100 protein-coding genes and 1 pseudogene (1 of these 101 running past the window's edge) are annotated in these 115,343 nt (G+C 68.8%); 64 read left to right on the top strand and 37 right to left on the bottom strand.

Going from position 1 to position 115,343, the window contains the following annotated elements:
- On the bottom strand, positions 1-581 hold the 5' portion of the coding sequence (lepB, locus tag RS85_RS05640; protein WP_046012509.1) for a signal peptidase I. Its footprint begins 100 nt before the window's first position; only the first 581 of its 681 coding nucleotides appear in the window; the start codon lies at positions 579-581; the stop codon falls past the left edge of the window.
- 49 nt (positions 582-630) lie between these two features.
- Here lepB and RS85_RS05635 point away from each other — a divergent pair, with 49 nt between their 5' ends.
- The gene (locus tag RS85_RS05635) at positions 631-1,698 is read left to right on the top strand and encodes an acyltransferase family protein (protein ID WP_152642336.1); all 1,068 of its coding nucleotides are present in this window, start codon (positions 631-633) and stop codon (positions 1,696-1,698) included.
- A 9-nt stretch (positions 1,699-1,707) separates the two neighbouring features.
- Here RS85_RS05635 and RS85_RS05630 read toward each other — a convergent pair whose 3' ends face one another.
- From RS85_RS05630 to RS85_RS05615, 4 genes are all read right to left on the bottom strand, one after another.
- Complete coding sequence (locus RS85_RS05630; protein WP_046012451.1) at positions 1,708-2,700, bottom strand: MauE/DoxX family redox-associated membrane protein; 993 nt, start codon at positions 2,698-2,700, stop codon at positions 1,708-1,710.
- A 75-nt stretch (positions 2,701-2,775) separates the two neighbouring features.
- Positions 2,776-3,279 carry a hypothetical protein gene (locus RS85_RS05625; RefSeq protein WP_046012450.1) on the bottom strand — a complete coding sequence of 168 codons (504 nt, stop codon included), beginning with the start codon at positions 3,277-3,279 and terminating at the stop codon, positions 2,776-2,778.
- Between the two features lie 118 nt (positions 3,280-3,397).
- Positions 3,398-3,943 carry a hypothetical protein gene (locus tag RS85_RS05620; RefSeq protein ID WP_046012449.1) on the bottom strand — a complete coding sequence of 182 codons (546 nt, stop codon included), beginning with the start codon at positions 3,941-3,943 and terminating at the stop codon, positions 3,398-3,400.
- A gap of 220 nt (positions 3,944-4,163) precedes the next feature.
- A complete protein-coding gene (locus RS85_RS05615; RefSeq protein WP_046012448.1) occupies positions 4,164-5,060 on the bottom strand; it encodes a helix-turn-helix domain-containing protein in 897 nt (298 codons plus the stop codon).
- Positions 5,061-5,385: 325 nt separating this feature from the next.
- Between RS85_RS05615 and RS85_RS18935 the strand changes: the two genes are divergently transcribed.
- On the top strand, positions 5,386-6,486 hold the full coding sequence (locus RS85_RS18935; protein ID WP_052703432.1) for a PqqD family protein: 1,101 nt from the start codon (positions 5,386-5,388) through the stop codon (positions 6,484-6,486).
- On the opposite strand, the gene RS85_RS05605 is transcribed toward RS85_RS18935, so the two are convergent.
- From RS85_RS05605 to RS85_RS05590, 4 genes are all read right to left on the bottom strand, one after another.
- The gene (locus RS85_RS05605; protein WP_046012447.1) at positions 6,477-7,934 is read right to left on the bottom strand and encodes a polysaccharide biosynthesis tyrosine autokinase; all 1,458 of its coding nucleotides are present in this window, start codon (positions 7,932-7,934) and stop codon (positions 6,477-6,479) included. The genes RS85_RS18935 and RS85_RS05605 overlap by 10 nt on opposite strands.
- 94 nt (positions 7,935-8,028) lie before the next feature.
- Entirely contained in the window at positions 8,029-8,778 is a 750-nt protein-coding gene (locus RS85_RS05600; RefSeq protein ID WP_235282348.1) for an arsenate reductase/protein-tyrosine-phosphatase family protein, read from the bottom strand.
- On the bottom strand, positions 8,775-9,248 hold the full coding sequence (locus tag RS85_RS05595) for a VanZ family protein (RefSeq protein ID WP_052703430.1): 474 nt from the start codon (positions 9,246-9,248) through the stop codon (positions 8,775-8,777). Before RS85_RS05595 ends, RS85_RS05600 begins: the two co-directional genes overlap by 4 nt.
- A 35-nt stretch (positions 9,249-9,283) precedes the next feature.
- Positions 9,284-10,228 (bottom strand): Ppx/GppA phosphatase family protein, encoded by a 945-nt coding sequence (locus RS85_RS05590; protein WP_046012446.1) that lies wholly within the window; start codon positions 10,226-10,228, stop codon positions 9,284-9,286.
- A 42-nt stretch (positions 10,229-10,270) separates the two neighbouring features.
- Here RS85_RS05590 and coaA point away from each other — a divergent pair, with 42 nt between their 5' ends.
- Complete coding sequence (gene coaA, locus RS85_RS05585) at positions 10,271-11,209, top strand: type I pantothenate kinase (protein WP_162836763.1); 939 nt, start codon at positions 10,271-10,273, stop codon at positions 11,207-11,209.
- A 136-nt stretch (positions 11,210-11,345) separates the two neighbouring features.
- The gene (gene glmS, locus RS85_RS05580; protein WP_046012444.1) at positions 11,346-13,193 is read left to right on the top strand and encodes a glutamine--fructose-6-phosphate transaminase (isomerizing); all 1,848 of its coding nucleotides are present in this window, start codon (positions 11,346-11,348) and stop codon (positions 13,191-13,193) included.
- A gap of 121 nt (positions 13,194-13,314) precedes the next feature.
- On the opposite strand, the gene RS85_RS05575 is transcribed toward glmS, so the two are convergent.
- Positions 13,315-14,145, bottom strand: a complete 831-nt coding sequence (locus RS85_RS05575) for an endonuclease domain-containing protein (RefSeq protein ID WP_052703428.1) — start codon at positions 14,143-14,145, stop codon at positions 13,315-13,317.
- A gap of 224 nt (positions 14,146-14,369) precedes the next feature.
- Here RS85_RS05575 and RS85_RS05570 point away from each other — a divergent pair, with 224 nt between their 5' ends.
- The 12 genes from RS85_RS05570 to RS85_RS05510 all read left to right on the top strand — a co-directional run bounded on the left by RS85_RS05570 (position 14,370) and on the right by RS85_RS05510 (position 25,063).
- Positions 14,370-14,729: a holo-ACP synthase gene (locus tag RS85_RS05570; protein WP_046012443.1), complete on the top strand. Its 360-nt coding sequence runs from the start codon at positions 14,370-14,372 to the stop codon at positions 14,727-14,729.
- Positions 14,726-15,832: an alanine racemase gene (gene alr / locus RS85_RS05565; protein WP_046012442.1), complete on the top strand. Its 1,107-nt coding sequence runs from the start codon at positions 14,726-14,728 to the stop codon at positions 15,830-15,832. The genes RS85_RS05570 and alr overlap by 4 nt, the downstream gene beginning before the upstream one ends.
- Positions 15,829-16,320, top strand: a complete 492-nt coding sequence (gene tsaE / locus RS85_RS05560; protein WP_235282347.1) for a tRNA (adenosine(37)-N6)-threonylcarbamoyltransferase complex ATPase subunit type 1 TsaE — start codon at positions 15,829-15,831, stop codon at positions 16,318-16,320. Before alr ends, tsaE begins: the two co-directional genes overlap by 4 nt.
- Positions 16,317-17,123, top strand: a complete 807-nt coding sequence (locus RS85_RS05555; RefSeq protein ID WP_046012441.1) for a response regulator transcription factor — start codon at positions 16,317-16,319, stop codon at positions 17,121-17,123. The genes tsaE and RS85_RS05555 overlap by 4 nt, the downstream gene beginning before the upstream one ends.
- Positions 17,124-17,294: 171 nt before the next feature.
- The gene (locus tag RS85_RS05550) at positions 17,295-18,938 is read left to right on the top strand and encodes a sensor histidine kinase (protein WP_235282346.1); all 1,644 of its coding nucleotides are present in this window, start codon (positions 17,295-17,297) and stop codon (positions 18,936-18,938) included.
- Entirely contained in the window at positions 18,935-20,131 is a 1,197-nt protein-coding gene (locus RS85_RS05545) for a hypothetical protein (protein ID WP_046012439.1), read from the top strand. Before RS85_RS05550 ends, RS85_RS05545 begins: the two co-directional genes overlap by 4 nt.
- 49 nt (positions 20,132-20,180) lie before the next feature.
- Positions 20,181-20,798, top strand: a complete 618-nt coding sequence (gene tsaB, locus RS85_RS05540; RefSeq protein ID WP_046012438.1) for a tRNA (adenosine(37)-N6)-threonylcarbamoyltransferase complex dimerization subunit type 1 TsaB — start codon at positions 20,181-20,183, stop codon at positions 20,796-20,798.
- Positions 20,795-21,283 (top strand): ribosomal protein S18-alanine N-acetyltransferase, encoded by a 489-nt coding sequence (gene rimI / locus RS85_RS05535; protein ID WP_046012437.1) that lies wholly within the window; start codon positions 20,795-20,797, stop codon positions 21,281-21,283. Before tsaB ends, rimI begins: the two co-directional genes overlap by 4 nt.
- Positions 21,280-22,359: a tRNA (adenosine(37)-N6)-threonylcarbamoyltransferase complex transferase subunit TsaD gene (gene tsaD / locus RS85_RS05530; protein WP_046012436.1), complete on the top strand. Its 1,080-nt coding sequence runs from the start codon at positions 21,280-21,282 to the stop codon at positions 22,357-22,359. The genes rimI and tsaD overlap by 4 nt, the downstream gene beginning before the upstream one ends.
- Entirely contained in the window at positions 22,356-22,838 is a 483-nt protein-coding gene (locus tag RS85_RS05525) for a hypothetical protein (RefSeq protein WP_046012435.1), read from the top strand. Before tsaD ends, RS85_RS05525 begins: the two co-directional genes overlap by 4 nt.
- Before the next feature lie 4 nt (positions 22,839-22,842).
- On the top strand, positions 22,843-23,907 hold the full coding sequence (locus RS85_RS05520) for a hypothetical protein (RefSeq protein WP_046012434.1): 1,065 nt from the start codon (positions 22,843-22,845) through the stop codon (positions 23,905-23,907).
- Entirely contained in the window at positions 23,891-25,063 is a 1,173-nt protein-coding gene (locus RS85_RS05510; RefSeq protein ID WP_152642335.1) for a hypothetical protein, read from the top strand. Before RS85_RS05520 ends, RS85_RS05510 begins: the two co-directional genes overlap by 17 nt.
- A gap of 6 nt (positions 25,064-25,069) precedes the next feature.
- On the opposite strand, the gene RS85_RS05505 is transcribed toward RS85_RS05510, so the two are convergent.
- Positions 25,070-26,281 (bottom strand): THUMP-like domain-containing protein, encoded by a 1,212-nt coding sequence (locus RS85_RS05505; protein WP_442921926.1) that lies wholly within the window; start codon positions 26,279-26,281, stop codon positions 25,070-25,072.
- Positions 26,282-26,442: 161 nt separating this feature from the next.
- On the opposite strand from RS85_RS05505, the gene groES reads away from it, so the two are divergent.
- The 3 genes from groES to RS85_RS05490 all read left to right on the top strand — a co-directional run bounded on the left by groES (position 26,443) and on the right by RS85_RS05490 (position 29,176).
- The gene (gene groES, locus RS85_RS05500) at positions 26,443-26,739 is read left to right on the top strand and encodes a co-chaperone GroES (protein WP_046012430.1); all 297 of its coding nucleotides are present in this window, start codon (positions 26,443-26,445) and stop codon (positions 26,737-26,739) included.
- A 76-nt stretch (positions 26,740-26,815) separates the two neighbouring features.
- Positions 26,816-27,751, top strand: coding sequence for an EamA family transporter RarD (gene rarD, locus RS85_RS05495; RefSeq protein WP_046012429.1), 936 nt, complete (start codon positions 26,816-26,818; stop codon positions 27,749-27,751).
- A 162-nt stretch (positions 27,752-27,913) separates the two neighbouring features.
- Positions 27,914-29,176: an ABC transporter substrate-binding protein gene (locus tag RS85_RS05490; protein WP_046012428.1), complete on the top strand. Its 1,263-nt coding sequence runs from the start codon at positions 27,914-27,916 to the stop codon at positions 29,174-29,176.
- Between the two features lie 77 nt (positions 29,177-29,253).
- Here the strand turns inward: RS85_RS05490 and RS85_RS05485 are convergent, their stop codons facing one another.
- From RS85_RS05485 to RS85_RS05470, 4 genes are read right to left on the bottom strand one after another with little or no spacing between them, the layout of a single operon-like run.
- Complete coding sequence (locus RS85_RS05485) at positions 29,254-30,030, bottom strand: ABC transporter ATP-binding protein (protein ID WP_046012427.1); 777 nt, start codon at positions 30,028-30,030, stop codon at positions 29,254-29,256.
- The gene (locus tag RS85_RS05480; RefSeq protein ID WP_442921925.1) at positions 30,027-31,001 is read right to left on the bottom strand and encodes an ABC transporter ATP-binding protein; all 975 of its coding nucleotides are present in this window, start codon (positions 30,999-31,001) and stop codon (positions 30,027-30,029) included. The genes RS85_RS05485 and RS85_RS05480 overlap by 4 nt, the downstream gene beginning before the upstream one ends.
- A 25-nt stretch (positions 31,002-31,026) precedes the next feature.
- On the bottom strand, positions 31,027-32,004 hold the full coding sequence (locus RS85_RS05475; RefSeq protein ID WP_046012426.1) for a branched-chain amino acid ABC transporter permease: 978 nt from the start codon (positions 32,002-32,004) through the stop codon (positions 31,027-31,029).
- Between the two features lie 9 nt (positions 32,005-32,013).
- Positions 32,014-33,267 (bottom strand): branched-chain amino acid ABC transporter permease, encoded by a 1,254-nt coding sequence (locus tag RS85_RS05470; protein WP_082087507.1) that lies wholly within the window; start codon positions 33,265-33,267, stop codon positions 32,014-32,016.
- Positions 33,268-33,623: 356 nt separating this feature from the next.
- On the opposite strand from RS85_RS05470, the gene guaB reads away from it, so the two are divergent.
- Positions 33,624-35,126, top strand: coding sequence for an IMP dehydrogenase (gene guaB, locus RS85_RS05465; protein WP_046012424.1), 1,503 nt, complete (start codon positions 33,624-33,626; stop codon positions 35,124-35,126).
- Between the two features lie 83 nt (positions 35,127-35,209).
- Here the strand turns inward: guaB and RS85_RS19450 are convergent, their stop codons facing one another.
- Complete coding sequence (locus tag RS85_RS19450; protein WP_152642334.1) at positions 35,210-35,620, bottom strand: DUF4190 domain-containing protein; 411 nt, start codon at positions 35,618-35,620, stop codon at positions 35,210-35,212.
- A 96-nt stretch (positions 35,621-35,716) separates the two neighbouring features.
- Here RS85_RS19450 and RS85_RS05455 point away from each other — a divergent pair, with 96 nt between their 5' ends.
- The 18 genes and pseudogenes from RS85_RS05455 to RS85_RS05375 all read left to right on the top strand — a co-directional run bounded on the left by RS85_RS05455 (position 35,717) and on the right by RS85_RS05375 (position 57,679).
- Positions 35,717-36,028 (top strand): DUF2277 domain-containing protein, encoded by a 312-nt coding sequence (locus tag RS85_RS05455; RefSeq protein ID WP_046012501.1) that lies wholly within the window; start codon positions 35,717-35,719, stop codon positions 36,026-36,028.
- Positions 36,029-36,193: 165 nt separating this feature from the next.
- A complete protein-coding gene (locus RS85_RS05450) occupies positions 36,194-37,237 on the top strand; it encodes a response regulator (RefSeq protein ID WP_046012423.1) in 1,044 nt (347 codons plus the stop codon).
- Positions 37,237-38,226, top strand: a complete 990-nt coding sequence (locus tag RS85_RS05445; RefSeq protein ID WP_046012422.1) for an ATP-grasp domain-containing protein — start codon at positions 37,237-37,239, stop codon at positions 38,224-38,226. Before RS85_RS05450 ends, RS85_RS05445 begins: the two co-directional genes overlap by 1 nt.
- Complete coding sequence (locus RS85_RS05440) at positions 38,223-38,936, top strand: PHP domain-containing protein (protein WP_046012421.1); 714 nt, start codon at positions 38,223-38,225, stop codon at positions 38,934-38,936. Before RS85_RS05445 ends, RS85_RS05440 begins: the two co-directional genes overlap by 4 nt.
- Positions 38,936-40,423, top strand: coding sequence for a glycosyltransferase family 2 protein (locus RS85_RS05435; protein WP_046012420.1), 1,488 nt, complete (start codon positions 38,936-38,938; stop codon positions 40,421-40,423). Before RS85_RS05440 ends, RS85_RS05435 begins: the two co-directional genes overlap by 1 nt.
- Positions 40,420-40,563: a hypothetical protein gene (locus RS85_RS19820; protein ID WP_162836762.1), complete on the top strand. Its 144-nt coding sequence runs from the start codon at positions 40,420-40,422 to the stop codon at positions 40,561-40,563. Before RS85_RS05435 ends, RS85_RS19820 begins: the two co-directional genes overlap by 4 nt.
- Positions 40,560-40,907, top strand: a complete 348-nt coding sequence (locus tag RS85_RS05430; protein ID WP_046012419.1) for a response regulator — start codon at positions 40,560-40,562, stop codon at positions 40,905-40,907. The genes RS85_RS19820 and RS85_RS05430 overlap by 4 nt, the downstream gene beginning before the upstream one ends.
- Positions 40,904-42,694, top strand: coding sequence for a sensor histidine kinase (locus RS85_RS05425; protein ID WP_046012418.1), 1,791 nt, complete (start codon positions 40,904-40,906; stop codon positions 42,692-42,694). The genes RS85_RS05430 and RS85_RS05425 overlap by 4 nt, the downstream gene beginning before the upstream one ends.
- Positions 42,695-42,796: 102 nt before the next feature.
- A complete protein-coding gene (locus RS85_RS05420; RefSeq protein WP_046012500.1) occupies positions 42,797-43,348 on the top strand; it encodes an OsmC family protein in 552 nt (183 codons plus the stop codon).
- A gap of 288 nt (positions 43,349-43,636) precedes the next feature.
- Positions 43,637-45,131 (top strand): annotated as a pseudogene (locus RS85_RS05415) (ATP-binding cassette domain-containing protein).
- A 61-nt stretch (positions 45,132-45,192) separates the two neighbouring features.
- Positions 45,193-46,308 carry a GuaB3 family IMP dehydrogenase-related protein gene (locus RS85_RS05410; RefSeq protein ID WP_046012499.1) on the top strand — a complete coding sequence of 372 codons (1,116 nt, stop codon included), beginning with the start codon at positions 45,193-45,195 and terminating at the stop codon, positions 46,306-46,308.
- Positions 46,309-46,366: 58 nt separating this feature from the next.
- Positions 46,367-47,125: an SURF1 family protein gene (locus RS85_RS05405; RefSeq protein WP_152642333.1), complete on the top strand. Its 759-nt coding sequence runs from the start codon at positions 46,367-46,369 to the stop codon at positions 47,123-47,125.
- A gap of 238 nt (positions 47,126-47,363) precedes the next feature.
- Entirely contained in the window at positions 47,364-52,007 is a 4,644-nt protein-coding gene (locus RS85_RS05400) for an ExeM/NucH family extracellular endonuclease (protein WP_052703421.1), read from the top strand.
- Between the two features lie 253 nt (positions 52,008-52,260).
- The gene (locus tag RS85_RS05395; protein WP_046012415.1) at positions 52,261-52,749 is read left to right on the top strand and encodes a DUF3817 domain-containing protein; all 489 of its coding nucleotides are present in this window, start codon (positions 52,261-52,263) and stop codon (positions 52,747-52,749) included.
- Positions 52,746-54,332 (top strand): glutamine-hydrolyzing GMP synthase, encoded by a 1,587-nt coding sequence (gene guaA, locus RS85_RS05390; RefSeq protein ID WP_046012414.1) that lies wholly within the window; start codon positions 52,746-52,748, stop codon positions 54,330-54,332. The genes RS85_RS05395 and guaA overlap by 4 nt, the downstream gene beginning before the upstream one ends.
- Positions 54,333-54,340: 8 nt before the next feature.
- Positions 54,341-55,729: a glycosyltransferase gene (locus RS85_RS05385; RefSeq protein ID WP_235282344.1), complete on the top strand. Its 1,389-nt coding sequence runs from the start codon at positions 54,341-54,343 to the stop codon at positions 55,727-55,729.
- 224 nt (positions 55,730-55,953) lie between these two features.
- The gene (locus RS85_RS05380) at positions 55,954-56,379 is read left to right on the top strand and encodes a YciI family protein (RefSeq protein ID WP_046012412.1); all 426 of its coding nucleotides are present in this window, start codon (positions 55,954-55,956) and stop codon (positions 56,377-56,379) included.
- Between the two features lie 13 nt (positions 56,380-56,392).
- Positions 56,393-57,679, top strand: a complete 1,287-nt coding sequence (locus RS85_RS05375) for an RNA polymerase sigma factor (RefSeq protein WP_046012411.1) — start codon at positions 56,393-56,395, stop codon at positions 57,677-57,679.
- A gap of 84 nt (positions 57,680-57,763) precedes the next feature.
- On the opposite strand, the gene RS85_RS05370 is transcribed toward RS85_RS05375, so the two are convergent.
- Together RS85_RS05370 and RS85_RS05365 are read right to left on the bottom strand one after the other, a co-directional pair.
- Positions 57,764-58,036, bottom strand: a complete 273-nt coding sequence (locus tag RS85_RS05370; RefSeq protein ID WP_046012410.1) for a GlsB/YeaQ/YmgE family stress response membrane protein — start codon at positions 58,034-58,036, stop codon at positions 57,764-57,766.
- A gap of 164 nt (positions 58,037-58,200) precedes the next feature.
- On the bottom strand, positions 58,201-59,112 hold the full coding sequence (locus RS85_RS05365; protein ID WP_046012409.1) for a Bax inhibitor-1/YccA family protein: 912 nt from the start codon (positions 59,110-59,112) through the stop codon (positions 58,201-58,203).
- Positions 59,113-59,202: 90 nt separating this feature from the next.
- Between RS85_RS05365 and RS85_RS05360 the strand changes: the two genes are divergently transcribed.
- Positions 59,203-60,189, top strand: coding sequence for a glycerophosphodiester phosphodiesterase family protein (locus tag RS85_RS05360; protein WP_046012498.1), 987 nt, complete (start codon positions 59,203-59,205; stop codon positions 60,187-60,189).
- A gap of 93 nt (positions 60,190-60,282) precedes the next feature.
- On the opposite strand, the gene RS85_RS05355 is transcribed toward RS85_RS05360, so the two are convergent.
- Entirely contained in the window at positions 60,283-60,681 is a 399-nt protein-coding gene (locus RS85_RS05355; RefSeq protein ID WP_046012497.1) for a YccF domain-containing protein, read from the bottom strand.
- 133 nt (positions 60,682-60,814) lie between these two features.
- On the opposite strand from RS85_RS05355, the gene RS85_RS05350 reads away from it, so the two are divergent.
- From RS85_RS05350 to RS85_RS05325, 6 genes are all read left to right on the top strand, one after another.
- Positions 60,815-63,952, top strand: coding sequence for a lamin tail domain-containing protein (locus RS85_RS05350; protein WP_046012408.1), 3,138 nt, complete (start codon positions 60,815-60,817; stop codon positions 63,950-63,952).
- Positions 63,953-64,054: 102 nt separating this feature from the next.
- Positions 64,055-66,514, top strand: coding sequence for an ATP-dependent helicase (locus RS85_RS05345; RefSeq protein WP_046012407.1), 2,460 nt, complete (start codon positions 64,055-64,057; stop codon positions 66,512-66,514).
- A 28-nt stretch (positions 66,515-66,542) separates the two neighbouring features.
- Positions 66,543-67,697: an SseB family protein gene (locus RS85_RS05340; protein ID WP_052703419.1), complete on the top strand. Its 1,155-nt coding sequence runs from the start codon at positions 66,543-66,545 to the stop codon at positions 67,695-67,697.
- A 43-nt stretch (positions 67,698-67,740) separates the two neighbouring features.
- The gene (gene ligD / locus RS85_RS05335; RefSeq protein WP_046012406.1) at positions 67,741-68,811 is read left to right on the top strand and encodes a non-homologous end-joining DNA ligase; all 1,071 of its coding nucleotides are present in this window, start codon (positions 67,741-67,743) and stop codon (positions 68,809-68,811) included.
- A 38-nt stretch (positions 68,812-68,849) separates the two neighbouring features.
- Complete coding sequence (locus RS85_RS05330) at positions 68,850-69,113, top strand: ribbon-helix-helix protein, CopG family (protein ID WP_046012405.1); 264 nt, start codon at positions 68,850-68,852, stop codon at positions 69,111-69,113.
- The gene (locus RS85_RS05325; RefSeq protein ID WP_046012404.1) at positions 69,110-69,349 is read left to right on the top strand and encodes a toxin; all 240 of its coding nucleotides are present in this window, start codon (positions 69,110-69,112) and stop codon (positions 69,347-69,349) included. The genes RS85_RS05330 and RS85_RS05325 overlap by 4 nt, the downstream gene beginning before the upstream one ends.
- A 10-nt stretch (positions 69,350-69,359) precedes the next feature.
- On the opposite strand, the gene RS85_RS05320 is transcribed toward RS85_RS05325, so the two are convergent.
- Entirely contained in the window at positions 69,360-70,403 is a 1,044-nt protein-coding gene (locus tag RS85_RS05320; RefSeq protein ID WP_046012403.1) for an ATP-dependent DNA ligase, read from the bottom strand.
- 182 nt (positions 70,404-70,585) lie between these two features.
- Positions 70,586-72,037 (bottom strand): phytoene desaturase family protein, encoded by a 1,452-nt coding sequence (locus RS85_RS05315; protein WP_046012402.1) that lies wholly within the window; start codon positions 72,035-72,037, stop codon positions 70,586-70,588.
- Between the two features lie 71 nt (positions 72,038-72,108).
- On the opposite strand from RS85_RS05315, the gene RS85_RS05310 reads away from it, so the two are divergent.
- Both RS85_RS05310 and RS85_RS05305 read left to right on the top strand, forming a co-directional pair.
- Complete coding sequence (locus tag RS85_RS05310; RefSeq protein ID WP_046012401.1) at positions 72,109-72,594, top strand: hypothetical protein; 486 nt, start codon at positions 72,109-72,111, stop codon at positions 72,592-72,594.
- Positions 72,595-72,634: 40 nt separating this feature from the next.
- Positions 72,635-73,114, top strand: a complete 480-nt coding sequence (locus RS85_RS05305) for a GNAT family N-acetyltransferase (RefSeq protein ID WP_235282343.1) — start codon at positions 72,635-72,637, stop codon at positions 73,112-73,114.
- A gap of 13 nt (positions 73,115-73,127) precedes the next feature.
- Here RS85_RS05305 and RS85_RS05300 read toward each other — a convergent pair whose 3' ends face one another.
- Positions 73,128-74,363 carry an acyl-CoA dehydrogenase family protein gene (locus tag RS85_RS05300; protein ID WP_046012399.1) on the bottom strand — a complete coding sequence of 412 codons (1,236 nt, stop codon included), beginning with the start codon at positions 74,361-74,363 and terminating at the stop codon, positions 73,128-73,130.
- Between the two features lie 63 nt (positions 74,364-74,426).
- A complete protein-coding gene (locus RS85_RS05295) occupies positions 74,427-75,089 on the bottom strand; it encodes a TetR/AcrR family transcriptional regulator (RefSeq protein ID WP_046012398.1) in 663 nt (220 codons plus the stop codon).
- A 118-nt stretch (positions 75,090-75,207) separates the two neighbouring features.
- Between RS85_RS05295 and sucC the strand changes: the two genes are divergently transcribed.
- Together sucC and sucD are read left to right on the top strand one after the other, a co-directional pair.
- Positions 75,208-76,374: an ADP-forming succinate--CoA ligase subunit beta gene (gene sucC / locus RS85_RS05290; RefSeq protein ID WP_046012397.1), complete on the top strand. Its 1,167-nt coding sequence runs from the start codon at positions 75,208-75,210 to the stop codon at positions 76,372-76,374.
- A 29-nt stretch (positions 76,375-76,403) separates the two neighbouring features.
- Positions 76,404-77,306 (top strand): succinate--CoA ligase subunit alpha, encoded by a 903-nt coding sequence (sucD, locus tag RS85_RS05285; RefSeq protein ID WP_046012396.1) that lies wholly within the window; start codon positions 76,404-76,406, stop codon positions 77,304-77,306.
- Between the two features lie 238 nt (positions 77,307-77,544).
- On the opposite strand, the gene RS85_RS05280 is transcribed toward sucD, so the two are convergent.
- Entirely contained in the window at positions 77,545-79,023 is a 1,479-nt protein-coding gene (locus RS85_RS05280) for an NCS2 family permease (protein WP_046012395.1), read from the bottom strand.
- Between the two features lie 92 nt (positions 79,024-79,115).
- Here RS85_RS05280 and RS85_RS05275 point away from each other — a divergent pair, with 92 nt between their 5' ends.
- The 8 genes from RS85_RS05275 (at position 79,116) to RS85_RS05240 (ending at position 90,157) form a co-directional block, all read left to right on the top strand.
- Positions 79,116-80,528, top strand: a complete 1,413-nt coding sequence (locus RS85_RS05275) for a cell division protein PerM (protein WP_046012394.1) — start codon at positions 79,116-79,118, stop codon at positions 80,526-80,528.
- 62 nt (positions 80,529-80,590) lie between these two features.
- Positions 80,591-81,178, top strand: a complete 588-nt coding sequence (gene purN, locus RS85_RS05270; protein WP_046012393.1) for a phosphoribosylglycinamide formyltransferase — start codon at positions 80,591-80,593, stop codon at positions 81,176-81,178.
- 41 nt (positions 81,179-81,219) lie between these two features.
- Positions 81,220-82,827, top strand: a complete 1,608-nt coding sequence (gene purH / locus RS85_RS05265) for a bifunctional phosphoribosylaminoimidazolecarboxamide formyltransferase/IMP cyclohydrolase (protein WP_046012392.1) — start codon at positions 81,220-81,222, stop codon at positions 82,825-82,827.
- A gap of 162 nt (positions 82,828-82,989) precedes the next feature.
- Complete coding sequence (locus RS85_RS05260; protein ID WP_046012391.1) at positions 82,990-84,504, top strand: DNA-3-methyladenine glycosylase 2 family protein; 1,515 nt, start codon at positions 82,990-82,992, stop codon at positions 84,502-84,504.
- Positions 84,501-85,010 carry a methylated-DNA--[protein]-cysteine S-methyltransferase gene (locus tag RS85_RS05255; RefSeq protein ID WP_046012390.1) on the top strand — a complete coding sequence of 170 codons (510 nt, stop codon included), beginning with the start codon at positions 84,501-84,503 and terminating at the stop codon, positions 85,008-85,010. The genes RS85_RS05260 and RS85_RS05255 overlap by 4 nt, the downstream gene beginning before the upstream one ends.
- A 73-nt stretch (positions 85,011-85,083) precedes the next feature.
- Positions 85,084-86,133, top strand: coding sequence for a dipeptidase (locus RS85_RS05250; RefSeq protein ID WP_046012389.1), 1,050 nt, complete (start codon positions 85,084-85,086; stop codon positions 86,131-86,133).
- 320 nt (positions 86,134-86,453) lie between these two features.
- Entirely contained in the window at positions 86,454-88,346 is a 1,893-nt protein-coding gene (locus tag RS85_RS05245) for an ABC transporter ATP-binding protein (RefSeq protein ID WP_046012388.1), read from the top strand.
- Entirely contained in the window at positions 88,343-90,157 is a 1,815-nt protein-coding gene (locus tag RS85_RS05240; RefSeq protein WP_046012387.1) for an ABC transporter ATP-binding protein, read from the top strand. The genes RS85_RS05245 and RS85_RS05240 overlap by 4 nt, the downstream gene beginning before the upstream one ends.
- 136 nt (positions 90,158-90,293) lie before the next feature.
- Here the strand turns inward: RS85_RS05240 and RS85_RS05235 are convergent, their stop codons facing one another.
- Complete coding sequence (locus RS85_RS05235; RefSeq protein WP_052703417.1) at positions 90,294-91,151, bottom strand: endonuclease domain-containing protein; 858 nt, start codon at positions 91,149-91,151, stop codon at positions 90,294-90,296.
- A 310-nt stretch (positions 91,152-91,461) separates the two neighbouring features.
- Here RS85_RS05235 and RS85_RS05230 point away from each other — a divergent pair, with 310 nt between their 5' ends.
- A complete protein-coding gene (locus RS85_RS05230; protein ID WP_046012385.1) occupies positions 91,462-92,271 on the top strand; it encodes a hypothetical protein in 810 nt (269 codons plus the stop codon).
- A gap of 65 nt (positions 92,272-92,336) precedes the next feature.
- Here the strand turns inward: RS85_RS05230 and RS85_RS05225 are convergent, their stop codons facing one another.
- From RS85_RS05225 to RS85_RS05195, 7 genes are all read right to left on the bottom strand, one after another.
- Positions 92,337-93,776 carry a GH1 family beta-glucosidase gene (locus tag RS85_RS05225; protein WP_046012384.1) on the bottom strand — a complete coding sequence of 480 codons (1,440 nt, stop codon included), beginning with the start codon at positions 93,774-93,776 and terminating at the stop codon, positions 92,337-92,339.
- Entirely contained in the window at positions 93,773-96,007 is a 2,235-nt protein-coding gene (gene yicI / locus RS85_RS05220; RefSeq protein ID WP_046012383.1) for an alpha-xylosidase, read from the bottom strand. Before yicI ends, RS85_RS05225 begins: the two co-directional genes overlap by 4 nt.
- Positions 96,007-96,894 carry a carbohydrate ABC transporter permease gene (locus RS85_RS05215; RefSeq protein ID WP_082087499.1) on the bottom strand — a complete coding sequence of 296 codons (888 nt, stop codon included), beginning with the start codon at positions 96,892-96,894 and terminating at the stop codon, positions 96,007-96,009. The genes yicI and RS85_RS05215 overlap by 1 nt, the downstream gene beginning before the upstream one ends.
- Positions 96,894-97,886 carry a carbohydrate ABC transporter permease gene (locus tag RS85_RS05210; protein ID WP_046012382.1) on the bottom strand — a complete coding sequence of 331 codons (993 nt, stop codon included), beginning with the start codon at positions 97,884-97,886 and terminating at the stop codon, positions 96,894-96,896. The genes RS85_RS05215 and RS85_RS05210 overlap by 1 nt, the downstream gene beginning before the upstream one ends.
- Before the next feature lie 53 nt (positions 97,887-97,939).
- Positions 97,940-99,247, bottom strand: coding sequence for an ABC transporter substrate-binding protein (locus RS85_RS05205; protein WP_046012494.1), 1,308 nt, complete (start codon positions 99,245-99,247; stop codon positions 97,940-97,942).
- 124 nt (positions 99,248-99,371) lie between these two features.
- Entirely contained in the window at positions 99,372-100,385 is a 1,014-nt protein-coding gene (locus RS85_RS05200; protein WP_046012381.1) for a LacI family DNA-binding transcriptional regulator, read from the bottom strand.
- A gap of 209 nt (positions 100,386-100,594) precedes the next feature.
- Positions 100,595-101,053 carry a GNAT family N-acetyltransferase gene (locus tag RS85_RS05195; RefSeq protein ID WP_046012380.1) on the bottom strand — a complete coding sequence of 153 codons (459 nt, stop codon included), beginning with the start codon at positions 101,051-101,053 and terminating at the stop codon, positions 100,595-100,597.
- Positions 101,054-101,229: 176 nt separating this feature from the next.
- Between RS85_RS05195 and RS85_RS05190 the strand changes: the two genes are divergently transcribed.
- Positions 101,230-103,449 (top strand): NADP-dependent isocitrate dehydrogenase, encoded by a 2,220-nt coding sequence (locus RS85_RS05190; protein WP_046012379.1) that lies wholly within the window; start codon positions 101,230-101,232, stop codon positions 103,447-103,449.
- A gap of 70 nt (positions 103,450-103,519) precedes the next feature.
- On the opposite strand, the gene RS85_RS05185 is transcribed toward RS85_RS05190, so the two are convergent.
- Positions 103,520-105,010: a L,D-transpeptidase family protein gene (locus RS85_RS05185; protein ID WP_235282342.1), complete on the bottom strand. Its 1,491-nt coding sequence runs from the start codon at positions 105,008-105,010 to the stop codon at positions 103,520-103,522.
- Positions 105,011-105,113: 103 nt separating this feature from the next.
- Entirely contained in the window at positions 105,114-105,518 is a 405-nt protein-coding gene (locus RS85_RS05180) for a RidA family protein (RefSeq protein ID WP_046012378.1), read from the bottom strand.
- A 25-nt stretch (positions 105,519-105,543) separates the two neighbouring features.
- On the opposite strand from RS85_RS05180, the gene RS85_RS05175 reads away from it, so the two are divergent.
- The 5 genes from RS85_RS05175 to nagB all read left to right on the top strand — a co-directional run bounded on the left by RS85_RS05175 (position 105,544) and on the right by nagB (position 113,063).
- Positions 105,544-106,758 (top strand): alanine racemase, encoded by a 1,215-nt coding sequence (locus tag RS85_RS05175; RefSeq protein WP_235282341.1) that lies wholly within the window; start codon positions 105,544-105,546, stop codon positions 106,756-106,758.
- Entirely contained in the window at positions 106,749-110,009 is a 3,261-nt protein-coding gene (locus tag RS85_RS05170; RefSeq protein ID WP_046012376.1) for a family 20 glycosylhydrolase, read from the top strand. Before RS85_RS05175 ends, RS85_RS05170 begins: the two co-directional genes overlap by 10 nt.
- A gap of 79 nt (positions 110,010-110,088) precedes the next feature.
- The gene (locus RS85_RS05165) at positions 110,089-111,276 is read left to right on the top strand and encodes an ROK family transcriptional regulator (protein ID WP_046012375.1); all 1,188 of its coding nucleotides are present in this window, start codon (positions 110,089-110,091) and stop codon (positions 111,274-111,276) included.
- Between the two features lie 34 nt (positions 111,277-111,310).
- The gene (locus RS85_RS05160) at positions 111,311-112,291 is read left to right on the top strand and encodes an ROK family protein (RefSeq protein WP_200894793.1); all 981 of its coding nucleotides are present in this window, start codon (positions 111,311-111,313) and stop codon (positions 112,289-112,291) included.
- A complete protein-coding gene (gene nagB / locus RS85_RS05155; RefSeq protein ID WP_046012374.1) occupies positions 112,284-113,063 on the top strand; it encodes a glucosamine-6-phosphate deaminase in 780 nt (259 codons plus the stop codon). Before RS85_RS05160 ends, nagB begins: the two co-directional genes overlap by 8 nt.
- 64 nt (positions 113,064-113,127) lie before the next feature.
- On the opposite strand, the gene RS85_RS05150 is transcribed toward nagB, so the two are convergent.
- Genes RS85_RS05150 through RS85_RS05140 form a run of 3 tightly spaced genes read right to left on the bottom strand, consistent with a single transcriptional unit; the run spans position 113,128 to position 115,260 of the window.
- A complete protein-coding gene (locus tag RS85_RS05150) occupies positions 113,128-113,535 on the bottom strand; it encodes an NUDIX hydrolase (RefSeq protein WP_046012373.1) in 408 nt (135 codons plus the stop codon).
- Complete coding sequence (locus tag RS85_RS05145) at positions 113,528-114,892, bottom strand: FAD-binding oxidoreductase (protein ID WP_046012372.1); 1,365 nt, start codon at positions 114,890-114,892, stop codon at positions 113,528-113,530. Before RS85_RS05145 ends, RS85_RS05150 begins: the two co-directional genes overlap by 8 nt.
- Complete coding sequence (locus tag RS85_RS05140) at positions 114,889-115,260, bottom strand: YrdB family protein (protein ID WP_046012371.1); 372 nt, start codon at positions 115,258-115,260, stop codon at positions 114,889-114,891. The genes RS85_RS05145 and RS85_RS05140 overlap by 4 nt, the downstream gene beginning before the upstream one ends.
- Positions 115,261-115,343 lie beyond the last annotated feature (83 nt).

The following is a 115,343-nucleotide window of genomic DNA, read 5'->3' as shown; positions in this document are numbered from 1 at the left end:
GCGACGCCGCGGCACAGGAAAACGGAGTCGGCGGAATTCGCTCTGTTGTCTCCGAGCACGAGGTAGGCGTCCTCGGGCACGGTCACCTCGGCGAAGCACCGCGTCGACATCGGCATCGAGTCGCAGTCCAGCTCGCCGCTGACGAAGGGAAGGTCCTTCACGACGTACGGCTCGTCGAGGGGCTCGCCGTCGACGAGCACTCTCCCGTCGGCATCACAGCACTCCACGGCCTGTCCCTCGCCGGCGATCACTCGCTTCACCAGCACGTAGGGACGGATGCCCGTGGTCTCGCCGACCCACTGCAGCCCGCCGGTGAACCAGTTGCCGGCGACGGGCTTCTCGCCCCAACTCTCATCGGGGCGGAACACGACGATGTCGCCGGGGGCGGGGTCGGATCCCACGAAGGCGAGGCGGTTCACGATGAGCCGATCACCGGGCTCCAGCGTCGGAGACATCGATCCGGAGGACGGTTGGCCGAGGAATGCGACGATGATCGCCGTGAGAGCCAGCGCGAGTGCGACGTTGATCCAGACTCCTCCGCGGCGGCGATGTCGGGGAGCGGGAGCTTCTGCCGTCGTCATCTCGGTCTCCAGGTCGCGCGCGCGGGGGTTCACCCAATACTGTCAGGGAATGGACCAATATTCCGCGAGAACTGCTGCGCCTTCGGAGCCACGGCTGCGCCCCAGGACCGGTCCGAGCCGTCTGCTCATTCCCGACGTCCTCCGGGGCTTCGCGATCATCGCCATGCTCATCGCGCACGCGGCAGCCTTCCTGCCGAACGTCCCGTGGGCGGTGAGCTTCATCACGGCGAACTTCAGCGACGTGGCATCGCCGCTCTTCGCCCTCGTGATGGGCATGTCGGCCGAACTCGTCTGGCGGCGCGGCGGACGCGTGGGCATGACGCTCCTGCAGCATACGCTGCGCGGCCTCTTCCTCGTCGTCCTGGGCGTCTGGATGATCTCCTGGGGCTCCTGGGTCGCCGTCATCCTCTCCTACCTGGGCCTGCTCATCATCATCGGGGCGCCGATCCTGCTCGCCCGCACGCCGATCGTCATCGCGCTGACCGTGCTGATCCTCGTCGTGAGCCAGCCGCTCGTGGCTGCCGCCCGTACGTGGATCTGGGTCTACATGGCCCCGCCGGTGATCCGCGAGCCGATGTTCTGGCTGTTCCTCGGCCCGCAGTACCGGGTGGTGAATCTCCTGCCCATGTTCCTCATCGGAGCACTCCTCATCCGGCACGGCATGAAACGGGACCGTCTGCTGTGGGCGATGGCCGCGGTGGCCCCTCTGGCCTATGTGTCGTGGGGAGTCGGGCAGCGTCTCGGCACCGTGCAGTCCGGTGACTACCTCGACACGCTGAAGGATGTCGGTCTCGTGTTCGCCGTCTATGTCTGCGTGGTTCTGGCGGCGACGGTGCGGCGGGAACGAGCCGAGCGGTTCTGGGCCGTCGTGTTCGTACCCCTCCGCGCGTGCGGCCAAGTGGCTCTCTCGCTCTACCTGCTGCATGTCGGCCTCATCGCGCTCTGGAACAACGCCTACGGACGACCCGCCGAGAACGTCTACGCGGGCTGGCTGGTCATCGTGCCGGGCATGATCCTCGTGGGGTGGCTGTGGTGGCGCTTCATCGGGACTGGCCCCGTCGAGTGGGTGATGGGCTGGCTCACGGGCCGGCCGAAGGCGCTTCGGCCCGCGGGCTGACTGACGGGCTCAGGACGGAGCAGCTTCAGCGAGCGCGAGGATGCTGGCCACCAGTTGCGCGATCTCCTCGCTCCCGACTGCCAGCGGACCCGCCTGGAAACCATCTGTCCCGATGAGTGCGGCGACGGGCGTCCCGACACCGATGTCGAGCTGAGCGCCGAGCGAGCCGCCGATGTCGAGCGCGAAGCGAGCGGTGCGGGGGAGCGCATGCGCTGACTCGATGCCTGTGGAGCCGCTGACGGCACGCTGAACGATGAACAGGTCGACGACGGAGTCGAGAGGCTCGTGCACCGCGCGGATCGATGAGAGCGCCGTCTCGCAGGCGTGACAGCCCGGAGACACGAAGACGACGATCCGCGCGCGAGCGCCGGCGGCGAGCAGATCGAGGACCTCGCCCGACGCGGGGAGTACCACTGCGCCAGCGCCCCGTGCGTCCGGGGGAGAGGCGGGCGCCGCAGGGACGGCAGCGCGCGCGATCGACCACGTCGTCACGGCGATCGGGAGAGAGCCGGCAAGGGTCCAGAGCGCCACTTCGGCCCAGGGCTCGTAGGCGAGGATGTCGGGCAGCCCCACTCGCACTCCGGCGATGCCCCACATGAAGAACGCCGCGCCGAAGGCAGCGAGAGCCGACACCGTGAGCGCGACGTTGCGCACGATCAGGCGTGGGCCGATCCGCGCCGGGAGCAAGTCGCCGAAGCATCCGCAATCATCGGTCACGCCGAGCCGGTGCGCGCGCACGACCACGATCAGCAGACCCGCGGTCAGTGCGACGGCAGCCAGCGTGAACGCGACGTAGACGATTCCGCTGGTCACGACCAGGCCGAGGGCCACGACGGTTTCGAAGGCGATGAGAGCTTTCGCCGCGGCATCCGGATGGCGGACAGGGATCCGGAGAGCGTCGAATGCGGCGCTGCCGCGGTCGGCAGCGCGCAGCTTTCCGATCACGCTCAGCGCGAAGACGACGGCGAGCAGCACCGGCAGTGGCACGAGGAACACCATCATGGCCTCATTCTCCTCTCGGACGAAGAGAACGGCCGGACCCCGAAGGGCCCGGCCGTCCGTACCTCGGTCAGCCGATCAGTTGGCCGAGCAGAGGATGAGCGTCGAGCTGACGTTGCCGGCGGTTTTCGCGCCCGACCCGGAGTATCCGGTGGGGAGGGTGGCGACCGCGTTGAGCTGGAATGCGACCGAGATCGACAGCGTCGTGCGGAAGGCGATCGTCGCACCGGCGGGCAGAGCGGACGTGAGGGTGATCTGGCGGCTCGTACCCGACAGAACGGCCACATCCGCCGTACCACCGGACACGCTGAAGACGCCGATGTTGGCGATGCCCGAACCGGTGATCGTGACGGTGGTTCCGACCGGCAACGGAGTCGTCGGACCCGCCTGCAGCGTGAAGCCGGGGCCGAGCAAGCCGAGCGTGCCGCACGAGCCGCGCAGGGCGAATGCGCCGACATCGACGATGGACGCCGCGGCGAGCGGGGTGGCGACAGCTGCGGCGATGACCGGGACCGACCAGGCGGCACCCTTGACGACGGTGCGGCGCGAGAAGCCGTTGTTCTTCTGGAATTCTTCAGACATTGATGATCCTTTTGCGAGGGTGAGCAGTCGAATGGCACACGAACGGCCAGCCCCGAAGGGTCGACCGTTCATGGGGCTCTGCGGCCCATCAGTGGCCGCGCAGAGCGTGAGCGTCAGCTCAGAGCAGCGTGATGCCGATCGGCGCGACGGCCGTGTTGTTTCCGGGAACGCCGTCTCCGCCGAGCGTCGCGGAGATCGTCTGCGCGGGGCCACCGGCAAGCGAGGTCAGCAGGCCGAGGTCGAGCAAGGTGTCGAGCGTCGTACCGAGGTTGATGACGAGGCTGTCGCCGGCCGCGATCGACGGCAGGGTGAGGGTGAAGTTTCCGTCGGAGCCCGCGACGGTCACACCGCCCACAGCCGCGATGTTCAGCGTGAGCAGCGAGGGAAGGTACTGCACGTTCGCGGTGGCACCCACGGGCGAGGCGGCCGGACCCGCATTGGTGATGGTCAGGGTGTTCACGGCGTTGACGGTCGCGAGCGTGATCGGCCCCAGGGACAGATTGAGCGCGAGCGGGCCGCTGAATGCTGCGGTGAGGTCACCGGCGAGCGACGCTGCGGCGAGCGGCGTCGCCACGGCGGCAGCGATAACCGGAACGGACCATGCGGCGCCCTTGACGACGGTGCGGCGCGAGAAGCCCTTGCTGGTGTTGATTTCTTCGGTCACGAGATCGTTCTCCCTCTTGAATGCAGATGCGGTCGCCCGCTGTGTCGGTGAAGAGGCGACACGTTGTCTGCATCCCCCAGGAGCCTCTTCGTTGGCATCAACGTAGAGGTGGGGTCATGGCCCAGAACATCGATTGGAAGAAGTCAGCGCAGTGTGCGCTGAACCTGCGCGGATTGAGCGAAAACGCTCTGTTCGGAACTATCCGCGACGCTGCGCGGAACTATCCGCGACGCTGCGCGCGGAGGGCGCGAGGCGTTGTCTTATAGGCCTCGTCCAGCGCGCGGCGCAGGCTCATCGGCGACTGGAAGCCGGAGCGCTGCGCGACCTGCTCGATGCTCAGCACGTCGTACCGGCTGTCGATGAGGAGGGATCGTGCGAGGCGCGCGCGCTGTCGTCGGATCTCCCCGGCGACGCTGTTGTCGGCCTCGGCGAAGACGAGCTGCAGTTGGCGCAACGAGGACTGCACCTCGCGCGCGACCTGCGTGGGTGTCAGGCTCGGGTCGCCGCACTGCTGCGCGATCACGGCGATCGCTCGATCGCGCAGCACCGCATGCGGTGAGCCGTGTCCGGAGACCGCGCCGATCCGATCGAGCAGGATCGCGCCGCTCATCTCGACGATGAGCTGCTCGACGGCGTACCGTTCGATCGCTGTCGCACGCTCCTCAGCATCCAGCAGTCCCTCGATGAAGTCCTGCATCGCGCGGTCGAGCAACCGCCGATCCGAGAAGATCTCGGCGTCGGCCGGAAGCGTCGACACGAAAGACGCCATGGCCGCCCGAGGGATGTACGCGATCGTGGCCCGCCACTCTCCTTGACATCGCAGAGTGCGCGCAAGGCCGGGGGGCGCGATGACGAGCCCGCTCTCGATCTGCCGCCATGACTCGTCGCCGCGCCGGGTCCAGAGGGCATCCGCCTCGAGGAAGGCGAAGACCGCGTGCTCCGGGTGCACCGCGAGCGTGTTGATGGCTACCTCGTTGGACGCACCTCGGAGGTGCAAAAGGGTGATGGACCCGGGAGTCCGTTCACGCGCACGCAGAGAGGCGCGGTCGCCGACCGAGCGGATGCCGTGTTCGGCGAGCTCCCGCGGGCCGATCTCCTTCACGATGCCGAGATCCACGCAACACCCTTCCGTGCGCCGATGAGCGCGCGCCAGAGTGACCTGTGCGCGTCGACCCCCTCAGATCGACGAGCACCGCTGGCTTCGCGTGGTCGATACGCTACCGTCTCGATGACGATGGCGGTGACCGTGACTCTCCGTTTCTTCTGGAGTCAGAGGATTCCTTCGAGGTGACTCCTGCACTCCTGGATACCGGTGCGCGGGCCGGTTGGACAGAGTTCTCACATCGAAATGACATATTGCGCGCATATTGCGTCAAAAGTGCGCGCATTGTTCCTTTATCCCCTGAGCAGAGCGGTCATGACCACCTCGATAAGCTGACCTCATGCCTGATCGCTTTCTCGTCGACGCGGTCGGTGCCGTCATCGAAGTCGACGCCTCACTCCGTGACGTGCAGTTCCAGGATCGAGCTCGCGGCGCTTGGATCGACGCCCTGCGCGTCGGCGACCACGCGGCGGATGCCGTCGTGGCGGTGCGCGAAGGTCTCGACGACGATGCCGCGCTCTCGATGCTCTCGACGGATGTGACGATCGCCGCCTTGGCTCATCGCCGCCACGATCCGGTGTGGATGCTGCACGCCGCGGGTCTCGCCGATGAGAGCGGGCGCGTCGTGGTGCTCAGCGCGGCGTCGGGGACCGGAAAGACCACGGCGGCCCGGTATCTGTCTCGGCGCTACGCCTACGTCAGCGACGAGACTGTCGCGATCGCCGCAGACGGGCGCGTGGACCCCTACCGCAAGCCCCTCTCGATCATCGAGCCGGATTCGGCCCACAAAGCCCAGGTGGCCCCATCACGCCTCGGTGCGGGGCATCCGCTGCCCCCCACGCTCCGGGTCGTGAAGATCGTCGTGATCGACCGTTCGCCGGACGCGCCGGAACTGCCTACGATCGAGCAGCTCGACGTGGGGGAGGCTCTCGAGCTCCTCGGGCCGCAGACCAGCTACCTGTGCGACGGCGCAGCCCCGCTGCAGCGGATCGATGCCCTGCTCGCCGCGACCGGCGGTGCGGTGCGCCTGCGCTACCGCGAGGTCACCGGCATCGACGCGATCATCGACGACTTAATGGCCACCGAGATCAGACCGGTGCGCGACACCTCGACGCACATCGGCGAGCGCGCCGGAGCGCCGGCCGACGCCTCGCTGCGCCCCGGAACATTCGACCGCGGGGAGGCCGTGGACTCCCTCGACCTCGGCGACCGCAGGGCAGTGCTCCGGCGCACGCCGACCGGCGGCCAGGTCCATGTGCTCGACGGCATCGGGCCGACGATCTGGTCGGCCGCTCAGGGCGCGACGCTCGACGAACTCGTCGACGCGGTCATCGCCGAGCACGGCGAGCCCGAGCACGGCGACGCCCGCGCCATGGTGCGGGCCGCCGTGCAGGAGCTCGTCGATGACGGCATCCTGCAGGCGGCGCCGGCTCAGACCTGAGCGGTGCCCCTGCGGCGCACGCCCGGCGACTTCTCCTCAGCGTCGGGCTCGTCCTCGCTCTGCGCGTACTTCTCGTACGTGCCGTAGTACTCGCGGCCGTAGTATGCCGACTCCGCACCCTTGCGAGGGACACGGTTCAGCACGACGCCGAGCACGCGGCCCGTCGTGCGCGTGATGTTGTCGATGGCACGCTGCAGCATGTCGAAGGTCGTCTTGCCCGACGACACGACGATCAGCACGCCGTCGGCGCCGGCAGCCAGCACAGCGGCATCCGTCACCGGCAGCACCGGGGGAGAGTCGAGGATCACGATGGCCGACTTGCTGATCTCGGCGAGGAAATCGCGCATGCGATGCGAGCCGAGCAGCTCGCTCGGGTTCGGCGGGATGCGTCCGGCGCCGACGACCGCGAGCGGAACGTCGCGAGACGGGCGGTGTGCCACGTCCTGCAGGTCGGCGCGTCCGGCCAGCACATCGGTGAGTCCGACGTCGCGGGACATGCCGAAGATGTCGGCGATGACCGGTCGCCGCAGGTCGCAGTCGATGAGGATCGCCCACTGGCCCGCCGCGGCGAGGCTGGAGGCGAGGTTCACCGACACGGTCGACTTGCCGTCTCCGGGAACCGAGCTCGTGACGACGATGACCCTGGGCGGGTTGTCGACGTCGATGAACTGCAGGTTGGTGCGCAGCTCGCGCATGGACTCGATCGTGTGGTGGGAGACGCCGTGCTGCGAGTCGAGCGAGAAGTCGATCACCTGACGCTCTCCGGCCATGGACTTCTCGAGCGGCAGCGTGCCGATCACCGAGACGCCGGTCTCCCGCTCGATATCACGCGGGTGCCGGACGCGGCGGTCGAACGTGTGCCGGACGAACGCGTACACCAGACCCAGAGCGAGCCCGGCCAGCGCGCCGATGATGACGTTGAGCCGGGTGTTCGGCGACGACGGCGACGAGGGCAGCCGCGCCGAGTCGCCGACCATGAGCGAGATCGCCGCAGGCGAGGTGGATGTACCGCCCTCGAGATTCTCGATCTCTATCGCCATGCCGTCGAGCCACGCCTGCGCGAGCGCCTGCGCCTCTTCCGGGGTCGAGCCGGTCGCGGTGACCTTGAGCGCCGTCGTGTCGACGGGGTTCGTCACGGAGACCCGGTCGACGAGCACGTCGGGGGAGGTGTCGAGGTCGAGCTCGTCGATCGCGTGCTCGGCGACCGCACGCCACGACCCGAGATTCAGATACGACTTCACCCGGCTCTGCGCGAGCTGGTTGCCCACCAAGGCGCTGCCGCTCGAGCCATCGCCGCCGACAGAGGTGACGATGCCCGTGGTGTCGGCGGAGTACACACGCGGCTGCAGCGCGCTCCACCCGAAGGCGGCGGCCGCTCCGACGATCGTGGCGACGATGATCACGATCCAGTGCGCACGCAGAATGCGCGCGTAGTCTCTCAGTTCCAACTCTTCATCCCCTCATGCATCCCGTGGGGAACTCGAGATGCAGATACGACAATGAGCATACGGCGAACGCCGCCCAGCCGGGGAAAGGCTCGACTCAGACGATCGCGACGCGGACGATCCGCTCGACCTCGTCGATCGTGGGGATGAGCTGTGATCCCGAGAGCGCATAGGTGTCGCGCGAGCGCCGGTACGGGTCGATGACGTCATCGTCGTCGGCATTCGCCGGGGTCAGACCGCGCTGATCGACGACCGCGCGGAGCACGGCCGCGAAGCGGTCCTGCGACGATCTGCCCGCGGCATCCGCAGCAGCGCGAGCGTCATCTGTCGAGAGCGTCGACGCGAGCCGGGCGAACTCGCGGATCGTGAACGTACGACGCAACCGGTTCGGCATCATCTTCACCACGTGCGAGCGGTGTTCGCGCGCCATCGTGAGGATGAGGTCGGCATCGCCGAGAAGAGGCTCGACCAGGTAGCGCGCCTGATGTGCGGCGGCCACCTGCGGGTCGACGCCGGCCTGGTGGGCGAGTTCGAGGGCGAAGTCCGGCATGCCGTGACCGACGAGCGCATGCGTACCGGCACTGTGCACGCGGACACCGAGCGGCTCCAGGCGGGCTCGCAGCAGGATCTCGGCCAGCGGGGAACGGCAGATGTTGCCCGTGCACACCGTCAGGATGGTCAGCGCCGATCGCGGCTGCTCCGCCGTAGCCGGACTGCCGAGGAAATCGGGCAGCGCCACCTGTTGCTCGGTCGTCGTCGCCTGCTTCTCGTCGGCCGACGCCTGCTTCTCACGCCATTCCCGCCGGCTCATGCCTGCGGGCGGCGAGTCCTCACGGTGCGCGTTCACGCCGTCAGCCTACGCGCCGCAGCCGGGCGGCCCACCCCGGCCAGGTAGAGGATGAACGCCACGATGAGTGCTCCGATCAGCGTGCCGAGGGTGTTGGCGATCACGTCCGACAGCGTCGGGAACCTCGACGGCATGACCCCTTGCACGGTCTCGATGACCACGCTCATGAGCGCACCGATCAGCACGGCCTGCCACAGCCGCAGGCGCGGCCAGGCGAGCAGCAGCAGCAGACCGATGGGCACGAACAGCGCCACGTTGGCGAGGATCTCCAGGACGAACGCGGCCCGCTGATACGACGTGATCCCGGCCTCTGCGATCCAGCGCGCGATGATGCCGACCAGTCCGGTCACGCGCGACGAGATCGCCGCCGGCAGCCATACCGTGAAGCCCACGAACAGCAGGTACCCGACGAGCAGCACCCTCGCCGCAACGGCGCCGGTGCGCGCGCGAGCGATCGGGGGCACGGACATGCCGCCATGCTAGCCAGCGCAGCCGACCGCGGCACTCAGGTTCGGTTGCCGCTCCAGTTCAGCTGCTCGATGTAACGCAGCAGCACGCCCTCGCGCAGCGCCCAGGGCGACACCTCGAGCTCATCGAGGTCGAGCACCGTCATCGCAGCGTGCAGCGAGACGGCGGCGGCGACGATCTGGAACGTGCGGTCCGGCGTGATGCCCGGCAGCTCCTGCCGAGCGGATGCCGGGAGCCGTGCGAGCCGGGGGATCCACGACCCGAGCGAGGCCCGCGGCAGCAGCATCCGATCCGTGCCGGACCAGCCGGGCGCGGGATACCCGACCAGCCGCGCCAGAGACCGGATCGCCTTCGACGAGCCGACGACATGGTCGGGCCTCGGCAGCGCCAGGAACTGGGGGAGCACGGCGGCGAGCGTCTTCCTCGCATGGGCGCGCAGCCGCTCGACATCCTCTTCGCCGGGGGGATCGTGCGGCAGGAACTGCACCGTCATGCGCCCGGCACCCAGAGGGACGGATGCCGCGGCATCCGGCATCTCCTCCGCACCGGCCGCGATCTCGAGCGAGCCGCCGCCGATATCGAGAAGCAGCAGCTGCCCGGCCGACCAGCCGAACCAGCGCCGGACTGCGAGGAAGGTCAGCTCGGCCTCGGTCTCGCCGTCGAGCACCTGCAGCGGCTGTCCGAGCGCTGCTTCGATGCGGGCGATCACATCCGCGCCGTTCTGTGCATCGCGCACCGCACTCGTCGCCGTCGCCAGCAGCTCGTCGACCCTCTCGGTCTCCGCGACGCGCCGGGCCTGGGCGACCGCCGACTCGAGCGCCACCACGCCCTCTTCCGAGATAGCGCCGTCGGGGGTGAGGTAGCGCATGAGGCGCAGTACCGTCCGGTCGCTCGTCTTCGCCAACGGTCGACCGCCGGGACGGACGTCGGCGGCGAGCATATGGACGGTGTTCGAACCGATGTCGAGGACTCCCAGGCGCACGGGAAGAGACTACTCGTGCCCCGATACGATGGAAGCGTGACCATCGTCGACTCCACGCAGCCGCTGTCTCCGTACCGTGAGATCGGTCGCGCGGAATGGGCCCGTCTGGCCGCCGACCTGGATCAGCCGCTGAGCGAGACCGAGGTCGTGGAGGTTCGAGGCATCGGCGATCGGCTGAGCATGACCGAGGTGCGCGAGGTCTACCTCCCGCTGAGTCGGCTGCTGAGCCTCTACGCGACTGCGACGAAGCGGCTGGGAGCTGCGACCTCGACGTTCCTGCAGGAGGACGACACCACCACCCCCTTCGTCGTCGGCGTCGCGGGTTCCGTCGCGGTCGGCAAGTCGACGATCGCGCGCCTGCTGCGCGAGCTGATGAGCCGCTGGCCGGGCACCCCGCGGGTCGAGCTCGTCACGACCGACGGCTTCCTGTACCCGAACGCCGAGCTCGAACGCCGCGGCCTGATGGAGCGCAAGGGTTTCCCCGAGTCGTACGACCGTCGCGCACTCCTCGAGTTCCTGACCGAGGTGAAGAGCGGCGCCGCCGAGGTGCGCGCGCCCTTCTACTCGCACATGCGTTACGACATCGTCCCTGACGCCCACGTCGTCGTGCGCCGGCCCGATGTCGTGATCGTCGAGGGTCTGAACGTACTGCAGCCGCCGCCCGCGCCGAATGACGTCGCCGTCAGCGACCTGTTCGACTTCTCGATCTTCGTCGACGCCGACACATCTCACATCGAGAAGTGGTACGTCGACCGGTTCCTGGCCCTCCGCCAGGGAGCGTTCAGCAATCCCTCGTCGTACTTCAACGTGTTCGCTCACCTCACCGACGAGGAGGCGATCACCACGGCGCTCGGCTACTGGAACGAGATCAACATGCCGAACCTCGTCGAGAACGTGATGCCTACCAAGCACCGCGCGCGCCTCGTGCTGAACAAGGGCGTCGACCACACCGTGGAGAGCGTCCTGCTCCGGAAGCTCTGATACGCGACGGATCAATGCGCGAAGCGCGTTGAAGCGTCGGCGTATCAGGACTGAGCGAGCGGAGCGAGTCGAAACCCCACGCGGCATCCGGGTATTGTTCGGACGGCTCGCAAAAGATCCCGCTTATCTTTGAAGCATGTGTGGAATCGTCGGATACGTGGGCCCCCGCCCCAGCCAGGACATCCTTCTCGCCGGTCTCGCCCGCCTCGAGTACCGCGGATATGACTCCGCGGGTGTCGCCGTCATCGATGGCGACGGAGAGCTGGGCATGCGAAAGAAGGCGGGCAAGCTCGCCATGCTGCGCGACTCGCTCGCCGACGCGCCGCTCGCCGACGGCTCGACCGGCATCGGGCACACCCGATGGGCGACGCACGGCGGCCCGACCGACATGAACGCGCACCCGCACCTCGCCGACGACGACAAGCTCGCCGTCATCCACAACGGAATCATCGAGAACTTCTCCGCCCTGCGCGGCGAACTCCTCGCCGACGGCGTCGTGTTCCGCAGCGAGACCGACACCGAGGTCGCCGCGGCTCTCCTCGGCCGCGAGTACGCCGGCAACGGCGGCGACCTGCAGCTCGCGTTCCGCAACGTCGTGAACCGCCTCGAGGGTGCCTTCACGCTCCTCGCCATGCACCAGGATCACCCGGGTCTCGTCGTCGGCGCTCGCCGCAACTCGCCGCTCGTGATCGGGCTCGGCGAGGGAGAGAACTTCCTCGGCTCCGACGTCGCCGCCTTCATCGAGTACACCCGCAAGGCGCTCTCGATCGGGCAGGACCAGATCGTCTCGATCACCCCGGAAGCCGTCACCGTCACCGACTTCTTCGGCGTGCCCGTCGAGGCCGAGCCGTTCGACGTGTCGTGGGATGCTGCCGCCGCCGAGAAGGGCGGATGGTCGAGCTTCATGGCCAAGGAAGTCTCCGAGCAGCCCGAGGCCGTGGCGAACACGATCCGCGGTCGCATCCAGGACGGCCAGGTCGTCATTCCGGAGCTCGACGGACTCGACGAGCTCTTCGTCGGCATCAACCGCGTCATCATCACCGCGTGCGGCACGGCATCCTACGCAGCACTCGTCGGCAAGTACGCGATCGAGCAGTGGGCCCGCGTCGCCGTCGACGTCGAGCTCGCGCACGAGTTCCGCTACCGCGACCCGGTGATCGGCGCCGACACTCTCGTCGTCTCGATCAGCCAGTCGGGCGAGACCATGGACACGCTCATGGCCGTGAAGTACGCCCGCGAGCGCGGAGCGCGCACCCTCTCGATCTGCAACACCCAGGGGGCGACCATCCCGCGAGAGTCGGATGCCGTCGTCTACACCCACGCCGGCCCCGAGGTCGCCGTGGCATCGACCAAGGCGTTCTCTGCCCAGATCACCGCCCTGCTGCTGCTCGGCCTGCACATGGGTCGCGTACGCGGCGCGATCGCCGACGCCTCGACCGATGTCGAGGAGCTGCTCTCGCTTCCCGACAAGATCGCGAGCGTGCTGGAGCGCGAGCAGGAGCACGTCACGCAGCTCGCGGGCTGGATGGCCGACACCCGCTCGGTGCTCTTCCTCGGCCGCCACGTGGGCTACCCGATCGCGCTCGAGGGCGCGCTCAAGCTCAAGGAGATCTCGTACATCCACGCCGAGGGCTTCGCCGCAGGCGAGCTCAAGCACGGACCGATCGCGCTCATCGAGGCCGGGCAGCCCGTGTTCGTGCTGGTGCCGTCGCCGCGTCACTCCGCGCTGATCCACTCCAAGGTCGTGTCGAACATCCAGGAGATCCGCGCACGCGGTGCCCGGGTGATCGTGATCGCCGAAGAGGGCGACGCCGCGGTGCTGCCGTTCGCCGACGAGGTGATCCACATCCCGCTCGCGGGTGCGATGTTCGAGCCGCTCCTCGCGGTCGTGCCGCTGCAGATCTTCGCGATGGCGCTCGCGACGGCCAAGGGTCTCGACGTCGACCAGCCGCGCAACCTCGCGAAGTCCGTCACGGTCGAGTAAGTCTGGCGGCGTTTCGTCTCGCCCGCCGGCAGTTTGCAGGTCGAGATCACACCTGCAGGTCGGATACTCGTCTCTCGACCTGCAGGTGTGATCTGAACCCACGTTCTGCGGCATCCGGCTGTCATGAGCGCGCCCGGCCGAGGGCGGGCAGGATCGCCGCGACGACTGTCGGCCAGTCGTGCACGATCATGGCGTAGTCGAAGCGCAGCGTCTCGTACCCGAGAGCGGATGCCGCGGCATCCCTCCTGAGGTCGGCGTGCCGCTTCGCGTGCGTATGGTTCTCCTTGCCATCGGCCTCGAGGATGATCCGCCCGGCCAGCACGAAGTCGACGCGGCCGACGCCGGGGATGTGCACCTGGCAGTCGAGCAGGATGCCGAGCAGATGCACACGCAGTCTCAGTAGAGATTCGAGTCCGCTCTGTGCGTCCGGCCTCGCGAGATCGAGTAGCCAGCGGGCTGCTGAGGGCAGTTCTCGACGGATCCGTGCTCGGTCGTGAGCGCCGAGGAGCCGCTGGTTCCAGGCCGACTCATAGGCGGCGAAGAAGGCCTCCTCGTCGAGGCATCGATAGGCGTGGATCAGGCACGCGACGACCGGCGCGAGCCCGAGCTCTGCTGATCCGGGCGAGTAGTGGTTCGTGCACGAGCATCCCTCGTGCCGATGGTGTCTGCCGCTTCGCCCCATCCAGACGTGAATCTCGCCATCGGGAACGGGCAGCAGCCAGACCCCGTGGGCGCGCAGTGCGGCCGCGCAGGTGAGGGCGCCGCCGTGCTCGGCGGCGGTCACGATGCCGGCATGCGTGGTCGGGAGAGCGAACACCCCCTGCCGGAGTCGCCGTATCCCGCCGGCGTTCGTCGCGGCGGCCAGGCCGGACCGCGAGCATCCGTACTTCTGGAGCGTGCTTCCGCGGGCGATTCCCCCGAGCCGGGCGAGGAGATAGGCAGCATCGATCATGGATCGAGCATCCGACAGCCGGATGCGGATCTGACTCCTTCAGGGGCGGTTGTGGATGGATACCCCGCAAGCTGAGGCTGTGCAGAGACGGCGCCGGGCAGTCTGCAGGTCCAGATCACGGATGCAGGTCGGGATCGGGCACATTCGACCTGCAACTGTGATGGGAGCCGACAGAGTGAGCCCCGCACCCCCAGGTCGCCAGGGCACGCCGCTAGGCTGAACGGGTGATCATCGGGACCGGCATCGACCTCGTGGACATCCCGCGGTTCGAACGGACCATGACGCGGACGCCACGTCTGCGCGAGCGCCTGTTCGCCGAATCCGAGCGCACCCTCCGTCTGCCGTCGCTCGCCGCCCGGTATGCCGCGAAAGAAGCGCTTATCAAGGCCCTGGGCGGTTCCGACGGCGTGCACTGGACCGAGATCGAGATCGCATCCGAGCCCTCGGGCAAGCCGCACTTCGTCCTCTCCGGGTCCACGGCAACCGTGGTGGAGGAGCGCGGAATCGTCACACTCCATCTGACCCTCACCCACGACGCCGGACTCGCTGCCGCCTTCGTCGTCGCCGAAGGAGCGCCGCTGTGACCGTCCCCTTCCGCGAAGCGACGATCGAACTCGACGCGATCGCCGACAACGTGCGCCACTTCCGCCGTCTGACCGGCGTGGAGGTCATCGCCGTCGTCAAGGCGAACGCCTACGGCCATGGAGCTGCCGCGTCGGCAGTGGCGGCGCTGTCGGCGGGCGCCACCAGGATCGGCGTCGCCGAGATCCCCGAAGCACTCGAGTTGCGCAGGCAGGGCGTGCACGCGCCGATCATGGCGTGGCTGCACGCGCCGGGGGAGCGGTTCGAGCGGGCCGCCGCAGAAGACGTCGAGGTCGGCATATCGACGTTCGACCAGCTCGAAGCGGCCGGCGCCGCCGCCTCCGTCGACCGACCCGTCGGCGTGCACCTGAAGTTCGAGACCGGGCTCTCGCGCAACGGCATCGCTCCGGCGGACTGGGGGCGCGTACTCGCCGAGGCGGCACGGCTGGAGCGGATCGGCAGGCTCCGCATCGTCGGCCTCTTCAGCCATCTCTCGAACACCTCGCCCGAGGACGACCGGGCTGCCCTCGCGCGGTTCGAGGAGGGCGTCGCCGCAGCGGCATCCTTCGGCATCCGGCCCGAGATCCGCCATATCGCAGCGACCGCCGCAGCGATCGACCTTCCGGAGATGCGACTCGACGCCGTGCGGATCGGCATCGGGCTCTACGGACTCTCTCCGTTCGACGACCGCAGCTCTGCCGAACTCGGCCTGCGACCGGCGATGACCCTCCGGGGAGCGATCGCGGCCGTGCGTCGAGTGCCCGCCGGAGCCGGCGTCTCCTACGGCTACGACCATCGCACCGAGCGCGACACCACCCTGGTCCTCGTCCCGCTCGGCTACGCCGACGGCGTCCCGCGCAGCGGATCGGGCACGCTCCCCGTCTCGATCGCCGGACGACGCTTCCGCAACGTCGGCCGCGTCGCGATGGACCAGTTCGTCGTCGACGTCGGCGACGCTCCGGTCTCCATCGGCGACGAGGTGATCCTGTTCGGTGATCCGACCCTCGGGGTGCCGTCTGCCGCCGAGTGGGCGGATGCCGCGGGCACGATCGACTACGAGATCGTCACGCGTATCGGCCCCCGCGTGCCTCGGCGGACGTCGTGAGCGTCGACGCGGCCTTCCTCGGAAGGCACGAGATCGCGACGTCCGTGGAGATGGAGAGCCTCGGCCGCCGCATCGGCGAGCAGCTGGAGGCGGGGGACGTGCTCATCCTCACCGGACCCTTGGGCGCCGGGAAGACGACGTTCACCCGCGGCCTCGCCGACGGACTCGGGGTGCGCGGGCCCGTGCAGAGTCCGACCTTCGTCATCGCTCGCACGCACCCCTCGCTGGTCGGACGTCCACCGCTCGTGCACGTCGACGCGTATCGCCTCGGTTCCGCGGAAGAGCTCGATGACCTCGACCTCGACCTGGACCGCTCCGTCGTCGTCATCGAATGGGGGCGCAGCATGGCCGAGGAGCTCGTGGACTCGTGGTGGGACATCGAACTCGAGCGCCCCGTCGGTGCGGGCGGGGACGACGACCTCGACCCGTCCGAGCTGGATGCCGATGCCCCCCGCATCGTGACCATCGTGAAAGAGAGCGCCCGGTGAGCGTCCCGGGCGAGCAGCCCTTGGTCGCCGTGATCATCGAGGACGACGCCGACGTGCGGTCGCTGCTGGACGAGGTGTTCCGTGCCGCCGGGTTCGAGACCGCGCTCGCCGGCTCCGGTCTCGAGGGACTCGCCGCGGTGGAGTCGCGTCGCCCGGTGATCACGACGCTCGACGTCAACCTCCCCGGCATCGACGGCTTCGAGGTGGCGCGTCGCATCCGCCAGATCAGCGGCACGTTCATCATCATGCTGTCCGCCCTGTCGTCGGAGTCGGATGTCGTGCTGGGGCTCACCTCGGGGGCCGACGAGTACCTCGTCAAGCCGTTCCGGCCGCGCGAGCTCCGCGCCCGGATCGAGGCACTGCTGCGGCGCCCGCAGATCCCGGATCCGGTGGGCGCGCCGGCGGTGCGTGCGCCGAGCGGGGCGATACCGGTGGTGAGCACGGATGCCACCGTCGCGACCTGGCGCGGGCGAGTGCACCGTGACCTCAGTCTGGATCTCGACACGCGAGTGGTCCTGGTGGCGCAGGCACGCATCGACCTCACGCCGACGGAGTTCGAGCTGCTCGCGATGCTTCTCGAGGCGGGGCCGCGCGTCCGCAGCAAGTCGGAGCTCGCGCTGGGGCTGCGGGGGAGCCCGCCGGACCAGCAGGGCCCCGTCAGCGAACCCGACAAGAGAGCGATCGAGACGCATATAGCGAATCTGCGCCGGAAGCTCGGAGACAGTCCGACCGAGCCGCGCTATGTCGAGACCGTCCGCGGCGTGGGCTATCGACTCGCGATCGAAGACGGCGGCGTCCGGTAGAGGGTGCTGGTGGGGCCGCGGCTCCCCAGCCGCGGCCCCAACGCCGACGAATCCCCATTCGCGTGGCCCAGCGCCTGCGAAACCCCAGTCGCAGAATCAACCCCTCACAGGAATGTTAGGGCGGTCAACGCGCCTGAAGAGCGCAAAGACCCGATCTTTGAGTAATCTTGCGTGAAAGCTGAGGATCGACCGGAGGGGCGGGCGTTCATGATCCGCACGGTTTCGATCTGGCGCTGGCAACTCGTCTTCACCGGCAGCGTGGTCGCCATCCTCGTGATGGTGGCGGCCTTCACCCCGGACGTCCTGGTGAGCGGCACCTTCGTCGCCGGTCTCGCCCTCGTCGTGCTCACCACGATAGCGACGCTCGCGCTGCCGTGGCAGCGGCTGCCGCGGTCGGCGGTAGCCGCTCTTCCTCTCTTCGACGCCCTGGCCGTCGGTCTGCTGACCACGGCATGGGACTTGCGGCTGGGGCTTCTCTGGGTCTTTCCGGTGACCTGGCTCGCCACCTACTTCACGATGCCGTGGGTGTTCGTCGGTGTGGCCCTCATCAGTGCCTGCCTCGCGGTCTTCGCGGAGCCGACGGGTGAAGCCGCTGATGTGCTGCTGCGCATCCTGACCGTGATCATCGCGCTCAGCTTCCTCGGGGTGACGGTCCGCATCGGGGCGCAGCGTTCCCGCGCCGCGCGTCGTCTGCTGCAACGCCGCTCGGAGCAGGTCGATCGTGCAGCCGAGCGGGCAGAGACGAATCAGCGGCGCGTCACCCAGATCATCGATGCGCTGGGCGTGGCGTTGGTGGTCGTCGACGGCGAGCGCCACATCCTGCAGATGAACGACGCCTACCGCACGCTCTACGGCAGGGATCGTTTCGGACAGGCGCTTCCCTCGGCCGCGGTCGAGTACGACCGACGCCGTGGTGCGGCACTGCCGCCGGATCGTACGACGCTCGCACGCGCCGCTCGTGGTGAGAGGCTCCACGATGAGAGCGTCTGGCTCTTCGACAGCGACGGGCGGTGGCGCGCCCTGCAGGTGAGCACCCAGGCGATCGCGGGCGCCACCGAGCAGGAGCACATCGCCCTGGTCGTGATCGACGACGTGACCGAGCTGTTCGAGGCCGCAGAGGAGCGCCGTGCGCTCGCCGCCGTCGTCTCGCACGAACTGCGCAACCCGCTGACCGCGATCATCGGCCACGTGGACCTGCTCCGGGAGCGAGAAGACCTGCCGGCGCGGGTGACCGCGCAGTTGGAGGTCATCGCCAACGCCGGGGAGCGCATGGAGGACCTCGTCGCGAGCACCCTCGACGCGAGCAGGCAGGCTCCCGCCGAGCCGTTCGGAGCGGTCGATCTGCGAGAGGTCTTCGAGGCCGCGGCTGCGTCGTTCGCTCCGCTCGTCGAGGGCGGGGGGCTGCGGCTCGAGGTCGACGGTGCCGACACCCTCCCGATCCACGGCGATGCCTTCCGGCTCCGGCAGGTGCTCGACAACATCCTCGGCAACGCGGTCAAGTACACGCCGTCCGGTGGCCGGCTCATCGTCCGGTTCTCATCGGACGCCGACGGGCGAGCCCAGGTCTCGATCGCGGACACGGGCGCGGGCATCGGGCCCGACGATCTGCCGCGCGTCTTCGAGCCCTATTTCCGCACGGCGCGCGTCGTGCGCGCCGGCATCGCGGGAACCGGCCTCGGCATGGGCATCGCCCGGGACATCGTGACAGCGCACGACGGCACCATCGACATCGAGAGCGCCGTCGGCGCCGGAACGACCGTCACCCTGCGCTTCCCGCGGGAGCAGAACCCATCCGAGAAGCAGGTGCGATCATGATCTCCGCTCATCTCTCCCCGGTCGCCGTCGACGGCACGACGGGCATGGTGGCCGTCGTGACGCTCCTCGCCGCGCTGGTGCTCGGGCTCGGGACGCTCGCGCGCCCCAGCCGGGCGACCGTCACCTGGGGCGTGGCGTTCGCCGTGAGCACGCTCGCCGCCTACCTCTGGCTGGCCGGCCACCACGGGGGCGACGGGATGCTGCGCGCCGCGGCATCCGGCCTGCTCCTCAGCTTCGAACCGTTGATCTGGCTCGGACTGCGCCAGCACCGCGGGAGGAAAGGGCTCGGCTGGGTCGCCATCGCCTTCGCCGTGCTGTGCACCGCCGTGCTGGTGGCCGCATCGGGCACGCCGTGGTACCTTCTCGCGTTCCACCTCGGTTTCCTCGTGAGCGGCGCGTTCGCGGCATTGGTCGCCTATGAGCTGTTCCGCGACGACCGCGTCGCGCGGGACATCACGCTCCCGCTGGCGCTCGCTTCCGCAGGGTTCGCGATCGTCTCGGTGGTGACGGCCGGGTCCGCCCTGCAGTTCGCCGACGCGAGCGTCGAGGAGCAGCTGGGTGCCCTCCGCGGCATCAACTCCGTCGGCACGCTCATCGTGGGCACGTGCGCCGCCTTCACGCTGCTGCTGATGGTGCGCGCAGTGCCGCCGACGCAGGCGCGTTCCGATGGTGCCGCGTCCTCCGCACGAGCGAGGCTGCAGAAGGCTCGCGCGCAGGGTGATGCGTCGTGGGCGGTCCTGGACATCCGTCTGGACGATCCTCGCGATCTGCGTGAGGCATCGACCGGGCCTGCGTTCGCTGTGATCGTGGATCGCTTCCACGCCGACGTCGAACAGAGCGTCCCCGACGTCGCCGACGTCGACGCCGTCGATCAGGATCGGGCCGTCGTCCTCGTGCCAGGGAGCGACGAAGAGGTGCGGGACCACATCAGGGCGATTCTCACCGCCGTGTCGGATCTCGACGGCGCCTCGCCGGTGCACGGCATCCGCGCTTCCGCGAGCATCGGATGGGCGCGAGTGTCATCGGTCGGGTACGACTACGACGCGCTGGTCTCCGCCGCGGCCGAGGCCGCGCTCCGAGCCCGTGCCGACGGAGGCGACGGCTGGAAGCGCGCCGCCGTCGCCGATCCGTCCATCACCGTCGTCGTCGACGCCGACGCCGACGCTCCCGGGGCGGAACCCGGCGGGCGCTGACCGTCTCGTCCCCGTCCGCAACACGGGTGCATCCGACTACCCTGGAGAGGTGATCCTCGCCGTCGACACCTCCCTGGGCACCGCTGTCGCCCTCATCGACGCTGACGGCACCCGCCGTGCGGAGGCGACCACCACGGACCCGCTCGGCCACGCCGAAGTCATCGGCGTGCTGCTCGCGGAGGTACTCAGCGAAGCGGGCCCCGGAGACATCACGCACGTCGTCGCCGGCATGGGTCCCGGACCCTTCACCGGGCTGCGTATCGGCATCGCCGCAGCTCGCACCTTCGCCCTCGGTCGCGGCATCCCCGTCGTGTCCGTGCCCAGCCACCTCGCCGCCGCGCTCACGACCCTCGAGACGGTGACCGGTCCGTTCGCGATCGTCACGGATGCACGGCGGCGCGAGGTCGCGATCACCGTCTTCGAGGGGACGGATGCCGACGGCATCCCGCACGTCGTCTCCGACACGGTGCTCGTGAAGGCTGTCGACGCCGACGCGCACCTCGACGGCATCCGCCGAGTCGACGTCGCCTCGTTCTCCGCGGCCGACCTCGCCCGGGTGGGTGCCAGCGCCCTCGCTGCCGATCGCACCCTGACCGGCGACGAACCCCTGTATATGCGCCACCCCGACGTGACCATGCCCGGGGCGCCCAAGAAGGTCGGATCATGACCCTTCGCGCAGCGACGCCCGCCGACCTCGATGCGATCATGGCGATCGAGCACCGATCGTTCCCGACCGACGCGTGGAGTTCCGAGACCATGGCCGCCGAGCTCGCCAGCGCGCACGGTGTCTACCTCGTCGACGAGCACGACGGGGAGGTCATCGGCTACGGGGGCGTGCGAGCGCTGCAGGGGAGCGCGGATGCCGACATCCAGACCATCGCCCTCCTCGCCGAGCGCCGCGGAGAGGGCCGCGGGCGGGCTCTGCTGCGGGCGCTCCTGGCGGCCGCACGCGCACGCGGTGCACGCGAGATCTTCCTCGACGTCCGGGCCGACAACCCCACGGCCGCGGGGCTCTACCTCGCCGAGGGCTTCGAGGAGATCGGCCGGCGTCCGCACTACTACCAACCGGACGACGTGGAAGCGATCGTGATGCGCAGAGATCTGCGCCGGCATCCGCTGTTCGCGGAAGAACCCGAGGAGGCGAACGCATGAACGAGCCGCTGGTCCTCGGGATCGAGACAAGCTGCGACGAGACCGGAATCGGCATCGTCCGAGGTCGCACGCTGCTGTCGAACACCATCGCCTCCAGCATGGACGAGCACGCCCGCTTCGGCGGCGTCGTGCCCGAGGTGGCCGCGCGTGCGCACCTCGAGGCGCTGCAGCCATCGATCGATGCGGCCCTCGCCGAGGCCGGCGTGCGCCTCGACGATCTCGATGCCGTGGCGGTGACCAGCGGTCCGGGACTCGCGGGTGCGCTCATGGTCGGCGTCGGTGCCGCGAAGGGCCTCGCAGTGTCGCTCGGAAAGCCGCTGTACGCGGTCAACCACCTCGTCGGGCACATCGCCGCCGACATCCTCACTCCGGATGCCGAACCTCTCGAGTACCCCACCATCGCGCTGCTGGTCTCGGGAGGGCACACGTCGCTCCTGCATGTGCGAGATCTCACGACCGACGTCGAGCTGCTCGGCGAGACCGTGGACGATGCCGCCGGCGAGGCCTTCGACAAGGTCGCCCGTCTCCTGTCGCTGCCGTATCCCGGCGGCCCCGAGATCGACCGGGCGGCTCTCGACGGCGACCCGAACGCCATCCGCTTCCCCCGCGGACTGTCCCGCGCCTCCGACCTGGCGAAGCACCGCTACGACTTCTCGTTCTCGGGGCTGAAGACCGCCGTCGCCCGCTGGGTCGAGCGCTACGAGGCCGACCCGGCGACCGGCGCGACCGCGATCCCGGTGGCGGACATCGCGGCGAGCTTCCGCGAGGCCGTCGTCGATGTGCTGGTGACCAAGGCCCTCGCCGCGTGCGCCGACCTCGGCGTTCCGCGGCTGCTGCTCGGCGGAGGAGTGATCGCGAACAAGCGCTTGCGCGAGGTGGCCCTGGAACGCGCCGAGGCGGCGGGCGTGACCGTGCGGATCCCGCCTCTCTCGCTCTGCACCGACAACGGCGCGATGATCGCCGCGCTCGCCGCCGAGCTGATCTCGTCGGGGCGCCGGCCCTCGACCCTCGCCTTCGGCGCGGACTCGACGCTGCCGGTCACCGAGATCCAGGTCGCGGAAGCGGTGCCGGCATGAGCGACGTGCCGCGCACGCCCGAAGCCGACGGGTCCGTTCCGCTCCCGCGCATCGAACCTCCGAGCGGCGATGTCGAGCGGCCGATCGGAGCGATCAGGATCCCCGGCGCTCACCGCGGCGGCTACACGAAGCTCCCGACCGGCCCGGTCGGTGTCGAACCCGTCGTGGTGAGCGGCCCCGACCTCGACGCCGTCGATGACAGCGACTGGGAACCGGCGACAGCCGCCTCGGCGACCGACGATGCCCGACTCGCGCCGTGGGCGCTGCTGGCGGCGATCGTCGCGCTCGGTGCTTCGTTCTTCGTCGGCTGGGGAATCCCGGTGGCCGTCGTCTCGGTCGTCGCGGCGATCATGTCGCTGCGCCGCCCGGTCGAGAGCCGGGCCATCGCGCGCTGGGCGCTCGTCCTCGGCCTCTGCGCGACGGTCTACAGCCTCGGCTGGCTCGTCTGGGCCGGCATGCAGTTCGAGCGGCTCGGCTAGTCGGATGCCGGACGCCGGAGATCTCGCAGAGCTGCGTGACCTGCAGGCGCGGGCCTATGGCCGCAGCGGAGGCCTGACGGATGCCGAGGCGGCACGCTTGCGCGCGCTCCAGGCGCGGGACGGAGCTCAGCCCGTCGAGACGAGGGAGGCCGAACGGGTCGCCGCTGTCGGGGCTCCGCGGGCGGACATGGCGGCACCGATCGCCGAGTCTTCGCCGGATTTCGCCCACGGCTTCGAGAGCCCGGAAGTAGACGCGGGGAACCGTTGGTCTCTGCTCGCAGGACGCGGGCGGCTGCTCGCGCTCGCCGCTGTGGCGACCCTCGTCTGCGGTGTCGGCATGGGATGGCTGCTCTTCGGCCAGTCCCGGGCCGAGGCGGTCGCACTCACCGCGGAGCAGCAGGAATGGCAGCGCGACCTGGTCGCCGAGGGCGTCTACGACCAGGGGTCGGTGAGCCCGGTCGCCGAGAAGGATGGCGTGGTCATCTGGACGGCCACGAGGGACGAGACGGAACGCATCTGCCTCATCCTGAGCGACGGTGAGATCACCGTCCCGACGTGCCAACCCAGCGAGGCCGTCCTCGCGACCGGCATGTACGGCTCGATCATGGTCGGCGACCCCGCTGCCGACCAGCGCCAGGTCTCGGCGCAACTGCTGTTCTCCGCCTCGGGCGAGCCCGCCGTCGCCGTGAGCAGCAACCTCTTCAGCGAGGAGCGCTCCGGCATCGTGTATGCGAACGAGGCGGAGACCCGTATCGCCGGGCGGCTCGCCGAGGACGAAGGTTTCGACCCCAACTCCATCTGGGTGGTCGGCTACGACGACGATGTGCCGATCTGGACCGCCATGAAGGTCGACGAGCCGGGGTCGTGTCTCATCCACGACGGTTCGACGCCGGATTCGCCTGTGGTCTGCGCCGACCCGCAGACGATCGCCGAGCAGCAGGCGGGGCTCGTGCTCAACGTCGTCGATCCCACGAGCGGCGCCACGACGCGGTTCGAGCTGGCTCCGAACGGCCCGACGTACCTCGTGATCACCCGCGAGGGAGGTGCTCTCAATGCCGGAGGAGACTGAGCAGACGAGGGCGGCCGAGCTGCGGGCGCTGCAACGGCGCGCCTATGGACCAGGCGGGGGATTGACGGATGCCGAGGCGCGGCGTCTGCGCGAACTCGAGCGAGCGCACCGCCCTGTCGCATCGACGAGCGCGGCTCGGGAGCAGCCGCTGCCGGCAGACGAGGACCCGGCCGGGGTCGATCGAGAGCAGGTCCCGCCGAGCGCCGCTGCCCGAGAAGCCAGCGAAACCCGCGAGACCCCCGAGACCTCGCACCCCGGCAGGTTCGCCCGGCTCACCCGGGCCCGCCGCGGGGGCATCGTCGCCGCGGCATCCGCTCTACTCCTGGTGATCGGCGCGGGCGCCGGCTGGGCGATCTTCGGTCAGCGTCCCGAGATCGTCTCGCTGACCGCGGACCAGCAGGAGAGGCAGCTCGCCCTGGAAGAGGAGGGAGCCTTCGACGACGGCTCGCTCGAGGCGGTCGCCGAAGAGGAGGACGCGCTGGTCTGGTACGCGACCCGTGACGACGGTGCGCAGGCGTGCCTGGTGATCGACATCGCGCAGGCGTCAGCGGAGTCCTGTCAGGACGCCGACGACCTGGAGCGCTTCGGTCTGTCGGCCTCGGTCATGGTTCCTCCGAATGCGGGCAGCGATGCCGAGTCCGGGGTGGCTCCCGGATCCAGCGTGAACGCGACCATGATCCTCTCCACAGAGGGGGAGCCGATGGTCTCCATCCAGCGCTGGACGTCGGATCTCGCGATGATCAGTCAGTTCCAGGGAACCGAGCGCGATCGCGCGGCGGAACTCGTCGAGAACGGCTTCAACGCCGGGCTGCTGCTCGTGGGCGATTTCCTGAGCGAGCCCGTGTGGCTGGGCACCCGATTCGTGGAAGGCGGCGGGTTCGTCGAATACTGCATGATCGTCGACGGCGCGGGCGGACGCACGGTGTGCACCTCGGAGTTCGATGCGGCCGGCCGAGGCGTGTCCACCGACGTCGACGGCACGGTGGACGGGATGCCGACGACCTGGAACCTGCGCGTTCAGAACACGCAGAATCAGACGCCCTATCTCTTGATCGCGCAGACCGTCGGGTTCCCGAACCCGGGAGACAGGATGGAGCTCGGCGGGGAGCACGGCGATCCGATCGAGGTCACCATTCCGAGCCAGCCCGAGGGCTGAGCGCGCTCAGTCGGCCGCCGGCACGCGATCGGCGAGGATCGCCCTGCGCTGGTCGCCGACGCGGACGAGGATGAGCGTCGCCTCGGCGTCCCCGCGCAGCGTGAGCTTCTTCCGGAACGCCGCGGGGTCGATGTCGACGCCGCGCTTCTTGATCTCGAGCCTGCCGATCCCGTTCGCCTTCAGTACCGCGCTGATGGCTTTGGGATTGGCCGGCATCGTCTCGCGCACACGGAACGACTGCACGAAGGGGCTCGTCACGGCGGCATCCGAGGTGAGATAGGCGATGTGGCGGTCCAGCATCCCGGCGTCGAGGCTCCGCGCCACATCGCCGATCAGACGGGCCCGGATCACGGCACCGTCCGGCTCGTGCAGGAACGAGCCGAGTTCACGGACGGGCACGTCGTCGGCATCCGCGCCCGAGGTGAGCTCGTAGGAGCGCTCGCCGCGGATCACCAGGGCGGCGCGGCGCACGCCTTCACGGGCCAGGACACCGCTCCACAGGACCAGCTCCACGACGCTGCCGTCGGCGCTCACCCACTGCGCCTCTCCGTCGAGAGGAAGGGCGTCGCGGTCGTGGGCCGGTCCGAGCTTGATGCCGGTCGGCATCCGTGACGCGACGTCGAACGCCCAGTCCAGCGAGGGGGAGTAGTCGTCGGGGGAGACGCGGCGGGTCTCGCTGTGACCGGCCGTGCGGCGGGCAGGATCCATCCAGACGGCGCCGGGCTCTGCTCCCGGTCCGGTCCCGGAGGCGAGGGCTTCTTCTGCCGTGCTGTGCCGGACGACGGCCGCGTCGCCGAAGGGTGCGAGGTTGTAGGCGGCGATCACCGAGGTGACCTCGTCGGCCTCGACGGCGAGCACGTCGAGGCCCGCGCCCGCGAAGGCGAGGGCGTCGCCGCCGATGCCGCAGCCGAGATCGGCGACCCGCGTGATGCCGACGCTGCGGATGCGCTGCGCGTGACGCGCGGCGACGGCCAGCCGGGTCGCCTGTTCGAGGCCCGTCCGGGTGAAGAGCATCCTGCCGGCGAACGGCCCGAACTTCGCGCTCGCCCGCGAGCGCAGGTGCGCCTGTCCGACCACGGCCGAGACCAGGTCGGGGGAGTGGCCGGCGGAACGCAGTCGCGACACCGCGCGAGCGACCTCCGCAGCGTCGTCGATGGGCCCCACGGCGTCGAGCAGCTCGAGCCCATCGGGGGTCAGCAGGGCTCGCAGCTCGGACATCTCCACGACCTCAGCCTAATTCCCCGTCGTCCGGCGCCCGGGCCGTCGGTTGGCACTCGCATTGCGTGAGTGCCAACCGAACGCCTAGACTGGATTAGCACTCTCGGGTTGAGAGTGCGAACAAGTCTTTCGTGTCAGCGTCAAGAAAGAAGAGGTAGACCGTGTCGGTTTCCATCAAGCCGCTCGAGGACCGCATCGTCATCCAGCAGGTCGAGGCCGAGCAGACCACCGCGAGTGGGCTGGTCATCCCCGACACTGCCAAGGAGAAGCCGCAGGAGGGCGAAGTCATCGCCGTCGGCCCCGGCCGCATCGACGACAACGGCAACCGCGTTCCGATCGACGTCGCCGTCGGCGACCGTGTCCTGTACAGCAAGTACGGCGGCACCGAGGTCAAGTTCGGCGCAGACGAGTACCTCGTCCTGTCGGCCCGCGACGTCCTGGCGGTCGTCGTCCGCTGAATCAGCGTTCCTCGGAAGGGGCTCGGATGCCATGGCATCCGAGCCCCTTCTGCTTTCCCCGGCATAGGGTTGAGCAGTGCCCCTTGAGACGACGACCCGCGCCACTCGGACCGCCGGAGTCGCCTACGCAGGGGCCGCGTACCTGCTGTGGGGGATCCTCCCGCTGTACTTCCTGCTTCTGGTCCCGACAGGACCGTGGGAGGTCGTGGCCTGGCGGGTCCTGCTGTCGCTGGTCTTCTGCCTCCTGCTGCTGACGGTGACGCGCGGTTGGGCCGCCTTCAGGGTGATCCTTCGCCAGCCGAAGCTGCTGGCATGGACCGCGCTCGCCGGTGTCCTGATCTACGTCAACTGGCAGGTCTTCGTCATCGGCACACTCACCGGCCACGTCGTCGAGACGAGCCTCGGCTACTTCGTGAACCCCATCACGACGGTGCTCCTCGGAGTCTTCATCCTGAAGGAGCGCATCCGCCGTCTGCAGTGGGCGGCCATCGGCATCGCCGCGATCGCGGTCGTCGTGATCGTCGTCGGCTACGGCGACTTCCCGTGGATCGCGCTCTCGCTGACGGCATCCTTCGGTCTCTACGGGCTCATCAAGAAGAAGATCGGTCCCGCGGTCGACGCGGTCAGCGGTCTCACGCTCGAGTCGTTCTGGCTGGTCCCCATCGCCGTCGTCCAGCTCATCATCGTCGCGCAGACGCCCGAGGGCATCACGATGGGGCAGAACGGCTGGGCTCATGCTCTGGTGCTCTGCTTCGCCGGTGTCGTCACGGCGGTGCCGCTGCTGCTCTTCGCCGCGGGCACCCGGCGCATCGATCTCACCGTGATCGGCATGATCCAGTTCATCACCCCGGTGATGCAGTTCATCCTCGGCGTCGCGGTCCTCGGCGAGCCGATGCCGCCCGAGCGCTGGGCCGGATTCATCATCGTGTGGATCGCGATCGCCGTGTTCGTGGCCGACCTCCTGCTGGCGGGCCGTCGAGGCAGGGTGAAGGCCCGGGCAGAGCTGATCTGAGGGGCCGCCGCACCGAGCGCGTGTTCGGGCGTTATCCATTCGAGACCGAGCTGTTTCACACCGTTAACGCATCGAAACATTCGTTGAACGCCAGTCGCTATACGTTTAGTGCAACCGGGACCACGTATGTGCCGTCCCGCCTCACGAATAGCAAGGAGCAGCATGAGCGTCTTCACCAGCTCGCGTGCGCGCAAGATCCTCGGGGGCCTCGCGGTCTTCAGCGCCAGCGCAATCGTCCTCGCAGGTTGCAGCAACGGCGCGGCGCCCGCGGAATCGGATGCACCCGCAGCCGAAGAGCGTAGCGAACTCACCCTCAAGGTCGGAACCGTTCTCCCGCAGACGGGAGCCCTCGCGTTCCTCGGACCGCCCGAAGAGGCCGGTGTCGGACTCGCCATGGCCGAGATCAACGAAGCAGCGAAGGGCATCACGATCGATGTCGAGTACGGCGACTCGGGCGACCCCGACAACAAGGCGTACGAGACCACCGTCCCGCGTCTGCTGGGCAACGACGTCCAAGCGCTGATCGGCGCAGCGGCTTCGGGCGTGACGAAGCTCTTCCTCGACCAGGCCGTCGGCGCCGGGGTCATCACCTTCTCGCCGGCGAACACGTCGCCGGACTTCACCGCCTGGGACGACAACGACCTCTACTGGCGCACCGCACCGAGCGACCTGCTGCAGGGAGAGGTCCTGGGCAACCTGGTCGCCGAGGACGGGCATCAGGCCCTCGGCATCCTGTACCTGAACGACGCGTACGGCACCGGCCTCGAGGCCGCGCTCACCGAGACCTTCACCGCCACCGGTGGCGAGGTCGTCGCGAGCGAGTCGTACAACGCCGGCGACACGAACTTCAGCGCGCAGGTGTCGACGATCCTCGCTGCGAGCCCCGACGCCATCGCCGTCATCGGCTTCGAGGAGACGGCGACCATCGTCCCGTCGTTCATCAACAGCGGCTTCGACGGGTCGAAGTTCTACTTCGTCGACGGCAACACCTCGCAGTGGGGTGCGGACATGCCCGTCTCGATCGAGGGTTCCAAGGGGACGCAGCCCGGACCGGTGCTCGAGGACGACTTCCTCGACCGCCTGAAGGCGCAGTGGCAGGAGCAGAGCGGAGAGGAGCTCGCCGATCTCAACTACGCCGGCGAGTCGTACGACGCTGTGGTGCTGCTCGCCCTCGCATCCCTGGCGGCCAACTCCTCCGACTCTGCCGACATCGCAGGGAAGCTGCAGGAGGTCTCCGGTGGTTCGGGCGACGGTGAGAAGTGCGAGACGTTCGCCGACTGCGCCGACATCATCCTCGACGGCGGAACCGCCGACTACGACGGCTACTCCGGCGGTGTCGCGTTCGACGAAGCAGGAGACCCGACCGAGGCCACGATCGGCATCTTCGAGTACGGCGCCGACAACATGCACGAGCGCATCAACTGATCCGCTGACGCACGAATGAGGGGCCCCGGCATCAGCCGGGGCCCCTCATCTGTTGTGTGGAGCGTGACGGGAAGCAGTCAGTCGTCCTGCCCGAGGGTGCCCAGGTACAGGCCGATCACCTTGGGGTCGTTCAGCAGGTCGCGTCCGCTGCCCTCGTAGGCCACGCGGCCCTGATCGAGCACGTAGCCCCTGTCGCAGATCTGCAGGCACCGCCGGGCGTTCTGCTCCACCATGATGGTGGTGACACCGGCCTTGTTGATGTCGGAGACACGGATGAACGCATCGTCCTGGCGCACCGGGGAGAGCCCGGCACTCGGCTCGTCCAGCAGCAGCACCGCCGGGTCCATCATCAGGGCACGGCTCATCGCCACCATCTGGCGCTCGCCGCCCGAGAGGGAACCGGCCCGCTGCTTGAGGCGCTGACCGAGCTCGGCGAAGATGCTCGTCACGAACTCCAGGCGCTCGCTGTAGACCTTCGGGCGCTGATAGAGACCCATCTGGAGGTTCTCTTCGATCGTCAGCGAGGGGAAGACGTTGTTGTTCTGCGGGACGAAGCCGACGCCTCGCTGGACGAGGCGGTCGGACTTCAATCCCACGATGCTCTCACCGTTGACGGTGATGTCTCCGGAACGCACCTTCACCATGCCGAAGATCGACTTCAGCAGGGTCGACTTGCCGGCGCCGTTCGGGCCGATGATGCCGATGAGCTCGCCCTTGCGGGCGAGGAGATTCCCGCCGTTGATGATGTTGATGCCGGGGAGGTAGCCGGCATCGAGATCGGTGACCTGCACGACGACACGGTCGGTCTTCGACGCCTCGTCGACGGGAGCGGTGTCACTCTTCGCGGCGCTCATCTGTTCTCCTCATCGGGGTCGGTGTGTGAAGCCTCTTCCTCGCGTATTTCGTCGAGCAGCTGGATCGCCGACGTGTCGAGTTCGCCCTCGACGCGACCGGTGACCACTCCGAGGTCGACATCCTGATGGGCACCGAGGTAGGCGTCGATGACGGCCTGATCGTGCATTACCTGATCGGGCGGGCCTTCGGCCACGATCCGGCCCTCCGCCATCACGACGACCCAGTCGGCGATGTGGCGGACCATGTGCATGTCGTGCTCGACGAACAGCACCGTCATGCCCAGGTCCTTCAGGTCGAGGATGTGATCGAGCAGGGATTGCGTCAACGCGGGGTTGACCCCTGCCATCGGCTCATCGAGCATGACCAGGGTCGGATCGCTCATCAGCGCCCTCGCCATCTCGAGCAGCTTGCGCTGTCCGCCGGAGAGAGACGCGGCGTAGTCGGATTCCTTGGTGTCGAGCTTGAAGCGCGCGAGGAGATCTCTCGCCTTCTCCTCGATCGCGTCTTCCTTCGCGCGCCAGGTGAACGGGAGCATGCTCGTCCAGAACCGCTCGCCCGTCTGACCCGTCGCGCCGAGCTTCATGTTCTCGAGCACCGTGAGCAGCGAGAGGGCCTTGGTGAGCTGGAACGTGCGGACCTGGCCCATCTGAGCCACCTTGAACGACGGGATGCCGCTGAGCTGCTTCCCGTCGAAGCTCCAGGCACCGCTCTGCGGCTTGTCGAAGCCGCAGAGCAGGTTGAACAGAGTCGTCTTGCCGGCGCCGTTCGGGCCGATGAGGGCCGTGATCGCGCCGCGCGGGATCTCGAGGTGCTCGACATCGACAGCCGTCAGGCCGCCGAAGCGCCGGGTGACGTTGTCGGCGACGATGATCGGGTCGACCTTGGGCACACCCGGGACGGGATCGCCTTTCGCGAGACCGGTCGTCTTCGGGCGCTTGATGCTTCCTGTCGTCGGCGGCACGTCGGCCACGGAATCGCCTTCAGGCGTCGCGCTGTTACTTGACAAAGGTCAGCTCCCTCTTGTTCCCGAGGATGCCCTGAGGTCGGAAGATCACGAGGAGCATCAGAGCGATGCCGACGAAGATGAACCGCAGAGTGCCTGCTTGGATGGGCGTGATCGGCAGGATGCCCTGAGCGGCGAGCGCGGGAAGCACGCTGTCCAGGAACGCCATGATGACCCAGAAGATGACCGACCCGACCACCGGGCCGAAGACGGTGGCCGCCCCGCCGAGCAGAAGGATCGTCCAGACGAAGAACGTGAGGCTGGTCGTGTACGTTCCCGGGATCACCGCTGAGGGGAGCGCGAAGACGACGCCGCCGAGAGCACCGAAGATGCCACCGAGCATGAGGGCCTGCATCTTGAAGGAGAAGACGTTCTTGCCGAGCGATCGCACGGCGTCCTCGTCTTCGCGGATGCCCTTGAGCACGCGGCCCCAGGGACTGCGCATCAGAGCCCAGACCATGAGCACGGCGATCGCGAGCAGAATGACGCCGAAGACGCGGACCCAGAGTTCCTGGGCGGTGTACGTCCACGGTCCGAAGCCGTACGTGCCTTCGGGGAACGGGTTCGCCGCGCGGAATCCGGCGTGGTACCCGCCGAGGCCGTCAGCCGAGTTCGTGTACTCGTCGAAGACGGTCGTCGTGAACATCAGACGCACGATCTCCGCCGCGGCGATCGTCACGATCGCCAGGTAGTCGGCCCTCAACCTCAGGGTCGGGATGCCGAGGATGATCGCGAAGACGACCGCCATCAGCATTCCGATGAGGATGCCGACCCACCAGGGCAGTCCGAAACTGATGATCGAGATCGCGTAGCTGTACGCGCCGATCGCCATGAAGCCCGCCATGCCGAAGTTCAGCAGGCCCGCATAGCCGAAGTGCACCGCGAGCCCCGTCGCCGCGAGGGCATAGGCGATGGTGGTCGGGCTGAACAGCCAGCCGGCCGTGTTGTTGAGAATTCCTCCCCAATCCATGGTCGCCTCCTAACCGAGTCTCTCTTTGCGGCCCAGGATGCCCTGGGGCCGAACCAGCAGGATGAGGATGAGCACGGCGAGTGCGCCGGCGTACTTCAGATCCGAGGGGATCCACAGCGTGGAGACCTCGACCAGGATGCCGACGATCAGCGCACCGACGAGAGCACCGAACGCGGTCCCGAGACCGCCGAGCGTCACCGCCGCGAAGATCAGCAGCAGGATGTGGACGCCCATGTCCCAGCGGACTCCCGGACGGAAGTAGCCCCACAGGATGCCGCCGAGGGCGGCCAGCGAGGCGGAGAGCATCCAGACGATGCGCACGACCCTGTCGACGTTGATTCCGGATGCCGCCGCGAGTCCCGGGTTGTCGGAGATGGCCCTCGTGGCCTTGCCGACGCGGGTCTTCAGCAGCCAGAAGGCGACGCCGACGAGCACCACGATGCTCAGTCCCATCGACATCAGGCTCACCGGGGAGAGCGAGACTGCTCCGAAGAGCGGGATCTTGGTGGAGTCCGCCCCGGGAAGCTGCGTGGTCGCGCCCCCCATGAAGAACTGGAACGTGTAGCGGATCGCGAGCGACAGGCCGATGCTGACGATCATCAGCGGCACGATGCCGATGCCCTTGTGCCGCAGCGGACGCCACAGGCCGGCATCGAGCACCCAGCCGAACGCCGCTCCGATGACGATGACGATCGGGATCGTGAGCCACATCGGCACCGCGAGCGTGGTGCCCACGATGATGGCCATCACCGCGCCGAAGGTGACCATCTCGGCGTGTGCGAAGTTGGTCAGACCCGTCGTGCCGTAGATCAGCGAGACGCCGATCGCCGCCAGCGCGAGCAGGAGTCCGAAGTTGAGACCGTTGATGAGCCTCTCCACGAGCTGATCGACGAAGGAGGTCGTCTCTCGCACGCCTTCGCCGAGGAAGAGGTTGACGACCTTCGAGCCGGTCAATCCGAACTCCACCTCCTGCGAGGCGGAGCTGCCCTCGACGATCACGCCCTCGGGAAGGGTGGATTCGTCGACGGTCAGGGTGAAGGCGTCCTTCTCGGGCACGTAGAGGCGCCACTTGCCATCGGCGTCGGTCACGGTCTCGGCATCGAAGCCCCCGCCTTCGACGGCGACGGTGACGTCTGGCACGGGCTCTCCATCGAGCGTGATGACGCCGGCGAAGTAGAAGTCGGTCTGCTCTTGGTCGCCGCCGGGAGTATCGGGTGCGGCGGCGTACGCCCCGCTGGGTGCTCCGCAGAGCACCACCACCATCGCCAGCAGCGCGCCGATGAGTGCCGTCGCCCAGGGTGCGACGCGCCTCACGGCTGCGTTAGTCGGACTCACAGAGTCTCCTGTTCGGGTTGCTGTGCATCTGCGTTGAAGCACGACGTTACGAGCGTAATGTGTCGGCCGTGTTTCGAACAGCACCGTCGCACGTCGCGTGGGTCGCGACTCGCGTGTGATTCCGGCGATGCAACGTCACCCGGCCGATGTTCAGCGTAGAGCCTCAGGGAATGTTCGCGGGCGTGTCTCGCTTAGAATCTTCATACGGGTTTCTCGCCCGCATCGCCCGCGTCGACCCCCCAACTCGCACTCGGATTCGCGCGACTCGCGCAGGAGGAGCTTCCATGGACCAGCACGATCCCTTCGGCTTCGTCGGACTGACATACGACGACGTGCTGCTCCTGCCGGGGCATACCGACGTCATCCCCAGCGAGGCCGACACCTCGTCGCGGATCACGCGGCGCATCTCGGTCGCGACGCCGCTGCTCTCCAGCGCCATGGACACCGTCACCGAGTCGCGCATGGCGATCGCCATGGCCCGAGAGGGCGGGATCGGCATCCTGCACCGCAATCTCTCGATCGCCGACCAGGCCGCCCACGTCGACCGCGTCAAGCGCAGCGAGTCCGGCATGATCACCGACCCGATCACGACGACGACGGATGCCACGGTCGAAGAGGTCGACAATCTGTGCGCGAGGTACCGCATCTCCGGCCTGCCGGTCATCGACGATGAGGGCAAGCTGGTCGGCATCATCACCAACCGCGACATGCGCTTCGTCTCCGGCTTCGAGCGTCAGACCACGTTCGTGAAAGACGTGATGACGCGGGAGAACCTCGTGACCGCTCCGGTCGGGGTCGCCGCGGGTGAGGTCATCGCGCTGTTCGCGAAGCACCGCGTCGAGAAGCTGCCCCTCATCGACGACGACGGCAAGCTCGCCGGCCTCATCACGATCAAGGACTTCGACAAGAGCGAGAAGTATCCGCTCGCCACCAAGGACGATCAGGGCCGGCTGCGCGTCGGTGCCGCCATCGGCTTCTTCGGCGACGCGTGGGAGCGCGCCGAGGCGCTGCGCGACGCCGGCGTCGATGTGCTCGTCGTCGACACCGCCAACGGCCAGTCGCAGGGCGTGATCGATCTCGTCCGCCGCCTGAAGGCAGACGAGACGTTCGAGCACATCGACATCATCGGCGGCAACGTGGCGACCCGCGAGGGCGCTCAGGCGCTGATCGACGCCGGCGTCGATGCTGTGAAGGTCGGCGTCGGACCCGGCTCCATCTGCACCACCCGTGTCGTCGCCGGAGTCGGCGTTCCGCAGGTCACCGCCGTCTACGAGGCATCGCTCGCCGCGCGTCCGGCCGGCGTCCCGGTGATCGCTGACGGCGGCCTGCAGTACTCCGGCGACATCGCGAAGGCGCTCGTCGCCGGCGCCGACGCCGTGATGCTCGGGTCGCTGCTCGCCGGCACCGACGAGTCGCCGGGCGAGATCGTCTTCCAGTCGGGCAAGCAGTTCAAGCAGTACCGCGGGATGGGTTCGCTCGGCGCCATGCAGACCCGTGGCAAGCAGACCTCGTACTCGAAGGACCGCTACTTCCAGGCCGACGTTCCGAGTGACGACAAACTGATTCCCGAGGGCATCGAGGGACAGGTGCCCTACCGGGGCCCGCTCGCCGCCGTCGCGTACCAGCTCGTCGGGGGCCTCCGCCAGTCGATGTTCTACGTCGGTGCCCGCACGATCGAGGAGCTGAAGACCCGCGGCAAGTTCGTGCGCATCACGTCGGCGGGGCTCAAGGAGTCGCACCCGCACGATGTGCAGATCGTGGTCGAGGCGCCGAACTACAAGAAGTAGACGCACCTCGAAGGAGAAGGGACCGGATGCCGCGCGGCATCCGGTCCCTTCGTCGTTCCCCGTCCGACGGGGAGCAGCGGGGATCAGCCGCAGGTGTAAGTGACTCCGTCGACTTCCCAGACGCCCGGGCCGAGTTCGGCGCACATGCCGACGACGCCGCCGATCACCGTGACGAACACGATGATGCCGATGATCCAGAGGAGCGTGATCACTGCGCCGACGATGATGCCCGCGATGGCGAGACCCTTCGACGCTCCGGCCTTGCCGAGCTGGACGGCCGCCACGATGCTGAGGATCAGACCGATGGGGGCCGCGACGAAGGCGAGCACGAGGCCGACGATCGACAGCACTCGTCCGGGCGGCGAGGCCGGAGGCTGGGCGTAGCCCGAGCCCTGCTGAGCGGGGGGCGGCGCGTAGCCCGGTGCGTCCGAAGCGGGTGCGCCGTTCCAGGCCGGGGGATTCTGCGGGGACTCGGGCGGTGGGGGAATCGTCATGTTCTCTCCTGTCGCAAGGGAGACGGCGGGTCGGCCGTCGCCGGTTCTCGTAGCCAGAGCGTAGCGGTCGATACGTGTCCGGCGTAGCGTGCCGGTATGTGCCGCAACATCGTTCCCCTGAACAATCTCGAGCCCGCAGCGACCGATGAAGAATGTCACGACGCCGCCCTGCAGTTCGTCCGCAAGATTTCCGGCACGAACGCGCCGTCCAGGGTGAATCAGGCCGTCTTCGACCGAGCGGTCGCCGAGATCGCGCAGGCGGCTCGGCACCTCCTTGACGACCTCATCACCTCGGCGCCGCCCAAGAACCGTGCGGCGGAGGCGGCGAAACGTCAGGCCCGCTCGGCGGAGCGCTACGAGGCGATCCGGGTCTACCAGCAGGAGAAGCGCGAAGCGCGGATCGGCTGAGTTCGGGGCCGCCGCACCGCGAAACGATGCTGCGCGTATGCGGCGGCGCGCTATGCCAGACTCGACATACCCCGCTCGACTTTCCCCGCGGACCCGGTGGTAGGGCACCGAGACCGCGACGCCGATCATGATCGGCAGGGAAGATCCCCAAGGAGAGCTGCTCACATGGTTGAGGAGACCCCCCGCGTCCTTGTCGTCGACGACGATCCGGACGTCGCACTGCTCGTGAAGACCGTTCTCGAGAGACGCGCCGGCTTCCTCGTCGACGTCGCCGAAGACGGGCGCATCGCGATCGAACGGATGGCGGAGGTCCGCCCGGACGTCGTCGTCACCGACATCGAGATGCCGGGGCTCAGCGGCCTGGAACTGCTGGCCGAACTGCGGCGCACGAGCCCGAGCGTTCCGGTGATCGTGATGACCGCCCATGTCTCGGTCGAGTACGCGGTCTCCGCGCTGCGCGCCCAGGCAGATGAGTTCCTCACCAAGCCGCTCGACAACACCAAGCTCGTCGAGGTCGTCACGCGTCTCGCCGCCGAGGGCCGACGCCGTCGAGAGGCGGCGCGGCCCAAGGAGGTCGTGCTGGCGATCGGCGCGCACCCGGACGACGTCGAGATCGGAGTCGGCGGACTCCTCGCCGCCCATGCGCAGGCCGGCGACGAGATCACCATCCTCACTCTCTCGCGCGGTGCGCGCGGCGGCGACGCCGACAGCAGGCAGGACGAGTCCCTCGCTGCGGCGGACGCGCTGGGCGCGCGGCTGTTCGTGAAGGATCTCGTGGACACCGAGATCTCCGGCGGCGGCACCACCGTGCGCCTCATCGAAGAGGTCGTGCAGGAGATCCAGCCGACCATCGTCTACACGCACTCGAGTCATGACCGGCACCAGGATCATCGCGCGGTGAGCGAGGCGACGATCGTCGCCACCCGCCGCGTGGGCACCGTGGCCTGCTACCAGAGCCCCTCTGCGACGATCGACTTCCGTCCGACCCGGTTCGTGCGGATCGACCAGTACCTGGAACAGAAGCTCCGGCTGCTGGAGCGATTCAGCTCGCAGACCGCCAACCGCGACTACCTCGAGCCCGACTTCGTGACGGCGACGGCGCGATACTGGTCGCGCTTCGGCGGGGGCAAGGCGGTGGAGCCGCTCGAGGTCGTGCGCGAGACGGCGGAATTCGTCGGTGCACACGAACTCACGAGAAGAGAGAGCTGATGACCACGCGCGTTCTGGTGACCGGTGCGGGGGGTCCGGCCGGTGTGGCCGTCATCCGCTCCCTTCTGCGTCGCCCCGACCTGACCGTGTTCGCCGCCGATATGGACGGCTGGGCGAGCGGCATCTATCTCGTCCCGCCTGCGCAGCGGCGCCTCGTGCCGCCCGGCAGAGATGACGACTTCGTTCCGGCCATCGCGAGGATGGTGGCGGAAGACTCGCTCGACCTCGTGATCTCCACGGTCGACGTCGAGCTGATCGCGCTCGCCGAGCGGCGCGATGAACTGGCGCCGGCCGTGCTGGCGGCGCCGTCCGCCGAGACGCTGCACACCGCCCTCGACAAGCTGGCCCTCGCGGAGCGGTGCGCTCCGACCGGCCGGACACCGCGGACCGTCCTCGCGGGGCCCGACGCCGAAGAGGTCGACTGGGAGTTCCCGGTCTTCGCGAAGCCCCGGCAGGGCGCCGGCAGCCGCGGCATCCGACTCGTCCCTGATCGCGCGGCGCTCGAGGCACTGCCGACCGACGAGGGACTCATCGTGCAGGACTACCTGCCCGGCGAGGAGTATTCGGTCGACGTCATCGCGGATGCGGCCGGCAACGTCGTCGCCGCGGTCCCGCGCACACGCGCCCGGGTCGATTCGGGTGTCGCGATCGCCGGGCAGACGGTGCGAGACACTGAACTCGAGGAGACAGCCGCCGCGATCGCGCAGGCCATCGGGCTCGTCGGCGTCGCCAACGTGCAGCTGCGCCGTGATCGCAACGGGCGCGCGGTGCTGCTCGAGGTCAATCCCCGATTCCCAGGGGCGCTGCCGCTGACGATCGCGGCCGGGGTGGACATCCCGTCGCTGGTCGCCGACCTGTTCCTCGGCATCGAACTCCCCGTCCGCGTGCCGTTCCGGGAGGTCGCCTCCGTGCGATTCCTGGAAGACGTCATCGTCGAGGTCGACGACCTGCTCGTCTCGGCCCACGCCGGTCACCAGGAGGACCTGTGAGCCACGCCGCACTCCTCGGGGACCACCACGTGCACTCGACCTTCTCGGATGACGCGGTGTCGACGCTCGCCGAGAACGTCGCCGCAGCGGCGGCTGCGGGCCTGAACACGCTCCGCCTCGTCGACCATGTGCGGCAGAGCACCACCTGGGTTCCGGAGTACCTCACCGCGGTGCGCGGCCTGTCGGTTCCCGAGGGACTCACGGTGCTCACCGGGGTGGAAGCGAAGATCCTCGACGCCTCGGGAGAACTCGACATCCCTGCGCTGCCGACGGGCATCGACCGCATCCTCATCGCCGACCACCAGTTCCCCGGGATCGACGGCCCGCTCGGGCCGACGGCGGTGCGCGAGCGGATGGCGAGCGGCTGGGCGGCGGACGACGTGCTCGACGTCCTCGTCACAGCGCTGATCGCTTCGATGCGGCGGCATCCGGGGAACCAGCTCGCCCACTGCTTCTCGATCCTCCCCAAGATCGGCCTGTCCGAAGACGACCTCGGGGACGAGCGCATCGACGCGTGGGCCCGCGCCGCCGCGGAGACCGACACACTCGTCGAGGTGAACGAGAAGTGGGGGTGTCCCGGCATCCGCTCTCTCGCCGCGTTGCGGCGCGCGGAAGCGGGGATCGTGGCGTCCACCGACAGTCACGTCGCCTCCGACGTCGGCCGCTACTCCCGTGTGATCGCCCTTCTCGACGCGGAGGACGGCTCGTGATGGCCGATCTCACCTGGCTCGAGACGGCGCTCGTGATCTTCCTGCTGCTCTGCGTCTTCGTCGGGACGCTCCCCGTGATCAACACGGGTCTGCAGTTCCTCGTGCTGCCGCTGCATGCCTTCCGCAATCACTATTCGAAGGCGGTGCCCTACCACCCGAACGTCGCCGTCGTGATCCCGGCGTGGAACGAGGGGCTCGTCATCGGACCGGCGATCGAACGGCTGCTCCAGCTCGAGTACCCCGCCGACCGTCTGCGGATCTTCGTCGTCGATGACGCGTCGACCGATGACACTCCTGAGATCGTCCTCGCCAAGGCGGCCGCGCACCCGGGCCGTGTCGTGCACCTGCGTCGTGACAAGGGCGGGGAGGGCAAAGCGCACACCCTCAACCACGGGCTCGACGTCGTCCTGGCGGACGAGTGGACCGAGGCCGTGCTGATCATGGACGCCGACGTCATCTTCGCCAGGGACTCGCTGCGCAAGCTCAGCCGTCATCTCGCCGACGAGAAGGTCGGCGCCGTCACCGCGTACATCGCCGAGGGCAGTCGCGATCGCAACTACCTGACGCGCTTCGTCGCGATCGAGTACGTGATCGGTCAGCTCTCCGCCCGGCGCACGCAAAACGTCGGCGGGGCGATCGCCTGCCTCGCAGGCGGGGCGCAGCTGCATTCGCGCGCCAACCTCGAGGCGATCGGCGGGCGCATCCCGACGGGCACGCTCGCCGAAGACACCATGACGACGTTCGAGGGCCAGCTCAAAGGCAGACGGATGGTGTTCGAGCCGCACGCCGTGGTGCTCGCCGAGGAGCCTCGCACGGTCGACAGTCTGTGGAAGCAGCGGCTGCGCTGGGCCCGTGGCAACGTGCAGCTGACCTCGATCTATCGCAAGCTCTGGTTCCGTCCGAGCCGCGTCCACAACCTCGGCAGCATCCCGTTCGGATTGGCGTGGTTCACGATCCTGCTGCTGCCCGTGTTCATGCTGCTCGCGGCGGCGGCCATGCTCGCCCTCCTCGTGCTGCACAGCGACATCGCGGAGTTCGTGTTCCGCTTCATGTGGATCGCGGCGGCCTGCATCTATCTGTTCTCGATGCTGTACGCCGTGCAACTCGATCCGCGCATCGGGAGGCAGTCGTGGCGGGAGGCGATCATGTTCCCCGGCCTGGGTGCGCTGATCCTCATGGCGGTCGCGCTCTTCCCGTGGCTCTTCGAGTCGGGGCTCGCGCAGCTCGGCTTCGCGCTGACGGACGAGACCCGTTTCGCCTGGGCTGTCGTCTTCTATCTCTGGGGTCCGATCTCGATGCTCGGCATCTGGCTCGCACGTGCCGTGGAGCCTCTTCCCGGCGGACGCTTCTTCGCAGGGCTGCTGCTCTACATCTGCGGCTACGGCTCCCTGCTCTGCGCCATCACCGTGGACTCGTACATCAAGGAGTGGCGTCGCGCCGACGCCTCATGGATCAAGACCGAGAAGATCGGACGGGTCGACTCATGACCGAAGCACCGTCGCAGAGCGCAGAGGCGGAGGAGATCAACGCCGATGCCCGTCGGGAGCGCCGTCTGATCCCTCAGGCCCTGCTCGCGCTCGCCGTCGTCGTCGTGATCGTCGTCGTGCGAGAGCTGCTCCTCCGATGACCGGGAGGCCGCTGGCGCTGGTCGTGGAGGACACGCCCGATCAGGTGGCTCTGCTGCGCCGCTACCTCGATCGCGAGGGATACGAGGTGTTCGCTGCCGCGGATGCGGAGTCGGCGATCGCCGCGTTCGACGACATCGACCCCGCTCTCGCGGTGATCGATCTGATCCTGCCCGGCATCTCCGGGCAGGAGTGCGCGCGACGCGTGCAGACGCGCTTCCCCGCCTGCTTCCTCGTGATCAGCTCGGTGCTCGACGCCGCTGACTACCCGCCGGCGGATGCTGCGCTGCCGAAGCCCATCACGGGCGCTGCCGTGCACGATATCGTCGAACGGATGCCGCGATGAGAGCCACTCCGCTCCACCGGGCGGAGAACCGCTGGTATCAGGTCTTCGACAACCCGAGTCCGCTCGTCAAGCAGGCGCCGACGCTGATAGCGGTGCTCATCGCCGGGATGCTGACCTGGTGGATCGCGGATCTGCCGGTGACGATCCTCCCGGCGGCGCTCCTCGGCATCGCCTTCGTGCTGGCCGCGACCGTGCAGGCGGCGGTGTTGAGCGCGCGACGGGTGCATGAGGGCTGGGTCGTCCTGCTCGTACCGCTCATCGACATCGTGGGCCTCGGGCTCTTCCGCACGGGGACGGGCGGGGCCGCCTCCCTCTTCTCCTCGTTGGTGCTGCTCCCCGTCGTCTGGCTCGCCGCCGCCCCCGGCATCCGCTATGTCTTCATCGTGGGCGGCCTGACGTCGCTGGCCCTACTGATGCCGTACTTCGTCGACCCGCCGAGCAGCTCGGTCGACTGGTTGCGCGGCGTGATCGGGCCACTCGTCTTCGCCGCCGTCGCTGCCGTCGTCAACGAGCTCTCCCGCCAGCAGCGAGTGCGCGCCGAGCAGGCCGAGGAGCTCGTCACCGAGCGCACGACAGCTCTGGCGGACAACGTGAAGATGATCGTGCAGCTGCGCGAGAAGGAGCACCAGTACCGCTCGCTCGTCGAGTCGTACGAAGGTCTGTGGTCGTCGATCACGGCTCAGGCGGTGATCGCGACCGACCGGCGGGGCGTGATCACGGCGTGGAATCCGGGTGCCGAGCGGCTGTTCGGAGTCCGGCATGAAGACGTGCTGCAGGAGGTGCGGGTCGATCGATTCTTCGCGGAGTCCTCGCTGACGGCGCTGGCGAGCGACTGCACCGCGGAGGAGCGCGATGCTGATACGTCCGGGCTCCCGCCGGGGTTGCGGGCGCTTTTCGCGGGCGCGGACGACGACGACCGGAATGTCGAGGGCGACGTGGAGATCGTCACCGCAGCGGGGACCACGGTCCCGGCACGCGTCACGGTGAACCCGTACCGAGACGGAGCGGGCACGCAGCAGGGGTACCTGTTGGTCGTCACCGACGAGACCAGGGCCGTCGAGGTCGCGCGCATGAAGGACGAGTTCGTCGGCATGATCTCGCACGAGCTGCGGACGCCCTTGAGTTCGATCATCGGGTTCCTCGACCTGCTGCAGAACGACCCCGGCCAGCCGCTCAGCGAGGAGCAGCAGGAGTTCGTCGGCATCATCGAACGCAACGCGGAGCGGCTGCTCAACCTCGTCGGCGATCTGCTGTTCACGGCGCAGGTCGAGTCGGGCAGGTTCCCGCTGGAGCGCGAGGACGCAGATCTCGGCGCCCTGGTGCAGTCGGCGGTGGACTCGGCGGGCCCGCACGCCCAGCGCGAAGGCATCGACCTGCAGGCCGAGATCGAATCGGGCGTCCCGCGCCTGCTCGTGGACTCGGGACGCATCGGGCAGGCGCTCGACAACCTGCTCTCCAACGCCGTCAAGTTCACCCCGCGAGGCGGGAGCGTCACGGCGCGGGTGAAGCAGGTCGACGGCGGTGTCGAGTTCGCAGTGAAGGACACCGGAGTCGGGATTCCGGAGGACGAGCAGGGCATGCTCTTCACCCGCTTCTTCCGCGCCTCGACGGCCACGCGGAACGCCGTACCCGGCGTCGGGCTCGGACTCACGATCACGCGGGCGATCGTGCTGGCGCATGGCGGCACGATGGACGTCACGAGTGAAGAGGGCGTCGGCACGGAGTTCCGGTTCGTCCTGCCGTCCGCCCCGCGGACCGAGGTGCTGACGCTGAGCCGCGCGGACTGACCGGCAGGCCGTCTTCGGCACCGCGTGACCGCGTGTGTCGGGGCGTGAACGTCGATGACGGCGCCCGCGCGTGCGGCGCGCCGCCCGAGCTACGGTCGCCGCATGACTCTTCTCCAGGACCAGATCACCACCGTCTCCGAGGTCTCGCCCGCCGAGCGCACGCAGCGCCTGAACGTGGCGGGGGCGGGGTGGAACGAACGCATCGCCGCGGATGCCGGCAACGCACAGCTGACCTATCGGGTCAGCGGCCGTGGCATCGGATCCGTCGCGACGGAGATCCGTGCGGGCAAGCACCGCTTCCTCGTGGATGAGCCGAGTGCGCTCGCGGGTGACGATGTCGCGGCGAGCCCGGTCGAGTACGCGCTGGGTGCCCTCGTGTCATGCCAGGTGGTCGTGTATCGCCTTTACGCTCAGGCCCTCGGCCTGACGATCGACGAGATCGAGATCACGGCCGAGGGAGACCTCGACGTGCGCAAGCTCTTCGGCATCGACGAGTCGGGGCGTGCCGGCTTCCATGACATCCGCGTGACCGTAGAGATCAGCGGCCCCGACAGCGCGGAGCAGTACGAGAACCTGCGTCAGACGGTCGACGCGCACTGCCCGGTGCTCGACCTCTTCGCCAACCCGGTTCCGACGAAGAGCGTGCTCGCCTGACCTGAGCGCTCCTTCCCACGGAGCGCCCGTCGGTGGCACGCTCTATGTATGGACACTCCGGCGCGTCGACCGACTAGCGACGATGAACGGCGCTTCTCGCGTGAAGAAGCCAAGGCCCTGGTGCGGTCGCAACTCGAGGGAGCACCAGTCACAGAATCGCTGTTCGCTGAGCGTCGGGCCGCGGCGGTCGCCGAAGACGAGGCCGGGTGACCGCGGATCGACCGCGCCCGTAGTGGACTGATAGCCTGGTCGGCTCGCTGCTCGCGGGCGGAAGGACGGCCTCGCACAGTGGGCTACATCGATGTCTCCGCAGTCTCTCTGACGCTCCCCGACGGCAGACCTCTTCTCGACGAGGCGACGTTCCGGGTGGGGGCCGGCTCCACCAGCGCGCTGATCGGACCGAACGGCGCCGGGAAGACCACCTTGCTGCGCATCATCCGCGGTGATGAGAAGGCCGACGACGGCGTCGTGACCATCGATGGCGGACTCGGCGTCATGGATCAGTTCGTCGGACACGGCCGCGCCGGGCAGACGGTGCACGAGCTGCTGGTGAGCGTCGCCCCTCGGCGGATCCGGTCGGCGGCGGAAGCCCTCGAGGCGGCCGAGAACGCGCTCATCGAGCGCGACGAGCACGACGTCCAGATGGCGTACGCGTCGGCCATTGCGGAGTACGCGGATGCCGGTGGCTACGAGCACGAGACGGTGTGGGATCAGTGCACGACGGCAGCCCTCGGTATGCCCTTCGAACGTGCGCACCACCGGGAGCTCACAACGCTCTCGGGCGGCGAGCAGAAGCGCCTGGCACTCGAGGCGCTGCTGCGAGGCCCCGACGAGGTGCTGCTGCTGGACGAGCCGGACAATTACCTCGACGTCCCCACGAAGCGCTGGCTCGAGGAGCAGCTGCGGCGGACCTCGAAGACGGTGCTTCTCGTATCCCACGATCGCGAGCTCCTGGCGCGCGCCGCCGACCGGCTGATCACGCTGGAGCCGGGTGGCGCCGGATCCACCGCGTGGGTGCATGGCGGCGGCTTCGCGACCTATCACCAGGCGCGCACGGACCGCATGGACCGGCTCGACGAGCTGCGCAGGCGTTGGGACGAGCAGCACGAGAAGCTGCGCACGCTCGTGGCGACCCTCAAGGTGAAGGCATCGGCGAACGACGGCTTCGCGTCGCGGTATCAGGCCGCGCAGACACGGCTGCGCAGGTTCGAGGAGGCAGGCCCGCCCGAGGAGCGGCCACCTGCACAGGACTTCGACATGCGCCTGCGAGGTGCCCGCACGGGCAAACGGGCCGTCGTCGCCTCCGGGCTCGAGCTCACCGGGCTCATGAGACCCTTCGATGCCGAGATCTGGTACGGCGATCGCATCGGCGTGCTCGGCTCGAACGGGTCGGGCAAGTCGCACTTCCTGCGGCTGCTCGCGCGCGGGGATGCCGCGGGATGCCGGAAGCTCGGCGCTCGACCGCTACGGGCTCGTCCGCCAGGCGCAGCAGACCTTCGAGTCGCTGTCCGGCGGGCAGCAGGCGCGTTTCCAGGTCCTGCTGCTGGAGCTCTCCGGCGCCACGCTGCTGCTGCTGGACGAACCGACCGACAACCTCGACCTCGAGTCGGTCGAGGCCTTGGAGGACGCGCTCACGCGCTTCGACGGAACCGTGCTCGCGGTCACGCACGACCGCTGGTTCGCCCGGTCGTTCGACCGGTTCCTCGTGTTCGGGTCGGACGGCGAGGTCTATGAGTCCGACGCGCCGGTGTGGGACGAGCGACGGGTAGTGCGGGCGCGGTGAGTCGGGGGTGGCAGGTCAGGAAACGCCGTGTCCGACCGCCGGGTAGGCTGGACCGGTGACCATGGAGATCGAGCTCGGCCGAGGAAAGCGCGCACGCCGCGCGTACACGTTCGACGACATCGCGGTGGTGCCGTCTCGGCGCACGCGCAACCCCGAAGATGTCTCGACCGCGTGGACGATCGATGCCTTCGGCTTCGACATCCCCGTGCTGGGCGCGCCGATGGACTCGGTCGTCAGCCCCCGGACGGCCATCATGCTCGGGCAGCTCGGCGGACTCGGCGTGCTCGACCTCGAAGGCCTCTGGACGCGCTACGAAGACCCTGAGCCCCTGCTCGCGGAGATCGCCGGGCTCGACGACGCGCAGGCGACCGTGCGCATGCAGCAGCTGTACTCGGAGCCGATCAAGCCCGAGCTCATCACGCGTCGGCTCGCCGAGATCCGCGAAGCCGGTGTCACGGTGGCAGGATCTCTCACGCCGCAGCGCACACAGGAGCACTACGACACCGTCGCCGCCGCCGGAGTCGACCTGTTCGTCATCCGCGGCACGACCGTCTCTGCGGAGCACGTGTCCAGCGTCGACGAGCCGCTGAACCTCAAGAAGTTCATCTACGACCTCGACGTCCCCGTGATCGTGGGCGGCGCCGCCACCTACACCGCGGCGTTGCACCTCATGCGCACCGGCGCTGCGGGTGTGCTCGTCGGCTTCGGCGGAGGCGCGGCATCCACGACGCGCGCCACGCTCGGCATCCACGCGCCGATGGCCACCGCCGTCTCCGATGTCGCGGCCGCCCGCCGCGACTACCTCGACGAGTCCGGCGGACGCTACGTGCACGTGATCGCCGACGGCGGCGTCGGCACGTCCGGCGACATCGTCAAGGCGCTCGCGATGGGAGCGGATGCCGTGATGCTCGGCGTCGCGCTGGCCCGAGCCACCGACGCTCCCGGTCACGGATTCCACTGGGGCCCTGAGGCCGTTCACGCCAAGCTGCCGCGCGGCCACCGTGTCGAGGTCGGCGGCATCGGCACGCTCGAGGAGATCCTGTACGGCCCCGCGCCCGTCGCCGACGGCACCGCGAACCTCATCGGGGCCCTCCGCAAGTCCATGGCGACCACCGGCTACTCGGACCTCAAGGAATTCCAGCGGGTCGAGGTCGTGCTCGCTCCGTACGAGGCCTGAGGCCTCGCGCAACACCGTGACAGCTCCCGCACAGTTCCCGCCGACCCTTCGAGAGGTCATGCTCCGGGGACGGTGGATCGGGATGCTGCTGCTCTGCCTCGTCGTCGCCGGAGTGTTCGCGTGGCTCGGCCAGTGGCAACTGGAGCGCGCCATCGAGACTGATCCGCCGCCGGCCGGCGCGACCGAGCAGGTGCGGCCGCTCGCCGACGTCGTCGCACCGGCGGAGTACCTTCCCGAACCGCTCGTCGGGCAGCGGGTGGAGACCTCGGGAACCTGGGTGGGCGGGGACTTCCTGATCGTGTCGAGCCGGTTCAACGACGATGTCGAGGGGTACTGGGTCACCGGGCAGCTGCGTGTGGCGGACCGCACCTCCATCGCAGTCGCGATCGGCTGGGCTCCCGATCGCGAGACGGCGGATGCCGCGATCGCCGAGCTCGAAGCCGAGGCTGCCGGCACGGAGACCGAGGTCACCGGGCGCATCATCTCGGATGAGGGACCGAGCGTCCCGCCGCGGGGCGAGCCGGACCGGATGGATCGGATGTCGACGGCTGCGCTCCTGAGTCGCTGGCACGACACCGAGCAGCTCGACGTGTACCGTCCGTACCTCGCCGCGACCGAGGCTGAGGCGGGGCTCGTCGACATCTCGTCTCCGGCTCCGGAGGAGCAGTCCCCGGTCAACTGGCTGAACATCTTCTACGCCGTCGAGTGGGCGATCTTCGCCGGCTTCGCCTTCTATCTCTGGTACCGCCTGGCGAAGGATGCGTGGGAGCGCGAGGTCGAGGAGTTCGACGACGCGCGTGGCGCAGAATCCGCCTGATTTCACGCGCATCTGCGCGGGATCGGATGCGCACCTGCGCGCCGGAATATCGCGATAGGGACCTTCGTCGGGGGTCGCTGCGGCCATCCGGTGAGCGATCGGTGTCCAATCGGAAAACTCCATTGAGGATGTCGGAACCGCTTCGTATGCTCGCAACATGTGTGCGGGCTGGGAGACCCCGGTGCGCGCCGACAGATTCATGAGAGATGTCGCACGACCGACCGAGGAGACAGCACCGATGATGTCCGCTCCACGAGACGAGGGCCGCATGGTCCCCGTCGCGCACCGTAGTAGCAGGGGGCGCCTCGGCGCTCTCGCCGTGACCTGTGTGGCAGCGTTGGGCTTCGGCTCGCTGACCGCCGTGCCCGCATTCGCCGATCCCGCAGGGAATGGGGTGGTGATCAACGAGGCGTATCTCTCCGGAGGCAGCGCAGGAGCCGCGTTCAAGAACAAGTTCGTCGAGCTGTACAACCCGACCGCCGCGCCGATCACCCTCGACGGCATGTCGCTGCAGTATCGCTCCGCGACAGGAACTGGCCCCTCGAATGGCGTCGCGCCGCTCACCGGGGTCATCCCGGCCGGCGGCTACTACCTCGTGCAGGGCAACAGCAACGGTGCGAACGGCGCGGAGCTGCCCTCGCCGGACGCCGTCAGCACACTGACCCCGAGCGGAACCAACGGCACCCTCGCTCTCGTGCAGGGCACGGCCGCGGTCACGCTCACGCCCGGCTCGGTCGCGGGCGTCGAGGGCGTGATCGATGTGCTCGGCTACGGCACCTCCAACACCTTCGAGACCGCCGCGGCGACTGCGCCGGCCGGCAACACCGACGTCAAGTCGCTCAACCGCACCGGCGGCGTCGACACCGACAACAACAGCGCCGACTTCACGCTGTCGGCGACGATCACCCCGCAGAGCACCGGCGGCACCGATCCGGACCCCGACCCCGACCCCGATCCGGACCCCGAGCCCACGACGGCCACGATCGCCGACGTGCAGGGCACGACCGACGTCTCGCCGCTGAGCGGTCAGACCGTCACGGTCGAGGGCGTCGTCACCGCCGACTACCGCACCGGCGGCTACAAGGGCATCGTCATCCAGACGCAGGGCACGGGCGGCGCGACCGACGCGACGCCCGGCGCCTCCGACGGCGTCTTCGTCTTCCTCAACGCGCTCGCGCCGACGCTCGCCATCGGCGACCTCGTCTCGGTGACCGGCTCGGTCGGCGAGTACTTCGGTCAGACGCAGCTGAACCCCGGAGCAGTGACCGACGTCAAGGTGCTCACGGCGGGCGCCGGAGTCCCCGCTGTCACGCCGCTTTCCGACGCCGTGCGCGGAGCCGACCGTGAGCAGTACGAGAACATGTACGTCGCACCGGAGGGCACCTACCGCCTCGCCTCGAGCCACCAGCTCTTCAACTTCGGCACCCTCTGGCTCAACGCCGGAGCAGACCTCAACGTCAAGAGCACCGAGACCACGCGTCCGGGTGAGGCCGCCACGGCCATCGCCACGGCGAACCGCGCCAATCGCGTCCTGCTCGACGACGGCTGGTCCGTCCAGGTGACGAACAACGCCCACCCCGGCGCGCAGCCGTACTTCACGAAGGAGACGGTGGTCCGCAACGGCGACGTCGTCGACTTCAGCGACAACGGCTACGTCCTGCAGTGGGGCTTCGACGACTGGCGCCTTCAGCCCGTCGTCCCGATCGACGACGCCTCGCCCGCCGACCTGAAGGTCGGCTTCGAGGCGACGAACCCGCGGACCGAGACGGCCCCCGAGGTCGGCGGCGATGTGCAGGTGGCGTCGTTCAACGTCTACAACTACTTCACGACGCTGAAGTCGGAGAACTCCGACGCACGCGGCGCGGCGAACGCCTCGCAGTTCGCGATCCAGAAGTCGAAGATCGTCGCGGCGATCAACGGGCTGGATGCCGAGATCGTCTCGCTCATGGAGATCGAGAACTCGGTGAAGCTCGGCAAGCCGATCGACTCCGCGCTGAAGGATCTGGTCGCAGGTCTCAACGAGGATGCGGGGAGCGAGGTGTGGGACTACGTCCCCACGCCTGCCGCGCTGAACGCCGCCCCCACGACCGACTACATCACGAACGCGATCATCTACAAGAAGGATGCCGTCGACACGGTGGGCGACAGCGCGACCGTCACGGACGAGACCGTCTGGGGCAACGCGCGCGAGCCGATCGCCCAGGCGTTCGACATCGACGGCCGCGTCGTCACGGTGGTCGCGAACCACTTCAAGTCGAAGTCTCCGCCCGAGGGCGCCGGCGCCGAGCCGGCCGACGGCCAGGGGTTCTTCAACGCCGACCGCGTGAAGCAGGCGAATTCGCTCCTGGCCTTCACCACCGAGCTCGAGGAGACCAGCGGCAGCAGTGACATGCTGCTGATCGGGGACTTCAACGCCTACGGCAAGGAAGACCCGATCGACGTGTTCACCTCGCAGGGGTGGAGCGACCTGGCGGCCGACAAAGCTGCCGGCCAGTACACGTACACGTTCGACGGCGAGCTCGGCTCGCTCGACCACGTGATCGCGTCCCCGTCGCTGACCGCATCGATCACAGGCGCGGGCGTGTGGGGCATCAACTCCCCGGAGTGGAGTGACCGCGGCTACGCGTTCGGCGCCACCGAGGCGGGTACGCCCTATCGCTCCAGCGACCACGACCCGATCATCGTCGGCGTCTCGTCAGAGATCCCGCCGGTGAGCATCGACGTCGTGACGGTCAACGACTTCCACGGCCGGATCGAGGCCGACGGCGCTGCGGCGGGGGCTGCGGTCCTGGCCGGCGCGGTCAAGCAATTCCGTGAGGAGAACCCGAACACGATCTTCGCCGGAGCCGGCGACCTGTTCGGCGCCTCGACGTTCACCTCGTTCATCAACGACGACAACCCGACGATCGACGCACTCAACGCGGCCGGTCTCGATGTCAGCGCCCCGGGCAACCACGAGTTCGACCTGGGCTGGGAAGACCTGCGCGATCGCGTGCAGCAGCGCGCGGACTGGGAGTACATCGCCTCGAACGTGTTCGTCACAGAGACGGGCGAGCCCGCGCTCGCACCGGCCTGGGTGAAGGACCTCGACGGGGTCAGGGTCGGCTTCGTCGGCGCTGTCACGGAAGACCTCGACTCGCTCGTCGCGCCCGAGGGCATCGCCGATCTCGAAGTCCGCGGCATCGTCGACTCGGTGAACGCCGTGGCGGACGACCTGCGCGACGGAGACGCGTCCAACGGCGAAGCGGATGTCGTCATCCTGCTCGTGCACGAAGGTGCCGAGAGCGTTGACGTGGGCGCCATCACCCCGGATTCCCCGCTGGGCGAGATCGTGTACGGGGTCGACGACGACGTGAACGCCATCGTCTCGGCACACACGCACCTCCCGTACAACCACGTCATCGATGGTCGTCCCGTCGTCTCGGCCGGTCAATACGGCGAGAACCTGGGCCTGATGAACATCCAGGTCGACCCGAAGACGAAGGACCTGATCTCCATCACCAACGAGATCAAGCCCCTCACCGCCGCCGGCAAGCCGCTGTACCCGGCTGTCCCGGAGGTCGCCGAGATCGTCGCCAAGGCGAAGGCCGAGGCCGACGTGCTGGGCGCTGTGAAGGTCGGAGAGATCACCGCCGACTTCAACCGCGCTCGACAGAGCGACGGCACGACCGAGAATCGCGGTGGCGAGTCCACGCTCGGCAACTTCGTGGCGGACGTGCAGAAGTGGTCGACGGGTGCGGACATCGCGCTGATGAACCCGGGTGGTCTGCGGGCGAACCTCACCTACGCCTCGAGCGGAGCCACCGACCCCGGGGGCAACGTCACGTACCGGGAGGCCGCGACGGTCCAGCCGTTCGCGAACACTCTGGTGACGCTGACGCTGACTGGCGAGCAGCTGAGGAAGGTGCTCGAGGAGCAGTGGCAGCCCGCAGGCGCGGCGCGGCCGTTCCTCAAGCTCGGTGTGTCGGAGGGCCTCGTCTACACGTACGACCCCGCGGGGGCACAGGGCTCCAGGATCACCTCGATCACGCTCGACGGCACGCCGGTCGATCCGAACGGCAGCTACACGGTTGCGGCCAACTCGTTCCTCGCCGGGGGTGGCGACAACTTCGCCACTTTCAAGGAGGGTGCGGACAAGCGCGACACGGGCAAGATCGACTTGCAGTCCATGGTCGAGTGGTTCGACGCGAACAAGACCGCGAGCCCCGACTACGCGCAGCGCGCTGTCGGCGTCGTGGTCAGCCCGGCGGATGCCGATGGCTACAGCGCCGGCGACCAGGTGACCGTGTCGCTCTCCTCGCTGGCCTTCAGCGCGGGCGAGCCCGCCCCGGGCGAGGTCACGCTCTCCCTGGGCGGCACGCAGCTCGCGGCCGGAGCGATCGACCCGGCCGTCGTCGACGCGATCGACGAGGTCGGACGCGCGAGTCTCACGTTCACGGTGCCGTCGGGCGTCTTCGGCGAGCAGCAGCTCACCGTCGCCGTTGCAGGCACCGGGACGACCGTGCAGGTGCCGTTCACGATCGCCGGTGAAGAGGAGTTCGCCGGCACGATCGTCCTGGGCTCCTCCAAGGTGGCGGCGGGCAAGAAGCTCGCGATCACCGGGGAGGGCTACCAGCCGGGAGAGACCGTCACCGTGGAGCTGCGACCGAAGAAGGGGGCGCCGATCGAGGTCGGCACCGTCCAGGTCGCAGACGACGGAACCTTCACCACCTCGGTCACCGTGCCCAAGAAGGCGCAGCCGGGCAAGTACACGGTCGCGGTCTCGCAGGCCGACGGCGACGAGGCGACAGCCACGGTCACCGTCAACCGTGCGGGTGGCATCGGAGGCGCGATCGGGGACATCCTCGACTGGCTCTGGGACCTGCTCAACGGATGGTGGTGATCCTGCTCGCAGGATGACATGACGGAGGCCGTCGGGGGAGACCCCGGCGGCCTTCGTCGTGCTCAGGCGGCTTCGCGCTTCCCAACTTCTGCGGCCCGCAACTTCTGCGGCCGATCGCAATTCCTGCGGCCACATGGACGCGGTGGGGCCGCAGAACTTCGGATCGGCCGCAGAAGTCGGCGGCGCGGTCTTCCAGCCAGACCAGGCCTCTACATCTGAATCAACGTCAGTCCGCGCCGTCTAGACTGGACTCATGCCCGAACCGAAAGTCGCCAGCTTTCCGGCGATCCGCGGTGCGCTGAGGTTCTACCAGATCGCGTCGATCATCACCGGAGTCATGCTGCTCCTGCTGGTCGCCGAGATGGTGCTGAAGTACACGCCGATCCATCTCGAGCTCTTCGCGGGAGGGTCCGGCGGACCGCTGTGGTTCGCGCCCGTCGTCGAGGGCCCCGAGGGCCTCGAGTCGACCGGTGACGGGTTCAACCTGTCGCTCTTCATCCTCGTGGCGCACGGCTGGTTCTACGTCGTCTACCTGTTCGCGTGCTTCCGCATGTGGAGCCTGATGCGCTGGCCGTTCCTGCGGTTCATCCTGCTCGCCCTCGGTGGCGTCATCCCGCTCCTCTCCTTCATCATGGAGACCATCGTCGCTCGCGACGTGAAGACCTATCTCGCCACCCGCGAGGCCGCCGACGCTTCGTCGAGCTCAGCGACCGCGAACAATGCCCCGGAAGGTGTCCGTTGACCGAGCATTCCGAGACCGAGCAGCGTCCTGCGCTCGTCGTCGACTTCGGCGCGCAGTACGCGCAGCTGATCGCCCGTCGCGTCCGTGAGGCGGGTGTCTACAGCGAGATCGTGCCGCACACCGCCACGGCCGCCGAGATCGCCGCCAAGAACCCGGTGGCGATCATCCTCTCCGGCGGCCCCTCGTCGGTGTACGAGGAGGGCGCTCCGCGCCTCGACCCCGCGGTGTTCGACCTCGGAGTCCCGACTCTCGGCATCTGCTACGGCTTCCAGTACATGGCGCAGACCCTGGGCGGCGAGGTCGCGCACACCGGCCTGCGCGAGTACGGTGCGACGGATGCCGTCATCTCGGGTGACGGCGGAACCCTGCTCGGCGGGCAGCCGATGGCGCAGAACGTGTGGATGAGCCACGGCGACCAGGTCGCGAAGGCGCCGGAGGGCTTCGAAGTGCTCGCCACCACCGACGCCACCAAGGTCGCGGCGTTCGCGAATGAGGAGCGCGGCTTCTACGGCGTGCAATGGCACCCCGAGGTCAAGCACTCCGACCACGGCCAGCGCGTGCTCGAGAACTTCCTGCACAAGGGAGCGGGTCTCGCGTCCGACTGGAACAGCGACAACGTGATCGCCGAGCAGGTCGAGCGCATCCGCGAGCAGGTCGGCGACGCCCGCGTCATCTCAGCACTCTCCGGTGGCGTCGACTCCGCGGTCTCGACCGCCCTCGTGCACAAGGCGATCGGCGACCAGCTGACCGCGGTCTTCGTCGACCACGGTCTTCTCCGCAAGGGCGAGCGCGAGCAGGTCGAGAACGACTACGTCGAGTCCACCGGCGTGCGGCTCATCACGGTCGACGCGGCCGAGACGTTCCTCGGTCACCTCAAGGGCGTGACCGACCCCGAGGAGAAGCGCAAGATCATCGGCCGCGAATTCATCCGCGCGTTCGAGAAGGTCCAGCTCGACCTGGTCGCCGAGGCCAAGGCTTCGGGCGGCGCTCCGGTGAAGTTCCTCGTGCAGGGCACGCTGTACCCCGACGTCGTCGAGTCCGGCGGCGGCGCGGGCACCGCGAACATCAAGTCGCACCACAACGTCGGCGGCCTCCCCGACGACCTCGACTTCGAGCTCATCGAACCTCTCCGTGCGCTGTTCAAGGACGAGGTTCGCGCGATCGGCCGCGAGCTCGGCATCCCCGAGGCGATCGTCGGCCGCCAGCCGTTTCCGGGGCCCGGTCTCGGCATCCGGATCATCGGTGAGGTCACCGCTGACCGTCTCGAGATTCTGCGTGAGGCCGACGCCATCGCCCGTGAAGAGCTGACGAAGGCCGGTCTCGACCAGGAGATCTGGCAGTGCCCGGTCGTGCTGCTCGCCGACGTGCGCTCGGTGGGCGTGCAGGGCGACGGCCGCACCTACGGGCACCCGATCGTGCTGCGCCCGGTGTCGAGTGAAGACGCCATGACCGCCGACTGGACGCGGCTGCCGTACGAGGTGCTGGCGAAGATCTCGAACCGCATCACGAACGGTGTCCGCGACGTCAACCGCGTCGTGCTCGACGTCACGTCGAAGCCGCCGGGAACCATCGAGTGGGAGTAGGGGACGCCGTGTCCCCGCAGTCGGCGACCGGAGCGCTTCCGGATGCCGAGTACCTGGTGCTGTCCAGTCGTCTGATCCCCGGGCTCGACGGCGGATACACCATCGCGACCCTCGCGCGCGCCCGGCTGCTCGCCGGCGCGGGGGCGGGCGATGGCAGAGGCCCTCAGCTGCTCACCTTCGATCCGGGCACGCGCGCTGCGCACGCCGAGCATCGTCAGACTTTCGTCTCGCAGGGTGCGCTGGCCGATCCCTCGCGGATGCGCAACCTCTTCGATGAGGCGGTCTCGCCCGTCGGCGGGGCCGCCGGTTGGCTGCTGGAGGCAGCGGATGCCGGGGCATCCGCCGATCCCGCGCTCGAGTACCGCGTGCTCGAGGATGCCGAGGGGCGTCCGTTCGCAGCGCTGCCGGTGATCCCCGGCAACCCTGACTGGCACCTCACCGGCGAGCCGGTGCTGGTCCATGACGCCTCGGGTGGCGTGGTCGGCGGCGTCGCCGGGTTCCGCGGGCTCTACCGGGCCTGGCTCGAGCATGTGACCGCAGCCTTCGGCGACCGCACGATCGTGGTGATCTGCGAATCGCGTCAGATCGGCGAGCTCATCGCCGACTGGTCGGATCCTCGCGTGCGCATCGTCCACCCGATCCACACGATCCATCTCGAGGCGCCGTACACGCCCGACGCCCCGATCAACGCCCTGTGGAGCCGCTGGTTCGCGCTCGCCGACCGGTTCGACGCCGTGATCTGGCCGACCGCGACGCAGCGCGACGATGTCGTGGCGCGGTTCGGTCAGGCGGGGCAGCACGAGGTGGTCCCGAACCCGATCACGCCTGTTGAGCCGCGCGACGATCTGCGCGAACCCGGGTTGGTCGTGATGCTCGGCCGCCTCGCTGCCGGTAAGCGCGTCGATCACGCGATCCGGGCGTTCCTCAGTGCCGATGTGCCCGGTTCCCGGATGGAGATCTGGGGCGGCGGTCCCGAGCAGTCGATGCTGCAGGAGTTGATCGAGCAGCTCGGTGCGGGGGATCGCGTGGTGCTCGCGGGGTACACGAACGACCCTGGTCGCGTCCTCGACCGCGCTTCACTCGTCGTCACGTCGACGGCGTTCGAGGGCCAGCCGCTCGGGGTCGTCGAGGCGCTGTTGCACGGGGCCCCCGTCATCTCGTACGACGTGCGCTACGGCATCCGCGATGTCCTGGAAGCCGGGGGAGGAGTGCTTGTCGCAGACGGCGACATCGACGCTCTCGCCGACGCTCTCGGCCGTCTGCTGAGCGATCCCGCCGAGCTCTCGCGCTTGAGCGCAGAGGCACCCGGCATCGCGGCGGCCTGGAGCCCCGAGCGCTCGCTCGCGGCGCTCAGTGCGGTCATCCAGGACGCTGTCGCGCGCCCCTCGCGCCGCTGACCCGCCCGTTCCGGCATCCGCGCCCTCACTCCGGGCGCGCTTCCTGCCGCTCGCCGCATCTCCGGTCGCATTTCGTGCCGCCCGCCGCGCCCGCAGACGGCCCGAACTGCGACCGGAACACCCGCCGAGAAGCTTTTTCTCCCGCTGATGTCGATCCGAGGCATTCCCGTTCGACGTCTGTAGTGAGAGGGTCGAGACACGGCCCCTCGAACAAGGAGAACATCATGAAGTACATGCTCATCATGCGCGCGACCGACGAAGCTGTCGACGCCTACAAGGAGATGCCGTTCGAAGAGGTCATCGAGGCCATGGGCAAGTACAACGAGTCGATGATCAAGGCGGGCGTACTGGTAGCGGGCGAGGGCCTGACGGACGCCGCCGAGGGATTCGTCGTCGACTTCAGTGCCGAGACCCCGCTGATCACGGACGGCCCTTACGGCGAGACCAAGGAGCTGTTCAACGGCTTCTGGATCCTCGAGGTGTCGAGCCGCGAGGAGGCCGCCGAATGGGCCGGCCGCGCTCCCCTCGGACCGGGTTCCTTCCTCGAGGTGCGCCGCGTGACCGATGTCTCCGACTTCCCCGCCGACAACGAGTGGGTCGAGAAGGAAGAGGGCTGGCGCGAAGAGCAGGCTCAGCGTGCACAGCAGTGAGGACGCGGCGTTGATGAACGCTTCCGACGACGCGACGGTGCGCTCCGCCCCCGATCACGGATCGGCGGAGCGCGCCGTCGCCGCCGTCTGGCGCATCGAGTCGGCCCGCATCGTCGGAACTCTCACGCGCATCGTGGGTGACTTCAGCCTCGCTGAGGACCTCGCGCAGGAGGCGCTGGTCGATGCGCTGCGACAGTGGCCGATCGACGGGGTGCCGCGTAACGCGGGGGCGTGGCTCACCGCCGTGGCCAAGCGCAAGGCGATCGACGGCTGGCGCCGCAGTGAACGGCTCGACGACCGCATCGTCGCTCTCGCCCACGACCTCGAGCGGGAGCAGGCGGATGCCGGCGACATGCTGTGGGACCCGGATGCCGTCGATGACGATGTGCTGCGCCTGATCTTCATCGCCTGCCACCCCGTGCTCTCGCGGGAGGCGCAGGTCGCCCTGACACTCCGCGTGGTGGGTGGTCTGTCGAGCGAGGAGATCGCCCGCGCGCTCCTGGTTCCCACCGCCACGGTGCAGCAGCGGATCGTGCGAGCGAAGAAGACTCTCGCCGCCGCGAACGCGCCGTTCGAGCTGCCGCCTCGAGAGGAGCACACGCAGCGCCTCGGCGCGATCCTCGGCGTGCTGTACCTGATCTTCAACGAGGCGCATGCGGCGTCGAGCGGGCCCGAGTGGATGCGCCCGGAACTCAGTGACGAGGCGATCCGTCTCTGTCGGGTGCTCGTGGCCTTGATGCCGCGCGAGCCGGAAGCGCTCGGCTTGCTCGCGCTCATGGAGCTCACCGCCGCGCGCTTCCCCGCGCGTGTGGATGCGAAGGGCGAGCCGATCCTGCTCGCCGACCAGGACCGTCGCCGCTGGGACCGCGGTCGCATCATTCGCGGTCGCGCGGCACTGGCCAGGGCGGATGCGCTCGGCCGAGGCCGCGGCGCGTACTGCCTGCAGGCCGCCATCGCGGAGTGTCATGCGGTTGCGGCATCCGTCGACGCCACGGACTGGGACCGGATCGTGGTGCTCTACGAGGCGCTGGGTCGCATCGCCGCGTCACCGGTCGTCGAACTGAACCGGGCGGCGGCGGTCGCGATGGCGACGGGGCCGGCATCCGCGCTGCGGATCATCGACCAGCTGTCATCGTCAGGCGTTCTGCGCGGCTACCACCTGCTACCCGCAACGCGGGGCGAGCTGCTGCTGCGGCTCGGTCGTGAGGAGGAGGCGCGAAGTGAGTTCGCCGTCGCCGCAGGCTTGGCGGGGAACGACCGTGAGCGCGCTCTCCTCGAGCAGAAAGCGCAAGGGGGATGAAAAGAGCCCGCCCTCCTCGGCAGCTTTCGCTGCCGAGGAGGGCGGGCGTCTGTCGACGCGAAACGCGTCAGTGACAGATGTGCGTCAGTTGCGCGCCTTGCTGCCGCGGTTGACGATCAGGCCGTAGATCAGCAGAACGACGATGGCGCCGCCGATGGCGAGGAGCCAGGTCTGCAGGCTCCAGAACTCTTCGAGTCCGACGCCGAAGATGACCGATCCGAGCCATCCACCGAGGAAGGCTCCGACGACGCCGAGCAGTAGCGTGACGATCCATCCGCCGCCCTGCTTGCCGGGGAGGATGAGCTTGGCGATGGCGCCGGCGATAAGACCGAGAAGAAGGAATCCGAGGAAACTCATGGTCTGCTCCTTTACTTACTGTGTAGGACTTCCGGGATGCCGGAAGTTCGTGTCACCACTATCCACCAGTTGAGAATTTCCTGCATCCCCTTGCGCACGGGCACCCGGATATGGCAAGAGGCCCGCCTCCCTCAGGAGACGGGCCTCTCGACGAGAGATCGGGATCAGTTGCTGCCGCGGACGATCGCGATGATGCGCAGGATCTCGACGTAGAGCCAGACGACCGTGACCATGATGCCGAAGGCACCCATCCAGCCGAACTGACGCGGAGCGCCGTTACGGACGCCCTGCTGGATCTGGTCGAAGTCGAGCACCAGCGAGTAGGCCGCCATGATGACGACGAGGACGCCGATGATCAGGCCGAGCGGGATGCCCATGATCTCGGCGCTGTAGAGACCGAACGCCTGGCCGGCGGGCAGCACACCCGTCCACATCAGCACGAGGTTCAGCAGCGAGAAGACGAGGTACCCCACCATGGCGATCATGAAGATCTTGGTGGCCTTCTTCGACGCGCGGATCTTGCCGCTCGCGAAGAGGGCCAGCGTCACGCCGACGACCGAGACCGTCGCGAGGGTCGCCTGGAACACGATGCCGGGGAAGATGATCTCGAAGAACGCGGAGATGCCACCGACGAAGAGTCCCTCGAATGCCGCGTAGGCGAAGATGAGCGCTGGGCGCACCTTCTTGCGCGACGTGAACGTGATGACCATGGCGAGGACGAAGCCGCCGAGTGCACCGATGATCCACGGCAGCATCGAGACGCTCGAGGTCGACGCGAGGTCGACGCCGCCGAGAGTCCAGACCCAGCCGACCGCCGCGGTGACGAGAAGGATGGCGAACAGGCCGGCGGTCTTCCAGACCGTGTCCTCGACGGACATGCGGTCGGTCTCGATGGCACCGGCCGGGGGAGCGGCGTACATCCCCTCGAGGCGCGCGTTGGCCGCGGCATCCATAGTGGCGTGCTGGAAAGAGGCGTTCTGCGCACCCTGAGCGGCCTGTGGTCCGCCCGGGTAGGTCGCGACATTGCGCGGATCCTGCTGCTTGAACGCCGGGTTGTTGAAGGCGAAGTTGCTCATTGGTGGGCCTCACTCCAAAAGGGGGTCGTAGGTCGCTTTCCTCTACGATACCCGCGCGGCGTGCGCGTCGGGGTGTTCTACGCTGAGAGCGTGCCCAGGAAATCGCCGCTCGTGATCGGGCATCGCGGTGCGCCCGGCTACCGCCCGGAACACAGCCGATCATCGTACGAACTGGCGCTCGCCATGGGCGTCGACGCGGTCGAGCCCGACGTCGTCGCGACGAAGGACGGCGTCCTCGTCGTCCGCCATGAGAACGAGATCTCCGGCACGACCGATGTCGCCCGGCATCCGGAGTTCGCCGACCGCAAGACGACCAAGCGCGTCGACGGGCAGGCGCTCACCGGCTGGTTCACCGAGGACTTCACCTGGGCGGAGCTGTCGACGCTCCGCGGACGCGAGCGGCTGCCGGAGGTGCGGGCGACCAGCGCGAGCTTCGACGACGAGCAGGCGATCCTGCGACTGCGCGATGTCCTCGACATCGTGCGCGACGGTTCGGCCGAGCACGGACGCGAGATCGGCGTCGTGCTCGAGGTCAAGCACGCCACGTACTTCGCGTCGATCGGCCTCGATCTCGCACCGCTCATCGAAAGCGAACTGCGGGAGTCCGGCTGGGCCGATGGGGAGCTGCCGCTGATCATCGAGAGCTTCGAGTCCACGGTGCTCGGCCAGCTGCGCGCGCGCGGCATCTCCGCGTCCTACGTATATCTGATCGAGGCCGCGGGGCGCCCGTACGATCTGCTCGTCGCCGACGGCACGCAGGCGCTCAGCTACAAGGAGACCGTCACGCCCGAGGGGCTCGATGTGCTCGCCGGCAAGGTCGACGGCATCAGCGTGAACAAGCGGATGCTGCTGGCCCGCAGCAACACGATCGTCGACGATGCCCATGCGCGCGGGCTGAAGGTCTTCACGTGGACCTGCCGTCCGGAGAACGCGTTCCTCGCGGCGGAGTTCCGCGGGCCGGGCGGCAAGGGCGCCTTCGGCGACTACGAGGCGGAGTGGGGCGTCATCGCGCGCACCGGGGTCGACGGCGTGTTCGTCGACCACCCGGACCTCGGCGTCGGCTTCTTCCGCAGCTGACTCGGCTCGCACGTTCTGCGGCCATCCCGAACTTCTGCGGCCACTCTCGGCCGATGTGGCCGCAGAAGTTACGATCGGCCGCAGAACCTGGCGTCAGAGGGTGCGGTCGAACGCGCCCTTGCGAGTGGAGACGATCTCCTTGCCGAGCGGCATGAGCGAGACCGGCACCATCTTGAAGTCGGCGATGCCCATCGGGATGCCGATGATCGTGATGCACAGCGCGATGCCCGAGACGATGTGGCCGATCGCCAGCCACCAGCCGGCGAGGATGACCCAGAGCACGTTGCCGAGGAACGATCCGACGCCGGAGGTCGGCTTGCTGACGACCTCGCGGCCGAACGGCCAGATCGCGTAGCGCGCGATGCGGAACGAGGCGATCGCCCAGGGGATCGTGATGATCGGGATGCACAGCAGGATGCCGGCCAGGACGTATCCGAGGAACAGGGCCCAGCCGGCCAGGATGACCCAGATGATGTTGAGGATCGTGCGCATCAGGCGATTGTGCCACGCGCGGCTGAACGGCCACCTGGCGTTCACCTGCCGTGCACGGGCGAGTCGTTGCGCGGCCACGCGCAGTCGGTGGGGTGGAGGCCTACCCGTCTGAATCCCCATCCAGGAGTCCTCCATGCCCCGCCTGCACTTCGCAGCGGCGGTCACGGCCGTGTGCGCGCTCAGCGCCGCCGCCCTGCTCGCCACCCCGGTCGCCGCCGTCGGCGCCGATCCCGGCATCCGTCCGCTCGAGGAAGCCGTCGGCGCTCCCGCGGCGGCAGGCCTCGTCCTCAACGAGATCATCTACGACGACGCCGTCACCGGTCTGCCGGATCAGGTGGAGCTCTTCAACGCCGGCACCGCGACCGTGGCTCTCGACGGCTGGTACATCTCCGACGAGAAGCGCGACACCCTCGGCACGGCTCCGGAGGGCGCCTCGCTCGCTCCGGGTGAATACCTCGTGCTGGTGAAGGACGTCGACTTCCCGTTCGGGCTCGGCAAGGGCGACGAGGTCGTGCTCTTCGACCCGGCGGGCACCGAGATCGACTCCTACGCCTACGAGAACACCGCGCCGCTGGCTGACTGGTCGCGCTGCCCCGACGGCACAGGAGACTGGGCGCACGCCACGGCGGCCACGCCGGGAGCGGCGAATGACTGCACCGTCGAACCGGTCTCCGGCGCTATCCGCATCAACGAGGTGGACTCGCAGCCGGCCGACTGGGTGGAGTTCCACAACCCGGGCGACGCCGCGCTCGATCTCACGGACTACGAGATCCGCGACAACTCCGACGACCACCGCTGGAAGTTCCTGCCCGGCACGCAGATCGAGGCCGGAGCGTTCCTCGTCGTCGAAGAGGGCACGATCGGGCTCGTCGACGGCGTCGAGACCGCCTTCCGCGACGCGATCGGCATCGGCAGCGCCGACCGCATCCGGCTCTACGATGCGCCCGGCGCGATGATCGACGACACTCTTCCCTGGACCGCGCACGCGGCGATCGACGGCGACTTCGCCGCGGCGACCCTCGCGCGCTGCCCCGACAGCAGGGGCGGCTTCCTGCTCGGGACCCCCACGCCGGGTGCCGCGAATTCGTGTGTGATGCCTGACGTGGTGATCAACGAGATCGAGTCGAACGGCGACGCCACCGACTGGGTCGAGGTCGTCAACACCGGCACGACGGCGGTCGACCTGTCCGGGTGGTCGGTGATGGACAGCGACCCGATCAGCAACGCCGCCGAGACCACCCCTCTTCCGGCGGGCACCTCGCTCGCACCGGGCGCCTACTTCGTGTTCGACCAGCCGGCGAACTTCGTCTTCGGGCTCGGCAACGGCGACACGGTGACGATCCGGGACGCGAACGGGAACACCGTCGACGAGCATGTCTACACGGCGCACGCCGAGGGGGTGTGGGCGCGCTGCGCCGACGGCACAGGCGACTTCGCCGACAACGCGGTCTCGACCAAGGGACTGCGCAACGCCTGCGGCAACCCGGTGCGCATCAACGAGGTCGAGTCCGACGGCGGGTCGCCCGACGACTGGGTGGAGCTCGTGAACCCGACCGCCGTGGCGCTCGATGTCTCGGGCATCATCGTGAAAGACGACGACGACACGCGCGCGTACGCGATTCCTGCAGGCACCACGATCACCCCCCAGGGGTACCTCGTGATCGAGCGCGATCAGCTGGGCTTCGGCCTCGGCGGCGGAGACAAGGTCCGCCTGTTCGACGGCGACCTGGTGATCGACGAGACGACCTGGGGTGAGGGTCACGCGGCCGTCACCTGGGGCCGCTGCCCCGACGCGACCGGGGTCTTCGCGGTCACGACCGAGCCGACCAAGGGCGCGGCCAACGTCTGCCCCGGCGAGGCGACCTTCTCGCCGTGGCCCGGTTCCGCCGATGTCCGCGTGCTCGACAGCATCCCGACCTTCCTGGAGGACAGCTCGGGACTCGACGTGCAGGAGACCGCCGACGGCGCGTTCCTCTGGGCGGTCGACAACGGAGAGGGCCGCATCTGGAAGCTCGAGGCGCGCGCCGACGGCTCCGTCGAGAAGGTCGACGGCTGGGACGAAGGCAAGCGCGTCCGGTTCCAGAAGGATGCCGCCGACCCGGGGGCCGCGGGCCCCGACACCGAGGGCATCACGGTCGACGGCGCGGGAGACGTCTATGTCGCCTCCGAGCGTGACAACAGCGTGAAGGGCGTGAACCAGAACGTCGTGCTGAAGGTGGATCCAGACGCCGGGGCGGGCGACCTCATCGCCGCGCAGGAGTGGGATCTGACCTCGCTGCTTCCGGCCGTCGGGGCGAACCTCGGCATCGAGGCCGTGCAGTGGGTGCCGGACTCGGCGCTCACCGGGAAGCTGTTCGATGACAAGACCGGCGCAGCCTACGACCCGGCCGGCTACGTCGGGCATGGCGACGGCCTGTTCTTCGTCGCGGTGGAGGACAACGGTCACGTGTACGCCTTCGCGCTCGCCGGGAGCGGCTCCGCGACGCTGGTGTCGGAGATCGCCCCCGGCCTCGCGGGAGTCATGGCGCTCGACTACGACAGCGTGCGGAACTCGCTCTGGGCGGTCTGCGACAACGGCTGCATCGCACCTGACGGCGGGGGAGGCGGACGTTCCGCTGAGATCACCCTGAACGGCACTGCCCAGCCCGGTGTCGCGCTCTACCAGCGCCCGGCCGGCATGCCCGACATCAACAACGAGGGCTTCGCGACAGCGCCGGCCTCGCTCTCGGTCGACGGCAAGCGTCCGGTGTGGTGGTTCGCCGACGGCTTCGCGTCGGAGTCGCTGCGCGTCGGCACCCTGCCCGGTGTGGCCGAGGAGAACCCCGGAGAGAACCCGGGGGAGAACCCCGGTGGTGAGAACCCGCCGCTGCCGGGCACGGACCTCGTCGACGACAACCGCAACGGCGTGACGGTGGACCCGTCGGTCGCGACCCGCGGCCAGAAGGTCACGGTCACCGTCGGCGAGAAGCACGCCGGCTCCGACGTCGCGGTGTGGATGTACTCCGACCCGGTGGGCCTCGCGTCCGGCGCATTGTCGGCATCCGGATCCCTCACCGTCACGATCCCGGCGGATGCTGCGCTCGGCGCCCACCGCATCGCGGTGTTCGCGGCAGACGGGACTCTGCTCGGCTGGGCAGACATCCGGATCACGGCAGGGGCGGGTGGTCTCGCGGCGACCGGCTCCGAGCTGCCGATCGCGGGAATCGCCTTGGCGCTGATGCTGCTGGTCGCGGGTGGCGTCGCGGTGGGGCGCCGGAAGCGCTCGGCCTGAGGTCGAGAGGGCGTGCGAGTTCGCTCGCGCGCCCTCGCCGAGGCGCTCCGAGGCCGGATCCCGTGCCGCGGTGTCAGAGGCGACGCATAGACTCATAAGGCCATGACCGAAGCCCCTCTCATCGTCCCCGGAACCGTCGGCCCCCGCTCTGCCGGGGCCCCGCAGCAGGACGATCTCCTCGCCGGGTTGAACCCGCAGCAGCTCGCAGCCGTCACGTATCGCGGACCCGCGCTGCTCATCGTCGCGGGCGCCGGTTCGGGCAAGACGAGCGTGCTCACGCGCCGCATCGCCTCGCTGCTGCGCGGTCGTGAGGCCTGGCCGAGCCAGATCCTCGCGATCACCTTCACCAACAAGGCGGCAGGCGAGATGCGTGAGCGCGTCGCGGGCCTCATCGGCGATGCGGCTCGCGGCATGTGGATCTCGACGTTCCACTCGGCGTGCGTGCGCATCCTGCGCCGTGAGGCCGAACAGTTCGGGTTCACGAAGTCGTTCACGATCTACGACTCCGGCGACTCGCGCGCGCTGATCAAGCGACTCGTCAAGGAGCATGAGGCGGATGCCTACGGCCTCACCCCCGCATCGGTGCAGGGGCGCATCTCGAAGCTGAAGAACGAGCTGTCGGATGCCGAGTCCTACGCGCGTCAGGCGAACATGAGCGACCCGACCGAGCGCATCTTCGTCGAGCTGTTCGCGGATTACCAGAAGCAGCTGCAGAAGGCGAACGCCTTCGACTTCGACGACCTCATCGGGCAGACCGTCTACCTGTTCCGCGCCTTCCCGCAGGTGGCCGACACCTACCGGCGTCGCTTCCGGCACATCCTCGTCGACGAGTACCAGGACACGAACCACGCCCAGTACGCGCTGATCCACGAGCTGACCCGACCGGTGTCGAGTGACGCCCCCGACCCGTATGCCTCGAACGGCATGATGATCTTCGAACCGGAGACTACGCCGGAACTCGAGGGGGCCTCGCTGACCGTCGTCGGCGACTCCGACCAGTCGATCTACGCGTTCCGCGGCGCCGATATCCGCAACATCAGCGAGTTCGAGCGCGACTTCCCCGGCGCCCGCGTGGTGCTGCTCGAGCAGAACTACCGCTCGACCCAGAACATCCTCTCGGCGGCGAACGCCGTGATCGGCAACAACTTCGATCGCAAGGACAAGAAGCTCTGGAGCGACAAGGGCGACGGCGACGCGATCATCGGGTTCACCGGCTACTCGCAGCACGACGAGGCGCAGTTCGTGGCCGACGAGATCGAGGTCCTGCGCCGGGCGGGCATGCCGTACTCCGAGATGGCGGTGTTCTACCGCACGAATTCGCAGTCCCGTGCGCTGGAGGAGATCTTCATCCGCTCGGCCGTGCCGTACAAGATCATGGGCGGCACGAAGTTCTACGAGCGTGCCGAGATCAAGGACGCGCTGGCCTACCTCGTCGCCGTCGCGAACCCGGCCGACGAGATGTCGGTGCGCCGCATCCTCAACAAGCCGCGTCGTGGCATCGGCGACGTCACGGAGACCGCCATCGCGCGGTTCGCGGAGGAGCACGAGATCAGCTTCCGAGATGCGCTGGCGAACTCGGCGCAGCTCGGGTTCGGGCCGAAGATCCAGGCGGCCATCGCGCACCTCGATGCGGTGCTGGCAGAGGCCACGGCGATCATGCTCCCGGCATCCGGTGAGCTTCCTCCGCCGACCACGGTCGCCGACGGCCTGAGCCTCCTCCTGTCGAAGAGCGGCTACCTCGATGCGCTGCGCGCCAGCCGCGACCCGCAGGACGAGGCCCGCGTCGAGAACCTCGACGAATTCGTCGCCGTCGCGCGGGACTTCGCGCGCAACAACCCCGAGGGCACCATCGTCGACTTCCTCACCGAGGTCGCGCTGGTGTCGGATGCCGATGACCTCGACGACGAGTCCGGAACGGTCTCGCTGATGACGATGCACACCGCGAAGGGGCTCGAATACGACGCCGTGTTCGTCACCGGTGTCGAAGAAGACCTCATCCCGCACCGCATCTCGGCGGGCGAGCCCGGCGGCCCGCAGGAGGAGCGGCGACTCTTCTACGTCGGCATCACCCGAGCCCGCAAGCGGCTGCACCTGTCGCTCGCCATGACCAGGGCGCAGTTCGGCGAGGTCACCGTCGCGATGCCCAGCCGGTTCCTGCAGGAGATCCCCGCGGCGTTGATCGACTGGCGCCAGTCGCCCGGCGACGTCAACTCGCGTGGCGGCATGCAGTCGCGCGCGCTGAACGCGCGCAGGGGTGGCGGCTTCGGTGGATCCGGCTCCGGCTCGGGCGACCGATTCGCCGTCAAGGCGCTGCCGGGCAGGGATTCGCTCAAGCCCCTCTCGACCGCGATGGACAAGTTCCCCAACCGCGTCACGGCCAAGATGCGCGACAACGGCGATCTCGAGCTCACCGCAGGCGATCGCATCCGTCACGTCGACTTCGGTGAGGGGCGGGTGGATGCCGTGACCGGCGAGGGTGCGAAGCGCATCGCACACGTGCGTTTCGACGGCGCGGGGCAGAAGAAGCTCCTGATCAAGGTCGCGCCGATCGAGAAGATCTAGGCCGCGCGGCCGGGTTAGGCTGACTCATATGGCCCTCTTCTCCCGCCGCAAGAAGTCCAGCGACGACGCCAACCCGCTCGCCGCAGACGCATCAGACCTCGAGTCGAGCAGTCCCGCCGCAGCTGACGCCGAGACGACAAGCGCCGAACCTGTCGAGCCGGCTCCATCCATCGGGATCTCCGTTCAGGCGTTCCGCGGTGTCGGTGCCGAAGCGGGTCCGGCAGTCGCCCCGCCTGCGCCGGAAACGTCGTCCGATGCCGCAGCATCCGCGCCTCGCCCCGTCGCGCCGTCGGGCCTCCCGACGCCTCCGGTTGCCGCCCCCGAGCAGGCCATCGCGAAGGATCGCCGGCTTCCGCTCGCCCCGCTGCTGCCGCCCGAGCAGACCGAGACCGTCGCCGGCATGAAGGACAACGTACTGCTTCGCGAGGCGCTCAAAGAGGTCGAGGCCGGCGCATCGAACGAGCAGCTGCTCGGCGTGCTGCGCCAGGCGCTGCAGGGGCACCTCTACATCCGCGTGATCGGCGACGCCCGCGCGCAGATCAGCGAGGGCAAGCCGCTCGCCGTCGCGGTCGTGCGCGACTCCGAGCGCCAGTTCATGCTCGCGTTCAGCTCCGCCGCGGCCGTGCGCGACTCGGTGCAGCTCGAAGACGATCCCTCCACGAGCTCGGCGGTCGCGCAGCCGTCCACGTCGGTGTTCCAGCAGGTGGTGTCGGGTGACTTCGCCGGCCTCATCGTCGACAACGCCTCCGCGCCGCATCGTGTCGTCTTCCCGACCGAGCTGCTGCAGAAGACGCTCGATCAGGCCGATGTCGACATGACGGTCAAGTCGCTCCTCGCGGCTTCTCGGGAGCAGGACTCGACCGTCAAGGTCGGGGAGGCCCTGGCGAGCACGCGCATGTGGGTCGCCGTGAACGACGGCGCCGGCACGGGGCAGGTCGGCATCGCCGAGGCCCAGACCGCGGACGGTCGGAGGTTCCTGCAGCTCTTCTCGCACCCGCTCGAGGTCATCGCGCTCGGTCGCGGCGATCGACCGCTTCCGTTCGAGCCGGAGCAGCTGGCGAAGGTGCTCTCGAGCCACTCCGAGATGGCGGGCGTGATCATCGACTCCGCGGGGCCGTCGCTCGTGGTCGAGCGCGACGCGCTCGCTCCGGTGCTGGTGCTCGCGGTCGATCTCGAAGACTGAGCGCAGGCTTCCGCACGATCGGTCGGCGCTCTAGGGTCGGAGCATGGCCTCAGAACGTGTGACCCTGACCGTCGTCGACTCCGACGGAGAGCGCGAGGTCGCCCTCTCCAGCCCGAACCGAGTGGTGTGGCCGGATCTCGGCATCACCAAGGCGGAGCTGGCCGAATACGTGCAGCTCGTCTCGACGCCGTTCCTCTCCGCGAACGGCAACAGGGCGGTGTCGCTCGAGCGCTTCCGCGACGGCATCGAGGCGGCGGGAGAGCCGCGCAAGGAGGGGTTCTTCTCGAAGAACCCGCCGAAGGGCACTCCCGACTTCGTCGACGCCGAGATGATGACGTACAACAGCGGGCGGCAGCATCCGCAGATCGTTCTCAACCGCACCAGCGCGATCGTCTGGGCCGTGCAGATGAATACGATCGTCTTCCATCCGTGGGCGTCGCTCGCGACGGATGCCGACAATCCGGTCGAGCTGCGCATCGACCTCGACCCGCAGCCGGGGACGGATTTCGCGGATGCCGTGACCGCCGCCCACACTCTGCGCGAAGTGCTGAAGGAGGCGGGGCTGGAGGCGTTCGCGAAGACGAGTGGCAACCGCGGCCTGCACATCTTCGCGCCGATCGAGCCGACGCATGAGTTCCTCGACGTACGTCATGCCGTGATCGCTGCGGGGCGCGAGCTGGAGCGCCGGATGCCGGAGCAGGTGACCACCAACTGGTGGAAGGAGGAACGAGGAGAGCGCCTCTTCGTCGACTTCAACCAGGCGAACCGCGACCGGACCATGGCCGGTGCCTACAGCCCGCGCGCGCTTCCCGGCGCTACTGTCTCGACCCCCGTTCTCTGGGACGAGCTCGATGGTCTCGATCCGACGGTGATCACCGTGCGAAGCATTCCGCAGCGCCTGGCCGACATCGGTGACCCCTGGGCGGACATGCAGAAGTCGCCCGGCCGCATCGACACGCTGCTCGAGTGGTGGGAGCGGGACAAGGAGAACGGGCTCGGCGAGCTCCCGTTCCCGCCCGAGTTCCCCAAGATGCCCGGCGAGCCGCCGCGCGTGCAGCCGAGCAAGAAGGTCGCCGGGAACTGGGATGCCGACGGCAACCCGGTCGACGACTGATCATTGCTCCCCCAAGAATTTCGTTATACATTAATGTCATGTCATCGCGGGAGACGATCAACGGACAGCCCGTCACCGAGGAGCAGATTGTTGCCTGGGCGGCTGAGGCTGAAGCCGGCTACGACGTCGAACTGCTGAAGCGGCGCGGACGTGGTCGCCCCGGCCGAGGTTCAGAGCCGTCGCAGGTGGTCGCGCTGCGCCTCACTCTGGATGAGATCGCAGCCCTCGATGCGCGCGCCGAGCGTGAAGGAAAGACTCGATCCGAAGTGATCCGAGACGCGCTGACGGCGTCAGCTGCGTGAAGGTACACGAGTCCGCGCGAAAGCACGGTATCGATCCCGAGGACGCCATTCAGGCCGCAACGTGGTCATTGTGGATCGAGGATCTCGACGACGACAGCCCCGCACGTCAGCTTCGTCTCGGATTCGACACGCACGGCCGTCTGCTCGAAACCGTGGTGCTCGTCTTCGACAGCGGCAATGAACTCGTGATCCACGCGATGCCAGCGAGGCCGCAGATGCTCGATCTGCTTCCGTGACCGGCCGCCCTCAGTGCAGGACGTCGGCCAGGTCGTACCCCGCCACGGTGTCGAGCTGGTCATAGGTGCAGGAGCGGGCCTCGCGGTCAGGGCGCCAGCGGTCGAACTGCACGGTGTGCCGGAACCGGTCGCCTTCGAGCTGGTCGTAACGCACCTCGAGCACCCGCTCCGGGCGCAGCCGCACGAACGAGACGTCCTTGGAGCCGCTGAAGCGTGAGCGTTCGCTCTCACCGGTGACGGCGCCGCCGCTCTCGTCACGCTCGACGAGCGGGGCGAGCTCTTCGACGAGCGCCTGGCGACGCGCATCGCTCCACGCGGCGACGCCGCCGACCTGCCGCAGGGTGCCGTCGCTGTCGTACAGTCCGACGAGTAGCGAACCGACGCCCGACCCGGACTTGTGGATGCGGTACCCGAGCGCGACCACATCGGCCGTGCGAGCGTGCTTGATCTTGATCAGTGTCCGCTTGCCCGGCGCGTAGGGCTGGTCGAGCGGCTTGGCGACGACCCCATCGAGGCCGGCGCCTTCGAACTCGGCGAGCCAGCGGACGGCCGCTTCGCGGTCACGGGTGGTGCGGGTGATGTGCAGCGGATGCTCGACGGACTCCATCACGCTCTCGAGCCGCGCGCGCCGCGTCTCGAAAGACTGCCCGAGCAGGTCGTCGTCCCCGTACGCGAGCAGGTCGAAGGCGATGAACATCGCCGGGGTCTCGGCGGCGAGCTTCGCGACGCGCGATGCCGCCGGGTGGATGCGCTGGCTCAGGGCCTCCCAGTCCAGGCGCTGCGCGCCCGCAGGCCCCGTGGCGACCACGATCTCACCGTCGAGCAGGCACGGACCCGGCAGCAGTTCCGGAATCGCCTCGACGAGCTCCGGGAAGTATCGGGTCAGCGGCTTCGCGCCCCGGGAGCCGATCTCGACCGTCTCGCCATCCCACGCGATCAGGCCTCGGAAGCCGTCCCACTTGGGCTCGAAGAGCAGACCGCCGGGCGTCTTCGCCGGGTCGGGCACGCCGGCGGCGGCCTTCGCGAGCATCGGGGCGGGGATTTCGTAGCGCATGCTTCCATCCTGGCCGTCGCTTCTGCTCAGCGGAAGGACGCGTGCCGGTGCACAACTCAGCAAGATTGCGAGTGGTGGGAGGGCTGAGCTGCGGAATCACGGGGCTCAGGTCGGGCGCGACGAGATTCTTGCTGAATTGTGCACGGGTGGGGAGGGGTGAGCTCAGCCGCGGAGGGCGCGGATCAGGCGAAGAGGTCGTCGAGCTCCGCAGGAGCACCCGCATCCCGCAGCGCGGTGTGGGCCGCATGCCAACCGGCCATACCGTTCACCGCGGGCCCTGGCGGAGTCGATGCCGACGCGAGGTACACCCCGCGCATCGGAGTGCGCCACGGTGCCGTGGACAGCACCGGGCGTCGCAGCGCCTGACGGATGTCGAACACCCCGCCCGAGATGTCTCCGCCGATCTCGGTCGGGTTGATCGCCTCTCGGGAGGATGCCGGCACGGCATCGTGCGCGAGGATCAGGTCACGGAAACCCGGGGCGAAGCGCTCGACCTGCGCCGTGATGAGTTCGGTGGGGTCGAGGCCCGAGCCGTTGGGCACGTGGATGTACGCCCAGAGCACGGCCTTGCCCTCGGGCGCCCGCGAGTCGTCGAACACCGACGGCTGTACGGCGAGCACGTAGGGGCGTTCGCTCACGCGGCCGCCGGCGACGGCATTCTCGCTCGCCCAGACTTCGGCGCGGGTGCCGCCGAGGTGCACGGTCGGAGCGCGTCGCACGGCGGGATTCGTCCAGGGGATCGGGCCGGCGAGGGCGAAGTCGACCTTGGCTGCCGCAGCGCCGTACCGATAACCCCGGATCGCTCGCTCATAGCCCGCGGGCACATCGGGATGCGTGAGGGCGAGACGGGGGGAGGAGTTGAGCATCAGCAGGTCGCCGCGCGCGGGATCGCCCCAGTCGAGCGTGCGGAGATCGCTGACGCGGATGCCCGTCTCGAAGGTGCCGCCGAACGACTCGACGTCGGCGATCATCGCGTCGGCGATCCGCTGCGTGCCGCCGCGGGGGTACGGCCAGCCTCCGGCGTGCCCGAGAGCGGCGAGGAGCAGGCCCGCCGCGGCGCCCGCGAGGGTCGGCTGCGGCGAGTTCGCGTGAGCGACGACGCCCGACATCAGAGCCGGGGCGGCATCGCCGAGGAAGGCACGCTCCGCCAGGGGCGTTCCCTGATCCAGCATCCGGATCGCATAGCGCATCGCCGTGACGGGGTCGCGCGGCATCCGAAGGAGCTGATTGCCGGTGAAATCGACCAGGCCCTCGATGTGCGAACTCAGCGGACGGATGCGGGCGAGCCACGCCCGTCCGTCGACGCCGAGGTCGGCCGCCGTGCGTTCGATGTCGCGCCGGGCGATCGCGGCGCGTCCACCGTCGAGCGGATGCGCGTAGGAGATCTCCGGGTCGATCCACTCGATCCGCTCAGAGAGCTTGAACGCGCGGAAGAACGGTGACGCGACGGCCGCGGGGTGCACGGCCGAGCACACATCGTGCAGGAAGCCGGGAATCGTCGACGCCTGCGTGCGCATACCGCCGCCGAGCGTGTCAGCCGCTTCGAGTACCCGTACCTCGTAGCCGGCGCGGGCGAGCGCGACGGCCGCAGCGAGCCCGTTAGGACCCGAGCCGATGATCGTCGCCCGTGCCATGACGCCAGTCTTGCACGCGTTCGCACAAGAAGCGGTCGAAGAGCGCTGCCAGACGTGCGATCCTGGAGAAGATGAAAGAAGTACAGGGGCCGACGCCCGCAGGCACCTCCCGTCCATACCGTTCGCTCAACGAAGCGCTTCGCGCGCATCGTATCGACATCTCCAACTACGCGTTCATCACGGCGCTCGTCGATACCGTCGGCATCAGCTCGTTCATCGACCGCGGTCGGTACATCGAGGCGATCCGCCGCGGCGAAGGTGCAGCGTTGCACATCGGCCGCACCTACACGAACGGCTTCACCGAGGACGAGCGTCTCGTCGTCGGCGCGACGGCCCTGCGGCTGCAGCCGAGTGAAGGGCGTCCGCCGTACTTCTACGTCGCGCACCCGACCGAGTTCATGCCGATCGCGGCGCCCAAGGCGGCGAAGCGCATCGCCCCGCGGGTGACCGCTCCTCGGGGCGAACGCCCGCCGACGCCCGTCGCCGAGCGCGACTACGGCACCTGCGACGTGTGCTTCATGGTGCGCACGGCTGCCGGTGTCTGCAGCTGCGACTGATCGGGAGCCGAGCGCGATGGCGCCGCAGAGTCTTCGCCCGGTGATCCGAACGGCCGACCTCTCCGGCTCTGACCCGGCAGGGGTCTCGGCCGCTGTGGGCGAGTATCTGCGGCAGACTGACGCGGAGAAGCACAGCGAAGGCCTTGCGCCGCCGCTGGATCACGAGGGACTCCTTCCGGAGCGCTACCGTGCCGAGGTCGACGACCCCGCCGCCGCGTACGCCGGCCTCCGGGTTCTGCTTGCGGAGGTCGCGGGCGTCGTCGCGGGCGTCGTCGTCGTTTCCGTGCACGCCGGCGCAGCCGAGATCAAGCGACTATGGGCCGCACCCGACGTGCGAGGACGCGGGATCGGGTCGGCGCTCCTCGACGCGGCCGTCGCTGTCGTCGACGGCGACGTGCGTCTCTCGGTGTGGGACTGGCGCGCCGGTGCCATCGGCCTCTACGAGTCCCGCGGGTTCGTGCGGGTTCCGAGGTGGGACGGCCGGGAACGCCTCGTGTGCATGATCCGTCCGGCTCGGTAGCGGATGCCGCCGCTCAGGCGAACGCGCTCATCCCGGTGATGTCGCGCCCGAGCAGCAGCGCCTGCACGCTCTCGGTGCCCTCGTAGGTGTGGATGGCCTCGATGTCGGCCATGTGCTGCATCACGCCGTTCTCCAGCAGGATGCCGTTGCCTCCGAGCAGGTCGCGGGCGATCGAGGCGACGCGGCGCGCGGCCCGGGTGTTGTGGAACTTCGCCAGAGACGCCTGGGTCGGGCGCAGCTCGCCAGCGGTCTCGAGATCGGCCATGCGCCGGCAGTACAGCTGCATCGCGGTGAGGTCCTCGAGCATGTGGGTCAGGCGCTCCTGCACCATCTGGAACTTCGCCAGCGGCTTGCCGAACTGGATCCGCTCCTTCGCATAGGCGAGCGACGCCTCGTAGCAGGCGGTCGCGTGACCGAGTGCCGACCAGGCGACACCCGACCGGGTGGCATACAGCACGGTCGAGGCGTCGCGGAAGCTCTTCGCTCCTGGGAGGACCGCGTCGAGCGAGACGCGGACGTCGTCGAGCCGGATGTGCGCCTGATGGATCGCCCGCAGCGAGGCCTTCCCGCGGATCACAGTGCCGGTGTAGCCCGGGGTGTCCTGCTCGACGAGGAAGCAGCGGACGGCGCCGTGCTCGGCGGCCGTCTCATCGTCGACGCGAGCCCAGACGAAGGTGATGCCGCCGGAGGCGCCGTTGCCGATCCACTTCTTCGCGCCGCGCAGGATCCAGCCGTCGCCATCGCGCCGGGACACGGTCTCGAGCGAGACCGAGTCCGATCCGTGATCCGGCTCGGTGAGCGCGAACGATCCGAGCACGGAACCGTCGGCGAGGGCCGTGAGCCACCTCTCCTGCTGGGCCGGAGAGCCGAAGAGAGCGAGTGTGCGCAGGGCGAGGCCGCCCTGCACCGCGAGGATGGTCCCGAGCGATCCGTCGCCGCGCGAGATCTCCATGTTCACCAGACCTGCTGCCAGCGGGGAGAGGCGGGTCAGCGCGGGGTGGTCGATGCCGTCCACGACGAGGTCCATCTCGCCCATGCGGCGGGCGGCGTCGAGCGGGTACTCGGCCCGATCCCAGGCATCCGCCATCTGCGGGGCGACCTCGTCGACGTAGGCCTTCGCGCGATCCCAGGCCTCGCGGTCGGCGGCGGGGATGTCGGCGAAGACGGCGTAGTAGTCGCTGTCCTGACGGCCGGTGGTGTCATACGACGAGACGCGCTCGCCGGGGAAGGGGGTGGCTTCGGTGCTCATGGTGACTCCTTCGTGGCACCAAGTATCGTACTCCTCGACACTCGGTCCCACGAGCCATCGCAGCTAGTCGAGCTCGGTCCGCAACCTTCGAGTGACCTCGGCGATCGGCATCGAACGTGGGAACACCGCCACCACGACGTCGTCGGGGGCGTCTGCCTCGGCATCCGCTCCGACGCCGTAGCGCCGACGGACGTCGGCCAGTGCCCTCTGCAGCGTCGACAGCGGCACCTTCTTCTTACCGCGGAGCAGCTGCCGCAGGACGTGATTGTGCACCGCGGTGACGAGGGCCGCGAAGCCGACGGCATCCAGCGGATCGACGCCGGGCAGCGCCCCGCGCAGGTAGTCATCGAAGAGTCGCTCGTAGCGGAAGACGGTGATGATCTCGCGCTCCCGGAGCACCGGCACCTGTCGGACGATCTGATAGCGGCGGCGCGCGAGCTCCGGATCGTGCGCGAAGTGGGCGAAGACCGATTCGGATGCCGCGCACACGGCGACCCACGGATCTTCATGCCCCTCGGCGAGGAACTCCCGCAGCTGCTCGAGAAGCACCTCGTGATCGGCGAAGACCACATCCTCCTTGCCGCCGAACTGACGGAAGAAGGTGGAGCGCGAGACGCCGGCGGCCTTGGCGATCTGCTCGACCGAGGTCTGATCGAAACCCTGCGCCTGGAAGAGCTCGAGGGCTGCGGCGACGACGGCGGCGCGCGGTTCGGGGAAGTCTCGCATAGCGAAAGCCTAGAGGTAGCGCCGCAGGAGAGCCCAGGTCGAGGTAGTAGGCTGGGGGACTGGTCGATGTCTCGACATCGAGAGAATTACCAGACAGCAGCCCAGTGAAGGAACCACAGTGGATCTGTACGAGTACCAGGCACGAGACGTTTTCGAGAAGTACGGAGTGCCGGTCCTCGCCGGCATTGTCGCGGACACTCCTGAAGAGGTGAGGGCGGCAGCCGAGAAGATCGGTGGCGTCGTCGTCGTCAAGGCTCAGGTGAAGACCGGCGGACGCGGCAAGGCGGGCGGCGTCAAGGTCGCCAAGACCCCCGATGAGGCCTACGAGGCGGCCAAGGCCATCCTCGGCCTCGACATCAAGGGCCATGTCGTCAAGCGCGTCATGGTCGCCCAGGGCGCCCGCATCGCCGAGGAGTTCTACTTCTCCGTGCTGCTCGACCGCGCCAACCGCTCCTACCTCTCCCTCTGCTCCGTCGAGGGCGGCATGGAGATCGAAGAGCTCGCGGTCGAACGCCCCGAGGCTCTCGCCCGGGTCGAGGTCAACCCTCTGACGGGCATCGACAAAGAGAAGGCCGTCGAGATCGCTCGCGCCGCCAACTTCCCCGAGGACCTTGTCGAGAAGGTCTCCGACGTCTTCGTGAAGCTGTTCGAGGTCTACAAGGGTGAGGACGCGACGCTCGTCGAGGTCAACCCGCTGGTCCGCACCGAGGAGGGCGACATCATCGCGCTCGACGGCAAGGTCACGCTCGACGACAACGCCTCCGAGATCCGTCACCCCGAGCACGAAGAGCTCGAGGACAAGGACGCCGCCGACCCGCTCGAGGCGAAGGCCAAGAAGTCGGGCCTGAACTACGTCAAGCTCGACGGCCAGGTCGGCATCATCGGCAACGGCGCGGGCCTCGTCATGTCGACGCTCGACGTCGTCGCCTACGCCGGTGAGGCGCACGGCGGCGTGAAGCCCGCCAACTTCCTCGACATCGGCGGCGGCGCCTCGGCTGAGGTCATGGCCAACGGCCTCGACGTCATCCTCGGCGACCCGCAGGTCAAGAGTGTGTTCGTCAACGTCTTCGGCGGCATCACGGCGTGCGACGCCGTCGCCAACGGCATCAAGGGCGCTCTCGAGACCCTCGGCGCCGCGGCTTCCAAGCCGCTCGTCGTCCGCCTCGACGGCAACCGCGTCGAAGAGGGTCGCGCGATCCTCGCGGAGTACGCGCACCCGCTCGTCACCCTGGCCGCCACCATGGACGAGGGCGCCGACAAGGCCGCCGAGCTCGCCAACGCCTGACCCGGCGCTGAGACACAAGGACTGAAGAAATGTCGATCTACCTCAACAAGGACTCCAAGGTCATCGTCCAGGGCATCACCGGCGGCGAGGGCACCAAGCACACGGCACTCATGCTGAAGGCCGGAACCCAGGTCGTCGGCGGCGTGAACGCCCGCAAGGCCGGCACCACGGTCGCGCACACCGACAAGGACGGCAACGCCGTCGAGCTCCCCGTCTTCGGCTCGGTCGCCGAGGCGATCAAGGAGACCGGCGCCGACGTGTCGATCGCCTTCGTTCCCGGCGCTTTCACGAAGGACGCGATGGTCGAGGCCATCGACGCCGAGATCCCGCTGCTCGTCGTCATCACCGAGGGCGTGCCCGTCGGTGACGCGGCCGAGGCGTGGGCCTACACGCAGAGCAAGGGCGACAAGACCCGCATCATCGGCCCGAACTGCCCCGGCATCATCACCCCCGGTGAGGCGCTCGTGGGCATCACGCCGGCGAACATCACCGGCAAGGGCCCGATCGGCCTCGTGTCGAAGTCGGGTACGCTGACGTACCAGATGATGTTCGAGCTGCGCGACCTGGGCTTCTCGACTGCCATCGGCATCGGCGGCGACCCGGTCATCGGCACCACGCACATCGACGCGCTCGCCGCGTTCGAGGCCGACCCCGAGACCAAGGCCATCGTCATGATCGGCGAGATCGGCGGCGACGCCGAAGAGCGCGCGGCCGAGTACATCAAGGCGCACGTCACGAAGCCGGTCGTCGGCTACGTCGCGGGCTTCACGGCTCCCGAGGGCAAGACCATGGGTCACGCCGGCGCGATCGTCTCCGGCTCGGCCGGTACGGCTCAGGCGAAGAAGGAGGCCCTCGAGGCCGCTGGAGTCAAGGTCGGCAAGACGCCGTCCGAGACCGCCGACCTGATGCGTGCGATTGTAGAGTCGCTCTGATCTGAGTTACCCTTGAAACGAAGGCCCCGGACTCCACTCTGGGGCCTTCCTTCATGCCCGGACGGCGGTGGTTTCGGCATCCGCACCCACGTTTTGCGGCCGATGGCAGCTTCCGCGGCCATATCCCGCTCAGGTGGCCGCAGAAGTTCGGGATGGCCGCAGAACTTGACCTTCGGGGATCGCCCGCGGACGACGAAGGGGCGGATGCCGCAGCATCCGCCCCTTCGCGCATCCCGGACTAGATCCCGACGCCGAAGAGCGCCTCGATCGGTCCGCGTGCGAAGAAGATCAGGAACCCCACCCCGACCACCCACAGCAGCGGGCTGATGCTCTTGGCCTTGCCCGAGAACGCGTGGATGATCACCCAGCTGACGAAGCCCGCCCCGATGCCGTTCGCGATCGAATACGTCAGTGGCATGACAGAGACGGTGAGGAACACGGGCAGCAGCACGCGGAAGTCGGTGAAGTCGATGTGGCGGATCTGCGCCATCATCATCGCGCCGACGATGATCAGGGCCGCCGCCGCGATCTCGGTCGGGACGATCGACGTCAGGGGAGTGAGGAACATCGCGATCAGGAACACGACGCCCGTGACGACGTTCGCAAGGCCGGTACGGGCTCCCTCGCCGATTCCAGCTCCGGACTCGATGAACACCGTGCTCGACGACGACGAGGTCGCTCCACCGGCGATCGCACCGACGCCCTCGACGACCAGGGCCGACTTGATGCGGGGGAAGTCTCCGTTGTCGTCGGCGAGGTTTGCCTCTTTGGCGAGGCCCGTCATGGTGCCCATGGCGTCGAAGAAGTTCGTGAAGAGCAGGGTGAAGACGATCATCACCAGCGCGACGATGCTGACCTTGCCGAAATCGAACGAGAAGTCGACGGCGCCGACGAGGCTCAGGTCGGGGATGCTGACGGGCGAGCCGTTGAGCGCGGGAACCGTCAGGCCCCACCCGCCCGGGTTGACCACGTTGCCCTCGTCGTCGAAGCCGCGCGGGCCGATCTGCCAGATGGCCTCGACGATCACGGCGAGCAGGGTGCCGCCGATGAGGCCGATGAGCATGCCGCCCTTGACCTTCAGCGCCACGAGGGTGCCGGTGAGCAGGAGCGTGACGACGAACAGCAGGCTCGGCACGGTGGCGACCGAACCGTCGACACCGAGACCGACGGGCGGCGACGAGGCGCCGGTGGCCGTGACGAAGCCGGAATTGACGAACCCGATGAACGCGATGAACAGGCCGATGCCGACCGTGATCGCGATCTTCAGCTGGAATGGCACCGCATCGAAGATCGCCTTCCGCAGCCCCGTGGCCGCGAGCAGCACGATGATCACACCGTTGATCATGACGAGCGCCATCGCCTCGGGCCAGGTGACCTGGCCGACGACTGAGAAGGCGACGAAGGCGTTGATGCCGAGTCCGGCTGCGAAGCCGAACGGCAGGCGGGTGACGAGTCCGAACAGGATGGTCATGACGCCGGCGGTCAGCGCGGTCGCCGCACCCACGGCGTTGAACGCGAGCATGTCGCCCGCGACGTCGGGCTTCCCGGACAGGATGATGGGGTTCAGGATCACGATGTACGCCATCGTGACGAAGGTGACCAGACCGCCGCGGATCTCGGTGCCGACCGTCGATCCTCGCTTGCTGATCTCGAAATAGCGGTCGAGAGCGCTCGTGGGCTCGCTGGGCGCGTGGGAACGGGACGGGGCAGTTGTCATCGGGGGAACCTCCGGAGAAGACGCTATCGTGTCGTCGGCCCCGCGCGCGCCCGCAGGGGGAGTGCAGCAACTCGTCGTAGTCTCGATTCGATATGCAACGCCTCCTCGTCGCGCTCCTCGCCGCCTTCGACGCCGCCATCGCCGCGGCCGTCGGACTCGTCGTGCTGCTCGCGCCGTTGACCCTGCTGTGGACGCTCGCGTTCGGTATCACGGCGGACTGGGGCGCGCTCTGGCCGCTCACCGGGACGCTCTGGGAATTCGGTCACGGCGTGCCGCTCGAGGTGGCCATCCCCGACGCCCTCATCGTGGCGCTCGGCCTCCCCGGCGAGGCCGCGGGCTTCGTCGTGTCGATCACCCCGCTGGCGTTCCTGCTGTTCACCCTGCTCTTCGCCGCGCGCTCCGGGGCGCGCGCTGCGAGTGCCGGTGCCTGGCTGCTCGGCGCACTCTCCGGCACGGTCGTCTTCGGTCTGATCGCGACCGGTGTGGCGCTCAGCGCACGGCTGGAGGCTGCGAAGACCTCGCTGACGCTGGCGATCCTGCTGCCCGCTCTGGTCTACCTCGTGGGCGCGGTCTGCGGTGGGGTGCGCAAAGCCTGGAATGAGGGCGACGGCGGCCTCCTGGATCGCGTCCATGACATGCTGCACTCGCGGGAGGACTGGGCGCCGGTTCCTGCGGCGATCGCGCGGGGCACGGCCTTCGTGATCGTGGCTCTGACCGGCGTGGGGGCGCTCGCGCTCGCGGTGATGGTCGCGCTTCGCGGCGGGGAGGTCGTCGCACTGTTCCAGGCCGCGCGCGTCGATGTGCTCGGCCTGACGGTCATGACCCTCGGCCAGCTCGTCTATCTGCCGACGCTCATCGTCTGGGTCCTGTCATGGCTCGCCGGTCCCGGCTTCGCCGTCGGCGTCGGCACCGCGGTCTCGCCGGCGGGGACGCAGCTCGGTGTCGTGCCCGGCATCCCCGTGTTCGGTCTGCTCCCCGAGAACAGCTCGATCTGGATGCTCATCGTCGTGCTCGTCCCCATCGCCGCCGGCGCTGTCGCCGGCTGGGCGGTGCGCTCCCGCCTGGTCTGGGAGGGCACTCCGCTCGGGATGCCGCAGCGGTCGGTCATCGTCCTCGGCCTGGGCGTCGTGACAGCGGGAGTCGCCGCGATCGCCGGCATGCTGGCCTCCGGGTCGATGGGGCCAGGGCGCCTCGCGGAGGTCGGGCCCTCGCCCCTTCCGTTCGCGCTCGCCCTCGGCGGCGAGGTGCTCCTCGGAGCAGCCATCCTGCTGCTCTCACCGCGTCATCGGGACGAACTGGCAGAGGAGCGGACCGATCGATGGCTGGCCGAGATGTCGGCCGACCCGCTCGTCGTGGGAGCGGACGAGGGGACGGATGCCGCGCCCGTCGCGGCATCCGCCCTGACGCCGTCTTCCGGTCCCGCGCCTTTCGACGACACGGCGCCGCTCGACGACCAGCGCGGTTTCGTGATCCCGAAGCGCGACCCGTCCGACCGCCCCGACTGACCGTCGCTGAACGATGCGAAAACCCGGCGGGACCGGGCCGCACGCCCCGGTAGACTGGGCGCGTGCTCACGGTCGCCGTACTCATCTCGGGCACCGGCTCGAATCTTCGCGCCCTCCTCGAGGCCGCTCGTCACCCCGATTTCCCCGCCAGGGTCGTGGTGGTCGGTGCCGACCGCGAAGCCGACGGGCTCGCCCACGCCGAGGCGTTCGGCATCCCCAGCTTCACCGTCCCCTGGCACGAGCACGACAGTCGCGAGGCATGGGGGGAGGAGCTCGGGCGCCAGCTCGCCGTCTGGAGCCCCGACCTGGTCGTCCTCAGCGGACTCATGCGCCTTCTGCCGCCGGCGCTGGTCGCCGAGTACTCACCGCGCCTGCTCAACACCCATCCCGCGTTCCTGCCGGAGTTCCCGGGGGCGCACGGCGTGCGCGATGCGCTGGCCGCCGGGGCGAGCGAGACCGGCGCCAGCGTCATCGTCGTCGACGACGGCGTCGACACCGGACCGATCCTCGCGCAGGAGCGCGTGCCGATCCTTCCCGGCGACACCGAGCACAGCCTGCACGAGCGCATCAAACCCGTCGAACGGCGTCTGCTCATCGACGTGGTGCGTGCCATCGCCACCGGCGAGCTCGTCCTGACGCCCGCATCCTGACCTCTTACACCCGACGCACCTCACGCACGAAGGAGCCCACCATGGCCGGTCCCCGCCACGACCCCACGCTCTACCGCGATCGCGATACCGTGCCGATCCGGCGCGCGCTCGTCTCGGTGAGCGACAAGTCCGACCTGCTCGTGCTCGCGAAGGCCCTGGCGGATGCCGGCGTGGAGATCGTGTCGACCGGATCGACAGCCGCGACGATCCGCGACGCCGGGTTCGAGGTGACCGACGTCGCCGCCGTCACCGGTGTCGCCGAGATGCTCGACGGTCGCGTGAAGACGCTGCACCCGAAGGTGCACGGCGGCCTCCTCGCCGATCTGCGCCTCGCCGACCACGAGCGTCAGCTGAACGAGCTCGAGATCGCGCCGTTCGAGCTCGTCGTCGTGAACCTGTACCCATTCGTGGAGACCGTCGCCTCCGGTGCCGTCGGCGATGACGTGGTCGAGCAGATCGACATCGGCGGTCCGGCGATGGTCCGTGCCGCGGCGAAGAACCACGCCAACGTCGCGATCGTGGTGTCTCCGCAGTCCTACCCCGCAGTGATCTCTGCGATCGGCGACGGCGGCACGACGCTGTCGCAGCGCCGCGAGCTCGCCGCACGGGCGTTCGCGCACACCGCGGCCTACGACACGGCCGTCGCCCAGTGGTTCGCCGAGGGGACGCTCAGCGAGCCCGACGACCTGCCCGTGCACCTGACGATCCAGGCGGAGCGTCTCGCGACCCTGCGCTACGGCGAGAACTCGCACCAGCGCGCCGCGATCTACACGCGCGCCGGAGGACACGGCATCGCCCAGGCGACACAGCTGCAGGGCAAGGAGATGTCGTACAACAACTATGTCGATGCGGATGCCGCGCTGCGCGCCGCCTACGACATGGTGAAGCCGGCCGTCGCCATCATCAAGCACGCCAACCCCTGCGGGATCGCGACCATGGCGCCGAACGCCTTGGACCCGATCGCCAGCGCCCACATCCGTGCGCACGAGTGCGACCCCGTCTCGGCGTATGGCGGAGTGATCGCCGCGAACGGCACCGTGACGCTCAAGATGGCCGAGAACCTGAAGGACATCTTCACCGAGGTCATCGTCGCGCCGTCGTTCGAGCCGGCCGCCCTCGAGGTGTTCAAGGCGAAGAAGAACCTGCGTCTGCTGCAGCTGCCCGAGGACTGGCAGCAGGAGAAGGCGGACGTGCGCCTCGTCTCCGGAGGACTGCTGCTGCAGGATGCCGACCGCTTCCCCGACGACATCAGCTCAGTCGCCAAGAACTGGGAGCTGGTGTCGGGCGAGCGTCCGAGCGAGGACGAGATGGTGAACCTCATCTTCGCGTGGAAGGCCTGCCGCGCGGTGAAGTCGAACGCGATCGTGCTCGCCAAGGAGAGCGCCACGGTCGGAGTCGGCATGGGCCAGGTCAACCGCGTCGACTCGTGCCGCCTCGCGGTCGAGCGCGCCGGGGGTCGCGCGGCCGGGTCGGTCGCGGCATCCGATGCCTTCTTCCCGTTCGCGGACGGCGCGCAGGTGCTGATCGACGCCGGTGTCACGGCCATCGTCCAGCCCGGCGGTTCGGTGCGCGACGAAGAGGTCGTGGATGCCGCCCGCAAGGCCGGCGTCACGATGTTCTTCACCGGGGAGCGGCACTTCTTCCACTGAGTCCGGCTCGTCGCGTCGAGACCCCCGGTTGCCGCCGAGACCCCGTCCTGCTGACGTACGCAGGCCGGGGTCTCGGCGGCAATCCGGGGTCTCGGCTCAGGGACTGACCGCGATGTCCGATTTCCGCCAGTCGATGTCGGCGGTCGGTGGCAGAGTGAAGTCATGAGCTTCCCCGTCACCGACTTCGACGAACGCTACCGTGCGATCAATGCCCGCGACACGCGCTTCGACGGGCAGTTCGTCACGGCGGTGCGGTCCACCGGCATCTACTGCCGCCCGAGCTGCCCCGCGCGCACACCGAAGCCGCAGAACGTCACGTTCTATCCGACGAGTGCGGCGGCGCACGAGGCGGGCTATCGCGCCTGCAAGCGCTGCCTTCCCGAGGCGGCTCCCGGCTCGCCGGCGTGGGATGTGCGCGGCGACACCGCGGCCAGGGCCATGCGTCTCATCGCCGACGGGGTCATCGAGCGCGAAGGGGTCCCGGGGCTCGCGGCGCGGCTCGGGTACTCGTCGCGGCATCTCACCAGGCTCCTCAGCACCGAGCTGGGCGCCGGCCCCCTCGCTCTCGCCAGGGCGCATCGGTCGCACACCGCGCGGATGCTGCTCGTGGGTACCGACATGTCGGTTTCCGACGTCGCGTTCTCCTCGGGATTCGCGAGCATCCGTCAGTGCAACGACACGATCCGAGAGGTGTTCGGGCTCACGCCGGGTGAGCTGCGCGCCCGACGTCGCACGTCCGGAATCGAGGCGGCTCCCGGAACCATCGATCTCGTGCTGCCCTACCGCGGACCGCTCGATGCGAGCGGGATCTTCGCCTGGATGAGCGCCCGTGCGCTCCCGGGCGTGGAAGAGGCAACAGGCACCTCGTTCTCGCGTCACCTCCGCATGGCAGGAGGACCGGCGTGGTTCGAGGTGCACCGAGACGCGGGTGAGCGCCTGCACCTCCGCGCCCGCGTCACCCAGCTGGGCGACCTGGCTCCGCTCGTCGCGACGGTCCGCCGCATCTTCGATCTCGATGCCGACCCGATCGCGGTCAACGAGTCACTCGCGTCGCATCCCGAGCTCGCACCTCTCGTGGCCCGCACGCCCGGCATCCGTGTGCCGGGATCAGCCGACCCCCACGAGATGCTCATCCGAGCGATGATCGGGCAGCAGATCACCGTCGTGGCCGCCCGAACGGCCCTCAGCGGGCTCGCGGAGGCACTGGGGGAGAAGCTGTCCGGCTCTTCCGACGCTCCGGGCGGCGAAGGGCTGCTCTTTCCGACGATGCAGGCGATCGCCGAGCACGGCGCCGAGGTGCTGCGCGGTCCGGCGGCCCGCATCCGCGCCATCACCGGTGCCGCGGCAGCGCTTGCCGACGGATCGCTCCGACTCACCGTCGGCGATGACGGGGTCGCACAGCGGGTCGCACTGCTTGCCATGCCCGGTATCGGCCCTTGGACGGCGGACTACGTGCGCATGCGTGTGCTCGGCGACCCCGACATCCTGCTCCCGGGCGACGTCGCGCTGCGAGCCGGAGCGGCGGCATCCGGTCTCCCCGGCGAACCCCGGGCACTCACCGCCTGGGCCGAGCGCGCGGCGCCCTGGCGCAGCTATCTCAGCGCGCATCTCTGGCGCGCCGCGCCGGTGCGACCACCGCGCTCCCCTCGAAGGCTCACTCTGAAGGAGACATCATGACCGCGATCATCCAGACCATCGACACCGCCGACGGGCCTTTCACGATCCTCGCCGACGAACAGCAGCGGGTCCTCGCGTCCGGCTGGACGGTCGACCAAGCATCGATCGTGGGGCGGCTCGCCGCCAGTGCCAGGCCCGACGACATCCGTGAGGGGGAGACGGATGCTGCGGACGCCACCCTCGCCTACTACGCCGGCGACCTCACCGCGATCGATGCGGTCGCTGTGAAGCAGACCGGCACGATCCTGCAGCTCGCCGGTTGGGCTGAGTTGCGAGCGATCGACCCCGGCGTGCCGCTCACCTACACCTCGTTCGCCGCTCGACTCGGCAACCCGCGGGCGGTGAGAGCGGCAGCATCCATCTGTGCGCGCAACGCCCCGGCCCTGTTCGTGCCATGTCACCGCGTGCTCCGCACCGACGGAAGCCTCGGCGGCTTCGCCTGGGGACTCCCGGTGAAAGAGAGCCTGCTCGCCAGGGAGGGGGCCCGTGTGACGACCGCCGTGTGACGATCGCGTTACTTCCCTGGCCCGTTCGGGCGATGTGTCCGAACGGCGCCGGGGATGACGGCAGGATGGACGCATGATCGATACCCGGGCAGCTGAACTCCACCGCCGCTCCCTCGTCGCCGACGCGCACAACGACCTGCTCTGCGCCGTCGCGACTCGGCCGGTGGCGCAATGGGCATCGTTCTTCCGCGCGCAGTGGCTGCCGCAGCTGCAGGCCGGAGGTGTCGATCTGCAGATCCTCCCGGTGTTCGTCGATGAGGAGTATCGGCCGGAGGGGTCGCTGCGCCGCACGCTCCGCATGATCGAGGCGGCGCACCGGTTGGTCGAGGGCAATGCGGATGCCGTGAGTCTCTGTCTCACCGGCGCCGACATCGACCGCGCGGTCGCCGAGGGGCGCATCGCCCTGGTCCTCGCTCTTGAAGGGATGCCGGGAATCGCCGACGACATCGAGCTGCTGGAGACGGTGTACCGGCTCGGCGTGCGCGTCGGATCGGTCGCCCACTTCGGTCGGAGCTCCTTCGCCGACGGGAGCGGAGAGGACGCAGCGGGCAGCAGACTCACCCGTTCCGGGGTCCACGCGCTCGCCGAGATGGAGCGGATGGGAATGATCTTCGACATCAGCCACCTCGGTGCCGCAGGCGTCGATCACGTGCTCGAACTCGCCATCCGCCCGGTCATCGCGACGCACTCGTCGGCGCGGGCCCTCTTCGACCATCACCGCAACCTCACGGACGAGCAGCTCGCCGGGGTCGCCGCGGGCGGGGGTGTGGTCTGCGTCAACTTCTTCGCGTCCTACCTGCACGCCGACACGCACACCGTCGACACCCTGGTCGATCACCTCGAACATGCGGTGTCGATTGCAGGGATCGAGCATGTGGGCATGGGGCCGGACTTCGTCCGCGAGGTCCTGGAAGACACCACAGCACCATGCTGCGTGGAAGAACTGGTCGAGGGAGTCCCGGTCGACTGCTACATCCCCGGGCTCGAAGGGCCGGCGGGACTGCCGCTCGTCACAGAGGCCCTGCTGCGCCGGGGCTGGAACGAGGCCGACATCCTTGCCGTCCTGGGAGGGAACGTGCAGCGACTTCTGCGGAGCGAACTCGGCGGTGCGCGGCGGGGCTGACCGCCTCCGCCGGGCAGATTCGCGATCTCGGATCGCGGATCGCGGATCGCGGATCGCGGATCGGGAATGACTCTTGCATCCAGCTGGTTCACAGCAATAGGCTGGTGGGCTGTCGCGCCGACCGGACGACATCGCCGAGCCTGAGGAGGACATCATGATCTCGATCGCCACCGTGCGGATCGCCGCTCTCGGCTCGACCCCGGCGCGCCCGCGCTCCTAGAGCCTCTCCTCTCTGCATCGGATGCCGGACTCCACGAGTCCGCGCGTGCGTCCGCGCCCCCGTCGCAACCGTTCTTCCATACGAAACTCATCTGAGAGACATGTCTTCCTCGCCTTCCCCCCAAAACTCTTCCCCCTCGTCGACCCTCTCCACTCCGGCCGCACTGTCGCGCCTGAAGCCCTTCGTGAAGCCGGTCATCTGGCGTCTCGCCGGCGGTGCCGCCAGCGCGCTCGTCGCCGCCATCATCGCCCTGATGATCCCGATCGTCCTCGAGCAGATCATGGGCGGACCCGTTCGCTCGGGCGAGATCAGCGCCATCGTCTTCGGCTCGCTGATCGTCTTCGCCCTCGCGCTCGGCGAGGCGCTCATGGTCTGGCTGCGCCGCCAGTTCGTCCTGAACCCGGCCACCGAGGTTGAGTACCAGATGCGCACGACGCTGTACTCGCGTCTGCAGACGCTGCCGGTGTCCTTCCACGACCGCTGGCAGTCCGGTCAGCTCCTCAGCCGCATGATGCAGGACATCGGCCTCATCCGCCGGTGGCTCGCCTTCGGTCTCGTCCTGCTGGTCGTGAACATCCTCACGATCGCCATCGGCTCGGTGCTGCTGTTCCGCTGGCACTGGCTGCTGGGCACGATCTTCCTCGTGACCGCCATCCCGCTGTGGGTGCGCGGATACCTGTTCGAGAAGCGCTACGGCGCGCTCACGCGTCGCAGCCAGGACCAGGCCGGCGACCTCGCCACCAGCGTCGAGGAGAGCGTGCACGGCATCCGCGTGCTGAAGGCCTTCGGTCGTGGCAAGCACGCATTGAGCCGGTTCAGCCGTCAGGCCGAGACGCTCCGCGAGACCGAGATGAGCAAGGCCGGAGCGATCGCGTCGATCTGGTTCTGGCTCGACCTCATGCCTCAGATCGCTTTCGGCCTCAGTCTGATGTCGGGCATCTGGTTGATCTCACAGGGCGCGATCGACCTGCCCGAGCTGTTCGCTTTCTTCGCGATGGCGACCGTGCTGCGTTGGCCGATCGAGTCGATCGGCTTCCTGTTCTCGTTCATGCTCGACGCCCGGACGGCCACCGATCGCGTCTTCGAGATCTTCTCGGAGATCAACACGATCACCGACCCGGAGAACCCGGTGCACATCGAGCACCCTCGGGGCGAGCTCGCCTTCGAGAACGCGCACTTCCGCTACCAGGACGCCGGCGCCAACGAGCGCGACCTGCTGGACGGCATCGATCTGGTGCTGCGCCCGGGCGAGACCATGGCCGTGGTCGGACTCACCGGCAGTGGGAAGACGACTCTCACCACGCTCCCGGCGCGTCTGTACGACGTCACCGGAGGTCGCGTGACCCTCGACGGCGTCGATGTGCGGGACCTTCCGCTGTCGGAGCTGCGGCAGCACATCGCCATGGCTTTCGAGGACGCGACCCTGTTCTCGGCATCCGTTCGGGAGAACGTGCTCCTCGGCCGCGCCGAACTCGACATTCACAGCCCGGAGGCGGAGGCCGTCCTGCGCGAGGCACTCGACGTCGCCCAGGCGTCGTTCGTGGACTCGCTGCCCGAGGGCGTCGAGACGGTCATCGGCGAGGAGGGGCTCAGTCTCTCCGGCGGGCAGCGTCAGCGTCTCGCCCTTGCCCGTGCGGTCGCAGCCAAGCCACACGTACTGGTCCTCGACGATCCGCTGTCGGCGCTCGATGTCGACACCGAGGCCCTCGTCGAAGAGGCGCTGCGCCACGTGCTCGCCGACACGACGGCGCTGGTCGTGGCACACCGCCCGTCCACCGTCGCGCTCGCCGACCGGGTCGCACTGCTCGAGGCGGGACGCGTGACCGCAGTCGGCACCCACAGCGACTTGCTGCGCACCAGCCGCCACTACCGGCACGTGATCTCCAGCCTGGAGGCCGAGGAGGCTGCCCGCACCGGTGCCATCCCGATCATCCGGATGGAACCGGATGACGAGACGACTCTGGAAGACGAGAAGAAGGAGGTGCAGGCATGAGCTCCGCGATCACCGGTACCCGGGATGAGGACCGCTCCCGCTACACCCGCGACGAGAGCAAGGCGATCCGTCGTCGTTCGCTGCGTCTGCTCGGTTCGCTCGTGCGCCCGCTGAAGGGGCAGGTCATCCTGGCCGGTCTCGTGCTGGTGATCTCCACGGCCCTTCAGGTCGCGGGTCCGATCCTGATCAGCATCGGACTCGACCGGGCTCTGCCGGCCGTGCTCGAAGAGGCCGACTGGATGCCGACGCTCCTGATCGGATTCATCTACCTGTTCGCGGGAGCGGCCGCCGCCGTGCTCATCGCCTGGTACGTGCTGATCGCCGCCCGGATCACGCAGGCGGTACTGCTGGATCTGCGCAAGCGCATCTTTCTGCACACGCAGCGCCTGAGCCTGGAGTTCCACGAGTCGTACACCTCGGGGCGCATCATCTCGCGTCAGACGAGCGACCTGGACTCGATCCGCGAGCTCCTCGACGGGGGTCTCAACAACCTCGTGTCCGGCGTGCTGTTCGGCGCCTTCACGTTCGTCGCGCTGCTCATCTGGGATTGGCAGTCCGGCGTGATCCTGGCGCTGGCCGGCATCCCGCTGTTCCTGCTGATGCGCTGGTTCTACTCGCGGTCGCAACTCGTGTTCCGCGAGTCCCGCGTGATCAGCGCGAAGGTGATCGTGCACTTCGTCGAGACCATGACCGGCATCCGTGCCGTCAAGGCGTTCCGCAAGGAGCCGCGCAACGACGAGACCTTCCAGAAGGTCGCCGGCGACTACCGCGACATCAACCGCCGGTCGATGCTGCTGTTCGGCACGTTCGAGCCCGGGCTGATGGCCGTCGCGGCGCTCACTCTCGGCGTGGTCGTGCTGTGGGGCGGCATCCGGGTGTCCGAGGGTGCGCTCACGGTGGGTGTGCTGTTGTCGGCGGTGCTGTACGTGCGCAACTTCTTCGCGCCGATGCAGGAGATCGCGATGTTCCTGAACTCCTACCAGTCGGCCACGGCCGCTCTGGAGAAAGTGTCGGGCGTGCTCGAAGAGGTCCCGACCGTTCCGGACCCCGAGAAGCCGGTCGACCTCTGGGAATCGCGCGGTCATGTCAGGTTCGATGAGGTGACCTTCGGTTACAACGGCGAGAAGACGATCCTCCCGAACTTCTCGCTCGACATCCCCGCGGGTCAGACGATCGCGCTGGTGGGTACGACCGGTGCGGGCAAGTCCACGCTGGCCAAGCTCATCTCGCGGTTCTACGACCCGTCGAAGGGTCGCGTCACGCTCGACGGCGTCGACCTGCGGTCGCTGCACCCGAAGGACCTCCGCCGCGCGATCGTCATGGTCACGCAGGAGGCCTACCTGTTCAGCGGGACCGTCGCGGACAACATCGCTCTGGGAAAGCCCGACGCGACGCTCGACGAGATCCGCGCCGCTGCCCGCGCCGTCGGTGCGGACGGGTTCATCTCGTCGCTGCCCGACGGGTACAGCACCGATGTCAACAAGCGCGGCGGCCGTGTCTCGGCGGGACAGCGTCAGCTGATCTCGTTCGCTCGCGCGTTCCTCGCCGACCCCTCGGTGCTGATCCTCGACGAGGCCACGGCTTCGCTGGACATCCCGTCGGAGCGCCTGATCCAGGACGCGCTGCAGACCCTGCTGAAGGACCGCACCGCGATCATCATCGCGCACCGCCTCTCGACGGTCGCGATCGCTGATCGGGTGCTGGTCATGGAGCACGGCCGCATCATCGAGGACGACACCCCGGAGGCGCTCATCGGGGGCACCGGGAAGTTCGCCCAGCTGCACGCGGCGTGGCAGGAGACCCTGGTCTAGTCGCCTCTCGCCGGCGGTGGAGCTGGCATCTCTCGCCGGCCTGCGTCAACTTCTGCGGCCATTCTCAACTTCTGCGGCCACATCCGAGTGATATGGCCGCAGAAGCTTGGATGGGCCGCAGAGGTTGCCTCCGCGCTCATGCCCGACGTGCGCGGGATGCCGGAGCCAGGTGCAGCCCCCGAGCGATCGCCGCCGTGATCGTCGCTTCGACCCGGGCCCAGTCGTGGACGATCTGCGCGTACGTGAAACGGAACACCGTGTACCCGCGCAGACGCAGCTCCGCATCGTGGGCGACGTCCCGGCTGCGATCCGCGGATGACGAATGATGGGCGAAGCCGTCGATCTGCACGACCAGGTGGCTGCCGATCACGACATCGACCGGGTGCCCCGCGAGGACGACCTGCTGCCGCAGCGGCACGCCCCAAGAGCTCAGTCGCACGACGAACAAGGTCTCGATCCCGGAATCGGACCTCCCCTCGACTGTCACCGCGAGGTCGCGCGAGGCGCTGCTCGGCCATCGCACCGCCCGCAGGGACTCGAGATCCAGCGACTCCGCCCTGACCGCGGAGTCCCAGATCGAGAGCGCATCCTCCCTGACGAAGCACTGGGCGATATGGGTGAGGGCGTCCTCGACGGATGCCGTCAGCGCGCGCGGTCCGCGATCGACAAGGGGCGCAGCCCAGTGCAGGATGGCCTCGTCGTGATGCTTGTGCGCGTTCGTGCCGACGTGAAGATGGAGCTGGGACGTGGCGCCGTCGGGCACCCACCATCCGCGATGTCGTGCGAGCGAGATGCAGGTCAGGCGAGCGGATGCCGTCGCGGCAGCCGTCAGATCGGCCGGTGCGCTCGGCAGCGCGATCCATCGTGCGCGAAGACGGCGGACGGCGCCCGCGCGGATCGCCGCGCGAACCCGATCCGGCGGGAATCCCCAGGCGGCGGCATCCGCCCGATGTGCGATGCCGCCCCGCGTCGCGAGCCATTCGACCAATGTCATCGGCCCAGGATGCCGTTGTGCAGCGGGGCCCATGGGTCGTGCGACCAGTCGTGGGGGAGAACCTGTGCGAGCGTCCGGCTGTGCAGGAACAGACCACGACCAACTTCTGCGGACATCTGCAACTTCTGCGGCCACTTCACGCGGATGCGGCCGCAGAAGTGGGGATCGGCCGCAGAAGTTGATAGGTACACGCGGATGCGGCCGCAGAAGTCCGGGTGGGCTTCGGAAGTTGAGCACGGCCGGAGCGGGTCGTCCGCAGCGCTGCGCGGACACGCGCCCGCTGTCCAGCCTCCGTGGGTAGCATCGAAGCATGGACCCGTTGCTGCTCATCGTGGAGTGGTGGTGGGTTGCGCCGTCCGCGGTCGCGGCGGGAACGATGGGGGTGATCGGGGTGAACCGACGCAACAGCACGACCAGCGGCAGACGGCTTGCCGTCGATGCCGCGCGGCATGACCTCCGGTCAGCGCAGCAGACGTCGGCCGAGCGGCGCACGGCGCTCAAGATCGCGCGCGCCGACCTCACGAGAATCCTCGCCGAGCGCGCCGCTCAGCGCGCGACGGCGGATCAGGTCGCCGCGGCACGACGGATGCTGCGCGAGAGGGAGCGCGATGCGAAGGCCGCCTCGGCAGACGTGCGCGCCCGCCAGGTGCGTCTCAATGCGGCGCGGGCGGCGATCCCTGCGGCATCCGCACCGCGCCCGCTCGACCGTCTCCAGGCCGAGCACGATGCCGTCATCGGGCGCTGGATGCGCTACGAGACGGATGCGGCGCTGCAGATCAGTTACCCGGCGATGACCGACGTCAAACGCCCCGAGACAGCGGCATACCTGCGTGCCGTCGACCACGCGAAGGAGATGCGGTGGGCGGCATCCGGCCGCGTGACGCCCGCCGAGTTCGCCGCGTACCGGGATGCCGTCGCGGAGCTCGAGCGCGCTTTTGAGGCAGCGGAGCACGCGGCGAAGGTGCAGGCCGGCGAGGCGACGTCCATCCCCGCCTGGCAGGATGCGGCGCAGGACGTGCTCAGCAGGTCGGCCGAGGCGATCGACCGCGCGGCAGGCGCGGCGGCATCCGCTCTCTCGGCGTGGACCGCACGCCGACGTCCGCCGGCTGACAAGCACTAACCGAGGGCAGCGCCCGGACGAGGTGGTCCCTGTCTCCGAGGAAGTGACCCGCAGGTCGACCCGCCCTACGCTCCGACCGTCCGCGTACGTACCAGCTCGCGGTACCACTGGCCCGAGTCCTTAACGGTGCGCTCGAGCGTGTCGAAGTCGACCCGCACGATGCCGAAGCGCTTGGCGTAGCCATAGCCCCACTCGAAGTTGTCGAGCAGCGACCAGACGAAGTAGCCGCGCAGGTCGACACCGCGCTCGAGCGCCCGATGCGCCGCCGTGAAGTGCCGGCGCAGATAGTCGGTGCGCTCGGGGTCGGGAACGGAACCGTCCTCGGCCACCTCGTCCTCGAAGGCCGCGCCGTTCTCGGTCACCATGAGCGCCTGCTCGGGGAACTGCTCCGACAGGGAGACGAGCAGCTCCTCGAGACCTTCCGGAGCGATGTTCCAGCCCATCGCGGTGTACGGTCCCGGCTGCTCGACGAACTCGACGACGCCGTCGCTGCCCGGCCACGCCGTGCCGCCCTCGGTGCCCTTGTGGCCGTCGTTCTGCTGCTTCGGCGAGACGCCGTCCCAGAGTCGCACGGTCGCGGTGGAGTAGTAGTTGACGCCCAGCACGTCGATCGGCTGGTGGATGGTGGCGAGGTCGCCCTCCTGCACGAAGCTCCAGTCGGTGACGGGTGCCGTGTCCTCCAGGAGGTCGGCCGGATACTCTCCCCGCAGCATCGGACCGGTGAACGCCCGGTTCGCGAGCCCGTCGATCCGGCGCATCGCTTCGGCCGCGCCGTCACCGCGACCGCGCAGCACGTGGAAGTTGAGGGTGACGGAGTAGTCGGGGTCGCCCGTAGAAGTGGCGCGCAGCGCCTGGATCGCTCGGCCGTGCGCGAGGTTCAGGTGGTGGACGGCAGACAGAGCGGATGTCGGCTCATGGCGCCCCGGCGCGTGGCCACCCTGTCCGTACCCGAGGTAGGCCGAGCACCAGGGCTCGTTCAACGTGGTCCACGTGTGCACGCGGTCGCCGAGCGCCGCCCCCATCACCTCGGCATAGCGCTCGAACGCGTCCGTGGTCGCCCGTGAGGTCCAGCCCCCGGCATCCTCGAGGTACTGCGGAAGATCCCAGTGGTAGAGCGTCGCCACCGGACGGATGCCGCGTTCGAGCAGTCCGTCCACCAGCCGGGAGTAGAAGTCGACTCCCCGCTGGTTCACCTCGCCGGATGCCGTGGGAACGATGCGCGGCCAGGCGATCGAGAAGCGGTACGCCTGCAGCCCCATGTCCTTCATGAGGTCGAGATCCTCGTCGACGCGGTGGTAGTGGTCGCAGGCCACATCGCCCGTGTCGCCGTTCCAGACCAGCCCCGGGGTCTTGCTGAACGTGTCCCAGATCGACGGCGTCCGGCCGTCTTCCGCGGCGGCACCCTCGATCTGATACGACGCGGTGGCCGAGCCGAAGGTGAAACTCTCGGGGAAGACGAGGCCGGAGCCGCGGTAGTCGTCGCGGGGGGCGAGAGGGGTGGTCATCCGGTGATCTCCTCGAGGTCGACGTCGTAGGTCACAGTGCGGCCTTCGGGGTTCGTCACGGTCACCGAGGTGGTTCCCGTGCCGCCGGAGAAGACACGCAGCCGCAGTCCGTCATGGTAGTCGTACTCGGGGCTGTCCACGCGGGCGCCCCAGGGGAGCGCCGTGCCGGGCCGCACGTACAGGGGCAGGGAGTCGAAGCCGTGCGTCTCCCGGCGCCAAGAGCCGCCCGTGACGGTCTCGCCGCTCAGCAATGAGGTCCATTCGCCCGCCGGCAGGTAGAAGTCGACCACGCCGTCCGCCGAGAACACCGGGGCGACGAGCAGATCAGAACCCAGCATGTACTGCCGATCGAGGTGGGTCGTCGCCGGGTCCTCCGGGAACTCGAGCACCATCGGCCGCATCAGCGGCACGCCCGTCGCCGCGGCATCCAACCCCTGCTGATAGAGATACGGCATCAGCTGCATCTTGAGGTGGGTGAAACGTCGCGTGACCTCGACGGCCTCCTCGTCGAATGCCCACGGCACCCGGTACGAGCTCGACCCGTGGAAGCGCGAGTGCGAGCCCAGCAGCCCGAAGGCCGTCCAGCGCTTGAACACCGCGGCATCCGGCGTTCCCTCGAAGCCGCCGATGTCGTGACTCCAGAACGCGAACCCGCTCAGGGCGAGCGACAGCCCGCCGCGCAGGGTCTCGGCCATGGAGGCGAACGTCGATGTCGAGTCGCCGCCCCAGTGCACGGGCATGCTCTGCCCGCCCGCCGTCGCCGATCGCGCGAACAGCACGGCATCGCCCTCGCCGCGAGCGTCGGTCAGCACCTCGAACACCGCGCGGTTGTACAGCTCGGTGTACAGGTTGTGCATGCGCTCGGGGTCCGCGCCGTCGGACCACACCACGTCGGTGGGGATGCGCTCGCCGAAGTCGGTCTTGAAGCAGTCGACGCCCTGATCGATCAGCCGGCGGAGGTGCGCCTGGTACCAGGCTGTGGCATCCGGGTTCGTGAAGTCGACGAGGCCCATGCCCGCCTGCCACAGGTCCCACTGCCACACCGAGCCGTCGGCGCGACGCACCAAGAAGCCCTGATCGGCCGCTTCGCGGAACAGCGAGGACCGCTGCGCGATGTACGGGTTGATCCAGACGCAGACGCGGAGGTCCTTCTCGTGCAGGCGGCCGAGCATGCCCTCGGGGTCGGGGAAGACCCGCGGGTCCCACTCGAAGTCGCACCAGTTGAGCTCGCGCATCCAGAAGCAGTCGAAGTGGAACACCGAGACCGGGAGCTCGCGGGCCGCCATCTCGTCGATGAACGAGTTCACCGTCTGCTCGTCGTAGTCCGTCGTGAAGCTGGTCGAGAGCCAGAGCCCGTAGGACCAGGCAGGAACCACCGGCGGTCGGCCGGTGAGCGCGGTGTACCGGCCGAGCACGTCCTTCGGGGTGGGGCCGGCGATCACGAAGTACTCGAGCACCTCGCCCGAGACCGAGAACTGCACGCGTTCGACCGCCTCGGATCCGATCTCGTAGGAGACGTGCCCCGGGTCGTTCACGAGCACGCCGTAGCCGCGATCGGACAGGTGGAACGGCACGTTCTTGTACGCCTGCTCGCTCGACGTGCCGCCGTCGGCGTTCCAGATCTCGACGGTCTGGCCGTTCTTGACCAAGGGGCCGAAGCGCTCGCCGAGTCCGTAGATGTGCTCGCCGACCGCGAGATCGAGTTGCTCGTGGACGAAGACGGATGCCGACGGGGCGGTGCCGCCTTGCCGAGCGTTCGAGACGATGCCCTGGTCGACCTGAGCCCTGTCCGCGAGCTGGATGTACCCCTGCGCCCTGTGTCCGCTGCCGGTCACTCGCCGCCCGTCGACCTCGAACGACAGGTCCCACGGAGCGCCGGGGGAGATGCGGGCGACCAGCGCCCCGGCATCCAGCACGCCGCCCTCTTCGGAGACGGAGACGGATGCCGCGCTGCCGCCGCCACCCGGAAGGGTGAAGCCGCCGTGCCAGCGCGCGCCGGTGTGGTGCGCGATGCGGACGCGGATCACGCCCTCGGCGGGGGAGGAGAGCGTCGTGGTGAGCACGGGGCGGTTGAGGATGTCGCCGCGCTTGGCGATCACCATCGTCGGCGCGGTGATCACGAGGCCGGGGCCGTCGGGGGTGTCGGTGGTCTCCGTGATGTCGTAGGCCTCCTGCGCGTGGAGCGCAGTGACGCCGGGACGCAGTTGCCAGAACCCGTCGGTGAACTTCATTACTTGACTGCTCCTGCCGTGATGCCGCGTGTGAGCGTGCGCTGGAAGATGAGGAAGAAGATGAGCGTGGGGATGATGCCGAGCAGAGCCGACGCGCTCGTGGTCGTGACGTCCATCAGGCGGTCGCCCTGGAGCACGCTGATCGCGACCGGGACGGTCTGGTTGGCGTTCGACGCGAGGAACGTCAGCGGGATGAGGAACTCGTTCCACGTCCAGATGAAGAAGAAGATGAGCAGCACAGACAGCGTCGGGCGGCTGATCGGGAAGACCACCCGCCACAGGATCTGCCAGCGGGTCGCACCGTCGAGCGACGCGGCCTCGAGGATCTCCTTCGGGAAGGTGCCGTACACGGACGACAACAGGTAGGTGCCGAACGCCGCCTGGATCACCGTGAACACGATGATCACCGCCCACACGTTGTCGTACAGGCCCACGGATTTGAACATGTAGTACAGCGGGTAGAGCAGCGCCTCCTGCGGCAGCAGGTTGGCCATCAGGAACAGCAGCACGATCCAGCTGCGACCGCGGACCCTGCCGATACCGATCGCGAAGGCGTTCAACATCGAGATGACGACCGCGAGCACCGAGACGACTGCAGCGATGAAGAGCGAGTTCCAGACCTTCTCCGGGAAGTTCACCCGCTCCCAGAACTTGATGATCCCGCCGAAGTCGAGCGTCTCGGGGAAGGCGAGCGGCCCGGACGTCGCATAGTCGACCGGCGACTTGAAGGAGTTGACGAGCACGAGGTAGAACGGCGCGATCACGAGGATGGCACCGACGACCACCAGTGCGAGCAGCAGCCAGTCGATCGGGCGCTTCTTCGTCATGCCGCCGCGGGGGCGGCTCTTCGACGGCTTGCCGGTGACGATGGCAGTGGTGGCGTGCATCACAGACCCGCCCTTTCCTTGCGCTCGAGCGAGTTCTGCACGCGGATGAACACGATCGACACGATGACCACGACGATGGTGAGCACGGTGGCGATCGTCGCGCCGTAGCCGACGTTCCGCTTGGTGAAGAACTCCTGGTACGCGTAGTAGGCGGGGACGAGCGTCGCGCCCGCGGGACCGCCGCGCGTGATGATGTAGACCGGGCCGAACACCTTGAGGGCGGCGATCGTGCAGGTCAGGGTCACGACGAAGATCTCCGGACGGATGATGCTCATCGTGATGGCGGTGAAGCGCTGCAGCCAGTTCGCACCGTCGAGTTCCGCGGCCTCGTAGAGCTCGGGGTCGACGCGCTGAAGCGCGGCCATGAACACGACCACGGGGTAGCCGAGCTGCACCCAGACCATGACGACCATCAGGACGATGAGGGCGGACGGCATCTGGCCGAGCCAGTCGTAAGCCGGGATGCCGAACGCGCCGAGGATCTGGTTCAGCGCACCGTCGCCGCCGGGGCGCACGATCCATCCGATGACGATGCCGGCCACGGCGATCGGGAGGATCTGGGGAAGGTAGTAGGTGGCCCGCAGGAAGCTGCCGACCTTGCCGCCGAACTTGCGGCCGACGACGTCGAAGAGCAGAGCGGCAACGATGAGTCCGACGATCGTGGGGACGACGACCATCGCGAGGATCATCCACACCGAGTTGGTGAACGATGTCCAGAAGTCGCTGTCGGTAAGGATCTTCTGCCAGTTCTCGAGCCCGATGAACTCCGGCGTGCGCACGCCCTTCCACTTCGTGAAGGTGAGGTACACGTTCCAGATGAGCGGCACGATGACGACGACGAGCAGCAGCGCGAAGCCGGGGAGCAGGTACAGCCAGTACGCCCCGGTGCCGCCGGTGCGCTGGGGGATCGACGGCTCCTCGGGTGGGAGCTTCGTGCGGCGCGGTGTCGTGCGGCCCGATTTCGATCTGGCGTCGCGTGTGGCGAGTGACATGTTCACCTCCAGGTGAGTGCGGGGGCGGCGCGGCCGCCGCCCCCGCGGACGGGTCAGCGGTATTCGGAGGTGCCCTCGTCGTACTGCTCCCCGAGGTTGGTGTTCGTCGTCTTCACGTCCTGCGAGCCCGTGATGAGACCCTGGAGCTCCTGGACGATCACGTCGTAGAAGCCGGGGGCGGGCCAGTCCGGGTAGAACGAGAGGCCGTCGGCGTCGAGCACTCCGTTGAACGTCTCGATCAGCGCCGCGCTCTTCTCATCCGTGATGTCGGCCGTGTCCGCGGCGACCGGCAGGCCGCCGTTGTTGCCGATGATCGCCTGGATCTCCGGGCGCATGGTGATGTCGATGAACTCGTACGCCAGCTCTTTGTTCGCGGCGTTCTCCGGCACGACCCACAGGTTGCCCGAGGAGCCGAGCGACAGGTCGGCGCCGGGGAATGCCGTCATCGTCCAGTCGAAGTCCGTCGCCTCGGCCACGAAGCGACCGAACCACCAGGAGCCGGACACGAAGATCGGCGAGGTGCCGTTGATGAACGAGACGCCGGCATCCTCGGCCTTGACCGATGAGACGTCCGAGGCGATGTAGCCCTTGTCGACGTACTCCTTCAGGGTCTCGGTGGCCGAGGTGATCTCCGGGCCCTCCCAGTCGACCGGCTCCTTGTAGAGCTGGTAGTCGTCGACGAAACCTCGGTCGCCCTCGAGGAGTGCGAGCTGGTACCAGAGCTGTCCGAGCGGGTACTCGGCGCCGGCCTCGGCGAGCGGGGTGATGCCCTTCGCGACGAACGCGTCGAGCACGTCGACGAACTCCTCGTAGGTGGTGGGGATCGCGAGTCCGGCTTCCGCGAAGGCGTTCTCGTTGTAGTAGACGCCGACGAACTCGCCGTAGTTGGGAACGCCGAACCAGGTCTCGCCGCCCATGACCCCGTCGTCGGAGTACTTCGCGGTCGTCTGCAGCGACGGGGCGAGCTTCTCGTCCCAGCCGTACTCCGCCACGGCATCCGAGATGTCGGCGATCAGACCGGTCGAGGCGAGGAACCCCGCGGTCGCGTTGCCCTTGTTGAATTCCATCAGGTCGGGCGCGGCGTCGGTGTCGAGCACCTGGCTGGCCGTCTTCTGGATCTGCTCGAAGGACTTCTCCTCGAACTCGACCTTCGCGCCGGTCTCCTCCTCGAAGATCTTGATGGACTCGGCCCACGCCTTGCCCATGGCGCTGTCGGCTCCCTCGTAGTGCCAGAGCTTGAGGGTCTCGCCGTCGCCGCCTTCGTCGCCCGAGCCGCCTGAGCAGCCGCTCAGAGCGATCCCGGTCGCGGTGAGCGCCGCCATCATGGTCAGCGCCTTCGTCCTGCGGATGTTGCGTGCCATCGTCGGCACTCCTTTCTCGGTGGCCCAACGGGCCGGACACTTCTCTGGGTCGGGTATTCAGTTGTGTGAAGCGATCATCGAAGCGTTTCGATGATGCGCGTGCGGATGCATTATCCGATGGATGTCAGCCCTGTGGGGCGGCGACGGATCCGGCGGAGCGGTATTCGGGCGGGATGAGATGAACGCGAGCCTGCACGTTCGCCTCTTCCAGGCGGCGGACCGCGAGGTCGACGGCCAGTTCGCAGGACTGCTGCGGCACCAGCGGAATCGTGTCGATCGGCACGCTCAGGGTCGCCGTGTCGAAGGAGGCGGCGGCGGAGATGACCGACACGTCGTCTCCCACGCGCAGTCCCCGCTCCTCGAGCACGGTGAGGAGGGCGACGTGCACGTCGTCGACGGCATGCACGATGAAGGCACGGATGCCGCGCTCGATCGCGGCCTCTGCGGCCGATCGCACCGAGGCCGCGTCGGTCGCGGAAGCGCCGGTCGTGATCCAGTCCAGCGCGACGCCGCGTTCGAGGGCACGATCCTGCACGCCGTGGAGCAGTCGACGCGGGAAGTTCGACCTGCGGTACGCGACCTCGGTCTGCCCGAGGAGGGTGACGCGGGTGTGTCCGGCATCGGCGAGGCGATCCACGGCGAGGTGCCCGGCGGCCCCGAAGTCGAGGTCGACGCAGGTCAGCCCCTCCTGGTCGTCGGGGATGCCGATGAAGATCGTGGGGGTGCGCACGGAGCGTGCGATCGCGGCCCGCTCGTCGTCGGGCGCCACGTCCAGCACGAGGATGGCATCGACGAGGTTGCTGGCTGCGACGCGGTTCATCCCCTCCGAGGCCTGCTCGTCCGTCAGCAGCAGGATGTCGTAGCCGCGTCGACGGGCCGCGACCGCGGTCGCGAGCACGAAGGCCATGTGAGTCGGGGCATGGGTGTCCGCGCGCAGCGGCTCGGTCAGGGCGAAGATGTGCGTGCGGCGTCCGGCCAGCATCCGTGCGCCGGCATCCGGCTCGTAGCCGAGAACGCGAGCCGCATCCTCGATGCGCGTACGCGTCTTGTCGGAGACGGGCCGCTTGCCGCTGAGCGCATAGGAGACGGTGCTGATCGACACGCCGGCGGCCTGGGCCACCTCATGGATCGTCGTCATGCTGACTCCATCGTCATCGTGCGGGGAACTGTCGAAGCGTTTCGCCAAAGCCTCTGGAGTGATGATAGGCACGACGGATGCCGGAGCGCAAGCTTTTTGTGGTTGCTCGCAACATATTGCGACGGCGACGAGTGGGAGCGGTCCCGTGGCGGCCGATCAAAGGCGACGGGGTCTCGATGGGGGAGGGGATTCGAGACCCCGCCGCCGGTCTAGTCGGTGACGCGGATCTGCGCGATGATCTCGCCGTACGCCGTCTCGCCGACGGGCGTGAAACCGACGCGGTGGAAGAAGTTCTCGGGTCCGCCGTCGCCCGCCTCGTAGATCACGTTCACGTGGTCGACCTCGCGAAGACGCGCTTCCTCGATGAGCGCCTCGACAGCAAAGCGTCCGACACCCCGGCCCTGATCGTCGGCGTCGACGTTGATGCGCCACAGCACAGAGCGGAAGTGCTCCTCCGGAGCCTCGTCGTCGAAGTTCGCACTGACGAAGCCCACGACCTCGTCGCCGTCGAGGATCACGCGCTGCCACGACGTCTGCGGGTTGATGACCGTGGCCGCGATCCCGTAGGAGACCGGCGCGAGGAACTGCTCCTGTCCGGGCTTGAGCGACAGGTTGTTCACGGCGACGATCGTCGCAGCGGAGAGTTCGACCATGCGCAGTTCGGACATGCACCCAGGCTAATGCCTCCCGCGCGCGCGAACGCGCTTCGCGCGAACTTTTCACCTGCTCCAGATGAGGCGCAGGGGAGAGGCGGCCGTCGCCGCGCCCGGCCGACAGCGGCGCGACAGCCGCTCAGCTATCTTGGTATCGAGACAAATAGACCCCGCGAACGGAGAACCTCCTGGTGACCGACGACGCCATCATCTACACGTACACAGACGAGGCGCCGGCCCTTGCCACCGCCTCTTTCCTGCCCATCATCCAGGCCTACACCGGCCAGGCGGGCATCGAGGTCGAGATCCGCGACATCTCGCTGGCGGGCCGCATCCTCGCCGCGTTCCCGCAGAAGCTCACCCCCGAGCAGCAGGTCGGCGACTCGCTGGCCGAACTCGGCGGACTCGCGACCCTGCCCGAGGCGAACATCATCAAGCTGCCGAACATCTCGGCATCCATCCCGCAGCTCAAGGGAGCGATCGCGGAACTGCAGAAGCAGGGCTACGACATCCCCGATTTCCCGGACGAGCCGTCCTCGCTCGAGGAGAAGGACGTGCGCGCGCGGTACGACCGCATCAAGGGATCCGCGGTCAACCCGGTGCTCCGTGAGGGCAACAGCGACCGCCGTGCCCCGCTGGCGGTGAAGAACTACGCGAAGAAGCATCCGCACCGCAACAAGCCCTTCGCCGAGGGCTCCAAGACGCGGGTCGCGACCATGGGCCACGATGACTTCAAGAGCAACGAGCGCTCCTGGGTCGCGGCGCACGACGACGTCCTCACCTTCCGCCACACGTCGACCGACGGTACCGTCACCGTGCTCAAGGAAGGCCTCAAGGTCCTGCCGCGCGAGATCATCGATGCCACCTTCCTGTCGGCCACGGAGCTCGACGCGTTCCTGGACGAGACGCTCCAGCAGGCGAAGGCCGATGACGTGCTGTACTCGGTGCACCTGAAGGCCACGATGATGAAGGTCAGCGACCCGATCATCTTCGGGCGCGTCGTCAAGGCCTTCTTCAAAGACGTGTTCGCGCAGTACGGCGAGCAGCTCGCCGAGGCCGGTCTCAGCGCCAATGACGGGCTCGGCTCCATTCTCACCGGCCTCGCCGGAGTGGCCGGCGGCGAGGAGATCGCGGCGGCGTTCGACAAGGCCATCGCCGAGGGCCCCGGCCTGTCCTACGTGAACTCCGACAAGGGGATCACCAACCTCCACGTGCCCAGCGACGTGATCGTCGATGCGTCGATGCCCGCGCTCGTGCGCAACGGCGGCAAGCTGTGGGGCAACGACGGCGGCGAAGCCGACACGCTCGCGGTCATCCCGGACTCCTCCTACGCGAGCGTCTACCAGGCCGTGCTCGACGACGTGATCGCCAACGGGCCGCTCGACCCCGCCACGATCGGCACCGTTCCGAACGTCGGGCTGATGGCTCAGGCCGCCGAGGAGTACGGCAGCCACGACAAGACGTTCGAGATCGAATCCGACGGCATCGTGCAGGTGCTCGACGGCGAGGGCACTGTGCTCATCGAGCACACGGTCGGCGCCGGCGATGTCTGGCGCGCGACGCAGACAAAGCACATCCCTGTCATGGACTGGGTCAAGCTCGCCGTCAACCGCGCCAGGGCCAGCGGCTCACCGGCCGTGTTCTGGCTCGACGCGAACCGCTCGCACGATGCGCAGATCATCGCGAAGGTGCACCAGGGACTCGCCACGCTCGACACCAAGGGCCTGACGATCACGATCCTCGCGCCCGAGGAGGCCACGCGCTACACGCTCGCGCGCATGCGCCACGGGCTCGACACGATCTCGGTCACCGGCAACGTGCTGCGCGACTACCTGACCGACCTGTTCCCGATCCTCGAGGTGGGAACGAGCGCCAAGATGCTCTCGATCGTCCCGCTGCTCGCAGGCGGCGGACTGTTCGAGACCGGAGCCGGTGGTTCGGCGCCCAAGCACGTGCAGCAGCTGGTCGAGGAGAACTATCTCCGCTGGGACTCGCTCGGTGAGTTCTTCGCGCTGGCAGCCTCGCTCGAGCACTTCGCCGACCGCACGGGCAACGAGAAGGCTCGCGTGCTCGCCGAGACCCTGGATGCCGCCACCGGCACCTTCCTCGAAGAGGACCGGTCTCCGGGCCGTGCCCTCGGCACGATCGACAACCGCGGCAGCCACTTCTACCTGAGCCTCTACTGGGCACAGGAGCTGGCCGCTCAGACGAAGGACGCCGATCTCGCGGCATCCTTCGCGCCGATCGCCGCGACCCTCGCGGAGAACGAGGAGACGATCGTTTCCGAGCTCAACGCCGTGCAGGGCAAGCCCGTCGAGATCGGCGGCTACTACCGCCCGGACGACGCGCTGGTCGAGGCGGTCATGCGTCCGTCGGCCACGTTGAACGGCATCGTCGACGCGCTGCGCTGACGGGAACACGAAGGGGCGGATGCGTCGCATCCGCCCCTTCGTATATCTCCGGGTCTCCGTGAAGGGGGACTCAGTTGAAGACCGAGACCTCGAGGCCGACGGGGGACCAGTCGTAGACGTACTTGGCCAGATCGATCGGCAGGTTGACGCAGCCGTGGCTCATGCGCTGACCGTAGTTGTTGTGCCAGTAGGTGCCGTGGAAGCCGATGTTCGGCGCGAACCAGGTGATCCACGGCACATCCTCGGTGCAGTACGGCGCACCGGGATAGCAGCCCATGTCCTGCACCCTCGTGTGCGCGAAGACCTTGAAGTTGCCGGTGGGGGTCGGCGTTCCCGGAAGACCGGTGGAGACCGCCCAGGAGTTCACGACGTTGCCGTTCTCGTAGAGGGTGGCACGCTGCGAGCCCAGGTCGATGTCGATCTTGCGGAAAAGACTCACCGTCTCGAAGGGGACCTCGGCGACCTCGAGCGGGAAGACGCCGTCGCGGGCGACGAGCTGCTCGGAGAATCGTTCGGCGACGCCGGACGTGTCGCCCACCGTGCGGCCGGTGACGCCGGCCTGCTCCTCGCGGAGCACGTTGCCCGCCGAATCGACGATGGTCGTCGCGTTGACCGGCGCGCGGTCCACGGCACCGGGGAGTGCGTCGACGGTGGCCTGAATGGCCTGGGCGTCGGCCTCGATGCGCAACTGACCGTCGTCGTCGACGACGCTGAGCCAGGTCGCGGCGGTCGCCGGATCGACCGGAACCGTGCGCTCTTCGCCGACGTAGAAGCCGATCGTCGTCAGCATGGTGTTCAGCTCGGCGACGGTGGCGGCTGCGTCGTCGTCGGAGACGGCCGGCAGGGCCTCGGTGGGGCCGCCGGGGAACTCCAGTGTCTTGCTGCCGCCAGCGATCGCGTCGGCGAAGGCGGCGTTGAGCGCCGTCGCGTCGATGCCGGTTCCGCTCTCGGCCGGTGTCGCGATGTAGGACGCGGTCGCGGCGTCGAACACCACGCCGGCGTCGACCGGATTCGCGAAGCTCGTCGGCACAGCGGCACGCAGCGCACTCGTCGCCACCTCTGTGTCGAAGGTGATGTCAGCGGGCACCGAGTCGCCCATCCACGCGCCGAGGTTCCACATCGGCGCCGTGGCGAAGGCCTCGTCGGCGAGTGCGGTGGCGTCGACGGTCGCGCCGAGATCGGCGCCGGTCAGCACAGTGCCGTCGCCTTCACCGGTGAGGACGACCTCGGTCTCTGCCACGTGAGCGGAGATCGCGTCGGCGGCGGCGCCCGGAGTCATCCACCCGACGGGAATGCCGGCGACGGTGGTGCCCGGGGCGATCAGGATCATCGAGGCGGCGCCTGCTCCGAGCGCGACCACTCCGATGCCCAGGCCGATCCACAGACCGAGGCGGCGCTTCTTCGGTGCAGGTTCGGTGGGTGCCCACGCGAGCGGCTGTTCGCCGTCGGCCGGCAGTGTCGAGTCGGAGAGAGTACCGGTCGGTGCGATGACCGCAGTGGGTGCGTCGTCATTCCCCTGCGCCCCTGCTGCTGCGCCCGGCACTGATATCACATCGGTCACGAACTTCACCCCCCGGCTCTCACGTGTCCTGTCGATCAATAGTACGGGATGGGAGGTAACGGGGAGGCAACGGTCTGTGGCGCAGGTCAGGCCGCAAAAAAGGTCAGCCGATGACCGCGAGTCCGTCGATCTCGACCAGCATCTCCTCGCGGGGAAGCCCGGTGAACACGGTCGTGCGGGAGGGGAGCACGCCGCTCGTCGTGTGCGCGTTCACGAAAGCCCCGTACGCCTCGTTCATGATCGGGAAGTCCTCGCGCTTCGTGAGATAGACGCGCAGCATCACCACGTCGTCGAATGTGGCACCGGAGGCCTCGACGATCGCCCTGACGTTCTCGAGCGTGCGCGTCGTCTGCGCGGCGACATCGCCGGGGAAAAGGTATTCGTTCGTCTCCGGGTGGACCGGGCCCTGTCCGGAGATCTGCACGATGGGTCCCTTGCGGACGCCCTGCGAGAAGGTATGGGCGGGGGCAGGGGCGGCGTCGGTGGAAACTCGGGTCTTCGCAGTCATGCATCCACCCTAGTAGCCTTGTTAGGTGCCTCTACAAAATCCGGATCCCGTGCTCGGCGCCTGGACCAAAGGCTTTCCTGCTCGTGCGCGCGGGCTCCGCCTGTCCGAGATCCCCAGCGCGGACCTGCGCCTTTCGAACCTGATGACGCCGGTCCTGACGGTGCAGGAGAGCGCGCTCGCGCATAACGAGGGGACAGTGTTCTCCTGGGCGCGCAGGGAAGACGTTCTTCTCGCGCCGCACGGCAAGACGACCATGGCGCCGGCGCTGTGGCAGCGGCTGCTCGATGCCGGTGCGTGGGGCATCTCTGTCGCGACGCCCTGGCAGGCGGAGGTCGCCGTCGATGCCGGAGTCCCGACCGTGCTGATCGCGAACGCGGTCACCGATGCTGCCGCCGCCGAGCGGCTCGGCGAGCTCCTCCGCGCGGATGCCGGTCTGAGGATCCTGTGCTGGGCGGACTCCCTCGACGGCGTCGACATCCTCGCCGCGGCGCTGTCCGTTCCGTCGAGGCCGCTGGACGTCCTCGTCGAACTCGGGGGAGCGGCCGGACGCACCGGTGCCCGCACGGTGGAGGAAGGCCTGCGGATCGCGGACGCGATCTCCGCAGCCCCCGGGCTGAGGCTCGCAGGTGTCGCCGGCTATGAGGGGCCCTTCGGTCCCGATCGGAGCGATGAGTCGGTCGCGGCCGTCGACCGCTACCTTCAGACCCTGGTCGACCTGCACGAGCGCCTGCACTACCCCGGCGGCATCCGTCCGGTTCTCACCGCCGGAGGCAGCTCCTTCCCCGATCGTGCCGCGGCCGTCCTGAAGCGCGGCGCCGGAGCCGACGTCGTGCTGCGGTCGGGCGCGTTCCAGATTCACGACGACGGCTTCTACGGCCGGATGTCGCCGTTCGGGGCGCTCACCGGAACCGCGCCGCTGCGCTCGGCCATGCATGTCTGGACGCGCGTGGTCTCGCAGCCGGAGGAGGGGCTCGCCCTGCTCGACGCCGGACGCCGGGACGTGCCGTTCGACATCGACCTTCCGGTGCCGCAGTCGGTGGCCGGGGAGATCACCGCGCTGAACGACCAGCACGCCTTCCTCCGGCTCGCCGATTCGGCATCCGTCTCCGTCGGCGAGGTCGTCAGGCTCGGGCTCTCCCACCCCTGCACGGCGTTCGACAAGTGGAAGGTGGTCGCCGTCATCGACGACCCCGACGCGACCGACCCTCGCGTGATCGGAGCGGTCGCGACATGCTTCTGAGCGCGGAGAAGGCAGCAGCGGGTCGCGTGCGGGTCTATCGCGCCGCGACGGTGGTCGACGGCACCGGCGCGCCGCGGTACACGGCGGACGTCGCGGTGGAGGGCGCCAGAGTCGTGGCGATCCTGAAGGCCGCGGACGCCGACCGCGTCGAGCTCGAGCTGCCGGAGGGGGCGGAGGAGATCGACGCCACCGGCCTGGTCCTCGCTCCCGGGTTCATCGACATGCACGCGCACAGCGAGCTGGCCGTGCTCACGGGCGCCGCTCACGAAGCGAAGATCCGGCAGGGTGTCACGACCGAGGTGCTCGGGCAGGACGGCCTCGGCTATGCGCCGCTCGATGACGCGACGGCATCCGTCATCCCCGCGCAGATCGCCGGCTGGAACGGCATGCCGCATACGGTGCCCTGGCGGACGATGGATGACCTGCTGACCGCGATCGATGAGGCCGCCGTGGGCAATGCCGCCGTGTTGGTGCCGCAGGGGAACCTCCGGATGATCGTGGTCGGGCACGAGAACCGTCGAGCGACCCCCGAAGAGCTCGCGACCATGTCGGAGATGCTCGGGCAGGCGATGGACGCGGGAGCGTTCGGCATGTCCAGCGGTCTCACATACACGCCGGGCATGTACGCGGATGCCGCCGAGCTCGATGCGCTCTGCCGTGTCGTCGCCGAGCGGGGCGGGTACTGGGCTCCACACACGCGCAGCTATGGTGGCGGCGCGCTCGACGCCTTCCGCGAGGCGCTCGACATCGGCCGCCGCACCGGATGCCCGATCCACCTGACTCACGCGACGATGAACTTCGCGCCGAATCGCGGGCGTGCGGACGAGCTGCTCGCCCTCGTCGACGAGGCGATCGCCGACGGCGTCGATGTGACGCTCGACACCTACCCCTACCTTCCGGGTGCAACGACTCTTGCCGCCCTGCTGCCGAGTCGGCTCGCCGCGACGGGCGATCTGCTCGGCGCGATCTCGGCGCTGGATGCGCGCGGGCGCGAAGACGTGCGGGTCGAACTCGAGGAGATCGGGTGCGACGGCTTCCACGGAGAGAGGGCCGACTGGTCGGTGATCCAGATCTCGGGCACGTCGAACCCCGCGCTCTCGGATCTCGTCGCGCGCACCGTCGCCGAGATCGCCGCGACCACGGGCCGTCGCGCGGTCGACGTGGTGCTCGACACGATCATCGCGGATGCCGGGGCCACCGGCATCCTGATGCACATCGGTGACGAGGAGAACGTCCGCGCGATCATGCGCCACCCTCGGCACACCGGTGGCAGCGACGGCATCCTGATCGGCGCACGGCCGCACCCGCGCGGTCGAGGCACGTTCCCGCGCTATCTCGGGCACTACGTGCGCGAACTCGGCATCCTCACACTCGAGGAGGCGGTGCGACACCTGTCCGGCACCCCCGCCGCACGCCTCGGGTTGGACCGCGGGGATGCTCCTCGGGGCATCATCCGTCAGGGGGCGACCGCCGACCTCGTGCTGTTCGATCCGCAGAGCATCGCCGCCGGAGCGACGTTCGAGGAGCCGTTGGAAGCGCCGACGGGCATCGTCGAGGTGCTCGTCGGAGGCGTCCCCGTGGTCTCCGCCGGGGAGGTCACCGGGGCGACTCCCGGACGAGCACTGCGGATGCCGCCGCCCCCGCACCGCGCGACGATTCCTCGCATCGCCGCCCGCATCGACCGCACCGTCCCCGGATTCGCCTGGACGCCGGAGACTCCGATCCTCGGACCTCCCGCGCTCGCCGCATCGGTGGCCCGGCTCGGGGGAGCAGGCGCGTCCGAGGGGACGCCGTCGATCAGTCTCGTGATCGACGAGACGCTGGCGGTCGACGAGGAGCGCGTCGGCGAGGAGGCGTTCCGCGTCACGGTCTCCGCGGGCGGGATCGAGGTCTGCGGTAGGAGCGCAGCCGGCGTCTTCCGCGGCAGCACCACCCTGAGCCAGCTCAGGGAGCCCGGCGCCGCATCGGCCGTCATTCCGGCAGGCATCTGGGAGGGGGCTCCGGCCTACGGCTGGCGCGGCGTCATGCTCGATGTCGCGCGGCACTTCCGTCCCGTGGACGAGCTGCGCCGACTCATCGACCTGCTCGCCGACCATCACCTCAACGTGCTGCACCTGCACCTCACCGACGATCAGGGCTGGCGCTTCGAGGTGCCGGGCTACCCGCGGCTCACCGAGGTGGGATCGCGGCGCGAGGCGACGCAGCGCGGTCATGGCCCGCTCGCGACAGTGGAGCCGGGCGTGCACGAGGGCTTCTACACCGCCGCTGAGCTGCGCGGCGTCGTCGCCTATGCCGCCGAGCGATTCGTCACGCTCGTGCCGGAGGTGGAGCTGCCCGGTCATATCCAGGCCGGCCTCGCGGCGTATCCAGAACTCGGCAACACCGACGTCGGCGACCCGATCACCGCGCCGTGGGAGCGCTTCGGCGTGAATCCGCGCACGCTCGCCCCGACGGAGGCCTCCCTCGCGTTCGGGCGCGCGGCGATCGACGCGCTCTGCGAGCTCTTCGACTCGCCCTGGATCGGCATCGGCGGCGATGAGGTGCCCGTCACGGAGTGGGCGACGAGCTCCGCCGCGCTCGAGCGGATGCAGGAGCTCGGACTCGCCACGCCGCACGATGTGCAGCCGTGGTTCACGGCGCACTTCGTCGCCCACGTGCGCCGCCGGGGGCGTGTCGCGCTGGCGTGGGACGAGGTGCTGGAGGGAGAGGTGCCGGAGGGGGTGCGCATCCTCGCCTGGCGTGGTCCCGTCGCGATGCGGGAGGCGCTGAAGCGAGGCATCGACGTGGTCGCATGCCCCGACCTCGAGGCGTACCTGGACTACCCGCAGTCGGAATCCGCCGAGGAGCCCATCCGCGTCGGTCCGCCGTTGAGCATCGAGCGGGCGTACACGCTGCGCGTCGACGACGGCGCAGTCGGCGGGCAGGCGAACGTCTGGAGCGAGCACCTGCCGACCAGGGATCGGGTCGATTTCGCGATGTTCCCGAGGCTCTCGGCGATCGCCGAGCGCCTGTGGGAAGGAGGGGAACCGGGGCCGTATGCCGACTTCGAGCGTCGCCTGCCGACCCACCTGCGCCGCCTCAACGCCGCGGGGGTGCGGTATCGTCCCCTGGATGGGCCTGCGCCCGACCAGAGACGCCCCGGCGTTCCTGGCAAGCCGCTCACGATCGAGGCTCGGGAGGCGATCGTCGCAGGTCTCGTCACGCGTCTCGTCGAACTCTCGGATTCTCCCGTCGAGCCACCTCGAAAGTAATGTAACGTTTCGGTAACCGTCACCGCGCGCCCTGCGGCAGAGGTTGCACAAATTTTGTTCGTAAGGTCTACTAACAAACATGTCCGTTTCGGATGAAAAGCGCGCCGCATCGCCGTCGGAGTACGGCGGTGCGAACACGCACGCCTTCGGGCCCGGTCGGCACCTGCGCTCGCGCGCCAAGGTCCTCCCCGAACATGCGCGCGGCCACAACCGTGCGCTCGTCCTGCAGACTCTCTATCACGCCGGAGCGATGAGTCGCGCGGACCTTTCCCGTGAGACTGGTCTGACGCGCGTCACCATCTCCGATCTGGTCGCCGAGTTCATCGCTGACGGCATCGTGATCGAGATGGGCGTGCGCGAGGCCGTCGGACCGGGCAAGCCCCCGATCCTGATCGACATCGATCGCGTCGGACACCAGATCCTCGGTCTCGACCTCTCCGGCCCGAGCGCGTTCGAAGGCGCCGTGCTGAGCCTCGACGGCGACGTCCTCGAGCGCCGAGAGGTCGCTCGACCCGAATCGCCCGACGGCGACGCCGTCTACGCCGCCACCCTCGAGCTCGCACGCACGCTGGTCGCCGCGTCGACGCAGCCGCTCCTGGGTGTGGGTATCGGCACCCCCGGTGTCGTCCGCCCCGATGGGCTCGTCCTGAGCTCGCCGAACCTCGGCTGGTCGAACTTTCCGCTCGAGGCGAAGCTCAGCGTCGACCTCGACCTGCCGGTGCTCGCGCGCAACGACGCCAATGCGGCGGTGCTCGCGGAGTACACCTTCGGCGAGGCCAAGGCCGACTTCATGCTGATCAAGCTCGGCCGCGGTGTCGGTGCCGGTCTGATCACCGGCAGCCAGCCGCTCCTCGGCAGCCGCTTCGCGGCGGGGGAGATCGGACATGTCGTGGTCGGGACGGACGGAGGGCCGCGCTGCGCCTGCGGCAAGGACGGCTGCCTCGAGGCATGGCTGAGCGTCAGCCGGATGCGCGAGGCCCTGGCGGCGGATCCGGAACGACGTGACGAGATCCTCCGCGACTCCGGCACCCGCATGGCGATCGCCATCGCCCCGATCGTGGCCGCGCTCGACCTTTCCGAAGTCGTGCTCTCCGGACCAGCAGATCTTCTCGACGGCATCCTGATCGATGCCGCGATCGAGACCCTGCACGCGCGCACCCTCGAAGGGGTCTTCGAGGACGTCGCCGTGCGCCGCACGCATCAGGACGACATCGTGCTGCGCGGAGCCGCGGTGATGGTGCTCTCCGGACAGCTGGGAGTCTCGTGACCTGCGCCACCGCGACCGACGTGCGCGTCCTCCGATGACCCGGACCGACACCGCCGACCTGACCGGTCGGCGGATTCGAGTGGGCCTGGACGTGGGCGGGACGAAGATCGACGCGGTCGGCGTCGGCCCGTCGGGGGACATCCTCGGTCGAATCCGACGGTCGACCGGGTGGGGCGACGACGCCGTGGTCGAGAGCATCGTGATGGCGGTGACCTCTCTCGCGGATGAGGCGGGCTTCCCGGTGTCGGAGATCGGCTCGGTGGGCATCGGCATCCCCGGACTCGTCGACGTCGAGGAGGGACGCGTCGAACACGCCGTCAATCTCGGCGTCGAATCGCTCGACCTCGCGGCGCGCGCAGAACGGATGCTCGGCATCCCGTTCCGGGTGGAGAACGACGTGAAGGCGGCGGCGCTCGGAGCCGCGGTCCTCAGCGGAGTCGCCGGCTCCATGGCGTACCTCAACCTCGGCACCGGGGTGGCGGCGGGCATCGTGGTCGGCGGACGCATCTGGCGCGGCTCGCGCGGTACTGCCGGCGAGGTCGGGCATCTCTCCGTCGACCCGCACGGCCGCCTGTGCGGGTGCGGCCAGCTCGGCTGCATCGAGACTTTCTGCGGCGGAGGTGCCCTGGCGAGAGCGTGGGGGCGCCCGGGCGCACTGCCGATCCGGGACATCTTCGACGCCGCCGACGCGGGCGACCCCGATGCGCTGGTGCTCCGCGGTGACCTGTTCCACGGTGCGGCCGCCGCGGTCCGAGTGCTCGTGCTCTCGGCCGACGTCGAGACCGTGGTCATCGGTGGCGGCCTGACGGCCCTCGGCGCGCGGCTCGAGGAGGGCATCCGGACTGCGCTGCGCGCGGAGGCCGAGACATCGCCGTTCATGCGATCGCTGCACCTCGATGAAAGAATCGAGCTGCTCCCGGCGGGTTCCCCGGCTGCAGCTTTCGGTGCTGCCCTGGTGGGCGCGTCCGTGCCCGAGAAGTCCGTACCCGAGAAGGAGATCGTCCCCCATGGCTGAGGTCGTCATCGTCGAGAACGCGGAAGCCGCGGGAAGGCTGGTCGCCGCCGAGATCGTGGAGCTCATCGAGGGGCGCCCCGATGCCGTGCTCGGGCTCGCCACGGGATCCACGCCGCTGCCGGTCTACGTGGCATTGCGTGCGCAGCTCGCCGGTCACGACGTGTCGCAGGTGCGCGGCTTCGCCCTCGACGAGTACGTCGGCATCGACCCGTCGCACCCGGAGAGCTACCGGTCGGTGATCACGCGCGATGTGGTGGAGCCGCTCGGTCTCGACCCGCAGCGCATCCATGTTCCGAACGGTGCCGAGGCGACCATCCAGCGCGCCGGTGACGACTACGAGGCGGCGATCGCGGAGGCCGGAGGTGTCGACCTGCAGATCCTCGGCATCGGCACGGACGGGCACATCGGCTTCAACGAGCCCGGGTCGTCGTTCGCCTCGCAGACACGCGTGAAGACTCTGACCGAGCAGACCCGCGAGGACAACGCACGCTTCTTCGACTCGATCGACGACGTGCCCCGGCACTGCATCACGCAGGGTCTCGGCACCATCCTGAAGGCCCGGCACCTCGTGCTGCTCGCCTTCGGAGAGGGCAAGGCGCAGGCGGTCGCCGACGCGGTCGAGGGACCGCTCACGGCGTTCCTTCCGGGTTCTGCGATCCAGCTGCATCCGCATGCGACGGTCGTGGTGGACGAGGCCGCGGCATCGCGTCTGAAGCTCGCCGACTACTACCGCTACACCTTCGCGAACAAGCCGGCCTGGCAGGGCATCTAACCGCCGCTGCCCGCGCCGGATCGTCCCGCCCGGAATCGGCCTGATCCCGCGCGTCTGCCTGTTCTCAGGGCGTGCGCGCCGGCCAGGCAATCGGCAGCAGGTGCTCGATGCTCAGGGGCGCGAGAGGCAGCGTCGCGACGTCGGAGGGCGTGATCCAGCGCAGCTCGGCGAGTTCCGCCTGGGCCGTCGCGGACCGTGCACCGATCGTGGTCGCGAACGCGTCGGCGATCACCCGATGGCCCGGCTCGTTGGCCGCCTCGGAGATGAATGTACCGAGGGGCTGCAGGTCGGCCTCGTCGAGCTGCAGGCCGAGCTCCTCGTGCAGTTCGCGGATCAGCGTCTGCGCGGCCGATTCGCCCGGCTCGGGCTTGCCGCCCGGCTGCATGAACCGTGTCGTGCCGTGCTTGCGCACGACGAGAACGCGGCCCTCGTCGTCGACGATCACGGCTGCGCTCACGTGGATGTCAGGCATCGGGCTCGAAGACCTTCCCGGGATTGAGGATGCCGAGAGGGTCGAACACCGCCGCGATCTGTCGCTGCAGCTGCCACTGGTCGTCGCCGAGCTCATCGGCGAGCCAGCGGCGCTTCAGGACGCCGATGCCGTGCTCGCCGGTCAGAGTGCCGCCGAGGCGGATGGCCGCGCGGAACAGCTCGTCCGCCGCGGCCCAGACGTGCGCGGGAGCCTCGGTGCCCTCGAAGACGAAGTTCGGGTGCAGGTTGCCGTCTCCGGCGTGCGCGACGGTCGGGATCGTGAGGCCGAATTCGCGCTCGATGCGTGCGATCTCGTCGAACATCGCCGGCATCGCGCTGCGCGGCACCGACACGTCTTCGATGAGCGCGGTCCCGAGCGCTGATATCGCCGGGTGCATCGACCGCCGGATCGCGAGCAGTCGCTCGCCCTCTTCCCGATCGTGGGAGACAGCGGTGACGCCACCATGGGACTGCAGGATGCCGACGATCGTGGCGACCTCGGCGGCGGCCGCGGGCCCGTCGGTGCGGATGGTGAGCTGGGCGGTCTCGGACGCGGGCGCAGGCAGAGCGAGCAGGGTGTGTACGGCCGCGAGGCTCGCGGCATCCATCAGCTCCATGATCGCCGGCTGCACGCCTGCCGCGGTGATCGCAGCGGATGCCGCCGCTGCAGCGCGCACACCGGGGAAGGTCGCCGCGACCGTGCAGACGTCTCCGGGGACGAGCCGGCGCAGCTTCAGCGTCGCACCGACGACGACGCCCAGCGTGCCCTCGGAGCCGATCACCAGCGAGGTCAGGTCGAGGCCGGTCACTCCCTTGACGCTGCGATGGCCGAGGTGAAGGAGGCGGCCGTCGGCGAGCACGAGGTCGACGCCGAGCACCGCGTCGCGCACGACGCCGTACTTCGCGCAGAGGAGGCCGCCAGCTCCGGTGGCGATGTTGCCGCCGACCGTCGAGATGTCGCGGCTCGCGGGATCGGGCGCCCACCAGACGCCGTGCTCGGCCAGCTGATCGTTGAGGTCGGCGTTGAGGATGCCGGGCTCGACGACGGCGAGCAGATCGTCAGGACGCACCTCGAGGACCGCGGTCATCCGGCGAGTGGAGAGGACGATCTCGCCCTCGCCCGCATTGGCCGCTCCGGCGAGGCCGGTGCCTGCTCCGCGCACGACGACGGGGGTGCGAGTGGCGGTCGCGATGCGCATGGTCTGCTGCACGTCGTCGACGGTCTGCGCGTGCACGACGGCGAGCGGACGGCCCACGGCGGCGTGACCCGAGCGATCGGCTCGTGCGACTTCAAGCGTGGCGTCATCGACGTCGACGAGCGGGCCGAGCGCCTCCTGCAGGAGCCTGAGCGCGCTCACGACAGGGAGCGCCGGCCGCTCAGCACGCCGGTCACGATCGCGACCAGCGCGAACGCGGTGCCGATCATGGCCTGGCCCATCGACCACCAGGCGATCGTGACGCCCACGTAGATGGAGAGCTCGACCGCCGCGCGGAGGAAGGGATGCACCCGCAGCACTGGCCGCGGCGAGAGGAACAGCGCCCACACCAGGATGACGACGAGCGGGGCTCCCACGCCGGCGATCACGTTCCACGGAAGCGACCAGCTGGCGAAACCCCACAGGGCGAGGGATGCCACGGCGACGACGAGCACAACCGCTCGGACGATGTCGAGAACAGTGACGACCGGGCGGTCGACGCCGGGGACGGAGACGGAATCCTGAGGCATGGATCCAGTCTATTCGGCGGGTGCAGGCTCCTCGGCCGGGGGGACCGGGGCGGGCTGCTCGGCGGGTGCAGGCTCCATGGGGG

This window comes from Microbacterium sp. SA39 (assembly GCF_000967865.1).
In the GTDB taxonomy this organism is placed as follows: Bacteria; Actinomycetota; Actinomycetes; order Actinomycetales; family Microbacteriaceae; genus Microbacterium.
This window is presented reverse-complemented; position numbering and strand designations above follow the sequence as displayed.

Excerpts from the sequence above, each read along its gene's own strand:
- RS85_RS05625 (WP_046012450.1), bottom strand. The coding sequence starts at position 3,279 with ATGTCTGAAGAATTCCAGAAGAACAACGGCTTCTCGCGCCGCACCGTC.
- RS85_RS05140 (WP_046012371.1), bottom strand. The coding sequence starts at position 115,260 with ATGCCTCAGGATTCCGTCTCCGTCCCCGGCGTCGACCGCCCGGTCGTC.
- RS85_RS05445 (WP_046012422.1), top strand. The coding sequence starts at position 37,237 with ATGACCACGCGCGTTCTGGTGACCGGTGCGGGGGGTCCGGCCGGTGTG.
- RS85_RS05195 (WP_046012380.1), bottom strand. The coding sequence starts at position 101,053 with ATGTCCGAACTGCGCATGGTCGAACTCTCCGCTGCGACGATCGTCGCC.
- RS85_RS05405 (WP_152642333.1), top strand. The coding sequence starts at position 46,367 with ATGCTCCGGGGACGGTGGATCGGGATGCTGCTGCTCTGCCTCGTCGTC.
- purH (WP_046012392.1), top strand. The coding sequence starts at position 81,220 with ATGGCCGGTCCCCGCCACGACCCCACGCTCTACCGCGATCGCGATACC.
- RS85_RS05420 (WP_046012500.1), top strand. The coding sequence starts at position 42,797 with ATGACTCTTCTCCAGGACCAGATCACCACCGTCTCCGAGGTCTCGCCC.
- RS85_RS05505 (WP_442921926.1), bottom strand. The coding sequence starts at position 26,281 with ATGTCCGAGCTGCGAGCCCTGCTGACCCCCGATGGGCTCGAGCTGCTC.
- RS85_RS05150 (WP_046012373.1), bottom strand. The coding sequence starts at position 113,535 with ATGCCTGACATCCACGTGAGCGCAGCCGTGATCGTCGACGACGAGGGC.
- RS85_RS05310 (WP_046012401.1), top strand. The coding sequence starts at position 72,109 with ATGAAAGAAGTACAGGGGCCGACGCCCGCAGGCACCTCCCGTCCATAC.
- RS85_RS05210 (WP_046012382.1), bottom strand. The coding sequence starts at position 97,886 with ATGTCACTCGCCACACGCGACGCCAGATCGAAATCGGGCCGCACGACA.
- RS85_RS05240 (WP_046012387.1), top strand. The coding sequence starts at position 88,343 with ATGAGCTCCGCGATCACCGGTACCCGGGATGAGGACCGCTCCCGCTAC.
- RS85_RS05450 (WP_046012423.1), top strand. The coding sequence starts at position 36,194 with ATGGTTGAGGAGACCCCCCGCGTCCTTGTCGTCGACGACGATCCGGAC.
- RS85_RS05295 (WP_046012398.1), bottom strand. The coding sequence starts at position 75,089 with ATGCGAGACTTCCCCGAACCGCGCGCCGCCGTCGTCGCCGCAGCCCTC.
- RS85_RS05395 (WP_046012415.1), top strand. The coding sequence starts at position 52,261 with ATGCCCGAACCGAAAGTCGCCAGCTTTCCGGCGATCCGCGGTGCGCTG.
- RS85_RS05510 (WP_152642335.1), top strand. The coding sequence starts at position 23,891 with ATGCCGGAGGAGACTGAGCAGACGAGGGCGGCCGAGCTGCGGGCGCTG.
- RS85_RS05485 (WP_046012427.1), bottom strand. The coding sequence starts at position 30,030 with ATGAGCGCCGCGAAGAGTGACACCGCTCCCGTCGACGAGGCGTCGAAG.
- glmS (WP_046012444.1), top strand. The coding sequence starts at position 11,346 with ATGTGTGGAATCGTCGGATACGTGGGCCCCCGCCCCAGCCAGGACATC.
- RS85_RS05635 (WP_152642336.1), top strand. The coding sequence starts at position 631 with ATGGACCAATATTCCGCGAGAACTGCTGCGCCTTCGGAGCCACGGCTG.
- RS85_RS19450 (WP_152642334.1), bottom strand. The coding sequence starts at position 35,620 with ATGACGATTCCCCCACCGCCCGAGTCCCCGCAGAATCCCCCGGCCTGG.
- RS85_RS05410 (WP_046012499.1), top strand. The coding sequence starts at position 45,193 with ATGGAGATCGAGCTCGGCCGAGGAAAGCGCGCACGCCGCGCGTACACG.
- RS85_RS05215 (WP_082087499.1), bottom strand. The coding sequence starts at position 96,894 with ATGCACGCCACCACTGCCATCGTCACCGGCAAGCCGTCGAAGAGCCGC.
- RS85_RS05225 (WP_046012384.1), bottom strand. The coding sequence starts at position 93,776 with ATGACCACCCCTCTCGCCCCCCGCGACGACTACCGCGGCTCCGGCCTC.
- RS85_RS05300 (WP_046012399.1), bottom strand. The coding sequence starts at position 74,363 with ATGAGCACCGAAGCCACCCCCTTCCCCGGCGAGCGCGTCTCGTCGTAT.
- RS85_RS05275 (WP_046012394.1), top strand. The coding sequence starts at position 79,116 with ATGCAACGCCTCCTCGTCGCGCTCCTCGCCGCCTTCGACGCCGCCATC.
- RS85_RS05245 (WP_046012388.1), top strand. The coding sequence starts at position 86,454 with ATGTCTTCCTCGCCTTCCCCCCAAAACTCTTCCCCCTCGTCGACCCTC.
- RS85_RS05455 (WP_046012501.1), top strand. The coding sequence starts at position 35,717 with ATGTGCCGCAACATCGTTCCCCTGAACAATCTCGAGCCCGCAGCGACC.
- RS85_RS05250 (WP_046012389.1), top strand. The coding sequence starts at position 85,084 with ATGATCGATACCCGGGCAGCTGAACTCCACCGCCGCTCCCTCGTCGCC.
- ligD (WP_046012406.1), top strand. The coding sequence starts at position 67,741 with ATGGCCTCAGAACGTGTGACCCTGACCGTCGTCGACTCCGACGGAGAG.
- RS85_RS05425 (WP_046012418.1), top strand. The coding sequence starts at position 40,904 with ATGAGAGCCACTCCGCTCCACCGGGCGGAGAACCGCTGGTATCAGGTC.
- RS85_RS05255 (WP_046012390.1), top strand. The coding sequence starts at position 84,501 with ATGACCGCGATCATCCAGACCATCGACACCGCCGACGGGCCTTTCACG.
- RS85_RS05170 (WP_046012376.1), top strand. The coding sequence starts at position 106,749 with ATGCTTCTGAGCGCGGAGAAGGCAGCAGCGGGTCGCGTGCGGGTCTAT.
- RS85_RS05165 (WP_046012375.1), top strand. The coding sequence starts at position 110,089 with ATGTCCGTTTCGGATGAAAAGCGCGCCGCATCGCCGTCGGAGTACGGC.
- RS85_RS05630 (WP_046012451.1), bottom strand. The coding sequence starts at position 2,700 with ATGATGGTGTTCCTCGTGCCACTGCCGGTGCTGCTCGCCGTCGTCTTC.
- guaB (WP_046012424.1), top strand. The coding sequence starts at position 33,624 with ATGGACCAGCACGATCCCTTCGGCTTCGTCGGACTGACATACGACGAC.
- RS85_RS05520 (WP_046012434.1), top strand. The coding sequence starts at position 22,843 with ATGCCGGACGCCGGAGATCTCGCAGAGCTGCGTGACCTGCAGGCGCGG.
- RS85_RS05345 (WP_046012407.1), top strand. The coding sequence starts at position 64,055 with ATGACCGAAGCCCCTCTCATCGTCCCCGGAACCGTCGGCCCCCGCTCT.
- yicI (WP_046012383.1), bottom strand. The coding sequence starts at position 96,007 with ATGAAGTTCACCGACGGGTTCTGGCAACTGCGTCCCGGCGTCACTGCG.
- RS85_RS05205 (WP_046012494.1), bottom strand. The coding sequence starts at position 99,247 with ATGGCACGCAACATCCGCAGGACGAAGGCGCTGACCATGATGGCGGCG.
- RS85_RS05230 (WP_046012385.1), top strand. The coding sequence starts at position 91,462 with ATGGACCCGTTGCTGCTCATCGTGGAGTGGTGGTGGGTTGCGCCGTCC.
- RS85_RS05490 (WP_046012428.1), top strand. The coding sequence starts at position 27,914 with ATGAGCGTCTTCACCAGCTCGCGTGCGCGCAAGATCCTCGGGGGCCTC.
- RS85_RS05350 (WP_046012408.1), top strand. The coding sequence starts at position 60,815 with ATGCCCCGCCTGCACTTCGCAGCGGCGGTCACGGCCGTGTGCGCGCTC.
- RS85_RS05330 (WP_046012405.1), top strand. The coding sequence starts at position 68,850 with ATGTCATCGCGGGAGACGATCAACGGACAGCCCGTCACCGAGGAGCAG.
- RS85_RS05365 (WP_046012409.1), bottom strand. The coding sequence starts at position 59,112 with ATGAGCAACTTCGCCTTCAACAACCCGGCGTTCAAGCAGCAGGATCCG.
- RS85_RS05545 (WP_046012439.1), top strand. The coding sequence starts at position 18,935 with ATGATCTCCGCTCATCTCTCCCCGGTCGCCGTCGACGGCACGACGGGC.
- RS85_RS19820 (WP_162836762.1), top strand. The coding sequence starts at position 40,420 with ATGACCGAAGCACCGTCGCAGAGCGCAGAGGCGGAGGAGATCAACGCC.
- nagB (WP_046012374.1), top strand. The coding sequence starts at position 112,284 with ATGGCTGAGGTCGTCATCGTCGAGAACGCGGAAGCCGCGGGAAGGCTG.
- RS85_RS05575 (WP_052703428.1), bottom strand. The coding sequence starts at position 14,145 with ATGATCGATGCTGCCTATCTCCTCGCCCGGCTCGGGGGAATCGCCCGC.
- RS85_RS05160 (WP_200894793.1), top strand. The coding sequence starts at position 111,311 with ATGACCCGGACCGACACCGCCGACCTGACCGGTCGGCGGATTCGAGTG.
- RS85_RS05430 (WP_046012419.1), top strand. The coding sequence starts at position 40,560 with ATGACCGGGAGGCCGCTGGCGCTGGTCGTGGAGGACACGCCCGATCAG.
- RS85_RS05475 (WP_046012426.1), bottom strand. The coding sequence starts at position 32,004 with ATGGATTGGGGAGGAATTCTCAACAACACGGCCGGCTGGCTGTTCAGC.
- RS85_RS05260 (WP_046012391.1), top strand. The coding sequence starts at position 82,990 with ATGAGCTTCCCCGTCACCGACTTCGACGAACGCTACCGTGCGATCAAT.
- RS85_RS05280 (WP_046012395.1), bottom strand. The coding sequence starts at position 79,023 with ATGACAACTGCCCCGTCCCGTTCCCACGCGCCCAGCGAGCCCACGAGC.
- RS85_RS05320 (WP_046012403.1), bottom strand. The coding sequence starts at position 70,403 with ATGCGCTACGAAATCCCCGCCCCGATGCTCGCGAAGGCCGCCGCCGGC.
- sucD (WP_046012396.1), top strand. The coding sequence starts at position 76,404 with ATGTCGATCTACCTCAACAAGGACTCCAAGGTCATCGTCCAGGGCATC.
- RS85_RS05375 (WP_046012411.1), top strand. The coding sequence starts at position 56,393 with ATGAACGCTTCCGACGACGCGACGGTGCGCTCCGCCCCCGATCACGGA.
- RS85_RS05180 (WP_046012378.1), bottom strand. The coding sequence starts at position 105,518 with ATGACTGCGAAGACCCGAGTTTCCACCGACGCCGCCCCTGCCCCCGCC.
- RS85_RS05315 (WP_046012402.1), bottom strand. The coding sequence starts at position 72,037 with ATGGCACGGGCGACGATCATCGGCTCGGGTCCTAACGGGCTCGCTGCG.
- RS85_RS18935 (WP_052703432.1), top strand. The coding sequence starts at position 5,386 with ATGCCTGATCGCTTTCTCGTCGACGCGGTCGGTGCCGTCATCGAAGTC.
- RS85_RS05525 (WP_046012435.1), top strand. The coding sequence starts at position 22,356 with ATGAGCGACGTGCCGCGCACGCCCGAAGCCGACGGGTCCGTTCCGCTC.
- RS85_RS05435 (WP_046012420.1), top strand. The coding sequence starts at position 38,936 with ATGGCCGATCTCACCTGGCTCGAGACGGCGCTCGTGATCTTCCTGCTG.
- RS85_RS05200 (WP_046012381.1), bottom strand. The coding sequence starts at position 100,385 with ATGACGACGATCCATGAGGTGGCCCAGGCCGCCGGCGTGTCGATCAGC.
- RS85_RS05400 (WP_052703421.1), top strand. The coding sequence starts at position 47,364 with ATGATGTCCGCTCCACGAGACGAGGGCCGCATGGTCCCCGTCGCGCAC.
- RS85_RS05355 (WP_046012497.1), bottom strand. The coding sequence starts at position 60,681 with ATGCGCACGATCCTCAACATCATCTGGGTCATCCTGGCCGGCTGGGCC.
- RS85_RS05370 (WP_046012410.1), bottom strand. The coding sequence starts at position 58,036 with ATGAGTTTCCTCGGATTCCTTCTTCTCGGTCTTATCGCCGGCGCCATC.
- tsaD (WP_046012436.1), top strand. The coding sequence starts at position 21,280 with ATGAACGAGCCGCTGGTCCTCGGGATCGAGACAAGCTGCGACGAGACC.
- RS85_RS05340 (WP_052703419.1), top strand. The coding sequence starts at position 66,543 with ATGGCCCTCTTCTCCCGCCGCAAGAAGTCCAGCGACGACGCCAACCCG.
- rimI (WP_046012437.1), top strand. The coding sequence starts at position 20,795 with ATGACCCTTCGCGCAGCGACGCCCGCCGACCTCGATGCGATCATGGCG.
- RS85_RS05380 (WP_046012412.1), top strand. The coding sequence starts at position 55,954 with ATGAAGTACATGCTCATCATGCGCGCGACCGACGAAGCTGTCGACGCC.
- RS85_RS05595 (WP_052703430.1), bottom strand. The coding sequence starts at position 9,248 with ATGTCCGTGCCCCCGATCGCTCGCGCGCGCACCGGCGCCGTTGCGGCG.
- RS85_RS05235 (WP_052703417.1), bottom strand. The coding sequence starts at position 91,151 with ATGACATTGGTCGAATGGCTCGCGACGCGGGGCGGCATCGCACATCGG.
- RS85_RS05470 (WP_082087507.1), bottom strand. The coding sequence starts at position 33,267 with ATGGTGGTGGTGCTCTGCGGAGCACCCAGCGGGGCGTACGCCGCCGCA.